Annotated in this window: 98 protein-coding genes, 1 tRNA gene and 2 pseudogenes (1 of these 101 running past the window's edge); 86 read left to right on the top strand and 15 right to left on the bottom strand. The window is 28.8% G+C overall.

Translation table 11 applies throughout. The features are described 5' to 3' along the window. From ACJJVY_RS00895 to ACJJVY_RS00560, 68 genes and pseudogenes are all read left to right on the top strand, one after another. Nucleotides 1-1,159: the 3' portion of a P-loop NTPase fold protein gene (locus tag ACJJVY_RS00895; RefSeq protein ID WP_405604186.1), read on the top strand. It extends 254 nt beyond the left edge of the window; only the last 1,159 of its 1,413 coding nucleotides appear in the window; its start codon lies off the left edge, out of view; it ends in the stop codon at nucleotides 1,157-1,159. 163 nt (nucleotides 1,160-1,322) lie between these two features. Beyond that, nucleotides 1,323-2,288, top strand: coding sequence for a restriction endonuclease (locus tag ACJJVY_RS00890; protein ID WP_405604184.1), 966 nt, complete (start codon nucleotides 1,323-1,325; stop codon nucleotides 2,286-2,288). 175 nt (nucleotides 2,289-2,463) lie between these two features. Beyond that, on the top strand, nucleotides 2,464-2,808 hold the full coding sequence (locus ACJJVY_RS00885) for a hypothetical protein (RefSeq protein ID WP_242179138.1): 345 nt from the start codon (nucleotides 2,464-2,466) through the stop codon (nucleotides 2,806-2,808). A 10-nt stretch (nucleotides 2,809-2,818) separates the two neighbouring features. Then, entirely contained in the window at nucleotides 2,819-3,268 is a 450-nt protein-coding gene (locus ACJJVY_RS00880) for a hypothetical protein (protein ID WP_405604182.1), read from the top strand. A 152-nt stretch (nucleotides 3,269-3,420) separates the two neighbouring features. Then, nucleotides 3,421-4,035 carry a hypothetical protein gene (locus ACJJVY_RS00875; RefSeq protein WP_405604180.1) on the top strand — a complete coding sequence of 205 codons (615 nt, stop codon included), beginning with the start codon at nucleotides 3,421-3,423 and terminating at the stop codon, nucleotides 4,033-4,035. 154 nt (nucleotides 4,036-4,189) lie between these two features. Beyond that, complete coding sequence (locus ACJJVY_RS00870) at nucleotides 4,190-4,813, top strand: hypothetical protein (protein WP_405604178.1); 624 nt, start codon at nucleotides 4,190-4,192, stop codon at nucleotides 4,811-4,813. 245 nt (nucleotides 4,814-5,058) lie between these two features. Next, nucleotides 5,059-6,204 carry a helix-turn-helix domain-containing protein gene (locus tag ACJJVY_RS00865; RefSeq protein WP_405604176.1) on the top strand — a complete coding sequence of 382 codons (1,146 nt, stop codon included), beginning with the start codon at nucleotides 5,059-5,061 and terminating at the stop codon, nucleotides 6,202-6,204. A gap of 191 nt (nucleotides 6,205-6,395) precedes the next feature. After that, nucleotides 6,396-6,800, top strand: a complete 405-nt coding sequence (locus ACJJVY_RS00860) for a hypothetical protein (protein ID WP_405604174.1) — start codon at nucleotides 6,396-6,398, stop codon at nucleotides 6,798-6,800. 9 nt (nucleotides 6,801-6,809) lie between these two features. Then, entirely contained in the window at nucleotides 6,810-7,523 is a 714-nt protein-coding gene (locus ACJJVY_RS00855; RefSeq protein WP_405604172.1) for a hypothetical protein, read from the top strand. 7 nt (nucleotides 7,524-7,530) lie between these two features. Further along, nucleotides 7,531-8,250: a M23 family metallopeptidase gene (locus ACJJVY_RS00850; protein ID WP_405604170.1), complete on the top strand. Its 720-nt coding sequence runs from the start codon at nucleotides 7,531-7,533 to the stop codon at nucleotides 8,248-8,250. A 155-nt stretch (nucleotides 8,251-8,405) separates the two neighbouring features. Beyond that, nucleotides 8,406-8,930, top strand: coding sequence for a hypothetical protein (locus ACJJVY_RS00845; RefSeq protein ID WP_405604168.1), 525 nt, complete (start codon nucleotides 8,406-8,408; stop codon nucleotides 8,928-8,930). Between the two features lie 424 nt (nucleotides 8,931-9,354). Continuing rightward, nucleotides 9,355-9,909, top strand: coding sequence for a hypothetical protein (locus tag ACJJVY_RS00840; protein ID WP_405604166.1), 555 nt, complete (start codon nucleotides 9,355-9,357; stop codon nucleotides 9,907-9,909). Between the two features lie 172 nt (nucleotides 9,910-10,081). After that, complete coding sequence (locus ACJJVY_RS00835; RefSeq protein ID WP_405604164.1) at nucleotides 10,082-10,534, top strand: hypothetical protein; 453 nt, start codon at nucleotides 10,082-10,084, stop codon at nucleotides 10,532-10,534. Nucleotides 10,535-10,923: 389 nt separating this feature from the next. Further along, complete coding sequence (locus ACJJVY_RS00830) at nucleotides 10,924-11,634, top strand: hypothetical protein (protein WP_405604162.1); 711 nt, start codon at nucleotides 10,924-10,926, stop codon at nucleotides 11,632-11,634. A 151-nt stretch (nucleotides 11,635-11,785) separates the two neighbouring features. Continuing rightward, entirely contained in the window at nucleotides 11,786-12,583 is a 798-nt protein-coding gene (locus ACJJVY_RS00825) for a barstar family protein (RefSeq protein ID WP_405604160.1), read from the top strand. A 203-nt stretch (nucleotides 12,584-12,786) separates the two neighbouring features. Then, the gene (locus ACJJVY_RS00820) at nucleotides 12,787-13,362 is read left to right on the top strand and encodes a hypothetical protein (protein ID WP_405604158.1); all 576 of its coding nucleotides are present in this window, start codon (nucleotides 12,787-12,789) and stop codon (nucleotides 13,360-13,362) included. Then, nucleotides 13,337-13,516: a hypothetical protein gene (locus ACJJVY_RS00815; RefSeq protein ID WP_405604156.1), complete on the top strand. Its 180-nt coding sequence runs from the start codon at nucleotides 13,337-13,339 to the stop codon at nucleotides 13,514-13,516. The genes ACJJVY_RS00820 and ACJJVY_RS00815 overlap by 26 nt, the downstream gene beginning before the upstream one ends. 482 nt (nucleotides 13,517-13,998) lie before the next feature. Then, the gene (locus ACJJVY_RS00810; RefSeq protein WP_116822553.1) at nucleotides 13,999-14,370 is read left to right on the top strand and encodes a transposase; all 372 of its coding nucleotides are present in this window, start codon (nucleotides 13,999-14,001) and stop codon (nucleotides 14,368-14,370) included. Between the two features lie 20 nt (nucleotides 14,371-14,390). Then, nucleotides 14,391-15,221 (top strand): annotated as a pseudogene (locus ACJJVY_RS00805) (IS3 family transposase); the annotation flags it as partial. A gap of 55 nt (nucleotides 15,222-15,276) precedes the next feature. Beyond that, on the top strand, nucleotides 15,277-15,498 hold the full coding sequence (locus tag ACJJVY_RS00800) for a hypothetical protein (RefSeq protein WP_405604154.1): 222 nt from the start codon (nucleotides 15,277-15,279) through the stop codon (nucleotides 15,496-15,498). Further along, on the top strand, nucleotides 15,477-16,097 hold the full coding sequence (locus ACJJVY_RS00795) for a hypothetical protein (protein ID WP_405604152.1): 621 nt from the start codon (nucleotides 15,477-15,479) through the stop codon (nucleotides 16,095-16,097). Before ACJJVY_RS00800 ends, ACJJVY_RS00795 begins: the two co-directional genes overlap by 22 nt. A 226-nt stretch (nucleotides 16,098-16,323) precedes the next feature. Next, nucleotides 16,324-16,590 carry a hypothetical protein gene (locus ACJJVY_RS00790; RefSeq protein ID WP_173589700.1) on the top strand — a complete coding sequence of 89 codons (267 nt, stop codon included), beginning with the start codon at nucleotides 16,324-16,326 and terminating at the stop codon, nucleotides 16,588-16,590. Then, nucleotides 16,580-16,987 carry a contact-dependent growth inhibition system immunity protein gene (locus tag ACJJVY_RS00785; RefSeq protein ID WP_173589699.1) on the top strand — a complete coding sequence of 136 codons (408 nt, stop codon included), beginning with the start codon at nucleotides 16,580-16,582 and terminating at the stop codon, nucleotides 16,985-16,987. The genes ACJJVY_RS00790 and ACJJVY_RS00785 overlap by 11 nt, the downstream gene beginning before the upstream one ends. A 179-nt stretch (nucleotides 16,988-17,166) precedes the next feature. Beyond that, on the top strand, nucleotides 17,167-17,406 hold the full coding sequence (locus ACJJVY_RS00780) for a type II toxin-antitoxin system ParD family antitoxin (protein WP_405377745.1): 240 nt from the start codon (nucleotides 17,167-17,169) through the stop codon (nucleotides 17,404-17,406). Continuing rightward, the gene (locus ACJJVY_RS00775) at nucleotides 17,399-17,686 is read left to right on the top strand and encodes a type II toxin-antitoxin system RelE/ParE family toxin (protein WP_179340053.1); all 288 of its coding nucleotides are present in this window, start codon (nucleotides 17,399-17,401) and stop codon (nucleotides 17,684-17,686) included. Before ACJJVY_RS00780 ends, ACJJVY_RS00775 begins: the two co-directional genes overlap by 8 nt. Nucleotides 17,687-17,859: 173 nt before the next feature. Next, nucleotides 17,860-18,411: a hypothetical protein gene (locus ACJJVY_RS00770; RefSeq protein WP_405604148.1), complete on the top strand. Its 552-nt coding sequence runs from the start codon at nucleotides 17,860-17,862 to the stop codon at nucleotides 18,409-18,411. 154 nt (nucleotides 18,412-18,565) lie between these two features. After that, nucleotides 18,566-19,249 (top strand): hypothetical protein, encoded by a 684-nt coding sequence (locus tag ACJJVY_RS00765; RefSeq protein WP_405604146.1) that lies wholly within the window; start codon nucleotides 18,566-18,568, stop codon nucleotides 19,247-19,249. Nucleotides 19,250-19,413: 164 nt separating this feature from the next. Next, complete coding sequence (locus tag ACJJVY_RS00760) at nucleotides 19,414-20,283, top strand: hypothetical protein (RefSeq protein ID WP_405604144.1); 870 nt, start codon at nucleotides 19,414-19,416, stop codon at nucleotides 20,281-20,283. A 158-nt stretch (nucleotides 20,284-20,441) separates the two neighbouring features. Further along, nucleotides 20,442-21,962, top strand: coding sequence for an RNA-directed DNA polymerase (locus ACJJVY_RS00755; protein WP_405604142.1), 1,521 nt, complete (start codon nucleotides 20,442-20,444; stop codon nucleotides 21,960-21,962). 169 nt (nucleotides 21,963-22,131) lie between these two features. Then, nucleotides 22,132-25,359 carry a hypothetical protein gene (locus ACJJVY_RS00750; protein WP_405604140.1) on the top strand — a complete coding sequence of 1,076 codons (3,228 nt, stop codon included), beginning with the start codon at nucleotides 22,132-22,134 and terminating at the stop codon, nucleotides 25,357-25,359. Between the two features lie 160 nt (nucleotides 25,360-25,519). Further along, complete coding sequence (locus ACJJVY_RS00745; RefSeq protein WP_405604138.1) at nucleotides 25,520-26,266, top strand: hypothetical protein; 747 nt, start codon at nucleotides 25,520-25,522, stop codon at nucleotides 26,264-26,266. A gap of 613 nt (nucleotides 26,267-26,879) precedes the next feature. After that, nucleotides 26,880-27,350 carry a hypothetical protein gene (locus ACJJVY_RS00740; protein WP_405604136.1) on the top strand — a complete coding sequence of 157 codons (471 nt, stop codon included), beginning with the start codon at nucleotides 26,880-26,882 and terminating at the stop codon, nucleotides 27,348-27,350. A gap of 148 nt (nucleotides 27,351-27,498) precedes the next feature. Further along, nucleotides 27,499-28,398: a hypothetical protein gene (locus ACJJVY_RS00735; protein ID WP_405604134.1), complete on the top strand. Its 900-nt coding sequence runs from the start codon at nucleotides 27,499-27,501 to the stop codon at nucleotides 28,396-28,398. A gap of 732 nt (nucleotides 28,399-29,130) precedes the next feature. Further along, complete coding sequence (locus ACJJVY_RS00730; RefSeq protein ID WP_405604132.1) at nucleotides 29,131-30,708, top strand: tetratricopeptide repeat protein; 1,578 nt, start codon at nucleotides 29,131-29,133, stop codon at nucleotides 30,706-30,708. Between the two features lie 159 nt (nucleotides 30,709-30,867). Continuing rightward, the gene (locus tag ACJJVY_RS00725; RefSeq protein ID WP_405604130.1) at nucleotides 30,868-31,500 is read left to right on the top strand and encodes a DUF6000 family protein; all 633 of its coding nucleotides are present in this window, start codon (nucleotides 30,868-30,870) and stop codon (nucleotides 31,498-31,500) included. A gap of 143 nt (nucleotides 31,501-31,643) precedes the next feature. Further along, entirely contained in the window at nucleotides 31,644-32,087 is a 444-nt protein-coding gene (locus ACJJVY_RS00720; RefSeq protein WP_405604128.1) for a hypothetical protein, read from the top strand. Next, nucleotides 32,084-32,908 carry a tetratricopeptide repeat protein gene (locus tag ACJJVY_RS00715; RefSeq protein WP_405604126.1) on the top strand — a complete coding sequence of 275 codons (825 nt, stop codon included), beginning with the start codon at nucleotides 32,084-32,086 and terminating at the stop codon, nucleotides 32,906-32,908. The genes ACJJVY_RS00720 and ACJJVY_RS00715 overlap by 4 nt, the downstream gene beginning before the upstream one ends. A gap of 163 nt (nucleotides 32,909-33,071) precedes the next feature. Next, nucleotides 33,072-33,515 (top strand): hypothetical protein, encoded by a 444-nt coding sequence (locus tag ACJJVY_RS00710; RefSeq protein WP_405604128.1) that lies wholly within the window; start codon nucleotides 33,072-33,074, stop codon nucleotides 33,513-33,515. After that, nucleotides 33,512-34,336: a tetratricopeptide repeat protein gene (locus tag ACJJVY_RS00705; protein WP_405604126.1), complete on the top strand. Its 825-nt coding sequence runs from the start codon at nucleotides 33,512-33,514 to the stop codon at nucleotides 34,334-34,336. Before ACJJVY_RS00710 ends, ACJJVY_RS00705 begins: the two co-directional genes overlap by 4 nt. Before the next feature lie 169 nt (nucleotides 34,337-34,505). Further along, the gene (locus ACJJVY_RS00700) at nucleotides 34,506-35,633 is read left to right on the top strand and encodes a hypothetical protein (protein ID WP_405604124.1); all 1,128 of its coding nucleotides are present in this window, start codon (nucleotides 34,506-34,508) and stop codon (nucleotides 35,631-35,633) included. Nucleotides 35,634-35,785: 152 nt separating this feature from the next. Then, nucleotides 35,786-36,517 carry a HEAT repeat domain-containing protein gene (locus tag ACJJVY_RS00695; RefSeq protein ID WP_405604122.1) on the top strand — a complete coding sequence of 244 codons (732 nt, stop codon included), beginning with the start codon at nucleotides 35,786-35,788 and terminating at the stop codon, nucleotides 36,515-36,517. 135 nt (nucleotides 36,518-36,652) lie between these two features. After that, nucleotides 36,653-37,033, top strand: a complete 381-nt coding sequence (locus ACJJVY_RS00690) for a hypothetical protein (protein WP_405604120.1) — start codon at nucleotides 36,653-36,655, stop codon at nucleotides 37,031-37,033. Between the two features lie 1,091 nt (nucleotides 37,034-38,124). Further along, entirely contained in the window at nucleotides 38,125-39,102 is a 978-nt protein-coding gene (locus ACJJVY_RS00685; RefSeq protein ID WP_405604118.1) for a S41 family peptidase, read from the top strand. A gap of 396 nt (nucleotides 39,103-39,498) precedes the next feature. Then, entirely contained in the window at nucleotides 39,499-40,134 is a 636-nt protein-coding gene (locus ACJJVY_RS00680) for a hypothetical protein (protein ID WP_405604116.1), read from the top strand. A 227-nt stretch (nucleotides 40,135-40,361) separates the two neighbouring features. Beyond that, nucleotides 40,362-41,312: a toxin-antitoxin system YwqK family antitoxin gene (locus tag ACJJVY_RS00675; RefSeq protein WP_405604114.1), complete on the top strand. Its 951-nt coding sequence runs from the start codon at nucleotides 40,362-40,364 to the stop codon at nucleotides 41,310-41,312. A gap of 200 nt (nucleotides 41,313-41,512) precedes the next feature. Further along, nucleotides 41,513-43,003: a T9SS type A sorting domain-containing protein gene (locus tag ACJJVY_RS00670; RefSeq protein WP_405604112.1), complete on the top strand. Its 1,491-nt coding sequence runs from the start codon at nucleotides 41,513-41,515 to the stop codon at nucleotides 43,001-43,003. A 669-nt stretch (nucleotides 43,004-43,672) separates the two neighbouring features. After that, the gene (locus ACJJVY_RS00665; RefSeq protein WP_405604110.1) at nucleotides 43,673-44,272 is read left to right on the top strand and encodes a hypothetical protein; all 600 of its coding nucleotides are present in this window, start codon (nucleotides 43,673-43,675) and stop codon (nucleotides 44,270-44,272) included. Nucleotides 44,273-44,526: 254 nt separating this feature from the next. Beyond that, the gene (locus ACJJVY_RS00660) at nucleotides 44,527-44,979 is read left to right on the top strand and encodes a hypothetical protein (protein WP_405604108.1); all 453 of its coding nucleotides are present in this window, start codon (nucleotides 44,527-44,529) and stop codon (nucleotides 44,977-44,979) included. A 22-nt stretch (nucleotides 44,980-45,001) separates the two neighbouring features. Further along, complete coding sequence (locus ACJJVY_RS00655) at nucleotides 45,002-45,976, top strand: helix-turn-helix domain-containing protein (protein ID WP_405604106.1); 975 nt, start codon at nucleotides 45,002-45,004, stop codon at nucleotides 45,974-45,976. 871 nt (nucleotides 45,977-46,847) lie between these two features. After that, nucleotides 46,848-47,468 (top strand): hypothetical protein, encoded by a 621-nt coding sequence (locus tag ACJJVY_RS00650; RefSeq protein WP_405604104.1) that lies wholly within the window; start codon nucleotides 46,848-46,850, stop codon nucleotides 47,466-47,468. A 158-nt stretch (nucleotides 47,469-47,626) separates the two neighbouring features. Then, nucleotides 47,627-48,394, top strand: coding sequence for a hypothetical protein (locus ACJJVY_RS00645; RefSeq protein ID WP_405604102.1), 768 nt, complete (start codon nucleotides 47,627-47,629; stop codon nucleotides 48,392-48,394). Nucleotides 48,395-48,595: 201 nt separating this feature from the next. After that, on the top strand, nucleotides 48,596-49,003 hold the full coding sequence (locus tag ACJJVY_RS00640; protein ID WP_405604101.1) for a hypothetical protein: 408 nt from the start codon (nucleotides 48,596-48,598) through the stop codon (nucleotides 49,001-49,003). A 247-nt stretch (nucleotides 49,004-49,250) separates the two neighbouring features. Then, the gene (locus tag ACJJVY_RS00635; RefSeq protein WP_405604099.1) at nucleotides 49,251-49,556 is read left to right on the top strand and encodes a suppressor of fused domain protein; all 306 of its coding nucleotides are present in this window, start codon (nucleotides 49,251-49,253) and stop codon (nucleotides 49,554-49,556) included. Between the two features lie 161 nt (nucleotides 49,557-49,717). Beyond that, nucleotides 49,718-50,263, top strand: a complete 546-nt coding sequence (locus tag ACJJVY_RS00630; protein ID WP_405604097.1) for a hypothetical protein — start codon at nucleotides 49,718-49,720, stop codon at nucleotides 50,261-50,263. Between the two features lie 29 nt (nucleotides 50,264-50,292). Then, on the top strand, nucleotides 50,293-50,916 hold the full coding sequence (locus ACJJVY_RS00625) for a hypothetical protein (protein ID WP_405604095.1): 624 nt from the start codon (nucleotides 50,293-50,295) through the stop codon (nucleotides 50,914-50,916). A 150-nt stretch (nucleotides 50,917-51,066) separates the two neighbouring features. Beyond that, nucleotides 51,067-52,380: a T9SS type A sorting domain-containing protein gene (locus tag ACJJVY_RS00620; protein ID WP_405604093.1), complete on the top strand. Its 1,314-nt coding sequence runs from the start codon at nucleotides 51,067-51,069 to the stop codon at nucleotides 52,378-52,380. A 154-nt stretch (nucleotides 52,381-52,534) separates the two neighbouring features. Continuing rightward, complete coding sequence (locus tag ACJJVY_RS00615; protein WP_405604091.1) at nucleotides 52,535-53,389, top strand: hypothetical protein; 855 nt, start codon at nucleotides 52,535-52,537, stop codon at nucleotides 53,387-53,389. A 184-nt stretch (nucleotides 53,390-53,573) separates the two neighbouring features. Then, entirely contained in the window at nucleotides 53,574-54,968 is a 1,395-nt protein-coding gene (locus ACJJVY_RS00610; RefSeq protein WP_405604089.1) for a S41 family peptidase, read from the top strand. 176 nt (nucleotides 54,969-55,144) lie between these two features. Continuing rightward, nucleotides 55,145-55,525: a hypothetical protein gene (locus tag ACJJVY_RS00605; protein ID WP_405604087.1), complete on the top strand. Its 381-nt coding sequence runs from the start codon at nucleotides 55,145-55,147 to the stop codon at nucleotides 55,523-55,525. Between the two features lie 3 nt (nucleotides 55,526-55,528). Further along, the gene (locus ACJJVY_RS00600) at nucleotides 55,529-55,912 is read left to right on the top strand and encodes a hypothetical protein (protein WP_405604085.1); all 384 of its coding nucleotides are present in this window, start codon (nucleotides 55,529-55,531) and stop codon (nucleotides 55,910-55,912) included. Nucleotides 55,913-56,327: 415 nt separating this feature from the next. Then, a complete protein-coding gene (locus ACJJVY_RS00595) occupies nucleotides 56,328-56,873 on the top strand; it encodes a hypothetical protein (protein WP_405604083.1) in 546 nt (181 codons plus the stop codon). A 418-nt stretch (nucleotides 56,874-57,291) separates the two neighbouring features. Further along, a complete protein-coding gene (locus tag ACJJVY_RS00590) occupies nucleotides 57,292-58,098 on the top strand; it encodes a hypothetical protein (protein WP_405604081.1) in 807 nt (268 codons plus the stop codon). Between the two features lie 169 nt (nucleotides 58,099-58,267). Beyond that, nucleotides 58,268-59,425 carry a hypothetical protein gene (locus ACJJVY_RS00585; protein ID WP_405604079.1) on the top strand — a complete coding sequence of 386 codons (1,158 nt, stop codon included), beginning with the start codon at nucleotides 58,268-58,270 and terminating at the stop codon, nucleotides 59,423-59,425. A gap of 161 nt (nucleotides 59,426-59,586) precedes the next feature. Continuing rightward, the gene (locus tag ACJJVY_RS00580) at nucleotides 59,587-60,315 is read left to right on the top strand and encodes a hypothetical protein (RefSeq protein ID WP_405604077.1); all 729 of its coding nucleotides are present in this window, start codon (nucleotides 59,587-59,589) and stop codon (nucleotides 60,313-60,315) included. A 153-nt stretch (nucleotides 60,316-60,468) separates the two neighbouring features. Next, nucleotides 60,469-61,209: a methyltransferase domain-containing protein gene (locus tag ACJJVY_RS00575; RefSeq protein ID WP_405604075.1), complete on the top strand. Its 741-nt coding sequence runs from the start codon at nucleotides 60,469-60,471 to the stop codon at nucleotides 61,207-61,209. Between the two features lie 140 nt (nucleotides 61,210-61,349). Then, nucleotides 61,350-61,898, top strand: a complete 549-nt coding sequence (locus ACJJVY_RS00570) for a hypothetical protein (protein ID WP_405604073.1) — start codon at nucleotides 61,350-61,352, stop codon at nucleotides 61,896-61,898. A gap of 6 nt (nucleotides 61,899-61,904) precedes the next feature. Continuing rightward, complete coding sequence (locus ACJJVY_RS00565; RefSeq protein ID WP_405604071.1) at nucleotides 61,905-62,588, top strand: hypothetical protein; 684 nt, start codon at nucleotides 61,905-61,907, stop codon at nucleotides 62,586-62,588. 155 nt (nucleotides 62,589-62,743) lie between these two features. After that, complete coding sequence (locus tag ACJJVY_RS00560; RefSeq protein ID WP_405604069.1) at nucleotides 62,744-63,061, top strand: suppressor of fused domain protein; 318 nt, start codon at nucleotides 62,744-62,746, stop codon at nucleotides 63,059-63,061. A 630-nt stretch (nucleotides 63,062-63,691) separates the two neighbouring features. Here the strand turns inward: ACJJVY_RS00560 and ACJJVY_RS00555 are convergent. The 9 genes from ACJJVY_RS00555 to ACJJVY_RS00515 are packed head-to-tail and all read right to left on the bottom strand — an operon-like array spanning nucleotide 63,692 to nucleotide 78,909. Next, on the bottom strand, nucleotides 63,692-65,923 hold the full coding sequence (locus ACJJVY_RS00555; protein WP_405604067.1) for a GH92 family glycosyl hydrolase: 2,232 nt from the start codon (nucleotides 65,921-65,923) through the stop codon (nucleotides 63,692-63,694). Between the two features lie 8 nt (nucleotides 65,924-65,931). Further along, on the bottom strand, nucleotides 65,932-68,265 hold the full coding sequence (locus tag ACJJVY_RS00550; protein WP_405604065.1) for a family 20 glycosylhydrolase: 2,334 nt from the start codon (nucleotides 68,263-68,265) through the stop codon (nucleotides 65,932-65,934). A gap of 7 nt (nucleotides 68,266-68,272) precedes the next feature. Then, nucleotides 68,273-69,295, bottom strand: coding sequence for an isoaspartyl peptidase/L-asparaginase family protein (locus ACJJVY_RS00545; protein WP_405604063.1), 1,023 nt, complete (start codon nucleotides 69,293-69,295; stop codon nucleotides 68,273-68,275). A gap of 12 nt (nucleotides 69,296-69,307) precedes the next feature. Next, nucleotides 69,308-71,560: a GH92 family glycosyl hydrolase gene (locus tag ACJJVY_RS00540; RefSeq protein ID WP_405604061.1), complete on the bottom strand. Its 2,253-nt coding sequence runs from the start codon at nucleotides 71,558-71,560 to the stop codon at nucleotides 69,308-69,310. Between the two features lie 4 nt (nucleotides 71,561-71,564). Continuing rightward, the gene (locus ACJJVY_RS00535; protein ID WP_405604059.1) at nucleotides 71,565-72,677 is read right to left on the bottom strand and encodes a family 10 glycosylhydrolase; all 1,113 of its coding nucleotides are present in this window, start codon (nucleotides 72,675-72,677) and stop codon (nucleotides 71,565-71,567) included. A gap of 8 nt (nucleotides 72,678-72,685) precedes the next feature. Continuing rightward, the gene (locus ACJJVY_RS00530; RefSeq protein ID WP_405604057.1) at nucleotides 72,686-73,756 is read right to left on the bottom strand and encodes a carbohydrate-binding family 9-like protein; all 1,071 of its coding nucleotides are present in this window, start codon (nucleotides 73,754-73,756) and stop codon (nucleotides 72,686-72,688) included. 10 nt (nucleotides 73,757-73,766) lie between these two features. Continuing rightward, a complete protein-coding gene (locus ACJJVY_RS00525; protein WP_405604055.1) occupies nucleotides 73,767-74,732 on the bottom strand; it encodes a glycosidase in 966 nt (321 codons plus the stop codon). Between the two features lie 23 nt (nucleotides 74,733-74,755). Further along, nucleotides 74,756-76,654, bottom strand: coding sequence for a sodium:solute symporter family protein (locus tag ACJJVY_RS00520; RefSeq protein ID WP_405604053.1), 1,899 nt, complete (start codon nucleotides 76,652-76,654; stop codon nucleotides 74,756-74,758). Next, complete coding sequence (locus ACJJVY_RS00515; RefSeq protein ID WP_405604051.1) at nucleotides 76,654-78,909, bottom strand: GH92 family glycosyl hydrolase; 2,256 nt, start codon at nucleotides 78,907-78,909, stop codon at nucleotides 76,654-76,656. The genes ACJJVY_RS00520 and ACJJVY_RS00515 overlap by 1 nt, the downstream gene beginning before the upstream one ends. Before the next feature lie 130 nt (nucleotides 78,910-79,039). Here ACJJVY_RS00515 and ACJJVY_RS00510 point away from each other — a divergent pair, with 130 nt between their 5' ends. From ACJJVY_RS00510 to ACJJVY_RS00465, 10 genes are all read left to right on the top strand, one after another. Then, nucleotides 79,040-80,110 carry a sensor histidine kinase gene (locus ACJJVY_RS00510; RefSeq protein ID WP_405604049.1) on the top strand — a complete coding sequence of 357 codons (1,071 nt, stop codon included), beginning with the start codon at nucleotides 79,040-79,042 and terminating at the stop codon, nucleotides 80,108-80,110. A gap of 35 nt (nucleotides 80,111-80,145) precedes the next feature. After that, nucleotides 80,146-80,856: a LytR/AlgR family response regulator transcription factor gene (locus ACJJVY_RS00505; protein ID WP_405604047.1), complete on the top strand. Its 711-nt coding sequence runs from the start codon at nucleotides 80,146-80,148 to the stop codon at nucleotides 80,854-80,856. A 287-nt stretch (nucleotides 80,857-81,143) separates the two neighbouring features. Further along, nucleotides 81,144-84,428, top strand: coding sequence for a SusC/RagA family TonB-linked outer membrane protein (locus tag ACJJVY_RS00500; protein WP_405604045.1), 3,285 nt, complete (start codon nucleotides 81,144-81,146; stop codon nucleotides 84,426-84,428). A 16-nt stretch (nucleotides 84,429-84,444) separates the two neighbouring features. Continuing rightward, the gene (locus ACJJVY_RS00495; RefSeq protein ID WP_405604043.1) at nucleotides 84,445-86,151 is read left to right on the top strand and encodes a RagB/SusD family nutrient uptake outer membrane protein; all 1,707 of its coding nucleotides are present in this window, start codon (nucleotides 84,445-84,447) and stop codon (nucleotides 86,149-86,151) included. Between the two features lie 290 nt (nucleotides 86,152-86,441). Then, nucleotides 86,442-87,974 carry a glycoside hydrolase family 172 protein gene (locus tag ACJJVY_RS00490; RefSeq protein ID WP_405604041.1) on the top strand — a complete coding sequence of 511 codons (1,533 nt, stop codon included), beginning with the start codon at nucleotides 86,442-86,444 and terminating at the stop codon, nucleotides 87,972-87,974. A 619-nt stretch (nucleotides 87,975-88,593) separates the two neighbouring features. Continuing rightward, nucleotides 88,594-95,283, top strand: a complete 6,690-nt coding sequence (locus tag ACJJVY_RS00485; RefSeq protein ID WP_405604039.1) for a PAS domain-containing protein — start codon at nucleotides 88,594-88,596, stop codon at nucleotides 95,281-95,283. Between the two features lie 3 nt (nucleotides 95,284-95,286). Further along, the gene (locus ACJJVY_RS00480; RefSeq protein WP_405604037.1) at nucleotides 95,287-95,940 is read left to right on the top strand and encodes a response regulator; all 654 of its coding nucleotides are present in this window, start codon (nucleotides 95,287-95,289) and stop codon (nucleotides 95,938-95,940) included. A 970-nt stretch (nucleotides 95,941-96,910) separates the two neighbouring features. Beyond that, nucleotides 96,911-97,276 (top strand): response regulator, encoded by a 366-nt coding sequence (locus ACJJVY_RS00475; protein WP_405604035.1) that lies wholly within the window; start codon nucleotides 96,911-96,913, stop codon nucleotides 97,274-97,276. Between the two features lie 152 nt (nucleotides 97,277-97,428). Next, on the top strand, nucleotides 97,429-97,875 hold the full coding sequence (locus ACJJVY_RS00470; RefSeq protein WP_405604033.1) for a GNAT family N-acetyltransferase: 447 nt from the start codon (nucleotides 97,429-97,431) through the stop codon (nucleotides 97,873-97,875). A gap of 66 nt (nucleotides 97,876-97,941) precedes the next feature. Next, nucleotides 97,942-98,014: transfer RNA gene (locus tag ACJJVY_RS00465), tRNA-Gly, on the top strand. Nucleotides 98,015-98,113: 99 nt separating this feature from the next. Here ACJJVY_RS00465 and ACJJVY_RS00460 read toward each other — a convergent pair. Continuing rightward, nucleotides 98,114-98,770 (bottom strand): rhomboid family intramembrane serine protease, encoded by a 657-nt coding sequence (locus tag ACJJVY_RS00460; RefSeq protein ID WP_405604031.1) that lies wholly within the window; start codon nucleotides 98,768-98,770, stop codon nucleotides 98,114-98,116. A gap of 85 nt (nucleotides 98,771-98,855) precedes the next feature. On the opposite strand from ACJJVY_RS00460, the gene ACJJVY_RS00455 reads away from it, so the two are divergent. From ACJJVY_RS00455 to ACJJVY_RS00445, 3 genes are read left to right on the top strand one after another with little or no spacing between them, the layout of a single operon-like run. Then, a complete protein-coding gene (locus ACJJVY_RS00455) occupies nucleotides 98,856-99,749 on the top strand; it encodes a lysophospholipid acyltransferase family protein (protein ID WP_405604029.1) in 894 nt (297 codons plus the stop codon). Nucleotides 99,750-99,758: 9 nt separating this feature from the next. After that, the gene (locus tag ACJJVY_RS00450; protein WP_405604027.1) at nucleotides 99,759-100,649 is read left to right on the top strand and encodes a lysophospholipid acyltransferase family protein; all 891 of its coding nucleotides are present in this window, start codon (nucleotides 99,759-99,761) and stop codon (nucleotides 100,647-100,649) included. Nucleotides 100,650-100,667: 18 nt separating this feature from the next. Further along, complete coding sequence (locus tag ACJJVY_RS00445) at nucleotides 100,668-101,267, top strand: hypothetical protein (RefSeq protein WP_405604025.1); 600 nt, start codon at nucleotides 100,668-100,670, stop codon at nucleotides 101,265-101,267. A gap of 72 nt (nucleotides 101,268-101,339) precedes the next feature. On the opposite strand, the gene ACJJVY_RS00440 is transcribed toward ACJJVY_RS00445, so the two are convergent. From ACJJVY_RS00440 to rpsA, 3 genes are all read right to left on the bottom strand, one after another. Beyond that, complete coding sequence (locus ACJJVY_RS00440; protein WP_405604023.1) at nucleotides 101,340-102,188, bottom strand: hypothetical protein; 849 nt, start codon at nucleotides 102,186-102,188, stop codon at nucleotides 101,340-101,342. A 4-nt stretch (nucleotides 102,189-102,192) separates the two neighbouring features. Next, on the bottom strand, nucleotides 102,193-103,584 hold the full coding sequence (glmM, locus tag ACJJVY_RS00435) for a phosphoglucosamine mutase (RefSeq protein ID WP_405604021.1): 1,392 nt from the start codon (nucleotides 103,582-103,584) through the stop codon (nucleotides 102,193-102,195). A gap of 293 nt (nucleotides 103,585-103,877) precedes the next feature. Beyond that, nucleotides 103,878-105,698, bottom strand: coding sequence for a 30S ribosomal protein S1 (rpsA, locus tag ACJJVY_RS00430; RefSeq protein WP_405604019.1), 1,821 nt, complete (start codon nucleotides 105,696-105,698; stop codon nucleotides 103,878-103,880). 243 nt (nucleotides 105,699-105,941) lie between these two features. On the opposite strand from rpsA, the gene ACJJVY_RS00425 reads away from it, so the two are divergent. Then, nucleotides 105,942-106,571, top strand: a complete 630-nt coding sequence (locus tag ACJJVY_RS00425) for a 7-carboxy-7-deazaguanine synthase QueE (protein ID WP_405604017.1) — start codon at nucleotides 105,942-105,944, stop codon at nucleotides 106,569-106,571. Nucleotides 106,572-106,659: 88 nt separating this feature from the next. Here the strand turns inward: ACJJVY_RS00425 and cmk are convergent, their stop codons facing one another. Both cmk and porQ read right to left on the bottom strand, forming a co-directional pair. Further along, complete coding sequence (gene cmk / locus ACJJVY_RS00420; RefSeq protein WP_405604015.1) at nucleotides 106,660-107,349, bottom strand: (d)CMP kinase; 690 nt, start codon at nucleotides 107,347-107,349, stop codon at nucleotides 106,660-106,662. After that, nucleotides 107,350-108,372 carry a type IX secretion system protein PorQ gene (gene porQ / locus ACJJVY_RS00415; RefSeq protein ID WP_405604013.1) on the bottom strand — a complete coding sequence of 341 codons (1,023 nt, stop codon included), beginning with the start codon at nucleotides 108,370-108,372 and terminating at the stop codon, nucleotides 107,350-107,352. It abuts the gene before it with no gap. 429 nt (nucleotides 108,373-108,801) lie between these two features. On the opposite strand from porQ, the gene ACJJVY_RS00410 reads away from it, so the two are divergent. The 4 genes and pseudogenes from ACJJVY_RS00410 to gltD all read left to right on the top strand — a co-directional run. Then, on the top strand, nucleotides 108,802-111,882 hold the full coding sequence (locus ACJJVY_RS00410) for a SusC/RagA family TonB-linked outer membrane protein (RefSeq protein WP_405604011.1): 3,081 nt from the start codon (nucleotides 108,802-108,804) through the stop codon (nucleotides 111,880-111,882). Nucleotides 111,883-111,889: 7 nt separating this feature from the next. After that, complete coding sequence (locus ACJJVY_RS00405; protein ID WP_405604009.1) at nucleotides 111,890-113,758, top strand: SusD/RagB family nutrient-binding outer membrane lipoprotein; 1,869 nt, start codon at nucleotides 111,890-111,892, stop codon at nucleotides 113,756-113,758. Between the two features lie 33 nt (nucleotides 113,759-113,791). Further along, nucleotides 113,792-114,661 (top strand): hypothetical protein, encoded by an 870-nt coding sequence (locus ACJJVY_RS00400; RefSeq protein ID WP_405604007.1) that lies wholly within the window; start codon nucleotides 113,792-113,794, stop codon nucleotides 114,659-114,661. Between the two features lie 94 nt (nucleotides 114,662-114,755). Further along, nucleotides 114,756-114,931: pseudogene (gene gltD, locus ACJJVY_RS00395) on the top strand (glutamate synthase); the annotation flags it as partial. Nucleotides 114,932-115,343 lie beyond the last annotated feature (412 nt).

The following is a 115,343-nucleotide window of genomic DNA, read 5'->3' as shown; positions in this document are numbered from 1 at the left end:
ATTAACAGCTTTAATGGGAGAATTAAAAACTCTTACTAAAAAATCGACAGAACCAGAATTCAAATCCACTCTTAAAAAAGCAGCAATTTTATCTAAACACGTTGCACCAATTATAGCACAAGCAATCGCAGATAAATACATTGATACAAAAGGAATAAAAGAAGCGATAGTTGGAGTAACAGAAGGCTTATCTGATGTTTTTGAAAATGAAGTTAATGAATATGCAAAAAAGAAAAAAAGCATTTCTGAATTCAAAAATAGCCTATCCGAATTTATTGCAAATACATACGAAGGAAAACCATTAATATTTATAATTGACGAACTAGATAGGTGCAGACCGAATTACGCAGTTTCTATATTAGAACAAGTAAAACACTTCTTTTCAGTACCAAATGTGGTTTTTGTTTTATCAATAGATAAAACTCAATTAGGTAATGCTGTAAAAGGTGTTTACGGTAGTGATTTTATTGATTCAGATGAATATTTGAGAAGATTTATTGACCTAGAATACTCAATTCCAGAACCTGAAGTTGATGTATTTTACAAGTATTTATTTGACTTTTATCAATTTAAGGAATTCTTTGATTCAGCAGAGAGAAAACAATTTCGTGAATTACAATCAGATGGCGAGCATTTTTTAAGAGTATCAAAGTTACTATTCACAAATAAGAATATTCCTTTAAGACAACAAGAAAAGATTTTCGGTTTGGTAAGAGTTGCATTGCGAAGTTTTAATGCAAATAACTATGTTGTACCTCATATATTTATATTTCTTGCATTCATAAAAATAACGAATAGTGAATTTTATCAAAATCTAAAGAATAAAAAACTAACACTTAAACAAGTACAAGAAAAATATTTAGCTACAATTGAATCTAATAAAAATGATGATACTGAACACGAACTAATGTGGTTAGAAGTATATTTAGTAAATTTTTATCATAATTATTTAGAATCTAGACATTATAGAAAAAGACTTTATGAATATGACAGTGAAAATGGTTCTAATAAACTTTTAATTGATTCTATAATTAACAAGGAAAAGAATTCAAGTTTTTTAAATATTTTGGAAAATATTCACAGAGGTCGTAGTGAAGGAGATTTAGATTTAGGTTATTTCATTAATAGACTTGAATTATTAGAAAATTTGAAAATATAAAAGCCAGTTGCCAACACCGTATAAAATTAATTGCTGGTTTAAGCCAGTTTACGAAAGTCCTTGCAGACTTTCTATCTGTGATTTATTTGCTAACTTTAGTGCCTAAAACACGCAACTAATCTTATACAACAACGTTAGCCGTAAATTACACTCAACCCTGAAAATGATTGACTATAGAGAATTACCCGAAGACGGAATTAAATTTGAACAACTAACTAGAGAAATTTTTATAAGAGAAAATTACGAAACATATTGGACTGGAATTGGGCCAGATGGAGGCAGAGATTTAATAATAATCGAGAAATTGACAGGAAACTTATCTAACAGTGAAAGAAAATGGCTTGTAAGTTGTAAACATTTTGCCAATGCAGGAAAAAATGGAAGGTCAGTTGGAATTAGCGAATTAGGAAATCCAGTTGCAGACTGTCAAGCAATTAAAGCTGAAGGTTACATTTTAGTATGTTCTACTTATCCATCCTCATCAGTGGTTAATCGATTAGAAGAAATAGAAAATAATCAGAATATAATTACTAAAATCTGGGATGGAGTAGAAATTGAAAAAAGATTACTGAATCCCAATACATTTGGGCTTATACATACATTTTTCCCAAAAAGCTCAAAAGAATATAAATGGAAAATTTACAATGAGTATTCACCATCGTTTTGGTCAGCAGGTTATAAAGATTATTTTTTCTACTTAAGCTCAAGGGATGCTAATATTTATCCTAATTTAAAAGGTATTGAAACTATAATCAGTCTACTAGAGAGAATAGATATTAATAAAGGTAAAGTTCAAAATTATTATGAGAATCATTTACTTCGACCTAGGTCTATACACTTTGATGATAAGCATAGTACTCATATGGTTTATTTAGATTATTTAATGCCAACTAACACAAATAAAGATTCTATAATGAGACCAAGTGCCATTAGAGATATATTATTGGAAAAATTTACTGGAGAAGACCATAAATATGTAAATGTTCCTGATTTAGATATCAAATATGTTGAAACAAGTTTTGGAAGTGACCATTTTCATCCTGACCACAAAAAACATTACGAAACTTATATTCCGAATTTTAAAAGTGGAAGTCCAAGAGGAAATTTATATTTTGGATATGAATTTTAAAAAATCTACGGCTAACACCGTATATAATTTATTGCTAGTTCTAGCCTACTTACGAAAACCCTCGCGGATTTTCTATTCGGTTTTTATTTGCTAAATTACGTGCTAAACCACGCAACAAACCATATACAACAACGTTGTGTGCAATTACAGAATTGACTCAAAAAACTGAATTGAAATGATAATTTTTGAAATTTTTACCGAAATAATTCTCGAAGGAATTATTTATAAGTTTTTTAGATTTTTAGGAAAAGGTTTTAATAAAATGGGCGAATTATTTACTGGAACTAAAAAGGAAATTGAGCCAATTAAAATATTGGAGAAAAAATTTCTCTATAAAAAAATTGAACTGACTAAAAGCCTTAATGAAAGATTAAAATCAGGACAAAAAGGAGTTGTTTTAGAAATAATTAATAAAAACAAAATATTTGCGGAATTTTACGACAAAAAAGGAAAACAAATTGAGCTTAATAATAAATTAGTATTTGAAATCGGAATGAATCAATTTAGACTAAAAAAATAATAGTTTAAATATGAAAATCAAAAGTCTGGAAATAATATTGAAACTAATTTGGGTCTTACTTGTATTATTTACGATTTACGTCTTTAGTTGGGTAAGTTTTTTGAATTTATCATTTGGGAATATTATCGCAGGAAAAAATAATATTTGGAATTCACTTATTCCAAGTATATTAACTTTTGGAGTTTTAATTATTTATACAAAAGAAATTATTATTGGTTACAAACCAAAATCAAAAAGTTGGAACTTAAAATCTTTATTATTTTTTTTAATTTTAGTAATAACATTAAGTGTTACACAAATTTCTGAATTTGATATATTATTTGAGCATTTCGAATCTGATTATTGGCAAATAATATTATCGTTAATAATTATTTTAAGTTCATATTTAGGAATTTTAATAAATAGAATATTGAAAATAAAAAATCTGAATAATAAAAAAACTGCACACAACACCGTATAAACTTTATTGCTGGTTTTGGCTCACTTGGGAAATTCCTCCGGAATTTCTCCGTTCGTGTTTTATTTACTAAATTAACTGCTTAAACAACGCAACAAAGCTTATACAACAAGGTTGTGCATAATAAAATGAAAGTCTTACAAAACATAATATTTTTGCTTTTAATTAGCTTTTCGTGTTTCAGTCAGAAAAACGAAAAAGGAATGTTTGACTTTAAGTTTTTAGATAAATGCACGAATAAATTTGTAGAAGCTGAATTTGAAATTGACACCATTCCAGGATTAGAAAATAGTATTTCTCTTACCTATTTTATCAAACGAGGGAATTTAATTTCTCAAGGTTTTTACTCAAATAGAATTAAGGAAAATTCAATAGACACAATTATAATACCGAAAATTCTCTTTTCTTTTGGAAACGAACTACATTCAAAACGTTGGAAATATCTAAACTGTGAAAAAACTTGCGAAGGTTTAGAAACTGATTTTTATGAAAATGGAAAAAAAAGAATAGTTGGAAATTTTAAAGAAGGAAAGCCAATTGAAATAAAAGAATATAGAGAAAATGGGACACTTGTAACTCAAACTTTTTACGAAAATTTCACTTTAAATATTAGTCGAATAAACTATTTTGATTTGAAAGAAGAATTGATTGAATATGAAGTTTATAATAACAAAAAAAGAAAAACTATTATTAAAACTTATGACAATAAAGGAAATTTAATCGAAAAAGGAATGAACAAAAAATATGTTGAAAAATACAGTTGGAATTAAAAATTACTATGCACAACACCGTACAAAATTAATTGCTTGTTTTTGCTTAATTACGAAAATCCTCGCGGATTTTCTTGGCCGGTAATTATTTAGTAAATTTAGTGCTTAAACCACGCAACTAACCTTGTACAAACACGTTGGCATTAATTAAAAAATGAAAATATTTGAATATTACAGAAAAGCAATAATTTCATTTTCATCAATGTTATTGGTGTTTCTTTTTTCATTTATAATATCAGGAAAATTCAATATAAATGGAATTATAAATATTACTTACTTAATATTTGGAGTTTCTATATTTTTAGGAACACTTTATTATATTTATGATGTTTATTTTGGGCCAAAAAAGAGAGTAAATGAATTAAAAAAATATCCTTTTACGGAATTAATGAAAATTGGTTTTAAACACAAAAAAGATTATTTAATTGGAAAAATTAATGGATTTACAGTAATTGTTGGTTATAATTGGAGAAATGAAAAAGGATTTCCTTGTGTTTATGGAATTATTCTCTTTGACCCAAGAATAAATGGAAAACACATGAATAATTACGATCTTAATAAATTACAAAATCCAATAAAAGATGAATATAATTTTTGGGAATATGGCAGATTAAAAACTGAATGGGACTTTACCAATGAAAAACCAAATCATAAGTCAATAGTTACGAAACTGAAAAAGAATTCTAATCTGATTTTAAATAAAGGAATGAATAAAATTAACTTTGAAAATTGGAAAAATGAAATTGAAAGTAAAAAAACTAATGCCAACACCGTATAAACTTTATTGCTAGTTATAGCTCACTTGGGAAATTCCTTCGGAATTTCGCCGTTCGTGTTTTATTTAGTAAATTCACTGCTTAAACAACGCAACAAAGCTTATACAACAACGTTGTAAAACATTTATAACAAACATTTAAGATATATTTTCATAATTTATATTCTACAAGAAGTATATTTATTTCCACTTTATCAGCTGACTTGATTCATTTAAGATAAAAGACAATATTTTTAAACAATTAGAAATTGATTTATATAACACTTCTCAATATTGCGATTTTTCAAGGAATAGTACTAGGAATAATTATTTTAAAATCGCCCTTATTTAAAAGCAATGCAAATAAATATTTGGCCTACGCCATATTTACACTATCGCTTCTTTTATTAAATCTTGTATTCGAAATAGTAGAAATATATAACACTATACCCGTGCTACGTTTTATTGATAATATAGAATGGGGTTTTATTTTTCCAGTTTTTATTTTTCTATTTACTGTGCACCAAGTAAATCATCCTATACGACATTCAAAAAAAACTCGATGGTTATTTGTCCCTTTTATATATTATGCCTTCATCAATATTTTTAGTGACCTTGATACTATTGCTGATTTTTATGATATTCCAAATTCAGTTGATAGAGTAATAGGAATTTTAAAACTTATAGGAATTTTTATAGTTCCACCATTTATAATTGGTATCTTAATCTATACATATAGTTTCATTAAATTTTCGAACAACACGCAAGAAAAAAAATGGATTACAATTTTATGGACGTTGGTTTCTGTATTATTGCTTTCTTGGGTATTAGCAATTATTCTTGGTTTATTTTTTGAATATGACGTTTCATCTTTTATGAAACTTCTTGCCTTATTTGGAACATTCGTAATCCATTGGACAGCATATTTTGGTCTATTTAAATATAGATTAGCGAAAGATAAAGAAGGTATCAATAAATTATTAACTCACAAGATTTCATTCAGCGATAATGACCTATCTATAGATACTAATCTTAAAAAAGTGAATTATTCAAATAATTTAGAACCACCTACAACAGAGAATCTTTATTACATAAAACTTGAAGCACTTTGTAAAAATCATCAAATTTATAGAGACAGTACATTAAATAGGGAAAAAGTTGCTGAAAAATTAGGAATAAGTTCAGGTTATGTTTCTAAATTAGTAAATACAATTACAGGAAAAAATTTCGCAAATTATATAAATTACTATCGTGTAGAAGCAGTTAAGGAAATGATTTTAGATTCTGAATTTAAAAATTACAGTCTTTTAGCAATAGGGTTAGAATCGGGGTTTACTTCAAAGACAACATTTTACAATGCATTTAAGAAAGCAACAGGAATGACACCAAATGCATACCGTAAAGCGCATAAATAAGTACGGATTTGTATTGTTTTAAGGTATTGAGACTTTTAATATGTTTACTTCATTTAGTTTCGAGCCATAATTAAAATAATTTATAACCAAATTTGGACTACTGTATATGAATTTAATTCGATTACTACTTATTCCTTTTAGTATGATATCCCTTGTTGTAAAACATTTTGACCCGTCAAATAAATAATACTATGAAAAACTTAATAATATTTCTATGTTTATATACAACCATTGCTTCATCTCAAGAAGAATCGCAATTTGAAATTAAAGATAATCTGTTCAAAGTTGGTGTTTTTAATAACATCTCTCTATTAAACAATTTAACTCTTCAAAATGGTCTTTCAGTTAGAAAAAATCTTGATTTCGTTACTTTAGAAGTTCCGATTTTGATAAAACACAACATCTCAAATAAATGGTCTACATTTTTAGGTGTACAATCAAGAAAAGTTATATATACAAATTTTCCAGACTTAAATATTGAACAGCCTTCAAAGTTCTATATATCGACAGGTACGGAATATGGATTTAAAAACAATTTTACTGGAAACCTCACGATAGGATTTCCTTTCGACTTACAATTAGGGCTAAAATTTTAGAAATTATAAATGAAAATAAAAAAAACTTTAACCACATTCATTTTGGTAGTATTTTTTACGATTGGATATTCGCAAACAACAAAAAAAAAGAATCAACTTGAATTTTCTATAGGTTACAATTCAGGTTCATTAAAAAATTTAGAATTTGCCCCAATATCACGCTATGATTATAAAGACATAATTTATAAATTAAACTATGAACGAACGAGTAAAAAACAAAACATTTTTGAAATAGAATTAGACTTTTTTGACAGAACAGCGTTGAAAAGTGAAAGAATTCCAAGCTTAAATGCTGAGTATCTTAAAGCAGATTTAAGTTTCTCGTATTTAAAACAAATTCATAATAAAAACTCGCTTTCTATCCATTTGGGATTACAATCTTATACAAATGTTTCTTTTCTATATAATAGAACTGATTACCTAGCTTTACATCAAGAATTTGGTATTGCCAGTCGTTTTGGTTATCAATTAAATGAAAAACAGTATCTCTCTTCAAAATTGACAATTCCGTTCGTGTTACTTAGAATAACAAATAATGGTGGAAATGTTGCATCCTTTAATCGTTATCAAAGTGTGAAGTGGAACTTTAAGTATGGTTATGTACTTTCAAAATATTTTGACTTAAAAATAACCTACGACTTTATGTACAATAGACTTCAAATTCCTAGCGCTTATAGAGAATTGCAACATCAAATAAACCTTGGAATAATCTATAAATTTTAACTTAATTATGAAACTTACAAAATTAATAAAACATGTATTTTTATCTTCTTTTATTTTTATAGCAACTTCTTGTGCTGATGAGTTAATTGGTAATGTAGGAGAATTAGACGAAGATATTTTTCTAAATTATCAAACAATAACAGTATTAGAATTACCATTTGAAGATGATGCTGAATGGCATGTAAATCAAGGTGGAAGGACAGGCTTTCAGAACAATCATTTTTCAAATCGTAATCAGAGATATGCTATAGATTGTGTTCAAAAATTAAATGGTATCTCTTTTATTGGAGATGGAACCAGTAATGAAGATTATTACTGCTTTGGTAAACGATTAAATGCACCTGGTTATGGAAAAATAATAGCTCTAGAAAATGATATTAATGATAATACAATACCTGGAAGTGTTAATAGTGATATTGATGAAAACACAAAAGCAGGTAACTATATTATTATAGACCATTTAAATGGAGAATATTCTCTTATGGCGCATTTTAAAAAAGGTACAATAATGGTTTCCGTTGGAGATATAGTTGTTAAAGGACAAGAAGTCGGCAAAGCCGGAAATAGCGGAAACTCTGGTGGTCCACATTTACATTATCATTTACAAAATAAATCTGGATATCTAGAAGGAATTGGTCTTCCAATGCAATTTTTAAATTATTATGCGGATGATGTATTCATAGAAAGAGGAGAACCTGTGAAAAGTGAGGTTGTAAGAAAGGAATAAAAACGTTTTACAACACCGTGTATAATTAATTGCTTGGTTCACTGCCGACTTACGAACATTCCATCGGAATATTCTATCTGTGATTTATTTGCTAAATTAGTTGCTTACACACGCAACTAACCATACACAAAACCGTTGTAAGCAATTTAGGAAAAATGGAAATACAAGAATTATTAACAACTTATTGGAGTCAATTCACTCTTTTACTTTTAGGAGTAGGATATTTCATAAAAAGAGTTTTTGACAATATTTCTAACAAGAGAGAAATTAATCACAATTTATTTCAACAACACAGGTTGAATGCTATAAATAAATTTTTCACTTCCTATGCAAAAACAGAACGAATGTGGAACGATTTATCAGTAATTCCTATTTTTGAATATAAGATTAATACTAAAGAAATGGATAAAATCATCTTTACTCCAATTGACCAATTAAGAATGAATATTTTGGAACTTCAGATATATTTTCCTGAAAAAGAACACAGAATTTTTAAAGATATTTTGAAAAATGTTTTAAAAATAAACGGAAAATTAAATTCCATTTACTTTAGTTATGATAAGGAAACTACAGTTACAGTAAAATCAAATAACTTTAGTTTCGTCAGAGATTCTAAATTGGAAGAAAACGAAAAATTACTTGAAAAATTAAGTGAAATAATTAGAAAAACATTCAATTAAATTATGACTGAAAGAGAAAGAATAAAAATGCATCTTATAGTAAAGACCAGAAAACAAAAGGATAGAATTGGAAAATTTTATAGATAATAATCTTGAGGAAATAGATATAATTAAAGTTACGAATTATATAAATGAATTAAACAAGTCAACTTCACATAGAATTATTGAAATACAATATTCTGAACAAGGGGATTTACATATAAAAGCGGAAACTGGATTGACATTTATAAAATAAAAAAACGGCTTACAACACCGTGTATAAAAAATTGCTTATTTTTAGCTTAACCAAAGTTTGTTGCTTTTTTGTAAACTTCTATTTTCCTGCGGAAAATAGCCGTTCACTTTAAACGCAACTTTCCATAACACAACAACGTTGTAAAACATTATGAAGAAAATCTTGAACATAAAAAAATACTTCATCAAATTGATTTTAATATTAGTTTGTGGAATGAGTTATGGACAAGTTGAAATAAGAGGAAAAGTAATTTCTGAATTATCAAAGGAAACTCTTTGGTATGGATATTCAATAAAACCGAATATAAAAGAACATCCGAAAAGTAAACCTAACGAATCTGGCGAATTTATTATTGAATATTTAGAACCGAATAAAGAATATAATATCATAATTTCTGCGATTGGTTATGAAAATCAAATATTTAAAGTTAAAACGAATGAAAGTATAACTTATAAAACTTTTGAATTAAAAGTAGAATGTTTTTATAGTTCAGAAAAGGCTGAAAATGATTGGAAAAAAGGAAAACCACAATTTCTATTAATTGGTTCAATTGCACCAATAGGAAACACTAAATCTGACAATAAGTTTGAGAAAAAACACAAAATTGAATATTATGATTTTGGTTGTGAAATTTCAAATTATGAATGTATTGAACTTTACAATCAGAAAATAGCGGAATTAATGGACAAAAAATATGGAAAGAAATGGAGAAAAAAAGCAAGAAAAGATATAATCGGAATTTAAAAAACGTTTTACAACACCGTGTATATTTTATTGCTTTCTTTTAGCCAACTTACGAAAATCCTCGCGGATTTTCTATTCAGTATTTATTTGCTAAATTTACGCTAAACCAACGCAACAAAGCATACACAAACACGTTGTAAGTAAGCTGTGAAACGAAATCAGGAATGGAAAAATGATATTTAAAGGAATAGATAATCAAACTGTAGAGTTCAAAATTACTAATTATGAATTTCCCGAAAATACAACTTGTGAATACGACTCGAATTGGTTATTAATTTACTTAAATATTAACAGTAAATGTGGAAAATGGAAAACCATTGACCCAGCATTATTAACGGAAGAAGTTAAAGAAATAATTAAATGGTTTGAGAAACTATCAAATAATATAAGACCTGAATCAAAAAGACTAACCTTCATTGAACCAAATATCGAATTTGAATTAACAAAATTTAATGAAAGTTTAAAACTAGTAAAAATAATTTTTGACCTAGAATCTAGACCGAAAAATGCCGATGACAAAAAAGAATATTATGTAGAATGCGAATTAAATAATATAGAATTAAAAACTATTTCAGAAAATTTGGAAAAAGAATTAAACCCATTTCCAACTCGTGGTTTTGAATAAAAAAAGTTATCAATTTGAAAGAAAAATTTGATATTGAATATGTAATAATTGGAGTAATATTTTTGCTTACTGCAATAGCAATTATTTATATTGACATAAAAAATGACAAAGTAAACGAGGAAAATAATTCAAGTTTCAAATATTACTCTGTAAGAGGTGCAATAATATTTTTTATACTTTCTTTGTATTTAATATTTAGAGAAGTAATGAAAATAATATAGAAAGTTTAAAAAGCCTACTTACAACAACATATATAATTTATTGCTGGCTTTTTGCTTACTTACGAAAATCCTCTCGGATTTTCTTTATCAGTAATTATTTACTAAATTAGTTACTTAAACCACGCAACAAACCATATATAAACACGTTGTGTGTAATTTGAGAAACTTATGAATACAGAAATAATATTAGAAATATTTTTAATCCTAATTGGCCTTTATTTGGCTTTATTTAAATCTTATTTTCAAGAAAAAGGGAAAAATATTGCAACAAGTGAAGACATTGAAGACTTAACCTTGAAAGTTGAATCTGTTAAACAACAGTTTATAGAAAAGAATGCTACGCTAAAAGCAAAACTTGATTTACTTACTAATCTTCAAATTAATCATAAGAATGATGAAAGATTAGCTCTTATTAATTTTCATAAAAAATTAAAAAGTTGGATAGGGCTTTTAACCGAATCTTCACCTTCTTTAGTTGACGATTATGACAATCAAGAAATCCTCTCGAAAATCCACCATTATCAATTTACTTATAGTGAAGTAAGAACAGCTCAAGCTATGCTGGAATTGTACATTAAAGACGAAGAGTTGATTAAATTAATAAATGATTTAATAATCATAACTCTTGAGAATTTGAATGGACTTCCTTCAATTTATCTTCACGAATTAAGACATAATAATGTTAAAATAGAACAATTAGAATCAGAATTAGATTTAGACAAAAAGACAGAAAAGCATAAAGAATTGTTAGATGAGCGAAAAGCTCTTTTTACCACTAATACCGAAAAGATGTTAGAGGGATATAAAAAAGTGATTCCAAAGGACAAGGAATATGGAAATTATTTAAGAGAATATTTAGCTAAATTTTCTGAAGAATAAAAACTACACACAACACCGTGTATAATTAATTGCTTTGGTCGTTGCTTATTTGGAAAATTCCTTCGGAATTTTCTCGCGTTCGTTTTTGTTTACTAAATTAGTTGCTTAAACACGCAACTAACCATACACAGGACCGTTACCAACAATTTGAATGAACAAGATAAATCCAAATAGAATCAAGTTTTATCAATTCCTAAATAACGATATTTCATTGGAATTATTTGAAAGTTGGGTTTATGAAAATAAAGAACTTGAAAACGTAATTTCAGAAGAAAATTACATTGATTTATTAGCCTTTAATTTTAAAAGTAGAGAAATCAAAAATTTCATAAAATCAATCATCAAAAAACATTTTGATTGGAAGGAATTTGAAAAGTATCGAACAATTGAATTACTCAAAAATATTAAGTCTGGTAATATTGAGATTGTTTTGGCAAGTCGGAAATTAAGAGAGTTATATCTCGAACAAGAAGAGGAAATCAAAAGACCGTTTCTATCAATTGGACTTGCAATAGGTTATGAAAGTGAGCTTGATAATTGCCTGATAGAATCGGAATATAAACTATGGAATTCTAACGCTCTGAAAAAACAACTTGAACCTGTAGAATGGTATCGAAAACGGATTTTAGAAAACGTTAACCAAGAACTCAACGAATTACTAAACCCTGAATTCAAAGTTATTGATCTTGGGGAAATTGTGAATATTAAGCATTTGCACGAAACTTTTGCCGAAAGACTTTACTTTCCTGAATTTTATGGAAATAATTGGGATGCGTTTTGGGACTCAATAAGCGGAATTGTTGAAATGCCAAAACATCTGACATTGATAAATTGGGAGAAATTTGAAAAAACATTTAAAAAAGATTCGAAAATTTTAAAAAAAATTATAAAGGATTATAACAATCAGAATATTGAAAATAAAATAAAAACTGTTGGTAACACCGGCTAAACTTAATGCGGGTTTAGTGCTTTCTCAAAGTTTTGTGTATATTTACTAAGTCGCCAAATCTTGTTGATTTGGCTTTGTGAAACCAAAGAAACACCAAACAAAAAGCTTCGGCTTAGTTGCGTGTTCGAAAATCTTGGCGATTTTCTTCCCGCACTAAGCCTAGCCAAAACCGTTGGCAGTAATTGCTTACTCATACATAAAATATGAATTTAGAACTACCTAAAGAGTTGGAAAATGAAATTGATTTACTGTTAAGTGAATTAACTGAATTTAATAATTGTTCTATAACAAAAGGAACTCCAAAAATTAGAAATAGAGCATTTAATTTTGCTAAAGCTCTGAATCTAATTAGACCAAAAGTGTTTTCTAAATCTAATTCATATGAACTTGACGAAAAAGGAATTTTTGCAATCCAAGATGGTGGAATTGAAAAATACCTTGAAAACATAAAAGCTGGAAAAGATTTAGACGGAACAATTAAAACACTTACGAGTAGAAGGCTTGAAAACGATATTAAGAACAATTTACTATACATTTTATTAGGTGGTTTTATTGGTTTAATAACATCCATTTCAACAACGGTACTAACGTTAAAGGCAACACCAGATAATACAATAGAATATATAAAACAACTGAATAAATTATCTTCCGAAAAAAATGAACGTGATTTGGATTTCCAAAAACGTCTGAACGATATGAACATTGAATTATCTTTATTAAAAAACGAAATAGATACATTAAAAATTAAAAACTATGAAATTAATAAACCCAAAAAATGAATTAATAGGTAAAATTGAATTAAAATTTTTACCTAGAAAAGATGAAAAAATAATATTTAAAGAAAAAAACTACACAGTAAATGAAATAATACATTCAGAAGAAAGTATTAATATATCAGTTACAGAAGTTAAAAACGAATGGTTTTTCTTTTAATTAAATTACTTTATTTTTTAGGTAAGTTTCAGAATATATCATATATAATTTATGTTCATTTAAAATTGAATTCATAAGTTGTTTATATTCTGGAATTGACTTTTCAATCCTTTTAATTTGGTTGTTTATTTTATTTAAATCATCTGAATTAGTATCTTTTGTAATAAAAGGAAAGCTAAATTCTGAAAGTTTTTTTATTATTTCCTCGTTCATGATATTGATTATTAAATATTTACAACAAATATAACAAATATTTATGACTTTATAATTTTGTATAGATAAGAACAATTTGAAAAAACTACAGCCAACAACGTGTAAAAAAAATTACTGCTAATTTCTTGTTTAGGAAAATCCTTTCGGATTTTATTTTTTCTTGTTTTATTTACTAACTTTATTGCTTAAACTACGCAACTTTCCTTACACAACAACGTTGTGCGTCATTTTGACCCGTCCTGAATAAAGGCTACATAATTTTAAACATTATGTACAAAAATGACAAAGTAATTAGACGGTATTCAGAACCTTTTAAACTAAAAATTCTTGATGAACTCAGTAAAGGTAAACACACAAAAAGCGAACTTTGTAAGCTCTACTCTATTGCACCCACAACGATTAATGAGTGGATTAAAAAGTATAATCGTAAAGACTTAATGAACACCAGAGTAAAAGTGGAAACAAAAGACGAAATATCTAGAATTAAAGCACTTCAAAAAGAGATTCAGCAACTTAAAAAACTATTACTTAAAAAGGATCTAGATACCATGGTATTAGATTCCTATCTTGAAGTAGCTGCTGAAGATCTAGGCTATAAATCTGTTGCTGAACTAAAAAAAAAGCTAAGTATAAAGCCTTAACCAAAGCCAAAGAAAAATCTAAGGGATTTGCCTCTTTAACCACTATAACTCATTGTTTTGGACTTAAACGTGATGCGTATTATAAATACAAATCTAGAGCTGATAATCGTTTAAAACTAGAACAACAGATTATTGAAATTGTTAGTAAAAGACGTAAATCCCTTCCTAGAGAAGGTGTGAGAAAACTTGTGAAATCATTAGATGTAAATTTTACTAAAGCCAATATTAAGGTGGGTAGAGACACTTTGTTTAATGTCCTTAGAAAACACCAAATGCTAACTCTTAGAAAGAAAACAAGTGCTAGAACTACTAACTCGTATCATCGTTTTTATAAGTATAATAACATCATAAAAGACTTAGAGGTTACTAGAGCTAATCAAGTTTGGGTTAGTGATATAACTTATATTAGAACAGTAAAAGGTTTTTGTTACTTAGCCTTAATAACTGACATGCATTCCAGGAAAATCGTTGGTTACGACCTTAGTGACAGCCTAGAATTAAAAGGTTGTGTAAGAGCTTTAAACAAAGCCATTTATCAAGCTAAAAACATTAAACAACTTGTTCATCATTCGGACAGAGGAATACAATATTGTAGCAATGTATATACACAAATACTTAAAAGAAAAAAGATAAATATTAGTATGACTGAAGAAAATCATTGTTACGAAAATGCTATGGCAGAACGCATAAATGGAATTCTAAAAGATGAGTTTTATCTCGACCAAACCTTTGATAACAAAGCTCACGCAAAGAGAGCTGCAAAAAATGCAATTAATTTATACAACGAAATAAGATTACACTTATCTTTAGGTTATAAAACACCGAATATGGTATATAAATTATCAGCTTAAAAATAAATTTTAACCTGTAGCCATATTTCAGGACGAGACATTTAAACCAAGCTCTATGGACAAACCAAATAAAGATGAAATATTAAGTGCAGTTAATGCATCAGGATATTTATTTGAACAAGAAATAGGTTCGATTTTAGAGAAAAATGGATTCCATATTAAAACAAACGCTGCTTTTAAAGATAAAGATGAAGAAATCTCAAGAGAAATAGATGTTCTTGCATATAAACGAATTTATTGGAATGAAGAAAAAAAGTGTCTGTTGGAATTACAATAATGTGTGAGTGTAAAAAAAATAAAAATCCATTTGTATTTATAAAAAGGAATAAAAGCGCAATTGATAAATCGTATTGCCCGCCAAATTTTTTATTTCCAAAAAAGGAGTTTAACGAGCCTATAAAAGACAAACCGAATAGTTATTATGTTATTCCTGCATTTCGACATTTTGGACTTGACAAAGTTTTTCCATTTAGTAAATCTGAAAGTAAAGCTGTTCAGTTCTGTAAAATTGTTCGAAAAGGGAAAAATTGGAATGCATTTCACGATGGAATTTATGACAGTTTATTATTTCCATTAATTAAATGTCTTGAGTATTATAAAGATAAAGACCGAAAAATGCTAAATGGAGAATGGAATAATTACTTTATCTACTTCCCTTTAGTTGTTTTGAACTCTGAAATTTACGCAATCGAATCACATAATTCAACGAATGAACTTATTGAAACTGAATTCGTTTCATTTACAAGAGATATTGATTCTAAAAAATATAAGGACAAATATCTAGTTGATTTTGTAACTAAAGATGGACTTCAAAAATATTTAGACAATCACTTGAGTCCTTTTGTTAATGATTTTATGGAAAAAGTAATTGAATAAAAACGAACGCACAACAACGTATATAGCTCATAGCTTGTCAGTTGCTTAAACGAAGTTAAGGCATATTTGGAAAGTCGCCAAATTTTTAAATTTGACGATTACCAATAAAAAAGATAAATAGTAAAATTTAAAAATCTGGCTTGTGCTCAACCGAAAGGAAATAGCTAATTTGCACGCTACGAGCCATATACAAGACCGTTAGCAACAAGCTGAACCAACCAAGACAATGAAGTACTACAAACGAAATTGGGAAGAATCACGTGGAGATGAATTTGATGATTGGGGAAAATCTATTTGGTACTTTGAAACCGATAATTCTGGACTTCCGACCAAACAAATGGAAGTTTATGCAAGCGGAAAAATATTGAAATATGACCAAACAAAAATGGAAGATGACTTTGGCGGACTTGGAGACCAAGAATTAGATTTAGACGAATTCTCTGAATTTGAAATAACCGAATTAGAATTTAATAAAGTTTGGAATGAGGACTAATTCAAAATCGATTGAAGAGCTGGAAAATGATTATTGGAAAGAGGAATCTGAATTTCCGACCAATCTGATTAAAAGATGTTTTGAATACAGAAAAATTAAAATATCGAAATTAAGTGTTGAACAAATAAGGCTTCTGATTTCTCAAAAAATAGGAATTGAATTTTTAATTGGAATAGCATTAGAAAAACTTGAACAGAATATAGTTATAGAAGGAGATTTATATGCGGGAGATTTGTTAGATTCTGTTTCAAAAATACCAACTGAATTTTGGAATAAAAACTCAACTGTATTTCTAAATTTTAAGAATATTTTTGAGTCAAATAAAGAGAAAATCATATCGGAACTCGGAGAAAAAGAATATGACCGAATTTCGGAAAGAATAAAAGCCAGTTGCTAACACCGTATAAAATTAATTGCTGGTTTTAGCCAGTTTACGAAAGTCCTCGCGGACTTTCTATCTGTGATTTATTTGCTAACTTTAGTGCTTAAATCACGCAACTAATCTTATACAACAACGTTGGCAACAATTTGGAGATGATTCTAAATTGATGTATATTTACACCAAACAATTTAATTATGTCAAGACAAAGTATATCATTTACAGAACCTAACGACGAATGGCTGAAAGCACAAGTCAATGGAAAAGAATATTCAAGCAAAAGCGAATTAGTAAACGATTTAATTAGACAAGCTAGAAAACAACAAGTCGAAATTGATTGGATTCGAACTAAATTGGAAAAAGCTGAAAATAGCGGATTTACAAGCGAATCAAAAAATGAAATTTTAGCTCAATCAAAAACTTTACTGAATGGCTAAATATCGATTAAGTAACGAAGCTAAAAATGACTTAATCCGAATCCATCACTATGGAGTTAAAAAATTTGGAATGACTCAAGCGGATAAATATTTTGAATCATTCTTTAAATATTTTGAAATTATTTCCCAAAGGCCTTTTTCATTCGAGTCAGTTGATTATATAAAAAAAGACTACAGAAGATGTGTTTGCGGAATAGATAGTATTTACTATAAAATAAATAATGACGTTGTTGAAATAATGGCAATTGTCGGAAGACAAGATTTAAACGACATACTGTAATCTGAATAATAAAAACTGTTGCCAACACCGTATAAAAATAATTGCGGTTAAGTACTTAATCAAAGGTCGTTACGTGTTTGTAACGTCTGAATTTCCTTCGGAAATTCCTCGCATACAAACCCGCAACTATTCTTATACATAAACGTTGTAACTAATACCCAAGCAGACCCAAAATGGAATTTATAATTGAACAATTTGACAATAGATTTGAGCTATCAAAAAAAGGAGATAGCCGAATAATATTGTATGGAAATTGGTCAATGTTATTTGGAAAATATAAAGCGGAAATTTTTAATCGGAATGAAAAACTGATTTATTCAATTAAACGAAAATTCAGTTTATGGAAATGGAATATGACTTATTCTATTAAAAGCGAAAACGAAAAACACATTGAACTGAAAGCGAAAAATAAGTGGCACTCAATTTATGAAATGAAAATTGAGCAAAACGAGTTTCAGATTAAACTTCATAAAGGCCGAAAAAAATCGATTTTTAAGAACGGAAATCAAATTGCGGAACTAGACGAATCCCTTGTAGAAGTTTTTTATCACGACAAAATTAGAATAATCACGACTGACCAAGAAAGTATAAATGAAATATTCCTGATGATAGTTTGTTTGAAAATCGGAGAGGAAAAAGATGGAGGAATTACATTTGACTTTGGAAATATTGGAAAAATGGAGCCGATTAACGAAAATTGGAAAACTGAAAAAATAAAGTACTAGTTACAACACCGTGTATAATTAATTGCTTTGGTCGTTGCTTATTTGGAAAATTCCTTCGGAATTTTCTTGCGTTCGTTTTTGTTTACTAAATTAGTTGCTTAAACATGCAACTAACCATACACAAAACCGTTGTAAAACATACCCCAAAAATACTGTGATTAACATTGAACTTTTAGTAAAAGAAAAAATAAACGCTCTTTGGAGAGAATTTGAAAATGAGGAATATTGTCAATTTTCACCAAATTCGATTGCAGAAATTCCAAATGATGGACTAATTTTTATCGGAATTAATCCATCAATGACTGATAAAGTTAAAGAAAGGCTAATTGAAAAAAATGATATAAACTGCGAATTTCATAAACTGACTTATGATGTTAACGTTGATTATCGCTATTTCAAAAAATTCTTTGATGTTGCCGAAAAAACTGGAATGAATTGGGGACATATGGATTTACTTTATAATCGAGAAACCAATCAAAAGAAAGTTGCTGGATTATTAAAAACGGAACGAGGAAAAGATTTTATTTATAAGCAATGTATGATTTCTAAAATTGTACTTGACGAATTAATTGACGAAAACAAACCGAGAATATTTGTCGTTAATAACACTTTAGCGAGAAAATTATTAGGACAATATCATACGGAAAAACCTATCAATAAAAGCGTTCATTGGATTGGATATGATTTTGTGTGGAACGAAGATTTTGGAACTTATGTTTATAAGAATAACGCTTTTTTCTTTACAAGTATGTTGACAGGTCAAAGAGCTTTAGATAATGGTTCTTATAAAAGGCTGATTTGGCACATAAATTTTGTGAAAAATAAACAGAGTGAATAAAGTACGATTTTACAACACCGTATATAATTTATTGCTGGCTTCTTGCCTACTTGCGAAAGTCCTCGCGGACTTTCTTTGTCCGTAATTATTTACTAAATTAGTTGCTTGAAACACGCAACAAACCATATACAACAACGTTGGCACCAATTAAAAACACGAACTGAATGAGTTTTGATTTAAACTTTTACAAAAAAGGAAACAATAACGTAACTGCTTCTGAAATGGTTGAATTCTTAAATACTATTCCAATGTTGGAAAGTAAAACAGAAGACCAAATAGTTTATGAAAACGAAACTACAGGAGTTTTTTGTTTATTTGAAACTTATGAACCAGAAGAAAGTGAAAATGAAGAAGAAAATGACTTTGGAGATTTAAAAGACACTAATTTATGTTTTAATATAAATTATGTAAGACCAGACTTTTTCGGAATTGAAAGTTTTGAATTAGTAGATAAATTAATAGAAAAATTTGACCTTTTTGTTCTTGATCCACAAGCAGAGGGAGAACCTATAAAATATAAAAAAGGAGATTTATTAAAAAGTTGGTTAACATCAAATGAAAAAATCAGTAAATCCTATTTTAAAGAATGGGAACTGAATTATTTGGAATTGGAAAAATCCAATTATTGTTGGAAATTCTGTTACAATAAAAACGAACTTCAAGAAAAATTAACAGAAGAATATTTTGTCCCGAATATTTTCTACGTGAATAAAAAAGGAACTGAAAACGTAGAAACTTTATGCGTTTGGCCTGAACATATTCCGTTTGTATTGCCAAAAGTAGATTTTGTTTTAATTCAAAAAAGAATAAAAAAGTTATTTCGAACAAAAGAAGAAAGTGGTTTAATAAAATATGAAACAATAATTGAAAAATTAGGAGAATATTTTGAAAACGAAAATGATTATAAAATTATTCACCCTGAAAATGAGAAAAATATAAAACCAATTTTTAATTCACTTGAATTTTTTACAACAATAGAAAAATACGGAAAAGGAATTTCAGTAGATAAAATAGTGAATTACAAGAATGAATAAATAACTGGTGCCAACACCGTATAAACTTTATTGCTAGTTTTGGCTCACTTGGGAAATTCCTTCGGAATTTCGCCGTTCGTGCTTTATTTACTAAATTCACTGCTTAAACAACGCAACAAAGCTTATACAACAACGTTAGCCAACATCTAAAAAACACCGTGACATATTCAGACTATACAGAAGAAATTACAGCAAACGAAATTTACGATGGACTAATTGGTTGCGGAATGTTTGCTGAAAAAATCCCTAAATTCTTAACCAGTGTTGAATTTCTTAGCTACACAAAAACTTTAGCTTTACCAATTACAACGGTTAAAGATAAAGACTATGTTCGTTATTCAAGTATGAGGAATATTAATGTTCCTCGACCAATGGCGATACCTGAACCATTTGCGTATACTAATTTATGTTATTCTGTATCCCAAGAATGGAATAGAATACAAAAATTCTTTCAATTTGAGACAAGAAACCAGACACATAAAGTAAGTCGTATTCATCTTAGAAAAATGGATGATAACTGTGCTTTATTTGAAATGAATTATAAGAATTATGAGAAAGACGATTCGCCAGAGCAAGAGCTTCTAATCACAAGCAAATATTTGGTCAATGCTGACATTTCAAATTTTTTTCCAAGTATATACAGCCATTCTATACCTTGGGCATTAAAAGGTAAAAACTTTTGCAAACTAAGACCGAATAGAAATAAAGCTTTATGGTTTAATCAATTAGACTTTTATACAAGAAATGTAAAATTTGGAGAAACAAATGGAGTTTTAATAGGACCTCACGTTTCTAATTTATTATCCGAAATTATTCTTGCAAAAGTTGACAAAGCTTTGGTTGATAAAGGTTACAATTATATAAGATATATCGATGATTTTTCCTGCTACGTAGCTTCTTTCGAAGAAGCGGAAAATTTTATAGTTGATTTGTCAGAAGAACTAAAAAAATATGAATTAAAACTAAACGATAAAAAATCTGAAATTATTCCTCTTCCATTGGCAAGTGTAAAAAATTGGGTAAATAAATTAAATAATTATTCATTCCTAAACACATACCAAACAAACGGTAAAGAATCTTTGAGATTAAAAGAGTTAAAATCTTTTCTCGATTTTGTAGTACAACTATTTTTAGACGAAAATAAGGATAGTGCAATTCTAAATTATGCTATTAAGATTATTGCTAAAAAGCATATCGGAATAAATGCCAAGAAATATTTCATAAATCAAATACATCATCTTGTTTTATTATTCCCTTATCTAATTCACCTTTTAGATGAATATGTTTTTGAGCCTCATAATATTGCAAAAAGTGAGATAAAAAAGATTTCCGAAAACATATATCGTTACGGAACGAAAAAAAGATTTTACGAAGCTAATTCATATACACTTTTTTGGGCTTTAAAATATGATTTTGAGCTTGATGGAATAGTTACTAACTTGAGAACAGATGCAGAGAAATCAGAAGATGCAATATTTTTACTTCTCGCCTATTTGTATGAAAAGAAATTAGGAAACCGATTAGTTGAGTATAGAAAGCTTGCAAGAAAACTAAAATATGATTTTGATAGATTTTGGATATTTATTTACGAAGTTTTAGCTTGGACTGAACTTTCAAATGAATATAGAATTATGAAACAAACCACGAATTTATCTTTTGTAATTGACAAATATCGATAAAAGACGATTGGCTAACACCGTATATAATTTATTGCTGGCTTCTCGCCTACTTACGAAAGTCCTCGCGGACTTTCTTGGTCGGTAATTATTCACTAAATTAGTTGCTTAAACCACGCAACAAACCATATACAAACACGTTGTGCGGCATGCAACTCACTCATGTACAAATATGAACAAAAAAGAAAAATTTCCAACTCCTTCACAATTTTATAGAAATAGAAGACCAGATTTTTTTTCAGATTCTAAAACAGAATCTAAAGTTCTATTAACTAAAGAGCAATTGGCTTTCGAAATAAGTCAAATCTCTACGAACCAAAAACATGATAGTTTTGAAAACCTTTGTCGCAGATTAGCTGAAAAATTAATTACTCCTAATTTAATCCCACAAGTTGGACCAACAGGTGGTGGAGATGGGAAAACAGATTCAGAAACATATCCAGTTTCTAGTTATATTTCTGATAGATGGTTTATAAGTAATAATAAGTGGAACGAAAATGAGAATTGGGCTTTTGCTATAAGTGCTAAAAAAGACTGGAAACCAAAAGTTAAATCAGATGTAAAAAAAATAATTGAAACAAAAAGAGGTTACACAAAAGCTTATTTTTTTTCAAATCAAAAGATTCGTAGCAAGGATAAAAAAGATACTCAAGACTTGATTAATGAAAGACATGGAATTGAATTGATTATACTTGATGCTGAATGGATAATTGAAAAAGTTTATAGTAACAACCTACTAAATGATGTAATTGAAAGTTTAAACCTATCATCGGTACATTTAGAAGAAAAAAAAATAGGTGTAAATGACTCTATAAGAATAGAAAAATTATCTAAAATTGAAGAAACAATAAATAACTCAGAAAGAACTTTCGAAGTTGACTTTCAATTGGTAGAAGATTGTTTAGAAAGCGCCATCTTATCTAGAATGTTAGAATTGCCAAAGACAGAAGTTGTCGGAAAATTCGAAAGAGCGAAAAGGTTTGTAAATAAATTAAGTAGTATTCAGCAAAAAATAAGAATCCATTATCAATTAGCCTGGACGTATTTGAATTGGTATGACGATTATAATAATTTTTATGAGGAATATATTGAATTTAAAACACTTGTAAATAAAGAACCAAATCTAAACAATCTTGAATTACATTTAAATCTTTATAATTTATTAAAAACAATTTCTAAAATTAATGAAGTAAAAGATTACGTCAATATTAACTTCTCTAGTGAGGAAGTTGAGTTTTTAAAATTACTAAAGGAATGCAGTAAAAATAAAAACAAACTCTCAACGGCATTACTATGTAAATTCTATATTAGTATTATAAATATTTCAAACCAACTAAATGATGAAAGATTAGTATCAAAGGAGGTTATAAATTTGCAAAACTATTTTCAAATAAGTCAACACCATTTAGATATACCATTTGAACAATTAAAAGGCACAATTGATATTTATAGCGAACTTTTACCAAACGATAAAGAGTTTGACAAGTTAATTGATGTTCTTGCAGATTTAGAATCAACCAGAGTCTCTGAATTAGCTTCTGCTAAAATTTATTTGAATAGAGGAAGTACTAAATTAAAGAACGATTTAAATAAAGAAAGTTTAGTCTTCTTTGGAAAAGCTGTAAGAAAGCTAGCTAAAGAAGAAACACAAGACGAATTTTATTTTTGCTTAATGTTATTAAGTGAAGCTTATTCGAATTTAGGTTTACATTGGGCTGCTAATAATTGTGTTATTTCTGCAATTAACCTTTATATAAATGAATTCTTTACTACGGGTACAATTAATCGAAGATTATATAACAGTATTGAACAAATTTTAAAAAATGAAGTTATACTTGGTCGTATTCCTATATTACTAAGTTGGTATGAATTATTTAACGTCATAAAATATTATTTCGAATCAGAAATAAATTTAGAAAATGAAGAAATGTCTATTGAAAACATTATAGATGGTTGTCTTTCTACAAGGTTATTAAATACTGACTTTGAAAATTTCAAAGAATTATCAGATTTATCAGATATTTTAACTAAAAATGAACTTTGGCTAAGTGCTGATTCTGTTTTATATTTATTGGGATATGAAGATTTAATAGAAATTAACGAGTCTAGAAGTCCTTCATATACAAAAGAAAACTTCAAAGAATTCTATAATAAATTAGCAAACCAACCTTTTGTAGAACAAATGGCTTTTGAGACTAATTTTTTAAATAAAAATAAGATAACCTCTTACACTAGAATACTAGGAATAAAATTTATCATTAATTCAAAAGATGATATACAGCTTTTAATTTTAGGAGAAACTATTTTTGCTTATTTGGAATCATTTTTAGCAACTGCTTTTGAAGATGCGTTTCCATTATCTGAAAAAATCACATTAAATATTAAATATGAGAAATTAGATAATTTTTTTGAAATAAAACATGAGAGTAAAAATTTATTTGACTTATTCATTAATCAAAATTATGAGTATACTTCAAAAGATATTCCTGAATTAATGGACGAACTTATACCTTTAATTATTGGAAGTAACTACATGTTTAAAGACTATAAAGAGTTTTTTGAGAATTTATACAAAAATGATGAAGTTCATGAAAGGTTAACTTTAATAGTTGAACATAAAAATTTCTTAACAAACACCTTAACTTCAGACCCAAAATTCTTTTTAAAAAATTGGGTAAAAGAAAGCAATACAAACTTTCCTTTAAAAAGAATTTCAAATCCTATATCATTTTCAAAATCTAATTTGGAAAAAGATGAAAATAACAAAGGAAAACCAGATTTCAATTCTGTAACTCATAAAAACATGACAGCAGAAACAATAATTGATACTTATTTATGGGACAAAGCTACATGGAGAGCTTTTGGTTTTGTGGCAATGCCACAACCAAACCCATTTGGGATTATGTTAACTTTTGAAAATGAAGAGGCAGGAAAAAAAATATTTGAAAATTGGATAAAGGAATACGGTCAAATTGATAAAGAGGAAACAATTTCTATAACAATAATTAAAGGAATTAGAAAAGATAAACCATATTGGTATAAAGTTTTAGTAAGTAAGAATATTAAAAAAAATCAAATTAAAAATGGTGGTTTTGTTACTTTATCTTCTCGATTTCATAGAATGGAACCTACAAACAGTACCAATCTAGATAATCTTATGAATGGATTTAAATATTTTAATAAGTACTTATTAATTCCTGCTCATTTTGATGAAAATTTTAATGTAAAACCATTTCCTGAATTAGGAATACTTAAAACCAAATTGAAATTTATTAATGCTTGGGAGATTGGAATTCATGACCCTGAAAGTGTGGTAATTACCGAAGATGACAAACCAATCATTCCTAAAAACATTGAAAATGCTCCAATTCTAGAATTATTGAAAGAAAAAAGAAAATGAGAAAAAAGCACGACCGCACAACACCGTATAAAATTAATTGCTGGTTCTAGCCTACTTACGAAAGTCCTCGTGGACTTTCTATTTGTGATTTATTTGCTAACTTTAGTGCATAAATCACGCAACTAATCTTATACAACAACGTTGGCCAAAATAGAAAAAAATGTATGAAATTGTAATATATGATTCAATTGTAAAAAAAGAAAGTACTGCTAAAGAACTAAGTGAAGGAACTATTAAGTATAAACTATTTACAAATGAAAACATAAAACAGAAGTATTTCCATATTTCAAATAAAGAAGAGTTTGTTAAAAAACATTTTGAGGTAATTGAATCAATTTTAAAAGAAAAGAAATACTGTTTTTTTCATTTTGATATGCATGGAAACGATTATGGTTTACAATTTATTAGTGGAGAAAAATATTCATGGAAAGAATTATTGGAATCTTTAAGACCAATTAACATAATGTACAAAAACAAACTATGTGTTTTCTTTGCTGTTTGTAATAGTGCAAGTTTATTAAAATCATTAAATCCATTTAAAGAAAGTCCTTTTAAACTAATTGTAACCTCATTTGAAAAAATTTACGAAAAAGATTTTGTCCCTGGATTTACAGAGTTTTATACTTCTCTAATAGATACTTTTGACCCTTCAATTGCTATTGTGAATTATAATAAAATGGTTGAAGATAAGGATAATGAGTTATCATTAATCACCTCAGATTCTTGTATAGATAAGTTGATAGAATTAGAACAAACGGAAATGAAACCTTTATTAAATTTATTATCAGAGTTTATAGATGAAAACAAAGAAGATAATATGACTGCTTCATTTGAAAAATTCTTTGAAGATTTAGATGGTATTACAAAAGAATATAAGATTGACCGAGACAAATTTTTATTAAAATAAATTAGCATTAAACTTTGGCCAACACCGGCTAAAATTAATACGGGTTTTAATGCTTTCTCAAAGTTTTGTGTATATTTACTAAGTCGCCAAATCCTTTTTGATTTGGCTTTGTAATAAGAAAAATAAAACCAAAAAAAAGGCTTCGGCTTAGTCCGTGTTCGAAAAGGCTCTGCTTCTTTTCTTCCCGTACTAATCCTAGCCAAAACCGTTGTAGTACATTAAATGAAAATTAAATATTCAAATAACTGAATCAAATAGAGACATATTCATCTACATTTTAAAGAATAATAATCTGAAAGTTACTAATGAAGAGAAAATTCAGTTTAAAGATTTAATTAAAACTAATTATCCGAGATTTAAACCTACAATTAGTGGTGAATTTAATTCAAGTGAATGGAAAATTAATTTAGATTCTGTAATATTTAAATGTTTTCTAATAGGAATAAGTACTTATATATTTTTCTGGGCAAATAATGCTGGAATAAATACAAGAATAATTATATCTATGATTTTAATGATAACAAATTACTGGATAAATCAGTTAATTATTAAAACTAGAATTGAAAACATTGAACAATCCTTTAAGAATTCACTGAATAAAACATAAATTAAAATGAAAAGTTTTTTAGAGTTTTTGGGGTTAATAAAGAAAATTAATTTAACAATTGAAATAGAAAAATCTGAATTTATTAAATGTTTAAAACAAAAAGTAAAACCTAATGGATTAATCTTTTTAGATGTTTTAGACAATGATAGAAAAGAATTCTATGGGAATGTAAATTCTGAAAAATTTTGGTTGAGGAAAAGTCGTCAATTGTTTTCTGAAAGTACATTTGCAAGTGCTTGTGGAGTAATGAAAGATTCTAAAAATAAAACAAGCCTAAAAATAAAAATTATTGGTTGGAATTGGTTTATTATTGTTTGGACTTTAGTTATGTCATTTGTTTTATGGAATATATTGGTAGCAAATTTTATTCTCCCAATACTAATAATTTTAATTCTATATATAATACTATTCTTTAAGATCAGAAAAGGTGTAAGTAAGTTTGAAAAATATTTAATATCCGAAATCAATAAATTCTAATAAAACGTACTACAACACCGGCTAAACTTAATGCGGGTTCTGTGCTTTCTCAAAGTTTTGTGTATATTTACTAAGTCGCCAAATCTTGTTGATTTGGCTTTGTGAAAACCAAAGAAACAAAACCAAACAAAAAGCTTCAGCTTAGTCCGTGTTCGAAAATCTTGGCGATTTTCTTCCCGCACTAAGCCTAGCCAAAACCGTTGTGCGTCATTTAAGCAACACTCTCGAAAAAAGAAAAATGAGTCGAAAAAAATGGACATCTGAAAAAATATTCACTCGACTGCTGAATAATAAAACGCAAAAAACATTTTGGGAGAATGTCCGAGAATTAAGAAAAAGACCGAATAAAGAAGTTTATAATAGAGCGTTCAAACTTGCTAACTCTAAAATTGAAAAAGAACAAATTATTGGAATTTATGTTTTAGCTCAATTAGGTTTTGACCCAAGGTTTCAGCAAAAAAAAACAGTAGATTTATATTTTGAATTATTAGAAAAAGAGAAATCACCAAAAGTAATTTCAGCAATTTTATCTTCAATAAGTCATAATAATGAGAATTTAAGTGAGAAACAGATATTAAAATTAATAGAATACAAAAATCACAAGTTTGTAAATGTAAGGTTTGAATTAGCTCTTGCGCTTTCTTGTTTGGAAAATGAGAGTGCAATAAAAACTTTAATTGAATTATCTAATGACAAAGATTCTGACACCAGAAATTGGGCAACTTTTGGAATTGGAACACAACTTGACAACGATAGCGAAGAAATCAGAATTGCATTATGGAATAGAGTTTCAGACAAAGACCAAATTACAAGATTAGAAGCTATTTCAGGCTTAACAAAAAGGAAAGACAAAAAAATAAAAGATGTTTTAAAAACCGAACTTGAAAACATTGACGAAAATGGTTCGCTGATTTTAGAATCTATAGAAGTATTAAATGATAAAGATTTCATTCCATTGTTGGAAAAGAAAATCATAGAGAATAAAAAATTGAAAAAAGTTAATGAAGATTGGTTTTTGGAAACAATAAACAAACTGAACGAAAAATAAAAACGAACGCACAACAACATATATAATTTATTGCTGGCTTCTTGCCTACTTTCGAAAATCCTCGCGGATTTTCTTTGTCTGTAATTATTTACTAAATTAGTTGCTTAAACCACGCAACAAACCATATATAAACACGTTAGCTTTAATGCTGGAGCAAGTTTGCGGTTTGAAAAAAGCCTGGTTTATTTTTCGATTTTTTTTTAGAATTTTAAATAAGATAAATTAGAAAAACTGTGTGTCGAATTTCAAAAATTTTCGGAATTATCACTCAAATGTGGAATGAAATACAACAGCGGAATTGCTCACTCAAACTCTGAATTGAATTACGCTTGATTTTTTAGCTTGTTTGCGGAATCTTAAACTGAATTGGAAACTCGAAATCTCACGCAATCGGAATTTAGAAAGTTGCGGAATTGCTTACTCTAATCTGAATTTAAATATTGCGGAATTTGAGCAAGTTTACGGAATCGAAAACTGCGGAATTTACTCAAACTTTGAAAACGAAAATTATCGAAAAAACATAAATTCGGAATAAATTACTAAACGAACAAAAAAGCACTAAAAGCTAACAACGTGTATAATTAATTGCTTTTTTTAGATTACTTACGAAAATTCCGCTGGAATTTTCTCGGGTTCGGTCAATTTTTGCTAACTTAGTCGCTAAACCACGCAACTAAGTTATACACAAAACCGTTGTGTGTAATACCGATAGAAACAAAATTAGATATTTAAATGGACAAAAATACAATTGAATTAATTAAAACTATCGGAAGTCAGTGGAAATTTCTTTTAGTAGTTTTTTTCATAATTATCTTTATAGTAAAATGGAAAACTATCTGGTCATTTGTCAGCAACTTTACACAAGTTAGAGTAAAAAGAGGACAAACGGAATTTGAACTTCATAGAAAAGAAAATAAAGAAGAGAATGAAACAATTAATAAAGAGAAAGAAAAATCTAAAGGAGAATCATTAGAAGATGACAATGAAGAAATTCCTGAAATAAAAAAAGAAAACAATCTTCATATTTTATACCACGAAGCGTTATCCGAAAGAAAATTTAATGAAGCAAAAGATTTTTTTGATAAAATACTAAAGGCAGAAACTAACTCGAAGAAAAGAAAAGAAGAAATAATACGAAATTATTATTGGAGACATTCTTATGGCGATACTTCTGCATTTACTGAATTAGAAAATCATACGTCAGCTATAGAAAATGATAATGAACAAAAATCGGTTGGACTTTATTATTTAAGTTTAATTTATAAAGAAGCTAACAACTATAAAAAAGCAATTGAGTTAGCTAATAAAGCTTTAGAAATAACTACAGATAATGAACAAAAATCATATTGCATCTCAAAAATATCAGAATTCCATTTAGATAATGATAATAAAAAAGAAGCTCTAGAGATTATAATTAAAAATATAGATTCTATTAACGATAAAGAACCAAAAACTATTCTATATCGAGCTTTAGCAAATTACTACAAAAAAACTGACAATAAGTTATTGGAATCAGTAGCATATCAAAAAGCTTTAGAGTTATCACCAAATAATACTTATTTATTATTTGATTCAGCTTATAATTATAGTGAAACTGAAGATAATTTAGAAGATTTAGGATTCTTATTATATAAAAAACTATTGAGCTTTAACTCTAAAGACCAAAATGCTTTAAATAATATTGGAGTCGCATATAAAAATCTTGGGCTAGGAATTAAATCCATAGAGCAATATAAAAAGTCATTCGAATTAAAAAACAGTTTAGCTGCTTCCAATATAGGATATTCATTAATTCATCTTGGGTTTGTAAAAGAAGCAGAAGAATATTTAAATAAAGCAGAGGAATTTGAAAATCCTCACGAGAATGTTTTTAATGCAGTATCTTCGATTAAATCTAAAATAAAAGAGGAAAAGGAATTAGAAGAGAAAATATTAAAAAAAGCAAATAGAAAATATAGGTTTTTTAACCATTTTGGTAATGCCATATTTACTTCAAATAAAATTAAAATTAAAAGTTCAAATAAATGGCATTTAAATAAGATACCTATAACAATTACCCAAAACGATAATAGAATAGAAATATCTTGGGAAATTGGAGAAGAAAAACACTCAATAAATGGAATAATAACAAACAATTCAATTATTGCAACATATAAAAAACCTAAAAAGAATATTTACAGCTATAGTGAGCAAAACAAATACATCCATAGAGATATTAAAGGGTTTGGCTATTTAAATTCAAGTCAAGAAATGACATTCATATTTGAGTTTGAAAAAGAAATTATTGAATTGAATTTTATTGAAAAATAAAGTACTACACACAACACCGTATAAAATTAATTGCTAGTTTTAGCTTATTTACGAAAGTCCTCGCGGACTTTCTATCTGTGATTTATTTGCTAACTTTAGTGCTTAAAACACGCAACTAATCTTATACATCAACGTTACCTGCAATTTGACAAACCAACAATGGACGAACAAACAAAGAGAAATATTGAACTTCATTCCGCAGGTGCAACCGTAAGACACAAAAGTCCATTTGAAAATTTGGAACATTACGAGTCCGAAACTAAAATTGATAAGGAATTTATTAATAAATGGGTTTTACCATTTTATATGTCATTCCCGAAAAAGAATGAATTTATCTCTGACTTTAATGAAGTCAAATCTGAATTGAATATCGAAATCGCAAAAAAATTATTAGGGAATTTTAATTGGAGAACCCGAATTGTTGGCGCATACTTTGCAACAATTCAAAATTATACTGAATTAGAAAATATTATCGGAATTCACCTTCTGAAAAGTCAAGTCTGCTACGCTGGAGAAGGTTATTGTTTTGCACTTGCCTCTTTTAACACTGAAAATTCAATTGGTTTTTTAAAAAAATATCTTGACTATTATTTGACTCGAAAAGATTTGCAATTTGAACAAAGTGGTGCGCTATTAGCATTAAACTGGACTGATAAGCAAAACGGAACAAATGACGTGGAAAAATATTTACCAATTTATAAAGAATGGAATTCAAGCCAATATTCACAAGATATTAAATCGAGATTTGAACACTTTAATAGATTAATAACTGAATTAAAAAACTGCAGGTAACACCGTGTATAAGCCATTGCTTGGTCATCGCTCATCTGGAATATTCCTTCGGAAATTCCAGCGCAGTTTTGTACTTTTAATGGTTCGTACCGAGACACGCCACAGCTCATACACAAAACGTTGTACACCATTTGAGAGAAACATTGAGAAATTTAATTTACATCTTAACAATCATAACATTTTTTTCTTGCAATAGAAAATCTGGAGAATTAGACTTATGTGGTATGGGTATTCTTAAACCATATTATCTAACAGGTTTAGATTATGAAGGTGGACTATTTGCTATAAAACAAAAATATAAGGAAGAATATATTCCCGTAAAAAAAGGACAAAACTCTGGAATAGTAAAAATTAGATTTGATGTTAATTGTAAGGGAGAAACTGGGAATTTTGAACTTGAAACTTACAATCTAAAATATGAATCAATAACTATGAATGATTCTATCACTAACCAAACAGTTTCAATAGCGAAAAAATTAAATAATTGGATTCCAGGAACTAATGATGATAATGAAAACATTAATTCATTTAAATTTATAGCAATAAAAGTAATTAATGGAGAAATTAAAGAAATATTACCAAAATGATAAAATGGGTTAAACGAATCATACTTGGACTTTTAAGTACTATTCTTGTACTAATTTTACTTTTTATTATAATTAAACCAAAACCATATTACATAATTAATTATGCTATTGGTTCACAAATGCAATGGTTTGGATATGATAAAGAAGGTAATGAGATGATTGAAAAATCAATAAAAAAACTCAAGAATTTTAATGCTTCACAATATCACGTAGTTTCAATTCAAAACACAAAGAATGGTAATTATAATAAGGCAATTGAATATTTGGACAAAGCTTCTGAATTAGAACCAAAAGAAGTAGATGGTTATTATGGTTGGTTATTACTTTATTATTATAGAGATTATGAAAAATCTTTATTTCACTTAAACAGATATGATTCTTTCACACCTGATTTTGTTGATTATGTCGGAGATGATAATATACTTTATGCAAAAGCTCTATGCTATAAAGAATTAGGAGAATATTCTAAAGCATTAGTATTATTTGATAACGCAATTAAGTCTGAACTAAAAGAACACGATGAAAGCTGGATTTCTCATCAAATTTATTTTCAAAAAGCGAGAACATTACATTTATTAGGTCAACAAAAAAAAGCTATTGAATATTACGACAGAACAATTAAGTTATGGGATAAAAGTGCTGAATCGTTTTATTATAAAGGTCTAGCTCAAATCGAAATTAATGACTCATTAGTTGGGCGTAAAAACCTGAATATAGCATTAGATTTAGTAACGAAAGGTTATAAAACTTCTGATAGTTATGTTGCATTATTTGATGAAGTTTATCAAATGGAAATTGAAAAAACAATTAATGAACTTTAGGAAAAAAACGGTGTACAACACCGTGTAAAAAAAATTGCTGGTAAAAGCCTACTTACGAAAATCCTCTCGGATTTTCTTGGTTCGTGTTTTATTTACTAACTTTAATGCTTTAAATACGCAACTTTTCTTACACAACAACGTTGTACACCATTTGAGAGAAACATTGAGAAATTTAATTTACATCTTAACAATCATAACATTTTTTTCTTGCAATAGAAAATCTGGAGAATTAGACTTATGTGGTATGGGTATTCTTAAACCATATTATCTAACAGGTTTAGATTATGAAGGTGGACTATTTGCTATAAAACAAAAATATAAGGAAGAATATATTCCCGTAAAAAAAGGACAAAACTCTGGAATAGTAAAAATTAGATTTGATGTTAATTGTAAGGGAGAAACTGGGAATTTTGAACTTGAAACTTACAATCTAAAATATGAATCAATAACTATGAATGATTCTATCACTAACCAAACAGTTTCAATAGCGAAAAAATTAAATAATTGGATTCCAGGAACTAATGATGATAATGAAAACATTAATTCATTTAAATTTATAGCAATAAAAGTAATTAATGGAGAAATTAAAGAAATATTACCAAAATGATAAAATGGGTTAAACGAATCATACTTGGACTTTTAAGTACTATTCTTGTACTAATTTTACTTTTTATTATAATTAAACCAAAACCATATTACATAATTAATTATGCTATTGGTTCACAAATGCAATGGTTTGGATATGATAAAGAAGGTAATGAGATGATTGAAAAATCAATAAAAAAACTCAAGAATTTTAATGCTTCACAATATCACGTAGTTTCAATTCAAAACACAAAGAATGGTAATTATAATAAGGCAATTGAATATTTGGACAAAGCTTCTGAATTAGAACCAAAAGAAGTAGATGGTTATTATGGTTGGTTATTACTTTATTATTATAGAGATTATGAAAAATCTTTATTTCACTTAAACAGATATGATTCTTTCACACCTGATTTTGTTGATTATGTCGGAGATGATAATATACTTTATGCAAAAGCTCTATGCTATAAAGAATTAGGAGAATATTCTAAAGCATTAGTATTATTTGATAACGCAATTAAGTCTGAACTAAAAGAACACGATGAAAGCTGGATTTCTCATCAAATTTATTTTCAAAAAGCGAGAACATTACATTTATTAGGTCAACAAAAAAAAGCTATTGAATATTACGACAGAACAATTAAGTTATGGGATAAAAGTGCTGAATCGTTTTATTATAAAGGTCTAGCTCAAATCGAAATTAATGACTCATTAGTTGGGCGTAAAAACCTGAATATAGCATTAGATTTAGTAACGAAAGGTTATAAAACTTCTGATAGTTATGTTGCATTATTTGATGAAGTTTATCAAATGGAAATTGAAAAAACAATTAATGAACTTTAGGAAAAAAACGGTGTACAACACCGTGTAAAAAAAATTGCTGGTAAAAGCCTACTTACGAAAATCCTCTCGGATTTTCTTGGTTCGTGTTTTATTTACTAACTTTAATGCTTTAAATACGCAACTTTTCTTACACAACAACGTTATGTGCAAGCTAAAAAAAAGACACTAATTGAAAGAAGAAGTAATAGTTAAACTTGAGCGAATAGCAGACATTTGGAATCATTTCATTTGGGAATATGATTTTTGCAAACGAAAAATAAAATTTACGCCAGATGTTAGAACTAACTATTTCGGAGCAATATTGGGTTACTTTCAAGATACATTTGATATAATATTTGAAAATAAAGAAACGGAATCAAATTCTGACCGTTTTTCAAATCAAATAAGCCTTTTGCAAAGCATTTATGTTCAACAAGATTTTATAGAAGAATCATTAATAATATTTAAATGCGGAATCGATAAAGGTGATTTAAAAAAAGATTCTAACTATTTTATAAACAGAGATATTAGAAATGAATTAGTTGGTCACCCAATCAGGAAATACAAAGGAGACATTATTTCTTCCTGCTTATTTGGATACAATGGAGGAAAAGGTAAAATTGTCTATTTAAGATATCACAAAGACAATAACTTTAAGTTTGAATCTATGGAGTTCCCAATTTCGGAAATAATAGAAAGGCACAAAGATTTTTTGAACAAATATTTTGACAAAATACTCAACAAACTAAAACGAATACTATTTGATTTTTCAAAAGAAATTGAAAACTTAGAAAATCTAATAGACAATAAAAGCTTTGATGAAATTCTTACCATCTCAAAGATATTTTATGAATCTATTTTTAAATATGATTTTATTTACGACCAAGAGTCTTTAAAAAAGGTTTATGCAAAAAAAGACGAACATAAAAGGTATCAAAACTTAATTGACAAATTCTATTACGACTTAAAAAGTAGCTTAAAGGAAAAGAAAGAATATGCAATCGAACTTTTTGAACCTAAAAAGGAATTTAAAGAAACAAATATTGGAATTCCAACTATTAATATAAACTTTGAGAAAACAACTAAAATAAATTCACTTGAAAAAGAAAGACCTGTAACTTATCATTATGAACTTGGTAAAATTGCAACAAAAAGAACACCAATGGACTTTGAATTTTTCGGAGGTTGTTTAAAAAGTAAATGTGCTGAAAATAAAATAGTATTAAATGAATTAGAACATATGGAATTGAATATATACAATGATATTGAATATTATTCCGCATATCGATTAATATGTAGTGAACTGAAAGAAGATTAAAAGCCTGCACATAACACCGTATAAAATTAATTGCTGGTTTTAGCTTATTTACGAAAGTCCAAACGGACTTTCTTGGTTCGTGTTTTATTTAGTAAATTAGTTCCTTAAAACACGCAACTAACCTTATACAACAACGTTGGCATTAATATAAAATGAACGTAATCGAAAAAACTTTTGAGAAGAAATTAAAAGAAAAGCTTTCAAAAATGCCAGTTGAAAACTTGTTGTCTGAAATGACAAATAATAGTTATTATTTTCCATATAACATTTGGAAAAAATACTTTGACAAAAAATCAATTGAAAGTGGAAAATGGATTTCTTGGTTTGCTACAAGAGAAGCAGAAAAAATAACTGATTTAGAACAAGCTCAAACTCTCAAAAAAATAATTGAAAACAAAAATAAAAATACCGAAATAAGAAGAAAATCTTTTTTCTGCTTAGGACATTTATCAAAAAACACAAGAAATAAAGAACTTTTTGAATATTTAATTAATTATCTAAAATCTGAACCTGAAGAAATTCAAGAAACAATTTTTGCGTCAATAAGAAACGCTGAAAAACCAATTGAATATAATTTGAAACCAATTATAGAAATTTTGAAAAATGGAAAAATAGGAATGAAGACAAGTGCTGCAGTTGCTCTTAAAAATTCTGAAAATCCTGAAATTGAATTAATATTATTAAATTCCTTTCAAAATGAGAAAAACAAACATTTGCAGGAAATGATTGCTTCAACTTTGAGAACTTTAGGAACAGAAAAATCACTTTATATTCTTGAAGAAAAATTAAAAATTGCGAAAGGAAGAGATTATAAATATTATATTAAAAATGCAATAGAAGGAATAAAAGAACGAATAAATACTAATGCCAACACCGTGTATTAAATATTGCTATATTTGGCTAAACTAAAACCTGTTGCTTCTTTGCCAACTTCTGAATTTCCGTTGGAAATTCCTCGTTCACAAAGCCGCAACATTCAATACACAACAACGTTGTGGGTAATTTGAGGAAAAACCGAAATGAAAGAATCTAAAAGACTGAATTTTTTAAAATCATATCTCAAATTATATGGAGTTGAGAAAATTGAATTAACTAATGAAACGATTGATTCAATAAGCGGAATTGCAATCTTTGACGAGAATGACGCAGAAGAAAGACAGGAATTTATTTGGTATAAATCTGAAAAGGAAAATCCTTCACCAGAATTAAACATTCTAATTGAAAAAATTGTGGCGGAAAAATGGCATAATGGAGACAAAATTTCAGAACATATTGAGGAATTGGAATTTGAAGAGTTTGACAGCTCAACTAAAGAAAAAATCTTGGCTGAATTATTTGACATCCGAATTAGAATGGTTGACGATAAAGAAGAAACGGACTCTTTTTGGGTGCATTATTAAATTAAGAAAATGTTATGAAAGAAAAACTTGAAAAATTGAAAAAGGAAATTGACGAAATTTCAAATTGTGTTTGGAAAGTTAGTCTAACTCACGAACTTGGTCCTAAAGTTGAAAAGATTGGAGAAAATTGAAAAAGAAATCGAGTTATCAGCTTTAGAAATGAATCAACAGATTGAAAGAAAAATAAAAAACTACCCACAACAACATATATAATTTATTGCTAGTTTTTTGCCTACTTACGAAAATCCTCGCGGATTTTCTTTGTCAGTAATTATTTACTAAATTAAGTGCATAAAACACGCAACAAACCATATATAAACACGTTGCCAAAAACTGGTTGAAATTCCTCAAAAACGTGCCAGTTATTTAAAATTGCATTTTACTTTTATCTTTTTTGCGCGTAAAATGTTGGAAAAATTTGTTGCTTAAAATTGTTGAAAATGGAAAATAAAAAATGCTGAACAGTCTCTTGCTAATGAAAATTCTAGTGGGAATTTTCTTTGTTTTCGGAATTTTTAAACGTGAGAATTTACTCAGAATGAAAAATTTGGAATTCTTACTCAAAATCTGAATTAGCAAGTTTGTGGAATTTAAAAAACTGAAAAATTTAAGTTGTAAAAAATTGAATTAAAAGGAAATTTGTGTTCTGAAAAAAGGGAAAAATGAATGACAAAAAATAAACCCGCATTTGGCAACACCGTGCATAATTCATTGCTTACTTCAGTTTTTCTTGCGAAAAACCTCGTAAACGCAAAAGTCTGTAATTATTAATTATTTTTCGCTAAATTTACGCAACAAATCATAGCACAAACACGTTGGCAATAATTTATGAAAACAGTAATCCGAATCATATTAGTAATGACATTTCTGCAAAGTTGTTCGAAAAACAACATCAATTCTGACTTACTTGGAAATTGGAAATCAACTAAAAGTGCGAATATTGTGGAATTGAATTTCTTTAAGGATGCAATTAATTTATACAACGAAATAAGATTACACTTATCTTTAGGTTATAAAACACCGAATATGGTATATAAATTATCAGCTTAAAAATAAATTTTAACCTGTAGCCATATTTCAGGACGAGACATATGAGAAAGACGATTTTCATACTAACATTTTTTATAATCATTAGTGCTTTTTCACAAGAAAAAAAACTAGGAAAAAGTGAATTAAAGTATTACAAAGAACTAATAAAACATTTTAAGTCTAAATCAATAAATAAGGATTCAATTGACTGGGAAAATTTTGAAAAAAAAACATTAACAAATGCCCTTATTTCTAGAGATTCAGCGATTAGAACAGCATTGACTTTAAATGGAGAAAGTCACTCTTTTTATTACAGAATAGATAATAAAACAAGAATATTTGGAAATTTTGAGTCAAAACCTTTTCTTGGAAAAAGAAAGAAAATAAATGATATTAAAATTGAAAATTCAGGTTATATTAAAATAAACCACTTTATTTCATCTAAAACAAGTTTAAAAGAAACAATTGAAAGATCTAAAATTTATATAAATAAGAATATTGAAAATATTAAATCTAATGATAGTGAAAATTTAAAATGTTGGATAATTGATTTAAGAAATAATGGAGGTGGGCAAATGTGGCCAATGATAATTTCATTAACTCCTTTTTTAAAGGAAGGAAATATAGGTTACACAGTTAAAGAAAAAAAAGAAACCAATTGGAGAAAAGTGAATGGTGAAATCCTGTATGGAAAAAGAAATAAAACGAAAAAATATTTAGGAAAACCTTTCAATTATTCTCTAAAAAACCCAAGAATGAAAGTTGCTGTATTAATCAACGAATGGACAACAAGTTCTGCAGAAGCAACAGCAATTGCAGTTTTGAGTAATTCTAATGTAAAATTTTTTGGAACAAAAACTTTTGGATATACTTCAAACAATACAAGTATTAAAATGAAAAATGGAGATTATCTTCATTTAACAACTGGATTTTGGAAAAATTATAATGGAAAAAAATTTAAAGATGGAATTATTCCTGATTTTGAATCTTGCAATGAGAAAGAATTGAAAGAATCTTTAAAAAATTGGATTAAAAAGTAATACTGCAGGTAACACAGTATAAACTTTATTGCTGTTTATAGCTCACTTTGGAAATTCCTTCGGAATTTCGCCGTTCGTGTTTTATTTAGTAAATTCACTGCTTAACCAACGCAACAAAGCTTATACAAATACGTTGCCATTAATTTGATGAAACACCGAAAAATAATACAGACACTTAACCAATTGGACTTAAATTCTTGTTCTGACAATGATGTTAGAAACAACTTAAAACTTTTGGGAGAATTTGGAGTTATGATTACAACTCTTCATAAGGGAAAGAAAATTATTCGAGCAAGACTTTCGGAAGACAAGCCTTTCAAGAACATTTCTGAATTATCATACAAACCTCAAAAATTCAATACTACGTACCAAAGAGCAAGTACGCCATTTCAAACTATGTTCTATGGCTCAATAGTTCCTGAAATATTAGGAAAGTCAGAACCGCAAACGGCACGAATAACTGTCGCTTTTGAATTAAGTGAGTTTTTAAGAGATATTGGAACAGTTGGAGAACAAGATATTGTCTTTAGTGCTTGGGTTGTCGAACAAGATATACAACTAGTTACTTTAATTCACCATAAAAAATTCGCAAGACCAACTGAACTTTCAAGTCAACTACAAGCGGAATTTGAACAATTTGTAAAATCTAATCCTGACCAAAAAATCCCAACTCTTGAAATAAGTAAGTTTTTAGGAAATGAATATGCAAAACTTCCTATAGCAAAGCACACAGATTATATGCATTCTGCAATCTACTCACAATTGGTAACAAAAAAATTTGATGGAGTTTTATACCCAAGTGTTAGAATGGCTGGAGAAGGAATTAATGTTGCAATTAAACCAGAAACTATCGATGAAAAATTGAAGTTTTTAGGGGCATCAGAATGTACTATTTACAAGAACGGAAAGGAAGTATTTGTTGGAAACAATACACAAACAACTATTTCTGGAAACGAAATCGAATTTTTGCCAATCGAAAAAGAATATTTAGTGACTAAAGATTTTGGTAGAAAACAAGTAGGATTGGAATAAAAAACTAATGGCAACAACGTATATAACTCATAGCTAGTTAGTTGCTTAATCGAAGTTAAGGTATATTTATTAGTCCGCCAAATTTTTTAATTTGGCTTATTGGGAAAAGATAATAAGAAAAATTAAAAAATTCGGCTCGTGCTTAATCCGAATGGAAACAGCTATTTTGCACGCTACGAGCCATATACAAAACCGTTATGTGTAATTAACAAGCAACCTCTTAAAAATTGAAAAACTACTATTTAATATTATTAATTCTAATCTTATTTTCTTGTAAAAACAAGAGTGAAATAAATGATTCTCAATATAAGAATTCTAAGTATCTTTTTTATAAAGAAGATGGAAAAGAAGGAATCTGGCAAAAAATAAATAAAAACTCAGACTTTAAATACGAAAAAGGAAAACTAAGTTATTTTTATGAAAATGGAATAAGATTTGGAGAAATTGAAATACTTGACAGCTTTCCTAACAGAATTGAAAAATTTTATAATAAAGAAACTAATCGCTTAACAAAAACAGTTTGGGTCAAAAATGGTTCAGAATACAAAACAGTATATGAAAATGGTTATTACAAAAATTATTACTCAAACAAGGGAGAAATAGTTATTGAAAAAGGCTTAGTTGAAAATAATTTAGAACAAGGCCTCTGGAAACGATATTGGAATAAAAATGGTGAATTAAAAGAAACCATATATTTTAAAGACGGAAAAATTCATGGTGAAAGAAAGAATTATTGGAAAAATGGAAATTTAAAATCTTCTGCTTATTGGGATTCAGGTATACAATCTGGGAAAGGTTTCTTTTATTATGAGAATGGAAATATAGAAGAATCAAACTATAGATTCAATGAAAAACTTCACGGTGAATACAAAGCTTATTACCTTGATAAAACATTAAAAACACATTGTAATTATTGGAATAATCAAACCTTAGATACTTGTAGGAATTATTATCCAAACGGAAATTTGAAAAAATTGGAATTATATAAATTAGACACAATTAGTCTTGAATCATCTGGAAAAGCATTTTTCTATTATGAAAGTGGAAAGCTACAAATGGAAACTGAAGTGAAAAATTATAAGCCTAATGGAATAGCAAAATATTACAATAAACAAAACAAATTAATTGAAATAATAACTTTTGAAAATGGAGTTAAAATTAAATCAACATTAAAATAAAAAACTACACATAACACCGTGTATAATTTATTGCTTACTTAGTTTTTCTTGCGAAAAACCTCGCACGCATAAAAGTCTGTAATTATTGGTTATTTTTAGCTAAATTTACGCAACAAATCATACACAACAACGTTGTAGCAAATTGAATTGAAAATCTTTATTTTTTAAAACACATAAATACTCTTTTATAAAATACTACTATGAAAAAAATACTACTTTTTTTAAGTTTATTATTTACTACTACTTTATTTTCTCAAGTTCAAATAGGCTCTAATATTGATGGAGAAGCTGCATTAGATTTTTCAGGTTGGAGTTTAAGTTTGTCAAGCAATGGAAGTATTGTTGCGATTGGAGCTGTGGGTAATGATGGAAATGGGAGTGGTTCTGGTCACGTTCGGGTTTATGAAAATGTAGGTGGAATCTGGACTCAGATAGGTTCTGATATAGATGGAGAAGCAATAGCGGATCGATCAGGAGTAAGTTTAAGCCTATCAAGTAACGGGAAGATTGTTGCGATTGGAGCTGAACGAAATGATGGAAACGGAACTATTTCTGGTCATGTTCGTGTGTATGAAAATATTGGTGGAGTTTGGACACAGGTGGGCTCTGATATTGATGGAGAAGCAGCAGAAGATCAATCAGGGTTTAGCGTAAGTATGTCAAGTGATGGTAGTAATGTGGCTATAGGAGCTTATGAAAACAATACTACCGCAAGTGGAGTTGGAGCTGGAGAAGGAAGAGCTGGTCATGTGAGAGTGTATGAAAATATTAGTGGAGTTTGGACTCAGATAGGCTCTGACATTGACGGAGAAGATCATAGGGATTCTTCAGGTATAAACGTAAGTTTATCTAGTGAGGGTAGTATTGTAGCAATTGGAGCAAATAGAAACGATGGAAATGGAAATCAATCTGGTCATGTGAGAGTGTATGAAAATATTGGTGGAGTTTGGAGTCAAATTGGTTCTGACATAGATGGAGAGACAGCAGAAGATCAATCAGGATGGGAAATAAGCTTATCTGACGATGGTACTATTGTTGCTATTGGAGCACAATATAACGATGGGAATGGAATTAATTCGGGGCACGTTCGAGTGTATGAAAATATTGGTGGGGTCTGGATCCAAATAGGTTCTGATATAGATGGAGAAGCGGCAGGAGATCTTCAATTTCATGTAAGTTTATCAGGTGACGGAAGCATTGTTGCTATTGGAGCAGAATCCAATGATGGAAATGGAAATGGAGCTGGTCATGTTCGTATCTATAAAAATATAGCAGGCACATGGACTCAAATAGGTTCTGATATTAATGGAGAAGCAACAGGAGATGGTTTAGGTTTTAGTGTAAGTTTATCAAGTGATGGTAACATTGTTGCTGCTGGAGCACCAGGTAACGATAATAATGGTAGTAGCTCTGGTCATGTTCGTGTTTTTGATTTATCTAGCATTTTATCTTTAGATAGTTTTGTGTTAAAAAATACAAGTATCTATCCTAATCCAACCAACAAAGAGTTTACAGTTCATCTAGGTGGAAATATTCAATTTAAAAAACTAAGTGTTTATAATACTTTAGGAAAGTATATTTTAGAATCTTATGATAAAGAAGTGAATATTGAAAACCTTTCAAAAGGGCTTTACTTTGTAAAAATAATATCAAATCAAGGAAAATCGATAAAAAAACTTGTAGTTAACTAGGTATCATAAATTGGATAGCTTTTTTTATGGCTAAGTAATGAATTTATGATATAGTTGTTTAAACAGAAAAACTTGCTACAACACTGTATAAAATTAATTGCTGGTTTTTAGCTTACTTACAACAGTCCAAACGGACTTTCTTGGTTAGTTTTTATTTATTAATTTTTGTGCTTAAAACACGCAACTAATCTTATACAACAACGTTAGCCAAAATAGCGCGAAAAAATTCTGACACTTTAAAAAAAGTCCGTTAAAACAATGATTTTTTCACACGAAATAAAGCGAAAAAACTAACTCAAATGTTGAAAAAACGAGAAAATTGGAAAAGTTAAACACTCTCTCGCTCGTGAAAATTCTTTGTGGGAATTTAGCTAGTTTGTGGAATTAAGTTCTTTGCGGAATTCTTACTCAAAATCTGAATTTAGAAAGTTTACGGAATTTAGCAAATTGCGGAATTAAAATCTTTGTGGAATTTTCACTCAAACTATGAATATTAGAAAACGGAAAAAAACAAATAACTTTGGCTAACAACTTGTATAAAAAATTGCTAAATTTGGCTTAATCAAAAGTTTTTGCTTTTTTATAAGCGTCAATTTTTCCTTCGGAAAATTTGCCGCGTTTTTAAATCGCAAATTTCCATACAAAAATACGTTACCACACATTTGAGAAATGACCGCAATAATAATATTTTTCGTAATTATAATTGGACTGAATTGCATTCCTTATATAACTAAAACTGAATTTCCAAAATTTGAAAAAATAATCAGAAGAGCTTTAATCGTTAATTCAATTACTCTTCTAATAATTGGAATATTTTTATATAATGGTTATCGACTAAAGGGAATTTATACTAATACATTTTTTGAACTGACATTTATAATATTAACTCTATTGTTTTTTAGTTTCGTAAAAAATAATATAAGAAAACTATTATCACTTTTTATTTTAATTCCGTTCCTTTCTTTAACAACTCTACTTTTTATTTTTGAGCAAGTAATCGCTGAATATAAAATTAACGAAACCTATAAAATAGAAGTTTCGGAAAGTGGTTTTTTAAACTGCGGAGAAAGAGTGTCAATTACTAAATCGGAATTTGGAATATTTAGGAAAAGAATATTAATAAGAACAGATTTATGCTTAATTGGAATAGATAAAATAGAAACGGTTGAATTTAACGAAAATAATGCTGAATTTTTAATTTATCACAACGGAATTTATGATAGTGAAAACCCATATAAATTCGGAATGAAAAATAAAAACGTGTGGTAACACCGTATATAATTTATTGCTGGCTTCTTGCCTACTTACGAAAGTCCTCTCGGACTTTCTTGGTCGGTAATTATTTACTAAATTAGTTGCTTGAAACACGCAACAAACCATATACAACAACGTTAGCTGTAATGAAACAACAAACCTATATCTTAAGAACAAGAGAAAATTTTTGAACACAACAAACAAAGATTTGCACACATAAATCACATTCTATTTGAACAATTTTGCATCGTAAAAATAATAAATAAAAGATGGAGAATTTAAAAAGAAAAGATTCGAGCAATTTATCAAAACGTTTAATCAGAGCAGGTGAACTCTTAGTTTCTGGCGAAGACCAAAAAGAATTAGACTCTTATTTCGATACAGAAAATTTTCAATTTCACGGTCCAGGATTTGACGCAGATTACAATGGTCTAATTAGTTACTTTCAAGCTGTACAAGCTGCATTTGGTCCATTAGTAATTAAAAGAGGAATTATAATTGAACAGAACAATTATATCGCCTGCCAAACATTCATTGAAGGAAAATTTATAAATGATTTTACCCAATCACCAATTGGAACTATATCACCAAATGGAGAAAAAGTAGTTTTCGATTTAATGAATATCTTCAAATTTGATAATCAAGGTAGATTAATTGATGAATGGGTAAGAATGGATAATAGAGGTTTTCTTAATCAGCTTGGTGTAAAGGAAAGTAAATAGCATATAACAGGTTTCAAAAAGGATGGGAAATTCATTTAGAAAAGTACCATACCTTTGTTTAAAATTGAAATATAATTTTATAAGGATGGAACTAATTCGATTAAAATCAATTAAAGAATATCATAAAGCACTCGGAATTGGTAATCCTGAGAATCCGATCTTAAGTGTTATCGATCTTTCTAAAGTTGAGCCTCATCCGGGAGAAGGCTTATTAAGCTATGTTTTTGAATTCTATTCAATTTCGCTAAAGAGAACAGAAAGTGGTAATATAAAATATCGTTATGGACAACAAAAATACGATTTTGACAATGGTATTTTGTATTTCATTGCTCCCAATCAAGTTTTTTCTTTTGATGCAGATGAGAATTTTTCTTCAAGTGGTTATATCATACTTATCCATCCAGATTTTCTATGGAAAACTTCTCTAGTAAAAACAATAAAAAGATATGATTTTTTCAATTATAGGATAAATGAAGCCCTTTTTGTATCGGAAAAAGAAGAAGCTATATTAACTACTTTTATTAAAAATATAGAACTTGAAAATAATTTGAATATCGATAAGTTTACTCAAAACATTATAGTTTCCCAAATTGAGTCATTTTTAAGTTATTCAGAACGCTTTTATCAGCGTCAATTTCTATTTAGAAAAATTAACAACCATCAAATTCTTGAGCGATTAGAGGATTTAATAGATGCTTATTTTAAAAATGAAAATTTAGAACAGAAGTCATTATTGTCAGTGAAATTTTTAGCGACAAGTTTGAACATATCTTCAAATTACCTAAGTGGTATTTTAAAAACACACACAGGTCAAACCACACAGCAACATATTCACAATAAATTAATTGAAAAAGCGAAAGAAAAGTTATCTACTACTCAATTGACAATTACTGAAATAGCTTATGAATTAGGTTTTGAACAAAGTCAAAGTTTCAGTAAACTATTTAAAAGTAAAACAAAGTTAACTCCAAAAGAATTTAGAGAGACGTTCAACTAAATCTAAAATATACTAACAAAATCACTACAGCTAACAGCGTATATAAAAAATAGCTGCGTCTTTTCTAAATCGTAAATTTTGTATATTTGGTAAGTCGCCAAATCTTTTGATTTGGCTTTTGAAGAGTAAAGATAAAATCAAAATGCAAAAGTTTTGGCTTGTTTTATGGCGGAGAATTAATCGCTAATTTCTACGCTACTTTTCATATACAATCACGTTAACTGTAATAACGCAGCGCAACCAAATTCGGAATTTTAAGCAAAAAAATCAAAGTGTTTTAAACCGAATTGAACGCGAAAAATGCACTCGAAATCTGAATTTAAAAACGTTGGAATAAATCGTCTGAATTGAATACTCACTCAACTCTGGAAATTCACTCAGTCGGAATTCTCACTCGAAATCTGAATTACATTACGCTGGATTTTTTAGTTCGTTTGAGCAATCAGAATTGTAAGCGGAAAAAGATACTCGAAAATATCCCACTCAATCGGAATTTCTCACTCGAGATTTGAAAGGAGTTACGCTGGATTTTTTAGCTAGTTTGCTCAATCGGAATCGAAAAAATCAACACGTGAATTTTTTACTCGAAACCTGAATTGACTGTGAATTTCTCACTTAGTCGGAATTTTGGAACTGACTTCTATTCTACTGTTATTAATCTTAACTAGAATTTTAGAAGCATAAACACCCTAGGATAAACACAAGCCAAATTTACTACAGTTAACACCGTGTATAGTCAATAGCTTTATATATGCTCATCTGGAATATTCCTTCGGAATATTCTCAGGCTCGTGGGTTTTTGTTAACTTAGTAGCCGTAACACGCTACAAACCATACACAACCACGTTACCAAACAGTTGAAAACCGAACAATGAAACAACTTCTGTCTTTAATATTAATATTTTCGATTCTATCAAGTTGCGACCGAAAAAAATCGGACAAAACCCAATCTGAATTTAACCCAAAAACGGAATTAAAAGCAGAAACGAAATCTGAACCAAAAAAAGAATTGGAAACTATCCAATCAAAAAAGAAAAAGGATACAATTAATAATTATTGGGCTTTAATTCTTGATACCATTTCAAGTAAAAAAGAATTTAAAATTTCTGACTTTAAACATATTCTTGAATTAAAAACCTATAGCTTAAACGATAGTTCAATTGTTAGGAATTTAGCTCAAGACGGAGAACAAGCGTATTTAGACCATTCTCACAAAATGGTGACTGATTTTAAACTTTTGACTGACTCAATTGTTGACAAAAAACAAATCGACAGAACTGACTTTGAAAAATCACTAATTACTGAATTTTATGCAGAATGCAATCTTTTCTCAACAGAAATTGACAGCATTGTTGGAAATAATATTTACCTGACTTCTGACTTGGCTGTTCCAGATACGGACAATCAATGGAGAGTTTGGTATTCCATCAAAATAAATAATAACCGACTTGGAAAATTGGAAATAAAAGAAACGGATTATGTCGGATTATAAAAACCGTTTGGTAACATCGTGTATAAAAAAATGCTACATTAGTGCTTAAATAAAGATCGTTGCACTTTTGTTACGTCTGATTTTCCTGCGGAAAATCCTCGCTCACAAAAACGCAACTTTTCATACACAAACACGTTGGGCACAATTAAAACGAACGAATGAACAGACTTCTAATTTTCTTTTTTTCAATAGTATTTATTGGTTGCTGTAATGAAAAAAAAGTATTGAATAATGGACTTACTAAACAAGCGACCAAAATAACAGAATACACAATCAAATCCATTAATGATTCTTTGAATAATAAAATTCAAGACACTCTTGTAATTACCGAATTGAAATACAACGAAAATGACCAAATAATAAAAAGGTTTCAACAGAATTTATTCGCTGAAGGAACTATGGAAATAGATTTCGTATATAATAAAAGTAAAAAGATTGAAAGAGAAATAGTTAAAATGTCAACTGATAGTTTACCATTAATTGTCAATTACTATTATAATGATTCGTTATTGAATCAAACCAAAAGTTTTTTTGAAAACGATTCCGAAATATTTGAACAAATTGAATCGCATTATTACGGAAAAAACAACAAAATAGAAAAGAAAATATTATCTCAAGTTTTTGTAGACAAAGAATCTACAGATACAATTACAAACTCTGAAACAATAAGTTTTTTTAACAAAAATGAATTTACTGAAAAAACAGAAACAATTAATCATAAAGACTTAAAACGAAATACAAAAACGGAATTTAAATACGATTGTGGAACTCTTATAAAAACTTTGGATTACAATTATCAAGATTCATTAATTTCAACAACAGTTTATAAATATCAGTTGGATAAATTTGACAATTGGATAAAAAAAGAATTCTTTGAAAATGACAAACTGAATTATATAAAAACGAGAGAAATAGAATATAAATAACTGTGCCCAACACCGTATATAATTTATTGCTAGTTCTAGCCTACTTACGAAAATCCTCGCGGATTTTCTATTCGGTTTTTATTTGTTAACTTAGTTGCTTAACCACGCAACAAACCATATACAAACACGTTGTATGCAATTTGAGAAATGGAAATAATAATCACAAAAGGTAAAAATAGAAATACACTGACTTGTAAAAGAATGGATGGAACATTAACAAGTGTGAATCTTGGACCTGATATCCCAAATCACGATATTGCTCATTATGTCGTTGAAAAAGAATTCAAATTGGAAAATGGTTTTTACGGAAAGGTTAAATCTGGAATGACTATAGAAGAATTATCTGATAAAGAAATAATTCGACATTTGGACTCTGAAACTTGGCTATCCGAAATTATGGCGAGAAACCTTCAATCTATTGGTTCTGGAGCAGCGAAAACTGAACAATTCATTGAATTAATAAATTGGGAAGCTCAAAGCATTAGTGGAATTAGAGTTCCGCATATGAACTTAACAGATATTGAAAAAATGAAATCGGAATTTGACCAATTGCGTGAAAAGTGGAATTTGATTCCTGAAAATGGACAATTAAAACTGATTTTTGAATAAAAAAACTGCATACAACACCGTGTAAAATTTAATGCTTTTTAAGGTTTTTCTGGCGAAAAACCTCGCAAGCGTAAAAGTCTGTTTATATTAGTTATTTTTGGCTAAATTTACGCAACAAACCTTACACAACAACGTTGCCCACAATATTGACCCGTCCTGAATAAAGGCTACATAATTTTAAACATTATGTACAAAAATGACAAAGTAATTAGACGGTATTCAGAACCTTTTAAACTAAAAATTCTTGATGAACTCAGTAAAGGTAAACACACANGGAGACCCAGCTGAACCTTTTTCAGAAAATACTCAGTTGAACACAATGGTTTTACTACCAACAATTGTATTAGGAGAAAATTTTCATTTTTTAAAATTAGACTACAAAACCATTGATTTTTATTCTTTGGTTCCGTTGTATAGTGAGGAAGTAGATTTAAAAATGAAAAAAGGAGTTGAAGCTCTTTTCGATGGATTTGACAAATTTGGAGTAAATGATATTCTCGAAATTAATAGACCAAATACAGCTAAAAGAAAAAAACTATTTGGATTATTTTAATAAAAAACTAAAGCTAACACCGTATAAACTTTATTGCTAGTTATAGCTCACTTGGGAAATTCCTCCGGAATTTCGCCGTTTGTGTTTTATTTAGTAAATTCATTGCCTAAACCACGCAACAAAGCTTATACAACAACGTTAGGCATAATTAGAACGAACCAATGAAATTGACAACTTTAATATTACTTTTTTTTACTATTTCTGGTTTTAGTCAAGAAATAAAATTTAGTATTACAATAGAAGATCCGTGTTCAGAAAGAATTGAAAAAGGATTCGATTATTGCCTTGAGAAAAATGGAATAAAATATTGTGCAACGAGTAAAGAAAATAGATTTGTAATACTTCCAGATTATGGAGAATATAAATTAACTGGAAAAGAAATTGAAGAGCTTTATATTGTTAAAATTAATAAATTGGTGAATTCTGAAACATTTAAAGTACCTAAAATTCGAGAATATTATGTAAGCCATAGCAAACATAATTATTTGTTCAAAAATTGTGACACTCTTTGTAATGGAATAGAAACGGATTATTACTCAAACGGAAAAGTTCGATTAAGAGCAGAATTTGAAAACGGAATTATAGTAGGTGAATTGAAAAAATATTATAGAAACGGAAAAACAAAAGAAGTTTCTATTTATGATAAAGATGGTTTTTTAATAAAAAAGACTCTTTTTACCGAAAATGGAGAAATAAAAAATGAATAATAACTATGCCTAACACCGTATAAAAAAAATTGCTAGTTTTAGCTAAACCAAAGTTAGTTGCTTGTTTGCTAGCTTCTGATTTTCCTTCGGAAAATCCTCGCATACAAACACGCAACTTTCCTTATACAATCACGTTGGCAATAATTATGAAGAACCCGATAATCATAACAATATTCATTCTGATTTTTTCAGCAAGCAAGGTTTATTCTTGTTCTTGTGAAAGATCAAGCGTTAAATATGGATTTGAACATTCGGATTTGATTTTTACCGGAAAAGTTGTGGAAATTAACAAAGGAAAGGTGTATGACTCAATACCAAGCTCAACTGAAAAAGGAAAATATTACGTTCGAGAAATTAATAGAATTGAGTTTGTTTTTAAAGTTACGGAACTGATTAAAGGAAAAGAAAAATCGGATTTCATAACTATTGTGACTTCTGGTGGCGGAGCGGATTGTGGAAATTATTTTGACCTGAATTCGGAACATTTAGTTTACTCTTACATTACGGATTTACAAATAAACACGTATGACGAGAATAATAAAGTTGATCCATATTTTTCGACTGACCTTTGTACTCGGACAAAAGAACTGAACCGAACTAAAAAATCGGAAATAAACCGATTAAAAAGATTGAATAAACGGAATGAAAAATAACTATTGCCAACAATGTATAACCGCAATTACGGCGGATTGGACTACGTCCGAATCCACTCGGAATTGCTAAAGCCTGTGCTAAACCGAAAATTAACGCATATTAACCCGTAACTGACGGTTATACGAGACCGTTACAAAACATTAAAAAAAATGAGAACTAAATTACAATATTTATTAATTTTTATAATTGTACCATTAACTTATGGACAAACAAACGTTAATGGGGGGATTTTTAATAACACCACATGGAATATAGGAGGAAGTCCATATATAGTAACTGCAGATGTGGCTTTATATCCTGAGTATTCTTTAACTATAGAACCTGGCGTTACTATTAAGTTTGATGAAGGTACAAAATTAATAGTAAGAGGTACATTACTTGCTTCTGCGTCCGTTGGTAATGAAATAACTTTCACTTCAAATATAAGTAATCCAACAAAAGGGAGTTGGAAAGGAATAGAAATAGAAAATGGTCAAGGAGGAAAAATTATTGCATCAAATTTAATAGGAGAATTTGCTGATAAATTTATTAGTATACTAGGTTCTACATATTCAGACGAAGTTATTAATATTAACAATTCAGAAATAAGAAATTGTTCCTATGCATTTTATGGGAATGATAAATCTACTAGTAATTATAGCAATATTAATAATAGAAATTTAGTTATTCTTGATAACTTAAATGTTAATAATATAACCTATGTATTTGCATATGCTGAAAATTTAATAATTACTAATAGTGCTTTTTCAAACGGTGAAAAAGGAATAACAGGTAAAGAGTATTCCTTTCCTGATAACGTTTGGGTCTCACAAAAAAAAAATATTACTAATTCTGAATTTTTTAATTTTAATGAATCTGCATTAGATTTTAGAAGTGGAGAAATCACAGAATCTCATATTCATCAAAATGGTATAGGGTTAAAATTGGGGAAATGGTTAAAAATTGTTAACTCAATAATCGAATACAATATTATTGGTGTCGAAGTCAATTTTCAAGATGAATATTACCAGCTTTTTTCTAATAATAAAATTTGTAACAACTCTCAATACAATTTTAAGAATACAAATAACCATCCTATCTATATTAGGAATAATTTTTGGTGTACAGATAATGAAACAGATATTTCACAAACTATATTTGATGCATATGATGATGTCAATTTAGGAATTGTAAATTTCAAACCATTCAATGATAGTTTTGTAACTTTGAATAGTGAGAATTTCTTATACGATAAAAAAGAAGATTTTATTTTCTATCCCAATCCAGTAAATAATGAAATTTTTTTTAGTGATGACTCTATTAAAAATTTCGAAATTTATTCAATAAAAGGAAAAATTATTAAAAAAGGAATTATCGAAAATAATAAACTTAACTTATCTGATTTAAATAAAGGCATTTATTTAATAAAAATATTTGATATTAATAAACTACAATTTTCGATAAAAAAACTCCTTAAAATTTAACATTTTGTAACACCGTATAAAATTAATTGCTGGTTTTAGCCAGTTTACGAAAGTCCTCGCGGACTTTCTATATGTGATTTATTTGCTAACTTTAGTGCTTAAACCACGCAACTAATCTTATACACAAACGTTGTAGCCAATATAAGAAACGCCTATGGGAACTTGGGGAACAGGAATTTCTTCAAATGATATTTACGAAGATATTAACTATGAATTCTTTGAATTATATAATCAAGGAATGGAAGTCTCTGCGATTACCGAAAAGTTAATTAAGGAAAATAAGGAACTGATTGATTCTCACGAAGACCAAAATAATTTTTGGATAACTATCGCAAAATCTCAATGGGAATGTAAATCGCTTGAACCAAAAGTTCTTAATCGAATTAAAGATATTGTAGAATCTGGAAAGGATATTGAATTGTGGAAAGAACTTGACGCTTCAACATCTGATTTGACTAAAAGGAAAAAAGTTTTAGATAGTTTTTTAGAGAAAATATCGACCAAAAAAAAGACATCTCGAAAACGAAAAGTAAAAAAATCACGAAATGCGATTTTTGAAAAAGGCGATTGTTTGGCTTTTAAATTAAATGATGGAGATTATTGTGGAGTTTTTGTTTTAGAATCAGAAAAGGAAACGGAATTCGGACTGAATTTAGTTGTTGTAACTGACATTAAACAATCAGAAAAGCCAACCGAAAAAGATTTCGAAAACGCAAAACTATTATTTAGACTTGAACAACAAATAAACAAAGAGTATAAACCAAAAGAACAAATTAGTTGGTATTATGCTCAACATTTCAAAAAATCAGAAACAGAATTTGAAAAAATTGGACAATTAAAAGTTAGTAAAGATTATTATTCAAATAAAGATTATCAAAACTTTTCGAATTGGGACAATCTGAAATTATTTCAAGATGAATTCTATTCTGACTTTGAAAATAATAAATGTAAGAACAAAGTTAAATTAAGTAGTTTAAGGAAAAAATACTGGCTACAACACCGTGTATAATTAATTGCTTTATTGAGCCTACTTGCGAATATTCCTGCGGAATATTCGCAGGTTCGTAAAAGTTTACTAATTTAGTTGCTTAACCACGCAACTAACCATACACAACAACGTTGTAGCTAATTACGATATAGTCTGTAACAAATTAAAAAATTAATCGTCTCCTTTAAAAATATACACCAAGAATATGCGAAAATTATTATTATTAAGTCTACTTTTTTGTGGAAATATATTCTCACAAACACAATTACCAAATAGTATTTCTAAAACAGAAAAAATTTACGGTTTATCTAAATTCTGGAAAGAGGCAAACTCCAATTTTGTTTACATAAACAAAATAGATAAACAAAAATGGGAATCTGATTATATCTCATTAATTGGTGAAGTACAAGACACAAAAAATGATTATGAATATTATCGTCTACTACAAAAATTTTGTGCATCACTAAAAGATGGTCATACAAATGTGTGGATGCCTAAATCTCTAAGAGATCAAATATATAATGGAGAATTTGACAATTATAAAATTTCTCTAAAAAACATTGATGAAAAAGCAATTGTTACACAAATTAATTTAAGTAAAAAACAAGAAATCCCTATTGGAACCGAAATACTAGAAGTAAATGAAATCTCTGTTAAAGAATACATAAATCAATATGTAAAACCTTATATTTCAACTTCTTCAAAACACATCTTAGAAAACAGATCCATTTCTGAACTATTAAGAGCGCCTAAAGGAACTGTGTTTAACTTAAAAATAAGAAAGCCTAATGGAGAGTTAACAACTCTTAAACTTACATCAAAAAAAGTTTTAGAAAAAGAAGTGTTTCCTTCTATTAACAAAAGGCAATTATTAGATTTTAAATGGATAAATACTGAAACAGTATATGTTAGTTTGAATAGTTTTAGTGATCCAAAAATCGACTCTATTTTTATAGATAAGTTACCTGAAATTAAAAAAGCTAAAAAACTTGTCATAGATTTAAGGTATAATGGTGGAGGTAACTCTAATATTGGTCTACAGATATTAAAATACTTGACTTATGATAACGAACTTGAAAAATTAAAATCTTCTAGCCGATTACATATTCCAACTTTTAAAGCTTGGGGACTTATTTATAAACTTGAAGCAAAAGACACGTTACAAGGAACTAAAGAAAACATAAAGTTATTAAGTCAAGCTTATTTAACAACAAAGGATAGTTATTTTTATAATTTCCCTTATTCTGTCAAAGAAAATGAAATAGATAAGTCAGAACGTATTGTTATACCTACAGTTTTATTAATAGGAAATAATACCGCTTCAGCAGCAGAAGATTTTCTAGTTTCTGCAGATAACCAAAAACATATGACAAAAATCGGAGAACCAACTTACGGAAGTACTGGACAACCAATGTTATTTGATTTACCAGGAGGTGCTACAGGAAGAATTTGTACTAAAAAAGATACTTATCCAGATGGAAGAGAATTTGTTGGTTATGGAATTCAGCCAGACATTTTGGTAAAAAAAACATACCAAGATTATATAAATGATAAAGATCCAGTATTAGAGAAAGCAATAAAATATCTGAATAAAGAATAAACTAGCTACAACAACGTATATAATTTATTGCTAAGTTCTAGCCTACTGACGAAAGTCCTCTCGGACTTTCTATTAGGTTTTTATTTGCTAAATTAGGTGCTTAAACCACGCAACAAACCATATACAAACACGTTGGGTGTCATTAAAAACCGACTCAAAACTGAATAACAAAAAATATGAAAAAAACTATACTTCTGACATTATTAGTTGTCTCTTCATTTCAAAATATTAATTCTCAAGAAAAAAGGGAGAAAGATTTATTAACTTCTAGAAAATGGTATATTAAATATATGAAGTTTGGAGAGAATAAAAGAGAAATTTCAGATAAAACAAAAAATGAAAATTGGATGTTATTTAATCAAAATGGAAAAGCTGAAATAACTACACAAGGAATAAAATCTATCGAAGATTGGAATTTTGGTAAAAAGCACGAAATTATTAACATAAGTGAAGACGGAAAATTTACTGAATATAAAATTGAAAAACTTAACGAATCAGAACTTGTTATATCAAGAAAATATTTAAATAAAACAACAACTTTAGGACTGAAAAAATAAAATATGAAAAAGATTATACTTCTGACATTATTAATTGTTATTTCTATTCAAACAATAAATTCTCAAGAAAAAAATGAAAAAGATTTAATAACATCTGGAAAATGGCATATTGAATATATGGAAATGGGTGGAAAAAAAATGGAACTACCTTCTGAAATGCAAAAAATGAATTGGGTCATTTTTCATAAAAACGGAAAACAGGAGGGAATAGAAAATGGTCAAAAATATGTTGGGAAATGGGAATTTGACAAAAAAAGAAGAATAATAAAAACAAATGATTTAGACGGAATAGCTGAACAAAAACTAATTTCAGTCACAAAGAATAAATTAATTATATCCGTGAAAGAACAAGGTTCAGAAATGATAATGGGAATGAAAAAACAATAACGCCACCCAACACCGTGTAAAAAAAATTGCTTGTTTTAGCTTACTTTCGAAAATCCTCTCGGATTTTCTTGGTTTGTGTTTTATTTACTAACTTTAGTGCTTAAACCCGCAACTTTTCCTACACAACAACGTTGTGCGTCATTAAAATCAGAACTCAAAATTGAAAATTCTACTGAAAATAATAATCCGATTTATCATATTTTGCTTTCTAACTGCTTTGACTCAAATCGGTGGAATTGTTTATTTATTAAGTTTAATAATTACGAAAAAGTGGAATAAAAATCTGAAGTTTAAAACTCTGATTATTTTTGCAAGTCTTTACCTTTTTTCAACTCTTTTAATTGTTCCCTTAATTTCACCAATTTTTGGAAGAGAAAAAGTGAAACATTCCGAAAAAATAAAACCTACGAATTATATGACAGTTTTATTAAATAGGAATTATGTCAAACCAAAACTGAACGAATTATTAAGCAAAACAGGAAAAAAACTGAACGGAACAAATATTGAAATTCATTATTTAGATGCTAATTTCCCCTTCATTAATAAATTTCCTCTACTTCCACATTTAAGCCATAATGACGGAAAAAAGATTGACTTAAGTTTAGTTTACGAAACTAAAAGCGGAATTATTACGAATAGACAAAAATCTATAAGCGGTTACGGACTTTTTGAAAAACCGAAACCAACTGAATATAACCAAATCGAAAAGTGTTTAAAAAACGGGTATTTTCAATATGACTATCCAAAATACTTGACTTTAGGAAAAATTAATAGTGAATTAGTATTTTCGGAAAAAGGAACAAAGAAATTAATAGAAAAAATCTTGGAAAATAAAGATTTAGGAAAATTATTTATTGAGCCACATTTAAAAAACAGAATGAATTTAAAGAATAATAAAATAAGATATCACGGTTGTAGAGCAGTAAGACACGACGACCATATTCATATACAGCTGAAATAAAAAATAACGAACGCACAACACCATATATAATTTATTGCTGGCTTTTTGCTTACTTACGAAAGTCCTCGCGGACTTTCTTTGTCCGTAATTATTTACTAAATTAGTTGCTTGAAACACGCAATAAACCATATATAAACACGTTGGCAATAATTTTGACCCGTCCTGAATAAAGGCTACATAATTTTAAACATTATGTACAAAAATGACAAAGTAATTAGACGGTATTCAGAACCTTTTAAACTAAAAATTCTTGATGAACTCAGTAAAGGTAAACACTGCAATTAATTTATACAACGAAATAAGATTACACTTATCTTTAGGTTATAAAACACCGAATATGGTATATAAATTATCAGCTTAAAAATAAATTTTAACCTGTAGCCATATTTCAGGACGAGACATTAGAAAATAGAAACTTATGAAAAAACTATTAGTCTTAATAAGCTATTTAATAATATTTTCTTCTTGTACAAATTCTGAAAAAATTGAAGGTCATTGGCATCTTCAAAACGAAGATTCAGGAGAACGATTTATTTCATTAGATTTAGATAAAAATTCAGATTCTGTAGCATTTTTTGACAAATTTTCATTTAAGGACACACAAAAAATAAGACATTATTCCAAAGAGAAAAATTTAATAACGGGTGATTGTGGAGGATATTTTGAATATAAAATAACTGGAAAAAAAATTCATTTAAAAAATGTTCAAAATTATGGTGACTATTTTGGAAAAAAAATTGAATTAACAAATTCTCATAAACTGAAAGATTATTTGAATAACTTATTAGTTAATATTGATTTACCAATAGTTAAACTTTCTAAAAAGAATAATTCTTTAAACTTTGAAAATGATGATTTTATTAAAAATCTAATAATTGGAAAAAGTAAAGAAACTACTAAAACCGAATTTAAAGAAAAATACAAAATTCAAACTAATGAAAGATTTTTGAAACTTGAAGAAATTGACGAATGGGTTGAATCGATTAAAAATAGAACAAGAGATGAAGATTTTAGTCTTATCAAATTTAGAATAGTTTCAGACAAAAATGCTCCTTTAAATTTTATCGAAACAATTAATCATAAAATACAAGAAAAAGGTCTTGAAAAAGTCTTTTTAACTTATTTAATACAAAATGAAAAAGGAACGACTGAATTATTTGAATATTTAGATTTGGCAAAAATAAACTTTAAAGGAAAAGTAAAACTACAAGATTTGGTTGAATAATTAACGTTACACAACACCGTATAAACTTTATTGCTAGTTCTAGCCTACTTACGAAAATCCTCGCGGATTTTCTATTCGGTTTTTATTTGCTAACTTTATTGCTTAAAACACGCAACAAACCATATACAACAACGTTAGGGCAAATTTGCCAAAAAACCAAAATTGAACTATGAAAGAAAAATTTGTCCTTTTAATTACCTTCTTAATATTCGGACTAAATACTTCATTTGCGCAGAAATCTAAAACAATTGAAAAACTTGAGTTTGAGAATTATGAACTTAAAGTTATATTTTTTGACCCTTACGAAAATTTAGTTTCAGAAAATCCTGAATTCAAAAATCTTGACTCTATAAAACAAGGAGAAATTTGGAATGAATATTTACTTAACAATGTCATTTATGATTTTCAATTAATTCAAAAAAAGAAAATAGTTAAACATTATATTTTAAGAGGAAATTCATCGAAAGACATTTACCCAAAAGATTTAACGAGAAATAATGTCTATTTATTAGATATAGTAAATCATAAAAAGAATACTAATTTTTATAGGTTATCAGACTATTCAAAAATGATTGATAAAACAATCGATAAGTTCAGTTTTTATGGAACACTATTCGAGAATATGGAACTACTGAAAGATAACGAAGGAAAATTAGGCAAAAGCCTCTTTGGTAGATTTAGACTTAAAATTCCTTATTCCAGTATCCAAAATAACGTAATGACTTTGATAGGTTTTGACTTATTTGGAGAAATAGAAACTGAATGGATTGACAATAACACAGAGGAATTTAAAAACTCATTTTTCGATTATCAAGAAAAAATCGACCAATATTTCAAAATTGAAAGGATTAAAAAAACGTTCGTAAGAACTTATGACCAAAATGGAGAAATTCAAAATGAATATCCAAGGTTAAATACAGATGAGGATATCAAATCCTATATTGGAAAAATGAATAGAATTGGTGATGTAGTTTCTTTACCGTTTTTCAAATCTACTGACAAAGTAATTTTAATCGAAAAGGATAGTTTATACTCAAAATATAAAGTTGAGACTAAAAACAATAAACCGATTGAAAAGTATTTAGAAAATATTGTCGTCTTAAAAAATTCAGATGGAGAAATTGAGAATATTACAGCAACTCTTTTAATTCACGGTTCTTCGATTGACAGAGGAGATTATGTTGAGAGAGAAAATTATATTGCATATTTCAAGACTTTTAAGGATTTGAGATTACCTTTTAAAATTCTGTTTACACCATTAACTGACAAACAATTTGAAAAACCACGAATTGAAATTGAATTAGATTATTTGTTCCATAGAAAATAAAAAACTTGCCCTAACACCGTATATAATTTATTGCTAGTTCTAGCCTACTTACGAAAATCCTCGCGGATTTTCTATTCGGTTTTTATTTACTAAATTACGTGCTTAACCACGCAACAAACCATATACAAACACGTTGGGCTTAATTAAGAACTAAAACCAGAATGAACTTACAATATTATTCATTTAAGGAAGATAAAATTTATGAATATAATTCGGATATAATTTCTAAAATTTATGAGAAAAAAAATAGTTTTGATTTAAATACTAGATTTGAATTATCTATAAGCAAAGAAATTACTTCTCTTTATGTTTATCGAGTTGAGGAAAAATATCATTTAAATTTAATTGAATTTAACGACAAATCACAGGAAAGAATTGGAATTAAAATTGAAAGTTTAGAAACTGTAAATAGTTTCATAAATAATTACATCAATGAATTAGATTCTAAAGTCACAAAAAATTCTATTGAAAAATATAATTCTCAAAAGAAGAAACAAGAAAGTGAAAAATTCAACAAATGGAAAATTAAATACGAAAAAAAGAAGGAAAAAGAAAAATTTGATTTCTTAAAGCCTATTTTTTATACATTATTAGTAATTTCAATTGCTGGAATATCCTTTTACTATTGGAATTCTGAAGAATATAAATTTATATTTAACGAAACTAAATTTGTAAAAGCTGAAATAGTTGAAACAAAAATGGTTCATGCTGGAAAAGGTTATTATTATCAAAAAATAATGTTTGAATATAAATTTAATAATCAGATATTTAAAGGAGACAAAAAAATTGGAAAAAGAGTTGGAAGAAAGAAAAAAGGAGATTTTATTAAATTAAAAATTTCAACCGAAAATCCAGAAAGAAATAAAGTTTTAGGATATTACAATAACTAAGCCCAACAACGTGTATGTTTTATTGCTTACTAAGTTTTTCTTACGAAAAACCTCGCACGCATAAAAGTCTGTAATTATTGGTTATTTTTAGCTAAATTTACGCAACAAATCATACACAAAAACGTTAGGCACAATTAAGAGGGAAAATTACGAATGAAAATCACAAAATTAGTTTTACTTTTTAATTACCAAAAAATATTATTAGGAATATCTGTTTCGTTAATTTTTTATTGGTTTTCTTGTAAAATTAGAAATGAATTTTTTTCAAATTTCTTAATAGTTTTTAGTTGTTTAATTCTAATAAATATATTCCTTTCAATTATAGCTTCATATATTCTTTACGACAAATCAGATTTATATAAACTGGAAAAATTACCAAAATATTTGAATTTAAATAATCTGAATAAAGGAATATTTATTCACGCAAGTTTTGATCCAATTTCTAAGGAACTTGAAAAAAAATATCCTGAAATGGAATTAATCGTTTGTGATATATTTGAAAATAGACATTTAGAAGAAAAAATGATTAATATTTCCAAAAAACAATTTCCACCAAATCCAAAAGAAATAAAAATTGACCCGACTGAATTACCTTTTGAGAATAACTCTCAAGAAATAATCTTTGCTGTAACAGCATTACACGAAATTTTGGAACACGATAATAGAGTTAAGTTTTTCAAAGAAGCAAAAAGAATTTTGAAAAAAGATGGAATTTTAATCATTTCAGAACAAATGAGAAACGAAATTAATTTTATATTTTTTAATATTGGGGCGTTTCATTTTTTGAGTAAAAATAAATGGAAAAAAGCCATAAAGGAAAGTGGATTACAAATTCACGAAACAAAAGACATAAACTTATTTGCTGAAATTTTAATAATAAAAAACTGTGCCTAACACCGTGTAAAAAAAATTGCTTAATTTTAGCTTAATCAAAGTTAGTCGCATTTTTGTAAACTTCTATTTTCCTTCGGAAAATAGCCGTTCACTTTAAACGCAACTTTCCATAACACAAACACGTTGCCAGTAATTTGAGAATGACGAAATCAGAAACAAAATTGTTAGTCGGAATTGGAGTTCTGATTTTGCTAATCGATATTTTACTTATGAAATATTGGGTTAGTAATATTAAACCTGACCCATTTATGTCTGTTGGAGTTGAATCTCACAGACTTGAAATATTTGGAGTGAACATTCTGATTGGAATTATTGCTTTCTTTATAAGAAAAAAACTTTCGATTTTATTTTTCCTAAATACAATAGTTTGTTATTGGATATTCTCATTTTTCTGGAATTCATACTTGGAAAATAATCCTTACTCGCAAACTATATATGATTTTAAAATTGAGGAGAGAAATATTCAATTAAGAATTTCCGAAAATCCAAATACTTACGGAATTTATGAATTAAACCCAAATCCTGTGGATTCTTTGACAGTAATTGAAATGGGAATGAATGAAAAAAGAGGAGATAGTATTGTGTTGAAATGGTGGAATGGGGAAATCCAAGAAATGTACTTTTATGATGATAAGTTAATCGGATTACCTGAAAAGCCAGACCCAATTGAACTGTATAAAAAAAAATAAAACTAAATGGGAGTTTGGAACACAGAAATAAAAGGAAACGATACGACACTTGACATTTATTCGAACTTTTTCGATAAGTACAATAATGGAGGAAATCAAGTTTGGGTTTCAAACGAAATTAAAACGGAATTTGAAGACTATTTTTCAGATTTAGACGACAGAAACAATTCATTATTTGGACTTGCTTTAGCTCAATGGGAAACTAAATCGTTAGAACCTGAAATTTATAAAACCGTTAAAGAAATAATTGAAAACGGAACTGATTTGGAATTGTGGAAAGAACTTGGAGCGGACCAAAAAACTCTTAATGACAGAAAATCGGAATTAGAAAATTTCTTAAAATTAATCTCAACCGAAAAACCAAAAGCGAAAAGACGAGTAAGACCAAAATTTGAGTTTACTACAAACGAACTCGTTAATATTAGAACGATTGATGGAACAAAGGAATTCAGGGTTAATGAAGAGTTTACAAATGGAAAATATATCCACACAAGCGGAATTATGGAATGGAATTCTGGAGGTGGAGCTGGGATAATGTATTACACAGCAGAAAGTAAAAATATTTCTGCCAAATGGATTGATAATAACAATTTGGAAATAATTCACGAACCGAATTTGGATTTTGACAAAAAAGAAAAAGAATCGTTTTTTCGAGGAGATAAAGCGATAATAAAATATAAAACGGAATAAAAACTACTGGCAACACCGTGTATAATTAATGGCTGGTTCTCGCCTACTTACGAAAATCCTCGCGGATTTTATATTCGGTTTTTATTTGCTAAATTCCGTGCTTAAAACACGCCACTAATCATACACAAACACGTTAGCTTTAATTAAGAAAAAAAATGGAGAAATCAGAATCAGGTTCGCCTATATATCGATATAAAGAATCAGACCAAAAGGAATTTGAAGGAGCGTCTGGCGAACCATCAATAGAAGAAATATCAGACCACATTGAAAAGCATATTGGTGAAATCGAAATGGTTTTTCACGAAATAATATCTGAACAGGTTCATATAGATATTCATTGGGTAAAACCAACAAAAGATAAACCTTTTCATACATTAGTCACATCTGGAATGAGTGACAAACCTATGAATACACCTGATGGAGTTGAGAATTGTGATACATGGTTGTTTTTGACTTTGTTTTACCTTTATTAAACTTGCTATTTCTTTAGCAATAGACTGGGAGGCCGATGTGGAGTCTGAATAAACTACCGTTCCGATGTTTTCAAAACGCTTCTCAAATCCTGTCGCTTTATCTATACTACTCTTTAACATTTTATTTTTATTTTATTTTTTTGATTCTAATATTAATCACTCAGTCAAAAAGCATTTAAAAAAACAGAAAACTTAGTTCTATTTTTTTAATACTTAGTTTAAGGAAAAGATAAATACATTTCCAGAAAAAAATATTCTAAGACTAATTTTATATAAAAAAACCAACAAAATAAGACATGTTAAAATTTGTTCGACCAATAACAATCCTGAAAAGGTGTTGGTTCGTTATTCTCTTTTTTACAAGTAACATCACTAGAAACAGACTAATACTACTATTTATTTTTTGTTTTTTGATTATTTTGCGAGAATTAACTTAATTTATTTAAGTATTCATAAAATATAAAAAGGTATTATTCTCATTTCTAAAGACAAAATAAAATATATTTTTTCACAATAAATGTAAGCAATTATAAAGCATAATTCTTTTACCTAATATAATACTAGGTAATTAGACCTAAAAAACACAAATAGGAACATTAAAAAAACTTAAGCTTAGTTTTATTAGAAGTATTATTCTTTAAGAATAATATTTAAAGTTGCACCTTCAACTAAATCTTTGTGATCTATAAAATATTTTTTATAGATCTTATTATTAACTTGAATTTTATCTATAAAACCTTTATCAGCATTCCCTTTTTTAGTAATTATCAATTGCTTTCCTGAATAATAATTGGAATCTAATTCTATAGTAATCTTATCAAAAATGGGTGCTGTAATTGTATAAAAAGGTTCTCCTGGAGAAATTGGATAAATACCAATCATACTATAAATTAACCACGCAGACATAGTACCTGTATCATCATTACCAGGTAATCCGTCTGGTGTGTTTTTAAAATATTTAGCAATGAGTTCTTTCACTTTTTTTTGACTTCTCCACTCTTCTCCTTTAACATAATTGAATAAATAAGGGTAACCAATATCTGGCTCATTTGCCATATCAAACTGATTGTTATCAAATACTTTTTCTAATTGATTTGTAAACTGTTTTTTTCCTCCCATCAACTTTATTAACCCTTTTATATCATGAGACACCATAAAGGCATATTGCCAAGCATTTCCTTCTATAAAACCTATACTTTTTTCAAAATCTGCACCTTGTAGCGGATCAAAAGGTTCGTACCAAGAACCATCTGTATTTTTTGGCCTTAAGAGTCTTAAATCCTTATCGTATAAATTTCTGTATGTTAATGACTGTTTTATAAATCGTTTATAATCTTCTTTTTTACCTAATGATTTTGCTAATAATGCTATAGAATAATCACTAATATTATATTCTTGTGTTGTAGATACAGATCCAGTATTTTTAGTTGTTAAATAACCAGTTTCAACATATTCTTTTATACCTGGTCTTAACGGATTATTTTCTATAAGTGTAGCACTTTTACGCATTGCTTTGTATGCTTTTTCTACATCAAAATCTTTAATACCTTTTAAGTAAGTATCTGTTAATACAATTCCTGCAGGATCACCCACCATTGTAGTTGTTTCTGTAGAATTTAATTCCCATTTAGGCAACCAACCACTTTCATCGTAAATATTTAACATGCTTTTTACCATGTTAGATTGTTGTTTCGGATAAACCAAAGACATTAATGAGTGTAAATTTCTATAAGTATCCCAAAAAGAAAACACTGTAAAACGTGTGCCTTTTGTTTTTAAAGTTTCACGAGTTGCCATACTCGGGTATTCGCCATTAAAATCATTTAATGTATTCGGATGAATTAAGGTATGATATAATGCAGTGTAAAAAATAGTTTTATCATCTTTTGTACCACCTTCTACTTTTATTTTTGATAAAAGATTATTCCAATGAGAAGATGTTGCTTTATAAATATCATCAAATGCTAAGTTTTGAGTTTCTTTCTCTAAATTTTCTCTAGCATTTTCTATACTTACATAAGACACACCTATTTTAACCTCCACTTCTGTTGGTTTAGAAAAATTGTATTTAAAATAAGCACCAATACTATCTCCAACAACTTCTTTTCTATACCCTTTCTTTATTCTTGTTTTTCCATTATAAGGCATCCATTTAGCTTCAACTCCATTATATTTATTTGGCGTTTTCCAAACGCCAAAATCTTCTGCTGGTTTACTAAATTTTGCGACAAAATATACAGGATAAGCTTCTTCTGGTTTATAATAACAAAATGAACCTACAGTTCTAATTCCTTCAATTTCTGTTAGAGAAACGACTTTTACAGAAGCACCTTCTTCATTTGTTAAGCCTAAACCTAAATTTAATAATATATTAGATTCTCCTTTTGGAAATCTATATCTAGAAACACCTATTCTTGTAGTTGCTGTAGTTTCTACTTTTATATCATACTTTTCTAATACGGTACTATAATATCCTGCTTTTGCAGTTTCTTTTGTGTACGTGCTACCATATTTTAAATGATTTGTTTCTAAAGCACCTGTTGTTGGCATCAATAATACAACACCTAAATCTGGACAACCAACTCCACTTAAATTTACATGAGAAAAACCTGTTAAAAATGTATTTTCATTTACATAAGGGTTAGACAGCCACCTGCTATCTTTTTCTAAAGAATTTTGTTTACCAGAAACATTAAACGGAGATACACTAACCATACCTCTTGGCGCAATTGCACCAGGATTTGTTGCACCAAAATTAGACGTACCAATAAATGGATTTACATATTCTACTTGTTGTTGTTGTTGTGCATTAAAAACCCCTTTAATCCCTAAAAGAAATAATATAAAAAGCTTAATTCTCATCTAAAAATTTAATTTACTAATATTTCATCCATAAAAAACCAAACTTCTCTACGATTTTTGTTCTTTTTTAATAGATTAACTTTTACTTTTATGAACATAGTTTTGTGCGATTTAAATTCTAATTTAAAATCTTTAAGTCTTGGTTCATCATTTTTATTGTATTCTTTAGACAACGATTGTACTTCTGTAAAATTTTGTCCATCTATAGAAGTTAAAACTTCAACTTTAGCTGGGTAAAATATTCCGTTTTTTTGATTTTCCATACTACCAATTACAACTTCTTTTATTGTCTTTTCTGATTCTAAATCAATAATAACCTCTGCATTTTCATTTAACCAAGCTTGCCATCGACCATCTCTAAAATTTTTAGTTCCGCGTAAGGTATTTACTAAATTAAATGCGTCAGAACCTTTATATCTTTCATGGTAATTTGTTTTATAATCTACTTTATTAGAAACTGCTTTATGAAAGACTATAGTATCTGTAAAAACTCTCCCTTTAGGCTCATCATTCTCAAATAAAACTGCTTTTATTGCTGTTGTTTTATTCAAGATGATTGGTTCTGTAAATTTTGATGAATTTACATCTAATTCATCTCCACCTAACGCATATTTAATATCAGAATCTTTATATTCATTATATAACGTTAATGCTACCGTTTTATTTTTAGCATCTATAGTTGCCTTTGAACCAATAATAAATGTACTTTTTGCAAAATTAATATCTAAAAGATCATATCTTTTAAACATTACTTTTAATCGTTTAGAAAAATCATCCCAATTTCTAGAAGATTTTGTACTCCAAACCGTTTCTGATAAAGCAGTTAATCTAGGGAAAATCATGTATTGAGAATGTTCTTCTGTAGGAATATGTTCTGCCCAAAGGTTTGCTTGTCCTCCTAAAATATGTTTTGCTTCTTCTGGCGTTAACCCCTCTATAACTGGCTCAAAAGTATATACTTTACTTGTTGATAATACACTACCACCTGCAACTGGTTCTTGTTCTGGCGGGCCTTGATAATAATCAAAATAAGAATGAGACACAGGTGTCATAATTGCATCATTACCATGTTTAACAGCTTCTACACCTCCTTTTACACCTCTCCAACTCATTACGGTAGCATCTGGAGCCAAACCTCCTTCTAAAATTTCATCCCAACCAATTAATTTTTTCCCTTTAGAGTTTATAAACTTTTCCATTCGTTTAATAAAATAACTCTGTAGTTCATCTACATTTTTAAGACCTTCGTCTTTGATTCTTTTTTTACAATGTGGACATTTAATCCAATTGGTTTTAGTCGCTTCATCTCCTCCAATATGAATATATTTAGACGGAAAAATGTCCATTACTTCTGTTAATACACCTTCTAAAAACTGAAATGTATTTTCTTTACCCGCACAATAGATATCTGTTATTGGCCATATTGCTCCTGACGGAACAGCTACAGGTTCTGCTAAACATGATAATTCCGGATAAGCAGCTATAGCACTAGTTACATGTGCTGGCATTTCTATTTCTGGCACAACTTCCACTCCTTTTAATGAAGCGTAAGACACTATTTCTTTTAAGTCTTCTTGAGTTAAAAAACCTCCATAAGTACCTTTTTCTTTTGGATTATTACCTGTTCTTAAATTCCAAGGAATTGATTCTTGGTCTACTCTCCAAGCACCAACTTCTGTTAATTTTGGGTATTTCTTTATTTCTATTCTCCATCCTTGGTCATCTACCAAATGAAGATGTAGAATATTCATTTTATGTAATGATAAAGCATCAATAGTTTCTTTTATATACTCTTTATCAAAGAAGTGACGAGATAAATCTAACATTAATCCACGCCATTTAAATCGAGGTCCATCTTTTATCTCAACATTCGGAACTTCCCAAACCGTATTTTCTGTTTTTATATTACTTTCTATATCAACTGGTAATAATTGCCTAAGACTTTGTACAGCATACAAAAAACCTGAATTATCAGAAGCTTTTATTTCTATATGGTTCTTTGTTATATTTAAAGAGTACGTTTCTGATGCTAGACTATCATTAGTTTTAAAAAGAATGTAATTTGAAGTAGGTAATGTTTCAGAAATTTTTAAATCCCAATCAGCAGCATTCTTAAATTTATCGATTAATAGTTCTGCTGCAATTGATTGCCTTTTACTTGATGTGATAAAAGTAGTATTTTCATCAAACTTAAAAACACCAGAATTAATTTTTAAAGTATTAACTTTGGGTATAATTGCAATTTCTGATTCAGTAAAAACTCTTGTTGATTCTTCTTTACAAGAATTCATGGTTAAAACAACAAAAGCCATTAAAACATATAAATAAAACTTTTTTATCATGATAGAATTAGTCTTTTTTTCTGACTATTTTAGATGCCGCTTTTTCCATACGGTTTCCTTTTTCTTCATCATAAACCGCGTAATTAAAACCAGGTCTTATACTGTAACCACCATGTTCTCCTTGCTTATTAACAGCAATAAAACCTACTTGTAAATAAGCCATATCTTTATGATTTAAGTGCTTTTTATAAATACGCTCTACAATTTCTTTACACGCTTCTGTTGGTGATTTCCCTTGTCTCATTAACTCTACAACCATAGCACTACCAGCTGTTCTAATTACTGCTTCTCCTAAACCTGTTGCAGCTGCTGCACCAACCTCATTATCTAAAAAAAGACCTGCTCCAATAATAGGAGAATCCCCTACTCTACCATGCATTTTCCATGCTGCTCCACTTGTAGTACAACCACCATATAAATTACCTTCTTCATCTAAAACCAACATACTAATCGTATCGTGATTTTCTATGTTTATTACCGGTTTGTATTTTGAATCTTCTAACCATTTTTTCCATCTTTTTTCAGATTTTTCGGTTAGTAAATTTTCTTCTTCAAAACCTTTTTCTAAAGCAAATTGCAAGGCTCCCTTTCCCGTAAGCATTACATGAGGTGTTTCTTCTAAAACTTTTTTTGCTACCGCAATTGGGTGTTTAATTCCTTGTAAAAAAGAGACCGAACCACAATCACTATTATAATCCATAATACAAGCATCTAAAGTTACTTTACCTTCTCTATCAGGCAAACCTCCATAACCTACACTTCTAACTTCTGGATCTCCTTCTGGTATACCAACACCAGATACAATGGCATCTAAAGTCGGTTTTTTATTTTTTAACTGTTGCCAAGCTTCTTCGTTTGCTGCTAAACCATGTCTCCATGTAGAAATAATAATTGGCTTTTTTATGACATTAGTTTTAAGAAGATTTTTAGTTGATACATCTTCATTAGTATTACTTGCATGAGTATATAAAGAACTAATTGCTACAGAACCTAAAGCTGCTTTTTTTATAAATTTTCTTCTATTTGTCATAAAAAATGATTTTTATTTAAATACTTCTGATGAAAGTGCCATTGAAAAATTTTTATCTTTACTTGGTTTATCACTCATAAAAAACTCCAATTTACCTCCTTTTAAAATTTCTTGATGTGTTATATAACTTTGGCTTAATTCTTCTCCATTTAGAACTACTTTTTGAATATATTTATTGGCTGAATTATTATTTATAGATTCAACTACAAACGTATTTCCATTTTCTAAATTTAATTCTGCTTTATCAAATAAAGGAGATCCAAAACTATAAACACTTTGTGCTGGATTGACAGGATAAAAACCTAAACTACTAAAAATATACCAAGAAGACATTTGTCCACAATCTTCATTTCCACAATGTCCATTAGGCGCATTTTTGTATTGTGTTTCTAAAATCTCTCTAATTCTTTCTTGCGTTTTCCAAGGCTTACCAATATAATTGTACAAGTATCCAACATGATGACTTGGCTCGTTACCATGTGCATATTGACCTATCATTCCTGTGCTAAAAATAGGTAATTTATCGCTAGGAAATGGATTATAAGTAAACATTGAATCTAATTTTTTCTCAAAAAACTCATTTCCACCAACTTGTTTTACCAGACCTTCTACATCTTGAGGTACTGACCAAACATATTGCCAAGCATTACTTTCACAAAAATATGGCGTGTATTCTTTTGGGATAAAATGTTCTATAAATTTACCGTCTTTATACTTTGGACGCATAAATGTACTTTTAGAATCGTAAATATTTTTCCAGTTATTAGAACGTTCTGTAAAATATTTATAATCCTCGTCTTTCCCTAAATCTTTAGCAAATTGTGCAATACACCAATCGTCGTAAGCGTATTCTAAAGTTTTAGACACAGACCAATTTTCGTGATGATTATCAATAGGAACATAACCGTATTTCATATAATCATCAATTTGCCTGCTTTTATCCATCGCACTTTGCTTACAAGCTTCAAAAGCCAATTCAGCATCGAAGTTTTTAATACCCTTAAAATAGGCATCTACAATAACAGGAACTGCATGATAACCAATCATCATGTTTGTTTCGTTCCCTTGCATAGACCAAACAGGCAATAAACCTGTTTCGTTATAATGTGCTAAAAGTGAATTTATCATGCTAGATACACGCTCTGGATGTAAAATGGTGTGTAATGGATGTGCTGCTCTGTAGGTATCCCAAAGAGAAAATGTATCATAACGATCGTAACCTTTGGCATTCATAATACTATCGTTCGCACCTTTATAATCGCCATTTAAATCGCTTAATAAGGTTGGTGCTAACATGGATTGATACATCATGGTATAGAAAATAGTTTTCTTTTCTACATCATCTGTTTCGATCTTTATTTTTTGTAGTTGTTTGTTCCAAACAGCATCGGTCTTAGCTTTTATTTCTTCAAAATTAAAACCTGGAGCTTCTTTTTCAATAGACTTATAAGCACCATCTATACTACCTGTAGATAGGCCTGTTTTTAAAACAATCTTCTCATTTTCTGACGTACTAAAATCAAGAATAAGTTTTGTGTTTACACCTTTTACAGGTGAATCTACTTGTTCTCCTTCACTTAATAACGTGTAAGATTTAAATGGTTTAGAGAGATTAATAACAAAATACAATCGTTGGTCTCTAGCCCAACCTTTAGACATTCTATAGCCTTCTATGGTTTTATCGTCAATAATATTAAAATAGGTTTCCATTGGTTTATCCCAATTTAAAGAATACCCTAAATCGATATGAATTTGAGACAAACTATCTTTAGGAAATGTGTATTGATGAATTCCTGTTCTACGCGTTGCGGTAACCTCGGCTTGGATTCCAAAATCTGATAGCATTACACTATAATAACCTGGTGAAGCCGTTTCACTATCGTGAGAAAAACTAGAAAATGGTTTAAAACTATTCTCTTTTATTTTTTTAGATGATCTGCTATTGGTTGGCATCACCAAAATATCGTACATATCTCCTGCTCCCGTACCACTTAAATGCGTGTGAGAAAAACCAGAAATAATTGAATCTTGATAAAAATATCCTGCAATTCTATCCCAACCCGGAATACCATGATCTGGACTTAATTGCACCATTCCGAAAGGAACCGTTGCACCAGGATATGTATTTCCAGGGCCATCTGTTCCAATAAAAGTATTTACAAACGATGTTAACGCATCAGGTTTAACTTCTACTTCAACTTGCTTTTCTTTTTTACAGGCATAGCAACAAATTATTAATATCGCTATGTAAATACTTTTAGTCATGTATTTATTCTTTAGAATTTTTAATAATTTCGAATTGCTCTTCTGTCATTTTTCCATCATCAAAAAATGCTATTCCATTTGCGCCGTTATCTTTTGCCATTTGGATAGCCTTTTTTAAATCTTCTGGCGTTAATTTAGGTGTATACAACCCTGTATGTAATTGAGTTGCTTTTCCTTCTAAATCTTGAACGCCTTGTTTAGTTGCATAACCAATCCAATCTAACTCTTCGTTGTAAAAATTGTAATATATCATTGGTAAAACCATATCTATATTCCATTTATCCCAACGTTGACGCACCATATGGTCTGCCATTTCTGGGTAAGGAAATACGGCGGCACTTAATTTTTTATCATGTTTATGTACCACTTCGTATGCTTCGTTTACAAGAGATCTTATTTCATTTAAACGGAAGTTTTTCCATTCAATATCAATCGCAGGGTTTTCCATTTTTCTTGGATCTTTATGGTGAAGTGCCATAAATTTTTCTACACTAGCATCAGAATAATCAAAATCGTAATCTGGTAATTCTTCCTCTTGTTTTAAATCGTATTTTGGAAGTAATCCAACTGGTAAATACACATCTGGGTAACGTATATAATCTAAGTGTACACTTGTTACTCCTTCTACCTTAGCCAAACCTTCTACCAAACTTAAAATATGTTTTCTTGCTTCTGGATGACTTGGAGATAACCATTGATAATATCCTACATAAGGTCTTTCTTCTTTTACAAAACAAGACTTTCCGCTACGACTTACCATATACCAATCTGGGTGTTGTTGCGCTATAGAATCTCCTGGTCTATTTGTGGTAAACATCCAAGCATGAACCTCTAAACCTAACTTATTTGCTATTGGCGCTGCTTTAGATAATGTTTTAGGATCTGCATTTGTATTGATTAAAATAGCGTCAATACCGTTTTCTTTTAAAATACTAAATCTCTTTTCTATACTAGATTCTGATTCTTTATCTCCTACAGCAATCCATTTCCAATATTTATATTTCCCTTCAGTTTTTTCTATTTTCGTTTTAGAATCAACAACTGTATTTTGTTTTGGCGCATTGTTACAAGACATAAAACCCAATACAAGGGTAATTATTGCTATTCTTAATTTCATATTGATTGTTATTTAGATATAAATTTTCCGTCCTCTTTAACCGTTAGCATTTTATTTGTGAATGGACTTTTTACTGATATGTTCCATCCCATGCTGTGGGTTTCTAATTTTGGTTCTATTATTTTTCCTTCTATTTTAATTTCTGATGTTTTTAATTTTTCTACTGAAGTAAAGTAGGTTTTATTTTCTTTAAAATGCGCCGTTTGAATACGATACATTTTATACAATTCCCATTTTATTTTATCGTCTTGAGGAATTGTGAAATTATTTTCTTTTTGAGGTGCTTCGGAAGAGAAAAACACATAACCCCATTTTTCAGGTTCATGCATGTTTATAACCCCCATTGGAGACCACACCCAATTGTATTCTTGTAAGCGCTTACCGTTGGCATCTTTTTTTCTTTCGTATTTACCATCTGTAATTTGATAATCCCAGTTTACACGAGAAAAGTTAACACGCCAAAATTTATCAGTTGGCACATTTTTATGGAAATATCCAGTTTTATATGCTGCCCATGGAATGGCTAATTCTAAAACCCAACCTTCATCAATATCGTTTGGATTATTTAGTGTACCATTCACTTTTACAGCAGATTTTAAACCGGTAATATTCCAATCGTTTAAAACTACATTGGTATTTCTGTATGGTTTAGATACAAACAAATCCCAAGCTGTATTTAACGCATTAAGTTCTAACTCGTAATAATTATGCGTATCACCATCTGGATCTACAAACACTTCAAAATCGTTATTATGAAATATAATAGCATCTCGTTTAGTAATATCTCCCCAAACATGAGGTTCTTCCATTTTGGCTAACACGTAAAAAAACGTATCGTCCCAAAGCATTTTAGCCTCTGTTTTGTATTTGGGTTGCTTTTCTCCTTCAATATCAATGAACAGGTTTGTCCATTCTACTTCATTCCATGCCGCGTCAGAATCTTCACCATCAATAATTATACTTTCAGGTGTTTTATAGGCTGTATAGGTTTCTGGAATAATATCTTTTTTACTCTGAGCACAACTCAGTAATGATAACCCACAAAATAACACCGAAAAAAAAGTTCCTTTACACTGCATGTATCGCATTTTATAAACTATTGTTTTTTGTAAAATCTATTACTTCACTAAGCTTACCGAAAGCCATAGCAACTACGGTATCGGCAGCTCCATAATAAACAGCTAATTTGTCTTCTTCAACATCATGTAAAGCAGCACAAGGAAATACTACATTTGGTACATCACCATTTTGTTCGTAAGTTTCAGCTGGGCCTAATAAATAAGGTTGCGTTCTGTATTTAACTTTATCGGGCTCGTTTTCATCTAAAAGAGCAGATCCCATAGCGTACCTAAACCCATTACATGTGTTTATTACACCATGATATAACATGAGCCAACCTTCATCTGTTAAAATAGGAATTGGTCCTGCTCCAATTTTAGTACACTGCCAAGCACTATCTTCAAAATTAGAGGCTTTCATAACACAACGATGCTCTCCCCAATATTTCATATCGGGACTGTAACTAATATAAATATCACCAAAAGGTGTATGTCCATTATCACTAGGTCTACTTAACATAGCGTATTTGCCATTTATTTTCTTAGGAAACAAAACACCGTTTCTATTAAATGGTAAAAAAGCATTTTCACATTGAAAAAACTCTTTAAAATCGAAAGTATAACCAATACCTATAGTTGGTCCATGATAACCGTTACACCAAGTAATCCAATAACGATCTTCTATAAAAACAACACGTGGATCGTATTTATAAGCAGACTCTATCATTTCGGTATTACCTGCCTGAAACTCTATAGGTTCGTGTTCTATATCCCAGTTTATACCATCTTTACTAAAACCAGCAAAAATATTCATTTGTACTGCTTTATTATCGCAGCGAAAAACACCAGCAAAACCATCTTCAAAAGGCACGACTGCACTATTAAAAATACTATTAGATGATGGAATAGCGTACCTATCTATAATAGGGTTTTCACTATATCTCCACATAACATCGTTACTGTTACTTGGTTTATCTTGCCAAGGTATTTGTTTCATTCTTTATAACTTTAAAATTAATTTTATTCGTTTGCTGCCGCTTCTGTATCGGGAAGTTTTCTAACTTTATCTAACCATGTAAATTTAAGAATAACAGTAGTTACTACAAAAACCAACAAAGCTATTAATGTTTTTGGATAATCCCTTATCATAAAATAAATAGGTAATAAAACCATACTAGATTGCCAAACAATACCTACTACACAATTTACCATATCTGAAGCAAAATCTCCATTTTTTGTTATTGTTTTATCGTCTACCTGAAGTTCTTTTAAAACAGGTTTCCACCATCCCCATGGACGCACATTAAAATAAAACGCTTTTAATGTTTTCATATTAGTTGCCGGTGTTAATAAAGTTCCTAAAAAAGAACCTAATAAAGAAACCACAAATATGATTGGAAAAATATAAATAACATCTATATGCGCACAGTTGTACAGAAAAGATCCGACTTCAAAATTATCTTTATTCATATCGACCAAAAACTGTAGCGTTGCAATAATTAATCCTGATGTCATTCCCCAGAAATAGCCCCAACCATTAAAACGCCACCAAATCCATTTTAAGAAATTCGACGCTACATAACCACCATAAAGTGCAGATGTAATCCATAGAGTAATAGCATTAATCGACTCCGCAAAAAAGCCCATAATTACACCTAAAATAACAATAATAAAAGATGTAACGTGACTGGCTTTGATATAGTGAGCTTCTTCTTCATCTGGTTTATAATATTTTTTATAAATATCATTTACCACATAAGCGGGACCAGAATTAACAAAAGCTGAAAAAGTTGACATAAACGCAGCTAATAACCCTGCTAACAGCAAACCTTTTATCCCAACAGGCACATGGTTATTAATAACTGTAGGTAAAATGATTTCTAAATCGTTTAAACTTAACGTTGGAGATATTGCCATAGACGGCGCTAAATACACTAAAGCTAAAACCACAATACCACCAATAAGTAAATAGCGTGGTATAAACAAAATAAGATTAGTAAAACCACTCATGTATGCAGCTTCTTTCACTGATCTTGTGGAAAGAATTCTTTGCATATCGTAACTTGGAGTTGGCCCTGCAATACTTGCAAAAAAACCTTTAAATAAACACATACCTATAAAGGCTCCAAACATTTTATAACCTTGTGTATCTACAAGATTATTGAAAGCGGTTAGCTTACCTGTCCAAGACCCTTCTATTGTATTTCCAAAAAATATGGTACTCCATTCTGTTGAAAGAATATTGTTAATTTCTACATCGCTAACCGAAATAAATGCATAAATCGCAACTAAAATTCCAGAGAGTACCATAATACCGTATTGTAAAACCTCTGTAGCCACCACAGAAAACATACCTCCTTTTATAGTGTAAATGGTTGTTAAAAATATAATTATCAATGCATAACTTTGACTAGATGTTAGCAAAACAGCATTGTTTAAAACTAAACTAATATCCCAAGGTAAAATAACAGACATGAATTTACCAACACCCTCAAAAAAATAAGCTATAAAACCTACAGATGCTACAATAGCAAAAATGGCAACAATTAAATGAGATGCTCTACCAGGTCTATCGTCTCCAAAACGTGTTAAAATCCATTCGGAACCCGTCATTATATTTGATCTTCTAATCCAAACAGCTAAAAAAACCATGATAAAAATCTGATTCCAAATAGGCCACATCCACATAAATAAGAAACTTTTGGCTCCGTAAAGAAACAGTAAACCAACCATCCAAGCTGTTCCGGAGACATCAAACATACCAGAACCATTACTTAAACCTAAGTAATACCACTTTATGCTTTTACCTCCTAAAAAATAAGAATCCAATCCTTTAGATGCACGCTTAGATATCCAAATACCAACTCCTAGAGTTAATAGAATATATAGTACAATTATTATAACGTCTACACTATGCATTAGTGAATATTATTTTTGTTAAGTCCCCAAGATTTATTTGGTGTATCACCCATTACAAAATGAAGTGTTCCACCTTCCCATATTGTTTTATGAGAAATTGAAGATTGATTAAACAATTCGCCATTTAGAGTTGCAGATTGTATGTAAATATTTTTTGATGAAACATTTTCTGCTTCAATAACAAATGTTTTATTCTCTGAAACTGAAATTATTGATTTTTCGAAAATCGGACTTCCAATTTCGTATTCTGTTGATGCTGGATTCATAGGATATAAACCGATAGAACTTAAAACATACCAAGCACTCATTTGTCCGCAATCTTCATTACCACTTAATCCATTTGGTGTTGTATTATATTGTGTATCTAAAATATGGCGAACCCAATATTGTGTTCTCCAAGGTTTGTTTGCTGTATTAAACATATAAGCTATGTGGTGACTTGGTTCATTACCATGTGCATATTGACCAATTAACCCTGAAATATCCGCAGAAGTATTAGCTCCTGTAATCTCTGAACTTTCAGTAAAAAGTTGCTCTAATCTCTCAGTAAAAACTTCATCACTACCATGTAAACCTATAAAGCTTTTAACATCATGAGGCACAAACCAACTGTGCTGCCAAGCATTACCTTCTGTATAATCTGTATGTTCTCTATGGTTAGAATATTTAGGGTCAAAAGGTTCGTTCCAAGATTTACCATCATCAGACTTACCTCTCATAAAACCAGTTTCTGCATCAAATAAATGTTGATATGCTTTAGATCGATTTAAAAAGTAACTATAATCTTTATTCTTCCCTAAAGCTTTAGCCATTTGAGCAATACACCAATCATCATATGCATATTCTAGAGTTATTGTTACAGACTCATCTAATAAATTATAAGGTATATAACCATATTTTTTATAATGGTCTAATCCGCGTTCATTTTGCATCATCGTTGTTTTCATTGCTTCGTACAATTTTTCTACATCAAAACCAGTAATTCCTTTTAAATAAGCTTCAACAATTACAGGTATTGAATGATAACCTGTCATTGTATTTGTTTCATTACCATAAAGCGTCCAAACAGGAAGGATTTTATTTGTTTCGTAATACGCTAACATCGTATTAATAATATCTGAAACTTTTTCTGGAGCTAATAAAGTAAGTAATGGTTGTTCTGCCCTAAAAGTATCCCATAGAGATAAAGTTGAGTATGCTGTATAACCTTTAGCTATTTTAATACTATCATTTTCTTTTCTAAACTGACCATTTTTATCGCTAAATGTAACTGGAGCTAATTGAGAATGATACATGGCTGTATAGAAAATAGTTTTTAAAGAATCTATAGGTGTTTCTACTTTTATTTTAGACAAAGATTCATTCCATGTAGTATTTGCTTTTGCTCTTACCTCTTCAAATTTAAATCCATCTGGCTCTAAATTATCTTTGGCGTTAGCTACATTTACTGAAGAAAGTGCTACTTTAACTAACAACTCATTATTTTTATTTGCTTCAAAAAATAGTTGTGTTGCAGTTTGCTCTCCTTTTATTGTATTATTTTTTACAACCGTATTATCTGAAACCAAACTATATTTTGATATCGGTTTAGAAAACTTTGCAACAAAAAATACTTTTTGATTTTTTGCCCAACCTGTACTGTAACGATATCCACTTATTGTGTAATTATCTTCAACACTTATAGAAGATTCTGTAGCTTTATCCCAATTAATACCAAAACCTAAATCAACTACAACAGATTGTGTATCATCTTCTTTAAATGTATATTTATGATATGCTGTTCTTAATCCAGTCGTTAACTCTACGTTAATATCATGATCTTCTAAAAAAACCTGATAATACCCTGGAGTAGATTTTTCATTTTTATGACTATATGAAGATTTATAATTTAAAGAATCTCTAGATTTTGGCATTACAGATAAATCTACCTCTTTATTTATCGGCATAAATAACAGATCTGCTAAATCTCCAATACCAGTTCCACTTAAACTTAAATGACTAAAACCTACAGCAATAGAATCTGAATAATGATAACCAGAACACCAATCCCAACTACTTATTCCGTTTACAGGACTTACTTGTAACATACCAAAAGGAACCGTTGCTCCAGGATATGTGTGTCCATGACCTCCAGTACCAATAAACGTATCTACAGAACCAGTTAAAGAGCTTATTTCAAGATTTTTATCTTTAATATTTTCTTTACAACTAGTTATAAAAATTAGAAATGAAAAAATAAGTATAATCTTCCTCATAAAATTAATGTATTGCTTTAATAATATAAAAATTCATAAATTTAGCAAAAATTAAAAGTAATTTAGACAGACGACCTATTAACTGAGTTAAACATCAATAAATTAAAAAAAACAAATCATTTAAATAAAAATGAATTTTAATTCTAATCAACGCTACAGCATTTCTTTAAAACATCATGTTATTTTTTGGTCTATCTACTTTATTATTACCGTTATTAGATGGGGAGGGATTCATGAAAATTATTTGTACTCTTTAAAAACTACATTAATAGGGTTTCCTATAGAAATGATTTTGGTTTATTTAAATGTTTATGTTTTAATGCCAAAATTTGCCTTTAATAATAAAAAATATACCACCTATATTATATTAATATTATCCGCTATTTTCTTGATGGTACTTGCTAAGTTTTATCTAAATTTTTATTTATTGAGTAGTAATGCTTGGAAAGAAGGATTGAATACAGCAGACAATATTACAACCACCTATATTTTAGATAACATGATTGGAGAACTATATGTTATTACTTTTGTTACCGCTATTAAAATAACTTTAGATCTTCTTAAAGAACAAAAAAGGGTTACAAGTTTAGAAAAAGCACAATTAGAAACCGAACTTCTGTTTTTAAAAACTCAAGTATCTCCACACTTTTTTTTTAACACATTAAATAATATTTATTCTTTAGCTGTAGAAAGATCTAAAAAAACACAGATAATTATTTTAAAATTATCCGAATTAATGCGTTACTTATTGTATGAAACAAAAAGTAAACGACAAACTTTAGAAAACGAAATACTTTGCATACAAAATTACTTAGATTTAGAACGTGTAAGACATAATGACGATTTAGAAGTAAATATGTCTATTTCTGGAAATATAGAAGATAAAGAAATTGCACCTATTTTATTATTATCATTTATAGAAAATGCATTTAAACATGGTGCATACAAAAATATTGGAAAAGTAAAAATCGATATTGATTTCTCTATTAAAAATGATTTTCTTTTTTTTACAATAACAAATCCCATGCCTGCTAATATAGAACATGAAAAAACTTTTAATCAATCAAGCGGTATTGGTTTAAAAAACGTAAAAAAAAGATTAGCTTTAGGCTATCATAAAAACGATTACAAATTAACTATTAAGAATAATAAAAAAAGATTTATTGTAAGACTTAGAATAAAGGTATCTCCTACTAAGTAATTATAAATTTAATCTCAACAAAATAATAAAGTCAGATGAAAATAAAATGTTTAATTGTAGATGATGAACCTTTAGCAATTAATGTTATAAAAAATTACTTAGAACAAATGGAAGGTTTTGAAGTAATTGAAACATTTAATAATGCTATTGATGCTTTAAATTTTGTAAAAGACAACACTGTAGATGTTATTTTTTTAGACATAAACATGCCTGTTTTAGATGGCGTAAACTTTATAAAAAGTTTACAAAATCCTCCTTTAATAATTATTACTACTGCATATCATGAATTTGCTGTAGAAACTTACGAATTAGATGTATTAGATTATCTAATAAAGCCTATAGAGTTTCCTCGTTTTATGAAAGCTCTAAATAAAATTAATAGAAGACTAGAAACTAATACAAGTACTATTGATAAAATAAATGATCGTCCTTATCTTTTTATTAAAATTAATAAAAAGACAATGAGAAAGATATATTTAGACGAAATTTTAGTCATAGAATCTTTAAAAGATTACTTAAAAATTAATACTACTACAGAAAAACATATTATACACAGCACATTATCTGGCTTTACAGAGCAATTGCCATCAAGAGATTTTATAAGAATACATAGATCTTATACTGTTGCAATCGACAAAATAGATGCTGTTGAGGGTAATAGTATTGAAATCGAAGGCCTGAGATACGTTATTGGTAGATCTTACATAGATGAAGTAAAACAAAAAATTTTAAAATCTTCGTTATAAATTAACACTTAAAACAAACCCCATCCTCTTACCCCTTAAAGGTTAAGATACCTTTTTTTAAATTTAGGTTTAAATTTAATAGCTTGTTTTTTATCTGAGTTGAAAAGTTATTCGTCGAAATTTTTATTTTTCAAGAAATAAAAAAAGTTAAGTTTATTAAATATTTAAGATAATGTTAACATTTTACACTATTTATATGTATAATGTTAATAGTTCAAATTAACTAAAATAATCTTAAATTTTTAATAACGAATCTTAATATTTTCAACAAATTTAATTCACTATCTATGAAATTTAAACTAGATCATTCTTTTTTTTCATTTAAGAAAAAATTACTGCTTCTCATTATGAGATCTTTTATTTTCTTATTTTTCACATCTATTTTTGGAGCAATACCAAACGTTGATAATTCTACTGCAATTGTTCAACAAAAAATTACTGGTATTATAACTGATGCTCAGGGAGAACCTCTACCTGGTGCAAGTATTAATGAAAAAGGAAACATTACAAATGGTACTCAGTCAGATTTTGACGGTAAATTTTCATTATCTGTTGCTGACCCTAACACAACAATTGTTATTTCTTACATTGGTTTTAAAACAAAAGAAATAGCCTTAAGTGGTAAAACTAACTTTACTATTGTATTAAATGAAGATGCAGATACATTAGACGAAATTGTTATTGTTGGTTACGGAACTCAGAAAAAAGTAAACTTAACAGCAGCAGTATCTCAAGTAGGTTCAGAAATTTTTGAAAACAGACCTACAGCCAATGCCGTTAGATCTTTGCAAGGTACCGTACCTGGTTTAATAATAACGAACTCTGCTTCTGGTGGTGAACCTGGTGCTAGTGCAAACATTAACATTCGTGGTTTTGTAACAAGTGGTGGTACAGGAACATTGAGTAATGCTTCTCCATTAGTGCTTGTTGATGGTATAGAAATGAGCTTAAACAATATTGATCCAGAAGATATTGAATCTGTTTCTGTTCTTAAAGATGCAGCAGCAGCATCAATCTACGGTTCTCAAGCGGCAGCGGGAGCTATTATAGTTACTACTAAAAGTGGAAAAAACCTTAATGGTAAAGTAAAAGTAAACTTTAGTACAAGTTACTCTATTACTCAACCCTCTATTTGGCCAGAAAGTGCTAGTCCTATTGATTTTGCTTACACAATGAACGATGCCAGAACTAATAATAATCAAACTCCTTATTATGATGAAACTGGTTTAGCTAATATTATTGCTAATATGGAAAATCCTGGAAGTGCACCTTCTATAGTATCTAACGCATCTGGTAATGGATGGGATTATGGAACGATTGGTATTGAAGGAACAGGTGCTACAAATTGGGATGATATAATTATGAAAGAATGGGCACAAAGAATTAAGCACAATGTAAGTATTACGGGTGGTAATGAGAAAACAAACTATTACTTATCTGCAGGTGCTTATGATGAAGATGGTTTATTAAAGGTTGGTAACGAGTCTTACCAAAGATATAATTTAGACGCTAAAATTTCTAGCCAAGTAAATGATTGGTTAAAAATTGAGTTATTAACTAAGTTTAGAAAAAGTTTTACAGATTTCCCTACTGAAGTAAGTAATAACAGTGCCTTTTGGAATAAATCTAGAGTATTAGATTTAATTACTAAATTAAAACCTACTTTACCTCAATACGATCCAATTTACGGAGAAGAATTATTACAACATTCTTACTATCCTTTTTGGGATACACAGCGTGCTAAAACAGAAAACGATCAAGTTATTCTTATCCCAAAAATTGTTATAGAACCTATAAAAGACCTTAAATTTAACTTTAATTTAAATTATAAAAGAAATAACAATTTCCAAGAGACATCTATTCTAGCTAGTCAAACGATAGTACCTAACGGACTTGTTGATAAAATATCTCAAGCGGCAACTTCTTACAGCCCTACTGTAATTGTTAATGAGTATTTTTCTCCTAATATTTTTGCTACATATGATACATCTTTAAACAATCATAATTTCAATGCTACAGTTGGTTTCCAAAGTGAGTCTTATGACTATTATGCACTTGGCGCAACAACAGACTATTTAATTAGTAATAATATAATTTCTTTAAATGCATCTTTAGATGATGACCAGATAGTAAACGAAGCTATTTCTCACTGGTCTACAGTAGGTGTATTTAGTAGATTTAGATATAATTTTAAAGAAAAATATTTATTAGAATTTAGTTACCGTAGAGATGGTTCTTCAAGATTTTCACCAGATAATAGATGGGCAGGATTCCCAAGTTTCTCTGCAGGTTATAACGTAGCTAAAGAAGATTTCTGGAATATAGATGAAATAAGCACCTTTAAATTAAGAGGTTCTTATGGAACTTTAGGAAACCAAAATGTAAATAATTACTTATATCTTACCTCAATATCTTTAAATACTGGCGGTACTTCTTATTTATTTGATGATGAAAGATTAACTTATGCACAAACTCCAAGCATAGACAGTCAAAGTTTAACATGGGAAACAGTAAAAACAACAGATATCGGTTTCGATTTAAGTGCCTTTAACAACAAACTAGATGTTGGTTTCTCTTGGTATAGAACAGACATAGAAGGTATGGCAGCACAAGGTGCAGATTTGCCAGCTCAATTAGGTACCAATGCTCCATTAACAAATATTGGAACATCTAGAGTACAAGGATGGGAAGTAGAAGCTACATGGAAACAAAAACTAGGAGATTTTAGCTATAGTGTTAGAGGTGTTTTAAGTGATTATAAAAGAAGTATTGTAGAATACCCTAATGACACTAAAGCATTAACAAACTATTTTGAAGGTCAAAACCTAGGAGATATATGGGGATTCGAAACAGAAGGATTATTTCAAACAGATGCTTTAGCCACAGAAGTTACTTCTCTTGTTGATTACTCATTTATTACTGGTTGGTCTCGTGTAGCTGGTGATATAGAATATAAAGATATTGATGGAAATAATGTAATTGATAGAGGTAATTATCTTGCTGGAGACACTGGAGATTATACTGTAATTGGTAACTCTACACCACGTTACCAATATTCTGTAAACTTAGCTATGAACTACAAAAATTGGGATTTTAATGCATTAATACAAGGTGTTGGTAAAAGACAATTATCTTTCGCTAACCAACAACGTTTTAAAGGTCCTGCAAATGGTCCATTCCATGCTTTTGTTTGGGAAGGTCATTTAGATTACTTTAGACCAGAAGACACAACAAGTCCTTTAGGTGCAAACACAGATGCTTATTTCCCTACTCCATATTTAAATGGTGGTGGTAGAAACAACAAAAACTACAGCTACCATACAGATAGGTTATTACAAAATGCTGCTTACACTAGATTAAAAAGTGTACAAATTGGTTTTACTATTCCAGCAAGCATAACACGTAAATTTAAAGTAGATAAGTTCAGACTTTATCTTACAGGAGAAAATCTATTAACTTTTACTGACTTAATGTTCTTTGACCCTGAGACAAATACATCTGGATTAACTGGTAGTGCACAATCTTACCCGTTATCAAGAATAATTTCTACAGGAGTAAATATCTCATTTTAAATAAAATATAATAATTATGAAAAATATATTAAAATTATTTATTCTAAGTACAATTCTAACACTGTCATCATGTGAGGATTTTTTAGATAAAACACCATTAGATGAAGTTTCTGAAGCAGCTTTTTATAGCACGCCATCAGACTTACAAGCAGCTGTTAATGGCTTTTATAACGACTTTCCTGGTTGGTCTGCAACCTCTATAGGATTTAACATTTTACCAGACATGTATTCTGATATAGGTGTGGCACAAGAACCAAGTAGTAGAATTAGTGGTTTAAGCTATACTGTACCTACATCTGCTAGTGCATCTGTTTGGAGTTTTGATGAAGTTAGAGAAACCAACTGGCTAATAGACCATTTAGACCAAGCTTCTGGTGATGAAACATTAATAAACCAATATTCTGGTGAGGCATACTTTTTTAGAGCTTATTATTATTTTGAATTATTAAAAAGATATGGAGATTTACCAATTTTTCCAGAATATTTTGATAATACCGATGAGGAATACGTTTTTGCTTCTAGATCTCCAAGAAATGAAGTTGTAGATTTTATTATTTCAGATTTAGATACAGCAATTTCATTAATGCAATCTTTTCCTGATGTTGCTACATCACGCTTAAGCAAAGAAGTTGCTCTTTTAATGAAAGCTAGAGTTGCTCTTTACGAAGGTACATGGGAAAAATACCATAGTGGTACTGATTTTGGTGTGTCTGGACTTGATGGATCTGACTTCTTACAAACAGCTGCAGATGCATCAGAAGAATTAATTAATAGCGGTGTTTTCTCTTTGCATAGTGATTACAAATCACTTTTTAACCAAGTAGGTTATGGTGGTAATAGTGAAGTATTACTTTCTAGAGATTATAACTCTATTGTATTAGGTATTAATAACGTTTTACAACAAACATGGCCTAATAGATGTGGTTACACTAAGTTCGCTATTGACAGTTATTTATGTACTGATGGTGATCCTATTTCTGTTAGTTCTCTTTACCAAGGTAATACAGATTTATCTGTAATAGAAACAAATAGAGATCCTAGATTAGCAGCTACAATAATGGTACCTGGTGATTTAATTGAAATAAAATCTGATGGTACAGAGGTTTACTGGGAAAACCCAAACTTCAACTCAACAAATACAGGATTAACAGGTTATGAGTCAGAAAAATATAGAAATGTTTTATATGATGGTAATTATGATGACTTTACAGAAGATACATCTAGAATTATAATGAGATATGGAGAAGCTTTATTAATTTTTGCAGAAGCAAAAGCAGAGTTAGGTACAATTACTCAAGGTGATTTAGATAAATCTATTAATTTATTACGCAGTCGTGTAAGTATGCCTGGTATTACTTTAGGTTCTATAACTGTAGATCCTAATTGGCCAAATTACGGTTATACTCTTTCTAATATTTTATATGAGGTAAGAAGAGAACGTACAGTAGAACTTATGGCAGAAGGCTTTAGAGCTGATGATTTATATAGATGGAGAGCACATACTTTGTTTGACAGCGATCAACCAAGAGGTGCATATTATAATGATGGAATTGTTAGTGTAGAATTAGATCCTTCTAACGTTACCTTAGATGAAGATGGGTTTATATTACCTTTTGCTTCTACAGGAATTTACAGTTTTGATGAATCTAAAGCTTATTTGCTACCAATACCTTTAGATGAGTTAGTGTTAAATCCAAACTTGACGCAAAATCCTGGTTGGTAGTATTTTTTATTTTTTTTTATATGGTCGTAAAAATGTAATTAATTTTTACGGCCATATTTTTTACAAAAAAAACTAAAAAATAACCTTATATTAATTTTCTATTATTTTATAGCTTCTTCTCTCCTTTCTTTAGCAAAAAACATAAATCTCACCCTATTATAACTATTCATAAAATGTTTAAAATCAAAAAATCAGCTCGGATAATTATTTTCTTATTAATTATTAGTCAAATATTTATTTCTTGTAAAGAGGAAAAACAAATAATATCTATCAAAACCATGTTAAATGAAATGATAGATAGAGATAAACAATCTAGATACCCTAAAATAGATTTTAGACTTAAACAAGAAAGTAGCTACAACCGTGTCTCTGTAAGTATAAAAGACAGTATTACTTGGTTTGAAAACCATGACTTTAATAGCAATGATAAAGACAAAAACTTTATCAGAATTGAAGAAAATAAAAATCAGAAAGAATGGGTTTTAATGGATCATAAAGGCCCTGGAGCAATAGTAAGAACTTGGATGCCTTTTTTAAATGCTAAAAAACCAGATACAGACATCCAAATTAAAATATATCTAGATGGCAATGATCAACCTATTTTAGAAGGAAACATGCTAACCTTACTAAATGGAGATGGTTTTTTCCCCTACCCTTTTGCTCATAAATCTTTACGCTCTGCAGTTTCTTTTTTTCCTATTCCTTACTCAAAAAGTTGTAAAATAACAACAACAAAACGTCCTTTCTTTTATCAGTTTACTTATAGAGAATACCCAGAAGGAACAAATATTAAAACTTTTTCTAAAGATGAATTTAACAGTGCTAAAAAACTAATTAATAATGTTGGAGAAAAATTATTAAAACCAACAAACTTTTCAGACGGACAATCAATTAATTTAAATACTACATTATCAGCATCAACAGAAAAAACAATTGAGTTGCCAAAAGGTGAAACAGCTATTAAAAACCTTTCACTTAAATTAGGTTCTTATCAAAATGATGAAATTATGAGAACTACCATTATAAAAATAAAATTTGATGGTAAAGAAACTGTTTGGTGTCCTATAGGAGATTTTTTTGGTTCCGGTATTGGTCTTAATCCTTATCAAAATTGGCATAATACAGTTGCCCAAGACGGTACATTAACTTGTAGATGGGTAATGCCTTACCAAACATCTGCTAGTATTAGCATAGAAAATTTGAGTAAAACACCAATTAATATTGAATTAAATACTGTTGTTGATGATTATACTTGGAATGAGCAAAGTATGTACTTTAATGCTGCTTGGAGAGGTCAATACCCAGTTTCTACTAGGCCTTTTTCTGATTGGAATTTTGTAAAACTAAAAGGACGTGGTGTTTACATTGGTGATGCACTTACAATAATGAATCCGGTTGAAAAATGGTGGGGAGAAGGAGATGAAAAAATTTGGATAGATGGAGAAGATTTTCCTTCAATTTTTGGAACAGGAACAGAAGATTATTACGGATATTCTTGGGGAGGAATAAGTACAGATTTTTATGAACATCCTTTTCATGCACAACCAAGAAGTAATGTTTATAATAAATTAAATAGAAAAGGTAGTAATACAGAAAGGAACACAAAAGGGTTTAGTACAGAGGTAAGAACAAGAGTTTTAGATGTAATGCCTTTTTCTTCTTCTTTAAACTTTGATATGGAAATATGGAGTTGGTCGGATTGTGATATGGGCTACGGAGCAAGTGTAATGTGGTACGGAGGTTCTAACACTACATCAAATAGAAGTCCGAATAACAAAGAAGCTTTAAATGTACCTAAAATTGAAAATACCACAACAAAATAAACAGTCTCTATCTATTATATATTGTATGTAATTTGAGCTTTATTTCTTTATTTTACTAAAGATCTTATATAGAAATAAAGCTCTAACTTATACTTTAAAATCTTAATTAGCACTTATTGTTGTAATTTTAAATACACTTTTAAAAGCCGTTCTTCTTCACCTATTTAATTGATAATTTTTTCTAGAAAACAGACTCAAAAAATTTCATGGTTCTTTCTTTTAAAACCATAAATACGCCATTAATACATGTTCTTTATCCACTTAAAAGTGAATTAAACTATATATTCCTAAAAACGAAGCTTCTAATTTTTTTAATCCATAAAACACATTAAAACCTTTTTTTAGATTAAATAATTATCCATTTAAAATAGTGTAACCGCGCTACAAAAAAACAAGTAAAATACTGATATTCAAAAACATATAAAATACTTCTAATTTAAACTAGAATGTAATAAAAATTAAAATAACAATTTAACATCCATTTTTATAATTTATAACAAATCCATATTATAAAAAATCACATTGTTATATCAACAAATTAATTGTTAAAAAAATATTTTATTATTACATTTATGGGATTACATTTTTTAGGTTCGTACATACCCTTATCCCTTTAGCTATGAGTTTCAATAACATACTAACCCTTTTTTTACAAGGATCTTTAGTTGCTTTTATAATACTTTTATTATTTAAACTTAGAAAAATTTTAGGTATAGGAGTATTATATGCTTGTATTGGTTTATTTCAGTTTGTACAAGTAATGTCTTTTATTATAAATACTGCTTACAGCTCTTACACTAGTATACACCTTGTTACACCTGGTTCTTCTGTTTTTATTACTATTACTCTTTTTGCTTTACTAATTGTATACATAAAAGAAGATGCTATAGAAACAAAAAAAATGTTTTATGCCATACTTATTGTTAACATATTAATTAATTTTATTTTTCTTGTTTTTTTCTGGGATTTTAATAAGGCTTCTTCAGAAAACTTAAGTGTTGCGAATAAAGTTTTTAGCAATACCTCTAAATTTATTGTAGGTAATATTGCACTTTTTTTAGACATTTTTTTGTTAATAACCGTTTTTGAATTTTTGTCTAAAAAAACAAAATTCTTATTTGTTCAAATTTTAACAACAATGCTAATTGTTGCAAGTTTTGATACCATCTTTTTTTCAATTTTTGTTTTTTGGAAATCAGAAAATTTAGGTTCTATAATAATATCTGGCTTAATTTCTAAAAACAGTTTTACCATTTATTATAGTATTTTATTTTACATTTACTTAAGGTATTTAGACAAAACTGATAAAGATTTAGTTCATTTTACTGTAAAAGATGTTTTTAAACCATTAACCTACAAACAAAAATTTAATACAGCTGTTTCTGATATAAAAAAGGCGAATGAGATGTACCGTATCTTAACAGATAATTCTAATGATATTATTTGTTTGCAAGAACCAGACAGCTCTTTTAAATACATAAGCCCTTCTATTAAAAAAGTATTAGGTTATGAACAATCTTATTTTTTAGGCAAAAAAATTTTTGACATTGTACATAAAGATGATTTACAAGATTTAATAGATTCTATAGAGCAAAAAATCTATCGTGATAATAAAACAACAGATGTTTTAACTTTTAGATTGCTTCATAAAAAAGGTTATTATGTATGGATTGAGTATAATACATCGCCAATATATAATGAAAAAAATATTATTTCTTTTGTTTCCTCTGCTAGAGATGTTACCCAAAGAGTTTTAGCTAACAATCAATTTAAAACCTCTCTAAAACTTTTAAAAAAGAGAGAATATTCTCTAAATGAATCTAGTAAAATAGGAAAAGTAGGCTTTATCGAATTTAAGGCGGAAACTAATAACTATATATGGTCTGATTACCTCTACTCTATTTTTGGAATAACTCCATCAAAAAAGCCCCCTTCTAGTGAAGAGTTTCTATTATTCTTTACTGAGGATTATCAACAAATAATATTAGATAAAATTAAAAATTTAAAAGAAAATGGAGAACCTTTTAACATTGAAGCTAAGTCTATAAATAACCTTTGGTTAAAGTTGATTATAGAGCCCGTTTTTAATGATAAAAATGTAATTATAGGCAGAAGAGGTATTATACAAGACATTACAAGTTATAAAACCACGCAAATTAGATTACAAAAGTCACTAACTCTTTTAAAGCAAAGAGAGTTCTCTTTAAATGAAGCAAGTAACGTTGCTAAAATTGGTTATTTTGAATATGATATTCCTTCAGATACTTTTAAATGGTCGGATTATCTTTATCATATTTATGGATTAGAATTAGGTACACCTGTGCCATCGAGAAACGAAATTGTAAAAATGATAGATAAGGATTCTTTAAGCACCATAAAGAATGCTACTCTAGATTTAGATTTAAAAGGGATACCTTATGATATTGAAATGAAAATCTTCAATAAAAAAACAAATAAAGGAGTTTGGATAAGAAGTGTAGCACAACCTATTTATAACGATAAAAAAGAAATTGTTGGTAGAAAAGGTGTGGCACAAGACATTACAGAATATAAAAACAACCAACTTAAAATACAAAACTCATTAAATTTATTAGAACAAAAAGACGAAGCTTTAAACCAGTCTAGTAAAATTGCTAAAATTGGCTATTGGGAATACAATATATCTAAAGAAACTTTTACTTGGTCTGATTCTGTATATAAAATTTATGGTCTAGATAAAAATGATAAAATTCCTTCTAGAAAAGAAATGATAAAGCTTTATGATGAAGAATATCAAGAAAAAATAGAAAAAGCCACATTAAACCTTATAACCAACAAAATACCTTATGATTTAGAATTAAAACTAACCAACTTTAAACAAAAAGAAGTTTGGATTAGAAATGTAGTATATCTTATTTATAATGAAAAAAATGAGATAATTGGTAGAAGAGGAGTTGTACATGATATTACTGAATCTAAAAACAATCAATTAGAACTAGAAAGAAGAGAATTTCTTTTAAATGAATCTGGTAAAATAGCTAAAATTGGTGGTTGGGAAGTAGATTTGGTTACCCAAAATGTACGTTGGACTGATCAAGTTTATGAAATACACGGGCTACCGATAACAAAAGTTCCTACTCCAGAAGAAGTTATGAGCTTTTACATTGATGGCTCTAGAGAAGTTCTAGAAAAAGCAATTGAAAAATGCCTTACAGAAAACAAGAGTTACGATCTTGTTTTGAGGTTTCAAAATAAACAAAATAAAAAATTATGGGTAAATACTATTGGATACCCTGTTTTAAATAAAGAAGGAGTAACTATTGGCTTAAGAGGCGTTGTACATGATATTACCGAATCTAAAACCAATCAATTAGAACTAGAAAGAAGAGAATTTCTTTTAAATGAATCTGGTAAATTAGCTAAAATTGGTGGTTGGGAGCTAGATTTAGAGACACAAAATATACGTTGGTCTGATGAAGTTTTTGAAATTCATGGATTACCAATAGGAGAAGTACCACCAATAGATGAATGTATTGGCTTCTATATTGATGGCTCTGATAAAATTATAGAAAAAGCGATACAAGATAGTATTGCCGAAAACAAAAAATACGACCTGGTATTGAGGTTTTTAAATAAACAGAATCAAAAACTATGGGTTAACGCTATTGGATATCCAATAACAGATAAAAATGGAGTTACAATAGGTATAAGAGGTATAATACAAGATATTACAGAACAAAAATCTAAACAAGATGAATTAGATATACAAAATGAAAAACTTAATAAATTAAATAACGAATTAAAAGAAGCTCAAAAAATATCTAAATTAGGAAACTGGGAATACAACATAGCTTCAGATAAAGTAACTTGGTCTAAAGAAGTACATAACATTTTTAAACTACCTATTGAGCTCGGAGCTCCAAATTATGATGAGCATAAATTAATATTTTCAGAAAAAAGTTATACTTTAATGAATGAAGCTGTTCAAAATTGTATAGAACATCAAACCCCTTATCATTTAGAACTAGACATCAATACTCCAGAAGGGTTAACTAAGTATATAACTATAAGAGGTAAAGTTCTTAAAAATAAAGAGAGTAATGTAATTGGCTGTTATGGTACAATACAAGACATTACAACTTTAAAAAGCATACAAATTGAACTAGAAAACAAGAATAAAAAAATAAATCAATCTCTAAAACTTTTAGAAAGAAATGAATTCTCTAAAAATGAAACTAGTAAAGTTGCCAAAATAGGATATCATGAATATTATAATATAACAGATTCTTTTTATTGGTCGGATTATATGCTTACCATTTTTGGTTTAGATAAAGATCAAAAAATACCAGATAGAACAAAATTAGTTTCTTTATTTGATAAAGAATCTAAAGCCAAATTGATAAAAGCAACAGACAATTTAGAAACTTACGGTTTACCTTATGACTTAGAATTAAAACTAACCAATTTTAAAAAAGAAGATGTTTGGATTAGAATGTCTAATCAACCAATATTTAATCATCAAAATAAAATTATTGGTAGAAGAGGTATAGGACAAAACATTACAGAAAGAAAGAAAATTGAAGAAGAAAATCAAAAAATAAAAAACGATTATATAAAATTATTTGACAACGCAACCATTTCTATTTGGAATGAGGATTTAACTTTATTCTATAAAGAAATAGATAAACTTAAAAAGCTTAACATAACGGATATTCATTTATATCTAGAAGAAAACCCAGATGTTTTATTTAATTTATCTAATAAAGTAAAAATAAATTATGTTAATAAAGCTACTCTAGATTTATTTGAGGCCAATAATCAACAAGAATTTTTACAAAACATACACCTATCCTTTGGTAAAGGAGCAGAAAGAGTCTTTTTAAAACTTATTGCAGCAATTTGGAATAATCTTAAAACCTTTACCACAGAAGTTAATTACAAAACTTTAAAAGGAGAAGAATTTACAGCAATATTATCTGTAGCAATACCGCAAACTATAGATGAGCAAAAAACAGTACCTGTAAGTATACAAAGTATTCAAAATATTAAAGATGCAGAATTCGCTCTAAAAGAATCTCTAAAAGAATTAAAAGAAGCACAAAAATTAGGACGTTTAGGTAATTGGATTATAAACCCATTTGCTAAAGAATTTATTTGGTCTGATGAAGTTTTTTATAATTTAGGCTTTGATCCAAAAGATGGTTACCCTAATTATGATGAAGTAATGACCAGAATTCATCCTGATGATATTGAATTTCACAATAAAAAATTTGATGACGCTACAAATTTAGGAATTCCGTTTGACATGGAAATAAGAACTGTAATCCCAAATAAAAAAGAAAAAACAATAAGGCTAATTTGCGAACCTATAAAAGATGACAACGGAAAAGTTATTAAATTAAAAGGTGTTAATCAAGACATTACAGAACAGAAGAATATCTTAAGAGAATTAGAAAAAACAAACAAAAAAATTAAACAATCTCTAGAACTTTTAAAAATAAGTGAACACTCTAGAAATGAAATAAGTAAAATTGCTAAAATTGGTTATCAAGATTATGATTCTGTGACCAACACCTATATTTGGTCGGACTATTTTTATGATATATTAGGATTTGATTCTAAAAAAGGTTTTCCTAACAAAGAAGAAAAGATAAGAATTTTTTATAGAGAATCTCAAATAAAATTAAAAAAAGCATTTGATAATTTAGAAAAAAAAGGTGTTCCTTTTGATTTAGAATTAAAATTATTTGATAAAGATAAAGGAACTGTATGGGTAAGATATCTTGGGCAACCTGTTTTTAATAGTGATAATAAAATTATTGGTAGAAGAGGTATTATACAAAACATTACAGACCAAATAATTAAACAAAAAAGATTAGATGACCAAAACGAAAAGCTATTTAATTTAAATAATGCTCTAAATGAAGCTCAAGAAATATCAAAAGTAGGAAACTGGGAGTATATTACTAACAAAGAAGAGATAACTTGGTCTAAAGAATTATTTAATATTTTTGAACGTTCTTTAACTTTAGGTCCGCCAAGAAATTATTCTGAACTGATATCTTATTACACAGAAGACAGTTATAATATCTTACAAACAGCAATTGCTAATTGCTTAAATAATAAAGTGTCTTTTAATGTTCAATTAGACATTTATAGTTCTAATGGAGATATAAAACATGTAACCACCAGGGGTAAAGTTTTATACGATAAAAATAATACAGCCATTGGTTGCTACGGAACCACACAAGACATAACAGAACAAAGACAAATTTTAGATGAAATAAAGAGAACGCAAGAATTATATCGCTTAGTAACGGAAAACTCAACAGATATAATTTGTTTATTAGGCCGAGATACTACATTAAAATACGTTAGTCCTTCTGCTAACATTCTTTTAGGTTATAACATAGATGATTATTTGGGTAAACAAGTTTTTGATATTATACATAATGATGACACAAAACTTTTAAAAGAAAGTATAAATCAAAGAAAATTAAAGAATAACTACGATGGTTCATTCACTGTAAGGGTTCGTCATAAAAAGGGACATTTTATTTGGATGGAAGCACTGTCTTCTCCTGTTTATACTAATAACCAAATTAGTTATTTTGTTATCTCCGCTAGAAATGTAACAAACATGATGTTAGCTAAACAAGAAATACAAGAATACCAAAGTTCTTTACAAAAGTTAACCACAGAAATCACATTAATAGAAGAAAATCAAAAAAGAGAAATTGCAACAAATATACACGATCATTTAAGCCAATCCTTAGTAATTTCTAAAATGAAAATTAATTCTTTGAAAAAAAATCCAGCATTAAAAATAATTGATAAGGATTTACAATTTATAGACACACATATTTCTGATGCTTTAACAAATAGTCGAAAAATAACTTACGATCTTTCTCCACCTGTATTATACCAATTAGGTATTATTGAAGCTTTAAATTGGTTACTTAATGATGTAGAAGCTAAACATAAAATCAAATGTGTTTTTAATGATAATGTAGAAGATGTAACGTTAGATGATACAAAATCTATTTTACTCTTTAGAAGTATACAAGAAGTACTTAATAATGCAATAAAGTACGCAAAAGCCTCTTTAATAACTTTAAATCTTAATAAAGACAAATTTGGTTTAAAAATTATTATATTAGATGATGGTGTTGGCTTTGATACAACTTTACTAAAAAAACATAATAACCACACAGGTTCTGGTTTTGGATTGTTTACAGTACAAGAGCGTATTAAAAACATAAATGGAGAATTTGTAATTACATCTATAATAAACAAAGGAACAACAGTTAATATTTTTATCCCTCTTTAGAAAATGAATTACTTAAATAAGATTAATATCGTACTAGTAGACGATCATACACTACTAAGAGATGGTTTAAAAAATATAATAGAACAAAAATCCAATTTACATATAATTGGTGAAGCTTCTGATGGTAGAGAAGCTATAAAAATTTGCTCTAAATTAAAACCAGATGTTTTGGTTATAGATGTTGCAATGCCTAATTTAAATGGTATACAAGCTGCAGAACAAATTCATAAAAATAATCCAGATATAAAAATAATCGGTCTTTCTATGCATTCTAGCAAACCATTTATACAAGGTATGTTTAAAGCTGGTGCTTATGGTTATTTATTAAAAGATGGAGATTCTGATGAGTTAATTACAGCCATAACTTCTGTAGTGCAGAATAAAAAATACTTATCTAAAGAAATCAATCAAGAATTTCTTTCCCTATTAAAAAAAGGAGAATCTCTAGAAAAAGCTAAATTAACCTCAAGAGAAAAAGAAGTTTTACAATTAATTTCTGAAGGTAATTCTTCTAAAGAAATTGGCGATATTTTATTTTTAAGTTCTAAAACAGTAGATGTTCATAGAAATAATATAATGAAAAAAATAGATTTACATTCTATACCAGAATTAACAAAATATGCAATTAAACAAGGTCTTACAACACTAGATTTATAAAAACTTATGAATAACAAAATCAAAAACTACCAAAAATAAGAAATACAAAAAGCCAAACTTTGGGGGACAAGTTTGGCTTTTGTAAGTAGTCTATTTCTTTGGGGGGAAATGAAATAAACCTATAAAAATGATTCTCAACTTTACTTATATACCACAAAGATATAGCAAATGGTAATTTTAGAATATAAGCAGTTTTCTTAAATTATAAATTTGATGAGGAAATTCCTAAACAATAATCAAAAAACTACCAAAAATAAGAAATACAAAAAGCCAAACTTCGGGGGACAAGTTTGGCTTTTGTAAGTAGTCTATTTCTTTGGGGGAATGAAATAAACCTATAAAAATGATTCTCAACTTTACTTCTATACCACAAAGATATAGTAAAAGCCAACTCTAAAATATAAGCAGTTTTCTTAAATTATAAATTTTATCAAATTTGATGAGGAAGTTCCTAAATAACAATCAAAAACTACCAAAAATAAGAAATACAAAAAGCCAAACTTCGGGGGACAAGTTTGGCTTTTGTAAGTAGTCTATTTCTTTGGGGGGAATGAAATAAACCTATAAAATAATTCTCAACTTTACTTCTATACCACAAAGATATAGCAAAAGGCAACTCTAGAATATAAGCAGTTTTCTTAGATTATAAATTTTATCAAATTTGATGAGAAAATTCCTAAATAACAATCAAAAAACTACCAAAAATCAGAAATACAAAAAGCCAAACTTTGGGGGACAAGTTTGGCTTTTGTAAGTAGTTTATTTCTTTGGGGGGAATGAAATAAACCTATAAAATGATTATCAACTTTACTTCTATACCACAAAGATATAGCTAAAACCAACTCTAGAATATAAGCAGTTTTCTTAAATTATAAATTTTAAACACAACGTAAATAAGCAAAATGCTTATGATAACAACTCTAAAGTTTTCTTAATTTCGGGGTCAACAAATTATTGTTAAACTAGCCCATTGGAATCAAAACAAAAAAATCTACTAATAGTAGAAGACAACACTTATATAGGAAATAGTATTGTAAATTCTGCTAAAGAAATAAATGTTGTAAAAAACATTCATTTAACTGATTCTATACAAGAAGCTATTTCTTTATTAGATAACCTTACCTTTAATTTAATTGTTCTAGACTTAAGCTTACCTGATGGTAGTGGTTTAGAATTGTTAAAATTATTTAAGAAAAAAGAAATTCAAAAAAAAATTTTAGTTTTTTCTACTAGCATAAATCTAAAACAAGTCTGTCTAAAATATGGAGCTCATGCTTTTTTTGATAAAGCCAATGATTTTGACGAATTAATTGAAACAATTAAAATAATCGACTAATGACTTTTTAAAAAGTCATTCCCTTCTAAATTAACTTTACATACAACCACCCTAAACTTCCCTCAAAACTATAATAATAAATAGTTCTTTATTATTATTTAAATTACATTTACTTCTTTTTTACTTTTTATGTCAGTCATAATTTATCAAATATGAAAATACATATACAAACTATTCAATCAGAAGAAATTTTAACTATAATTCCTCTTTTAGTTAAATTAAACTCAAAAACCCCTCTACCATTACTTAAAGAAAGAGTTTTAGAAATGTCTCTATTTTCAAATTACGAATGTATTGGTTTATATATTAATGACCAACTTACCGGTATTTGTGGTCTTTGGTATTCTACAAGACATTATATTGGAAAAACTGTAGAACCAGACCATGTTATTATTGATGAATCTTTAAGAGGAAAAAAAATAGGAAATCAGTTTTTTAGTTGGATAGATAATCATGTAAAAAATAAAGGTTGCGAGGCTATTGAATTAAACACTTATTCTGGTAATACAAAATCTCATAAATTTTACTATAACCAAGGTTATGACATTTATGGGTTTCACTTTTTAAAAGTATTACGAGATGATAAAAATTTTTATTAATTTTTTTTCATAAAAACGTTGCAGAACTAAAAAATGTTTATATATTTGCAACCGCTTACCAAAAACGCGAAAGTAGCTCAGTTGGTAGAGCGTCAGCCTTCCAAGCTGAATGTCGCCAGTTCGAACCTGGTCTTTCGCTCAAAAGACTTCATAATTTTTTATGAAGTCTTTTTTTTTTGCTCTTTATTTTATAAAAACAAAAAAACCGAAACCTTTAAGTCTCGGTTTATTATTTAGTTTATAAATTTTTTAATTTATTACCAAAAAGAAATAATAATACAATTGGTACAGCTAGAACAATTACTAAAACTTTATTAGAAACAAATAAAGAAGGATTTAATAAAAGTGTAAAAACAAAACCACCAATTGCACCGCCTAAATGTGCCGCATGACCAACATTACCCAACTGTTTTTTCATACCATAAATAGAATATAATAAATAACCAACTCCAAAAATATAACCAGGTATCGGTATCGGAATAAAGTATAAATACAACTCCATTTCTGGGTACAAAAGTATTGCTGAATAAATAATACCAGAAACAGCTCCAGATGCACCTACAGCACTGTAATAAGGCTCATTTTTATGAAAATGTAAAGAATATAGACTACCTGCTAATAAACTTGCCAAATAAACAATTAAAAAGTTGGGAGTTCCTAAAATAGCTGCCACAATACCTCCAAAAAGATACAGTGCATACATATTAAAACCAAGGTGTACCCAATCTACATGTAAAAAACCAGAAGTTATGGTTCTTATCTTTTCTCCTGATAAAACTTTACCTACTTGAAACTTGTATTTATCTAAAAAAGAGTAATCTTTAAACCCTTTCATAGAAACCAAAACATTGGCAATAATAAGTAATAAAACTGCTTGATTTATATTGTTCATCATATAACAAACATACTAAAATCTAAGTACCTAATACTATTTGGTTTTAAATTTATGTACGATATTTGTATTTTTAAAAAAGTATTTTATGCACCTAATAATTTTTACTCTTATATATCCATTTATATGGTTAATCTCTAAGCTTCCTATGAGAGTATTATATTTTTTTTCTGATATTTTTTTTCTCTTAAACTACTATATTATTGGTTATCGAAAAAAAGTTGTTTTAGATAATTTAAAATTATCTTTTCCTGAGAAAAGTGATCAAGAAATAAAAAAAATTAGCAAAGGTTTCTTTAAACATTTAACCGATTTTATTGTAGAAAGCATCAAGACTTTTACCATTTCTGAAAAGGAGATTTCAAAAAGAATAAAATATAAAAATATTTCTTTGTTAGAAGATATTGCAAAAAATGGAAAAAGTATTGCCTTAGTAGGTATACATCAAGCTAATTGGGAGTGGCTTACTGGTTTACCTTTGCATATTAAAAATCCTGATTTTTATGCAGCTTACACCAAAGTAGAAAATAAACATTTTGAAAAAGTAGTTAAAATGTCTCGCTCTAAATTTGGCGGAACTTTATACAGAACTTCAGATACTATTAGAAATCTTCACAGGAATTTTGTAAATAAAAAACAAGGTATTTATATTCTTTTAAGCGATCAATCTCCATTACCTAGTAAAACGCAATATTGGGCAAATTTTATGGGAGTTAAAGTACCAGTGCATACGGGAGCAGAAGCATTATCTAAACGATACAACATGTCTTTTGTTTATTGGACTTCTAGAAAAATTAAAAGAGGTTATTATGAAATTGAATTTGAATTGATAACCGAAAACCCAAAAGAATATAAAAATTATGAGCTTACTGATAAATTTCTTGAGATAACCGAAAGAAATATTAGAAATCAACCAGAGGTATATTTATGGTCTCATAAACGTTTTAAACATAGAAATAAAGTTCCAACAGTTACATCGTAAAAATAATATATGCAGTTTCTAAGTTTTGCACTTACATACCCTATTATTTTACTACTCTCTATATTGCCTATGAGAGTTTTATATTTAATTTCAGATTTTTTTTTCTTTCTAGTTTATTACGTTTTTGGTTATCGAAAAAAAGTTGTTTTAGAAAACCTAAATCTTTCTTTTCCAGAAAAATCTGAACACGAAATAAAATTAATTTCTAAACAGTTTTTTAAACATTTTACAGATTTAATTATTGAAAGTGTCAAGTTTTTTTCAATTAGCGAAAATGAGATTAAGAAACGGTATAAATTTATAAATCCAGAATTAGTAGATTATTATGGCAAAAAGAAAAAAGGGATTATAATTGTTGGTGCGCACCAAGCAAATTGGGAATGGTCTACAAGTATGCCACTTACATTAAAAACGACTATTTTAGGAGCATACTCTAAAATGCAAAACAAATATTACGAAAAGACTATTAAAAAGAGTAGAAAAAGGTTTGGCATTAATGGATATCAAACTTCTGAAACAATCTCTAATATTCAAAAAAATGTTGATAACAACATACATGCTGCTTATGTTTTATTAAGTGATCAATCTCCAAGAGTGAGTAAAACCTATTATTGGAATACTTTTTTTGGCACAAAAGTTCCCATACATACGGGTGCAGAAATGCTTGCAAAAAGATTTGACTTTGTGGTAATTAATTACGTTGCAAAAAAAATAAAACGTGGGTATTATGAAGTCGAATTTAAATTAATTACAGAGACTCCTAGAGCTTTTGATGATTATCAAATTACAGATAAATACACAAAACTAACGGAAGAAAACATAAGAAAACAACCCGAACTCTATTTATGGTCTCATAAACGTTTTAAACATAGAAATAAAGTACCAAAAGAACTTTTATAACCTCAAATTTATATCAGATTGAAAACCAAAATAAACAAATTATTTTTAGCTTTTATAATAAGCTTTACTTGCTTTAATTTAAGTTTTAGCCAAAAGCTACAAGAAGGACAACTAAGATGGTCTGCAGGTAAAAAACTAACCATAAACGATTATAAAATTAAAATTGGCAAGGAAAATAATACTGTAATTTCTAGTCAGTTTTTAATCTCTTATTCTGCTCAAGGATTTGATTTTATAAAACGGAACTTAAATCAAAGAATAGGAAATTTATTTATAAGTAATGCTTCTTGGATTGATACTACAAAGGTTAAAGAAATTGATAAACAAATCGATTTTCAACAAGTTCAATTTGATTTAGCAGAAATTCAGGCTCGTAAATTTAGACAAAGAATCTTTTTAAATAAATGGAACATTACAAAAGGATTCTCTATTTTAGACAAAATTAGTAACGAAATAATGGCTGAATTTGCTGAAATTAGAGTAAAATTAATTGAAGAAACTCAGAGCGGTACTAATGAACAAGAAGTTTTAAAATGGAAACAGAAAATTAAAACTCAGTTAGAAGAACTTTATGATTTTAGGTTTGATAATAAAAAGAAAATAAAGCGTAAAAAATAAAAATTACATATTGTTGATTTAAATTCTCAATCAACAATATGTAACCTTATTTAAATCAAAAGCATATAAATTTTATTTGTTTTTCTTTTTTCCTCCAAAAACACTAAACCTTCCTCCTATTAAAATATTCTTTTGAAAGAACATAAAACTTTGAGAAGCACTATCACTCTTGTTAGCTGTTGTTCTAATATCTGGCATATTTATATAACCAAATTTTAAATCTGATTGAATATAAAAGTATTTAAAGAAAGTTAAATCTAAACCAACTACAGCAGAAGCTCCCCAACCAGAAAGGTGAAATTCATCCCATCTTTCTTGATTAAATAAAGTGGCATTTGTTTTTGGCAACAAAATTCCTGCACCAAAACCTTCGGTAACATTTATTTGAAAATTTTCGCTATTTAAACCAAATAAATGGCCAATTTCATCAAACCTTCTAAACTCTACGTTTACATAATTTAAACCGTCTGTATGTTCAAACTTTAAAAAGTTTTCTGATAAAACAAGATCTTGATTATTGTAAGTACCATCAAAATCTGTCCCAGAATTTATAGAACCATTTGCTTTTACCGTTTGATCTGCAACCATTACATATTTCATATGATCTACACCTAAAGAAATTGTGTAGTTATCACTTAAAAAATAACCAAATCTGTAATTATTTTGTGGTATTGTAACTCTAGCCGGATTAAAATAATCGTTAAAATTAAAAGGAGTTTGTCTGTCTTCTGCTACAACATCTTTTAGAGTTATATCATAATTATCTCCTTTTAAACGAATATCAGAATTAGAATAACTTGCTCCATTCCATCCCCAATAAAAAAACATTTTACCTTTATAAGATATTTTATCTACTTTTTCTTGAGAAAAAGTAACTATACTTACTAGTAAAAACGATAAAACTACTATTGCTTTTTTCAAAATACTATGCTATTATTTCTTTAATTTCTTTTATAAACCTTACAGCTAAATCATCCGCTGCTTGCTGAGATTTTGCTTCTGTATAAATTCTAATAATTGGTTCTGTATTAGATTTTCTTAAATGAATCCATTCATCAGCAAAATCAATTTTTACACCATCAATAGTATTAACATCTTCATTTTTATAGGTTGATGCCATTTTTTCTAAAATCTCATCAACATTAATTTCTGGTGTTAACTGAATTTTATTTTTGCTCATAAAATAACTTGGATACGAATCTCTTAATTCTTTACAAGATTTTTTTTGATTTGCTAAATGCGATAAAAATAAAGCAACACCAACTAATGAATCTCTTCCATAATGAGAAGCAGGATAAATGATTCCTCCATTTCCTTCTCCACCAATTACTGTATTAGTTTCCTTCATTTTTATAACCACATTTACTTCTCCAACTGCTGATGCGGTATAAGTTCCGCCATGTTTTTTGGTAACATCTCTTAAAGCTCTAGAAGAAGACAAATTAGAAACGGTATTTCCACCGCCTAATTTTCCTAAAACATAGTCTGCACAAGCAACTAAAGTATACTCTTCTCCAAACATAGAACCATCTTCAGAAACCAAAGCCAATCTATCTACATCTGGATCTACAACAATACCAAAATCTGCTTTTTCTTTTACAACCAATTCAGAAATATCTGTTAAGTGTTCTTTTAAAGGTTCTGGATTATGTGGAAACTGGCCATTTGGAGTACAATATAATTCTACACATTCTACTTTTAATTCTTTTAACAAAGCAGGAATAAAAATTCCTCCTGTAGAATTTACACCATCAACAACCACTTTAAAATTTGCTTTTTTAATAGCTTCAACATCTACCAATTCTAAATTTAAAACTTCTTTAATATGTTTTTCTACATAAGTATTATCTTTAGAATAGGTTCCTAAATCATCAACTTCTGCAAACTCAAAATCTTCACTTTCTGCCAATTCTAAAATTTTAATACCTTCTTCTCCATTTAAAAACTCTCCTTTTTCGTTTAATAACTTTAAAGCATTCCATTGTTTTGGATTGTGAGATGCTGTTAAAATTATTCCTCCATCTGCATTTTCTAAAGGTACAGCTACTTCTACAGTTGGTGTTGTAGACAAGCCTAAATCAATTACATTGATACCTAAACCTACCAAAGTATTGGCTACTAAACTAGAAATCATTTTACCAGAAATACGAGCATCTCTACCAATTACAACCGTTATTTTTTCTTTATCAGCATTTCTTTCTTTTATAAAAGCCCCGTATGCAGATGCAAACTTTACAGCATCAATTGGTGTTAAATTATCTGCGGTTTTTCCACCGATAGTTCCTCTAATTCCTGATATTGATTTTATTAATGTCATATATTTTAACGTCTTTTTAAAGCATAACAAATATAATTCTATTAAACCATTAATTAAATTAGTAATCAGTTAAATTTTGGGTTAGAAATTTGTTGACAGAAAAATGCGTTAGGGATAGTAGCATTTGTTTGAGCTCTTTTCTGAAGAATGAAAAAAAAAGCGAGTGTGGTAAGCCCGACCTGAAAGGAAATGCCAACATAAATTTAAAACAATAAAAAGCCGCTACAAAATGTAACGGCTTTTAAGATATTATAAATATCGACTAGTACTAAAACTTGTTTAGTTTAAAAGAATTATTTCTTTTTGTTACCAGCTTCCATTTTCTTTTTTAAGTCTGCAAGTCCACCTATGTCTCCAAAAGTAGCTTTTTCTGCTTCAGCTGCTTTTTTAACTGCTGCTTTAACATTTCTTTTCTCTTGCTCTTTAAATAAAGATGTATGAGATACAACAACTCTTCTGTATTCTTTAGAAAATTCTAAAACTACAAATTCTACTGCATCACCTTTTTCTAATTTAGAACCATCTTCTTTTTCTAAGAATCTTGTTGGTGCAAAACCTTCTACTCCATCAGCAAAAGTTACAACTGCTCCTTTATCATTCTTTTCTTTGATTGTTCCTTGGTGTTTAGAACCGATTGCATACGTAGCTTCATGAGCATCCCAAGGGTTAGATTGAGTTTGCTTATGACCTAAGTTTAACTTTCTGTTCTCTACATCTAATTCTAATACTTGTACTTCTAGTTTATCTCCAACAGTTACAAAATCTGAAGGATGCTTAACTTTCTTAGTCCAAGATAAGTCTGAGATATAAACTAAACCATCAATACCTTCTTCTAACTCTACAAACACACCAAAGTTAGTGTAGTTTCTTACTGTACCAGTATGAGTAGAACCAACAGGGTATTTGCTAGTAATATCTGTCCAAGGATCTGGGTGTAATTGTTTGATACCTAAAGACATTTTTCTATCTTCACGGTCTAAAGTTAAAATTTGAGCTTCAACTTTATCTCCAACTTTTACGAAATCTTGTGCAGAACGTAAGTGAGTTGACCAAGACATTTCTGAAACGTGAATTAACCCTTCTACTCCTTGTTCTACTTCTACAAATGCACCATAATCAGCTAAAACAACAACTTCTCCAGTTACTTTATCTCCAACTTTTAAGTTAGTATCTAAAGCTTCCCATGGGTGAGCAGATAATTGTTTTAAACCTAATTGAATTCTAGATTTGTTATCATCAAAATCTAAAATTACAACGTTTAATTTTTGATCTAATTCTACAACCTCATTTGGATGGTTGATACGAGACCAAGATAAATCAGTAATATGTACTAATCCGTCTACACCACCTAAATCAACAAAGACACCATAAGAAGTAATGTTTTTAACAACACCTTCTAATACTTGTCCTTTTTCTAATTGACCAATAATTTCTTTTTTCTGTAATTCAATATCAGCTTCAATAAGAGCTTTATGAGATACAACAACGTTTTTAAATTCGTGGTTGATTTTAACAACTTTAAATTCCATTGTTTTCTCAACATATTGATCGTAATCTCTAATTGGCTTAACATCAATTTGAGATCCTGGTAAAAATGCTTCGATACCGAAAACATCTACAATCATACCACCTCTAGTTCTACATTTAACAAAACCGTTAACTACTTCACCAGTTTCATGAGCATTGTTAACACGTTCCCATGCTTTAATTACTCTTGCTTTTTTATGAGATAATACTAACTGACCAGAAGAATCTTCTCTTTTATCAACTAATACTTCTACTTTATCACCAGCAGCTAATGCTTGGTTGTAACGAAATTCGTTTAAAGAAATAACTCCTTCTGATTTAGAGTTAATATCAATAATTGCATCTCTTTCTGTAATTCTTACTACAGTTCCTTCAATTACGTCACGCTCGTTTACAAATCCTACAGTACCTTCTAAAGCTTTTTCAAACTCAGCTAATTTATCTTCATCAACAGCTTCAATACCTTGTTCGTATTTGTGCCAGTTAAAGTCAGCTAAAAATTGTGTTGGATCTACAGCAGGAGTCGCTGTTTCTTGTACTTCAGTAGCAACTACTTGCTCTTCAGTGTTTTTTGTTTCTTCAGACATGTGTCTAAAATAATTTTGTATCTTATTGTTTTTCAGATTTTTAACGACAAAACTCTAAGAGTTGTTTTTATATACTTTTTATATCTATTTCCTTTTATAAATCTGTTCTCGTAAAAAGGAGTGCAAATTTACAAAAAACATTTGATTTTTAATACTTTAGAATTAAATTATTATTCTTTTTATTCTATAATTACAAAAAACTACCTTTGCACTTTTAAAACCTTAGGGTAGATTTTAATGTAGATGGATAAAAAAACACAAGATTTAGTAGACAAAGGTATTATGCTTCCATTAATGGAAGAATTTTATACAATACAAGGAGAAGGTTCACATACAGGAACTGCAGCTTATTTTATTAGAGTTGGTGGTTGTGATGTGGGTTGCCATTGGTGCGATGTTAAAGAAAGTTGGAATGCAGATTTACACCCACCAACTTTGGCCGATACTATTGTAGAAAATGTAACAAAACATGCAAAAACTGTAGTTATTACTGGTGGAGAGCCTTTAATGTGGCCTATGGATTATATTACAGAACTGCTTCAAAAAAACAATATAAAAACACATATAGAAACTTCTGGTGCGTATTCTTTTTCTGGAAAATGGGATTGGTTTTGTCTTTCTCCTAAGAAAACAAAATTACCTTTAGAAGAATGTTATCCAGAAGCAGATGAATTGAAAATGATTATCCATAATAAATCTGATTTTGAATTTGCAGAGCAAGAAGCTGCTAAAGTTGGTGAGAAATGCCAATTATTTTTACAGCCAGAATGGAGTAAAAAAGAAAAAATGACAGAACAGATTGTAGATTATGTAATGAAAAATCCTAAATGGAAAATTTCTTTACAAACTCATAAATATCTGAATATTCCTTAATATTCAGATATTTAAAATTTTTAGTTTGATATTTTTTTTCAGATTTTCTGTATAATTTTTATCAAAAAGAATTCTAAAAAAAATGCCTTTAAGCTATTTCTCTATCAACTAGAGCACAAATTCTATCAAATTGTTCTTCAATTCCCATATCAGAATTATCAAATTCAATAGCATTATCTGCCTTTATTAATGGAGAGTCTTTTCTTGTAGAATCTAATCTATCACGCTCTTCTACATTAAAAAGAACATCTTTAAAACTCACTTTATCACCTCTATCAAGTAATTCTTTATAACGTCTTGTTGCTCTTTTGTCTGCAGAAGCTATCATGAATAATTTTAATTCTGCTTCAGGAAAAACTACGGTTCCTATATCACGCCCATCCATTACTATACCTTTATCTTTACCCATTATTTTTTGCTCTGCTACCAGTTTTTTTCTTACATCAGAAATAGCAGCAACTTTACTAACTAATTGAGAAACTTCTAGGGTTCTTATTTCTTTTTCTACATTTTTTCTATTTAAAAACATTTCGGCGTAACCTAAATCTTTATTAAATTTAAATGATAAAGAAATGTTTTTAAGGTTTAACAAAAGACCTTTTTCATCTAAATGATTTTTACTCACAAAATTATTATTCATTGCATATAAAGTAACAGCTCTATACATTGCTCCGGTATCAACATATATATAATTATATTTTTCAGCTAATAATTTTGCTATTGTACTTTTACCTGTTGATGAAAAACCATCTATTGCTATAATAATTTTTTTATTCATTTATCTTCTATTATTTAAATCTATTAATAAACTAAAAGTATTGGTATTTGATGCAGAATGAAATTTAGAATACGCATAATTAAATTTTAAACTATTTAATTGAATACCAAAACCATAAGATAATCCACTAAATGTTCTAACATTTTGTAATTTTAATTCTGCAGCTCTTCTAAAATTATACCCCATTCTAAAATTAATTACACTTTCTGGAAATAACTCTCCTCCTATTATTAAATGTCTGAAAGTGTTTTCTAAAAAACCTATTTTTTCTTCAGTTACATTACCTTCTAAATCTGTTGTTTGTTCTGATGGATTTGCTACAGAAATATCCCATTTTTGTAAATTATCTAGTGTTGCATACCATTTTATAGGTACATGTTCTAACTTATAAGAACCACCTAAAGCTACTTTAAATGGTAAATTTTCTTTTGTCCCGTTATAGGCTTTAATTTGAGTTCCAATATTTCTTGCAACCAAAGTAACTGTAAAAGGTTTATATGGATTGCTGAATAAAATTGCCAAGTCCGTAGAAACTCCTGTTGATGTATAGTTCGAAATATTCGAATTTATAAATCTAAGGTTAGATCCGATAAAAATATCTGTATTCGGAATATTAAGAGCATAACCTATAGAAACAGCAACATCACTAGCACCAAAACTCCCTGTTTCATTACCCTGTTCATCTGCACCTATTAAAGAACCGTAATCTATATATTTAATACCTCCATGAATTGTACCAAATCTTCTAGAAATGGTTTTTGCATAAGTTAAAGACCCTATATTAATACCTGCTAAATAACTGGTGTAATTAACAGAAACTTTATTATCAATATCTCCATTAATAACAGAAGGATTAGAAATTGGCTGATTAACATCGTCTAATAAATTTAAAACTTCACCACCTAAACCTATTTGTCTAGCTGAAGTAGATAAATTAAGAAATTGGTATACTTCTTCCCCTCCAACTTGAGCACTTATCGAGATAGAAAAAAATAAAATAGAAATACAAAGTAACTTTATCATTAACTAATTTAGTTTCGTAACACAAATATACTTTATAACGTAGTAGCATCATAAAAATTACTATGCAATCCGTAAAAAACTTTTATTTTAAATTATTTTATTACAGTAATTACATTAGCTGATAGCAAGCAATTACTTTATAAAACTTCAATAAATTTATAATTCTTTCAAACTTTTTTTTGCATTCATTTTAAAAAATTCAAAATCAATTGTAATTAGTTGCAAATAAAATCATTACAAACCACTTAGTATAAATAAAAAAAAACAAGCTATACAACTATGCAAAAAACAGAAAAAACACAACAAATCAACACATATACACGAAAAAACGCATAAAAAACGCATAAATGATGCAATAAAAATAAAAAAAACGCATAAATATTGTATTATTTTATTAAGTTTGTCACTACTAACCATTTAAAAAGAATTATGACAAAAAAAATTAAAGTTACTCTTCTGGTTTTTTTTACAACATCATTTTCCGTATTATTTTCTCAAAATATTACTGTAAAGGGAACTGTTGTTGATAAAACTGACAACCCTTTACCAGGAGTTACTATTTTAATTAAAGGGACTAACAAAGGAACATCCACTGATTTTAACGGAAAATATAATATACCTGTTGCAAAAGGTAAAACGTTAGTTTTTTCTTCTCTTGGTTTTCAAAAGAAAGAAATAGAGGTAAACAACTCAACAATTAATATTGTATTAGAGGAAGACACATCTGTTCTTGGTGAAGTTGTAATTACAGCAGAATTTGGTTTAAAACGTGTAAAACGTAGTATTGGTTCATCAGTACAGCATATTGATGGAAAAACAATTGAAGATTCTGGTAGAGAAAACTTCGTTACTGCATTAGCAGGTAGAGTAGCTGGTCTTAATATTGGTTCTACTAGTGGTAATCCTGGTGCATCGACTAATGTCGTATTAAGAAATATTACATCTATATCGGGTAACAATCAACCGCTTTATGTAGTAGATGGTATACCTATGAATAACTCAACTTTTGACCCAAGTGGAATGTCTGGTGGAGAATTTTCTGTTCGTGATATGGATTTTTCTTCTAGAGGTAATGATTTTAACCCAGAAGATGTTGAGTCAATAACAGTATTAAAAGGCGCAGGTGCTGCAGCTTTATACGGTTCTGATGCGTCAAATGGTGCAATTATAATTACAACTAAGAAAGGTAAAGCAGGAAAAGGTACTGTAAGGTTTAGTAATTTTCTTAAATTTAGTAAAGCATACGGTTACCCAGAAATGCAAGATAAATATGCAAACGGAGCAAAAGGTACTACCAACTACTATTATACAAGTAAGTACGGAGGATTATATCCAGAAGGCACCAAAATTTATGATAATATTGATGCAGTACTTCAAACAGGTTTTCAACAACGATACAATGTTTCTGTAGAAGGAGGTTCTGACAAAGCAACAATCCGTGGTAGTTTTTCTCAGTTAGATGAAAAAGGAGTCATTAAAACTACAAAATATAAAAGGACTAATTTAAGTTTGTCTGGTAAGGCTGATATTACTGATTGGTTAACTTTTGAAGGAGCTCTACAATATACTAGCACAGGTAACAATAAAGTAAGAACTGGTACAGCAGGTCCTTTATATCGAGCTATGCTATGGCCTATGGTAGATGATATGAGTAATTATCTTGCTGAAGACGGAAGTCATATGAGAACTCCAGATTATTATCTTGATGATGATTTATTAAATCCGCTTTTTGGAATGAATAAAAACAAATATTATGACGAATCTGATAGATTTATTAGTAATATCTCTCTTAACATTACTCCTATTGAAAATACATTTGTAAGAGCTCAAGTTGGTTGGGATGTTGGTATGCAAACTTATATTACATCTACACATCCTTATTATGCAAATGCCAATGCTGGTGTAGGTAGTTATAATATAACTCAGTCTAACTTTTCTGATCCAACAATTAATATTATTGGAGGTTATACTAATAATTTTCTTGAAGATAAATTCTCTTTTTCAGGGCAATTAGGTTATCACCAAGTAGAAAATGGAGTAACTAGATCTAGTAGTTATGGTAGTAATTTTATCGAAACAGATTTTCAGTCTATTAATAATACCGACCCATTAACACAAACATCAAGTCAAAGAAACACCACTCGAAGAGTACAAGGTATTTCTGGTTCTTTTGAGTTTGGTTATAATAATATGGCTTTTGTTACTTTAAGAGCTAGAAACGACTGGTCTTCTACATTACCTGTAGAAAACAACAGTTATTTCTATCCTGCTATTGAAGGTTCTTTAATTGTTTCTGATTTCGAATTTATGAAAGAGGTAGAAGCAATTAATCATTTAAAACTTCGTGGTTCTTGGGCTCAAGTGGGTAAAGATGCAAGGCCTTTACAAATTGATCCACAGTTATCACAAACAAACTTAACAGGTGGTGGTTTTCAATATGGTTTTACGGGCCCTAACCCTAATCTTAAACCAGAAATTACAACAGCTAATGAAATTGGTATTGACTTAGGTTTATTCAAAAATAGAGTAAAAGCAAGTTTTACTTATTTTACAACAGAAAATTCAGATCAGATAGTACAAGGTTTTCGATTAAGTTATGCCACAGGATTTGTTTTAAACACATTAAATGTTGGTACATTTAAAACAAAAGGTTGGGAAGCAAATATAGATGTTGATATAATTAGAAATAATGATTTTACTTGGAATTTTGGAGTTAATGGTTCTAAAGGAACCTCAGAAGTAGTTTCCCTTCCAGAAAATGTAACAGAATACTATAATTCTTATACATGGAATTCGGGTAATATTAGAAACGGAATTATGCAAGGTGAACCTATTTCTACCATAACAGGAAGAGCTTACGAACGTAATGATAATGGAGATATATTAATTAGCCCAACTACAGGATTACCTATTACTGCTAGTGAATGGTCTATTATTGGTAATAGAGAACCAAAATTACGTTTTGGTATGTCAACAAGTTTTAAATATAAAAACTTTAGATTATCAAGTTTATTTGCAGGCCGTTTAGGTGCAACAGTTGTTAATGGTACTAAACGCTATATGATGGAAAGAGGAACAAGCTGGGAATCTGTAGCTTTACGTGAAAGTGCTCCTCAAATATTTACAGGTGTTTTAAGAGATGGTAATGAAAACTCTGATAATCCAACTGAAAATACTATCGCTGTTGACTATAGCATGTATGGTTCTTCAATCTTTAGCGGAGGAGATGAAGATTGGTTAGAAAAAGATGTAAATTATTTACGAATGCAAGAATTACGCTTTTCTTACCGTGTACCAGAAGATCTTTTTGATAAATCTAAACTTTTTTCTCAAATGAATCTATACTTTGTAGCTAATGATTTGTTTACCTGGACAAACTATTCTGGTATTGATGCTGTGGGTAACACAGTCTCAGCTGCTGCTGGAGGTACTGGTGGTGAAGGTATTGATGTTTTCTCAATGCCAAACCCTCGTAGCTATTCAATAGGATTAAGTTTAACCTTAAATTAAAAACATCATGAAAAATAAATTAATATACATACTAATCGTCTTTTTTAGCTTAAGTAGTTGTGAAGACTACCTTGATGTAAATCAAAATATAGATGCACCTGATTATGTAGATGGATATTTATATCTAGCAGGAATAACTCAACAATACCAAAGTATTTATTACGATTTACGAGCTATAGCGCCTATGACACAAATGATGGGCACAAGTAGTTACACTAGTTTTGCAAACAATTACTATAGTTTAGGTAGTGATGCCGGTGGAGAAATTTGGAAAATGACGTATTGGAGTCAAGGTCAAAATTTAGAAAACCTAATCAATCAATCAAAAGAAGCAGAAGATTGGACATTAGCCGGAATTGGTTTGGCTATGAAAGCTTTTAGTTGGGATTTATTAACAAAGGTTAATGGAGAAGTACCAATGAATGATGCATTTGTTGCTGGTTTATTGCAACATGATTATGATTATCAAAAAGATGTATATACTCAAGTTCGTGAGTGGGCTTATGAAGCTATTGAACTTCTTGAAAAAACGGATGATCAATCATATGGTGATAAAATAAGTAGTAATGATTTTATTTATGGAGGAGATAAAGACATGTGGATTAAATTTTCATATGCTGTTATCGTTCGTAATTTAGCTTCCTTAACTAATAAAACAGATTTTACTGGTACCTATGCACAAGAATTAATTACTGCAGCGGGTAAATCTTTTCAAAGTCCTAGTGATGATGCTACAGTAACAATTGGGGGAGGATCACAATCTGCTCCTTATAGCAGTTACAACAATTTCTGGGGTACGGCTAGAGGTAATTTAAGTTACAGTTACTTTCAACACGATTATGCAGTTCAGGTATTTACGGGTACTGTTCCAGAATATGAAGAAACAACAGGAGACAAAATTCATATTATAGATGCTAATCCATACCACCCTTTTGAACTTGCTGATACACAAATAATAACAGACACTTTAGTAAACGAAACAGGGCATTTTGATCCAAGAGTTACTGTTAAATTAGCTACAGAAAGCAATCCAACATATTTGAACTTAAATGATGCGGATAGTATAAAAACCTATGAATATTATGGAGGAAGCTTTACAGGAACAACTGGTCCTATCGGACAAGCTCCTTCCTTTTATGGAAGAACCTTAACATCTCAATACCAAGGTACAGTTCACGATGGTATAGGTCGTTGGATATATAGAGATGATGCTCCTTATATATTAACAACTTATGCTGAAGTACAATTTTGCTTAGCTGAAACTTATTGGAAATTAGGTCAAAAATCAGAAGCTTTTGAAGCTTTTAAAAGGGGTATAAGTGCAGATATGCAAACAACTGCACGCTATATAGATACAGGAAGCGAAGGAAATCCAACAGGAGGAGATAAAATTACATCAAGTGTATTTAATTCTTTAGCTTCAGAATATTTAAACGGCCCATATGCTGGTAGCTTACAACTAGATGATTTTACTTTATCTCATATTATGATGCAAAAATGGGTGGCTTTATACCCATGGGGAGCATCAGAAGCATGGGTAGATATGCGTAAATATAATTATGACATTGATTATACTGGTGATGTTCCTAGTAATGGTAATGGGTATGTACATGGTATCGTTGAACAAAAAAAAGACACAGACCCATCAAAAGTGTATAAAGGTTTTTATTTAGCTCCAGCACAAGTTGAAGGTAGAAAAGGATCTTATTATATCCAAAATGAAGGTTCACCTAGCTATAGAATTAGACCACGTTTCAACTCAGAATATATGTGGAATTTACCATCTTTAGAGGCTTTAAAACCTATTTCTGGTACAGCAGATAATTATCATACCTCAATACCATGGTTTGCTTATCCAGGAGATTTACCTCAATAATAGAATATGTTAAACTTAAGAAATATAAAAAACATGAAAAAATTAACAAAAATAGGACTCTTTCTTGTCTACACTTTTTTAATTGTAGCTTGTGAACAGCATATTATAGAATACGATACTGAAGAAATTGATGTTACTACAACAGCACAATTTCAAATACATAACGTAATTCCACTAGCATCAGGAACTGCATATAATATAAATAGGATAGAATTGAATGATCAATTATTAACAAATGAAACATTCCCATTATATCCAAATTACTTTATACCGTATAGTGCTACTGGTGGTAAGTTTTTTACTACAGATTCTGGAATAATAAATCTTAAATTATATCAAGGTGCTGTAGATGATTTAACTTTAGTTTATGATAGGGATATTGAATTACCTACTGGTAAAACTAGCTTAATTTTACATAGTTTTGATGAGCTTCCAACTATGGTTGAATATGGTGAATATCCTAAAATTACAACAGAATATAGCGGAGAAACAACATGGATTAAATTTCATAATTCACTATATGAAACTCCAGGTGTTCCAACACCTTTAAAACTTCAATACCAATACCAATACACTACAGATTGGGATACAGGAGATAAAAGTGAATGGATTAATGTTGGAGAGCCTGTTTCATTTGGAGAAGCAACGGGTTGGGAACCTGTAACCGTTAATAAAACCATAGAAGTTTCTTCTGGTTATGCCAGAGTTGATTACCGTTTAAGAGTAATAGGTGATGATGGTTCTGATCAAGGTAATTTAGAAGTTGAAAGATCATGGGGTTTTGTTGAATACGGAGATTATTGGACAGGTTATGTAGGTAGTTATAGACAACATATCCTTTCTAGATATCGAGTTGATAATACATCATACTATGGTAGAGTATACCAACATACAGCATTATAAATAATAAGATTTAAAAAAAAGAAGCCAACTTATTATATTTAAGTTGGCTTTTTTTATATAATATAATCAACAACAAAAATTACAAACCGGTCTTAAATACCAAACCAATGTAAAAAACATATTTACAGCTGGCGATATGCGTCGTGGACAATCATTAATTGTTTGGGCAATATCAGAAGGAAGAAAGCTGCTCGTCAAGTAGATTTATACTTAATGGGTAAATCAGAATTACCAACAAAAGATGTTACAGGAGATTTGGTTGCAATGTAATAAACTTTTAAAAAATATATAAAACTCATCAAATTAACTTTTGTTGAGTTTTTTATATCTAAGAATTTCTAAATATATTTAAAAAATTGTTCAGACTTTTCATTATAAGTCATCGTTAATATTCCTTTATTGGCTATCAACTATAATTCTTCTTAAAAAATAAGTTAATATAAACTAATCCTTAATTGATATAAAACAACTTTTTTTAATCAACGAGATAAATCATTTGTAGATATTTTACCATCTATGTAAAGAACAAAAGATCTATAGATAACAAATTAGTATAATATGAGGTAATAGTTAAAAAATATTTCACAAAAGAAGTCCTGGTTATAGATCGATTTAATGTACAAAAATTAGATTTAGAAGCTTTAGCAGTATTGCCAGAATAATGGCTATTCATTATAAAAAT

Origin of the sequence: Polaribacter sp. Asnod1-A03, assembly GCF_045063585.1 — a bacterium.
Taxonomy (GTDB): Bacteria; Bacteroidota; Bacteroidia; order Flavobacteriales; family Flavobacteriaceae; genus Polaribacter.
The sequence above is the reverse complement of the archived record's forward strand: the minus strand, read 5'-3'. Positions and strand labels throughout refer to the sequence as shown.

Coding starts and splice junctions, on each gene's coding strand:
- ACJJVY_RS00890 (WP_405604184.1), top strand. CDS start 1,323: ATGATTGACTATAGAGAATTACCCGAAGACGGAATTAAATTTGAACAA.
- ACJJVY_RS00885 (WP_242179138.1), top strand. CDS start 2,464: ATGATAATTTTTGAAATTTTTACCGAAATAATTCTCGAAGGAATTATT.
- ACJJVY_RS00880 (WP_405604182.1), top strand. CDS start 2,819: ATGAAAATCAAAAGTCTGGAAATAATATTGAAACTAATTTGGGTCTTA.
- ACJJVY_RS00870 (WP_405604178.1), top strand. CDS start 4,190: ATGAAAATATTTGAATATTACAGAAAAGCAATAATTTCATTTTCATCA.
- ACJJVY_RS00860 (WP_405604174.1), top strand. CDS start 6,396: ATGAAAAACTTAATAATATTTCTATGTTTATATACAACCATTGCTTCA.
- ACJJVY_RS00855 (WP_405604172.1), top strand. CDS start 6,810: ATGAAAATAAAAAAAACTTTAACCACATTCATTTTGGTAGTATTTTTT.
- ACJJVY_RS00850 (WP_405604170.1), top strand. CDS start 7,531: ATGAAACTTACAAAATTAATAAAACATGTATTTTTATCTTCTTTTATT.
- ACJJVY_RS00845 (WP_405604168.1), top strand. CDS start 8,406: ATGGAAATACAAGAATTATTAACAACTTATTGGAGTCAATTCACTCTT.
- ACJJVY_RS00835 (WP_405604164.1), top strand. CDS start 10,082: ATGATATTTAAAGGAATAGATAATCAAACTGTAGAGTTCAAAATTACT.
- ACJJVY_RS00830 (WP_405604162.1), top strand. CDS start 10,924: ATGAATACAGAAATAATATTAGAAATATTTTTAATCCTAATTGGCCTT.
- ACJJVY_RS00825 (WP_405604160.1), top strand. CDS start 11,786: ATGAACAAGATAAATCCAAATAGAATCAAGTTTTATCAATTCCTAAAT.
- ACJJVY_RS00820 (WP_405604158.1), top strand. CDS start 12,787: ATGAATTTAGAACTACCTAAAGAGTTGGAAAATGAAATTGATTTACTG.
- ACJJVY_RS00815 (WP_405604156.1), top strand. CDS start 13,337: ATGAAATTAATAAACCCAAAAAATGAATTAATAGGTAAAATTGAATTA.
- ACJJVY_RS00810 (WP_116822553.1), top strand. CDS start 13,999: ATGTACAAAAATGACAAAGTAATTAGACGGTATTCAGAACCTTTTAAA.
- ACJJVY_RS00800 (WP_405604154.1), top strand. CDS start 15,277: ATGGACAAACCAAATAAAGATGAAATATTAAGTGCAGTTAATGCATCA.
- ACJJVY_RS00790 (WP_173589700.1), top strand. CDS start 16,324: ATGAAGTACTACAAACGAAATTGGGAAGAATCACGTGGAGATGAATTT.
- ACJJVY_RS00785 (WP_173589699.1), top strand. CDS start 16,580: ATGAGGACTAATTCAAAATCGATTGAAGAGCTGGAAAATGATTATTGG.
- ACJJVY_RS00780 (WP_405377745.1), top strand. CDS start 17,167: ATGTCAAGACAAAGTATATCATTTACAGAACCTAACGACGAATGGCTG.
- ACJJVY_RS00775 (WP_179340053.1), top strand. CDS start 17,399: ATGGCTAAATATCGATTAAGTAACGAAGCTAAAAATGACTTAATCCGA.
- ACJJVY_RS00770 (WP_405604148.1), top strand. CDS start 17,860: ATGGAATTTATAATTGAACAATTTGACAATAGATTTGAGCTATCAAAA.
- ACJJVY_RS00760 (WP_405604144.1), top strand. CDS start 19,414: ATGAGTTTTGATTTAAACTTTTACAAAAAAGGAAACAATAACGTAACT.
- ACJJVY_RS00750 (WP_405604140.1), top strand. CDS start 22,132: ATGAACAAAAAAGAAAAATTTCCAACTCCTTCACAATTTTATAGAAAT.
- ACJJVY_RS00745 (WP_405604138.1), top strand. CDS start 25,520: ATGTATGAAATTGTAATATATGATTCAATTGTAAAAAAAGAAAGTACT.
- ACJJVY_RS00740 (WP_405604136.1), top strand. CDS start 26,880: ATGAAAAGTTTTTTAGAGTTTTTGGGGTTAATAAAGAAAATTAATTTA.
- ACJJVY_RS00730 (WP_405604132.1), top strand. CDS start 29,131: ATGGACAAAAATACAATTGAATTAATTAAAACTATCGGAAGTCAGTGG.
- ACJJVY_RS00725 (WP_405604130.1), top strand. CDS start 30,868: ATGGACGAACAAACAAAGAGAAATATTGAACTTCATTCCGCAGGTGCA.
- ACJJVY_RS00715 (WP_405604126.1), top strand. CDS start 32,084: ATGATAAAATGGGTTAAACGAATCATACTTGGACTTTTAAGTACTATT.
- ACJJVY_RS00705 (WP_405604126.1), top strand. CDS start 33,512: ATGATAAAATGGGTTAAACGAATCATACTTGGACTTTTAAGTACTATT.
- ACJJVY_RS00695 (WP_405604122.1), top strand. CDS start 35,786: ATGAACGTAATCGAAAAAACTTTTGAGAAGAAATTAAAAGAAAAGCTT.
- ACJJVY_RS00690 (WP_405604120.1), top strand. CDS start 36,653: ATGAAAGAATCTAAAAGACTGAATTTTTTAAAATCATATCTCAAATTA.
- ACJJVY_RS00685 (WP_405604118.1), top strand. CDS start 38,125: ATGAGAAAGACGATTTTCATACTAACATTTTTTATAATCATTAGTGCT.
- ACJJVY_RS00680 (WP_405604116.1), top strand. CDS start 39,499: ATGTTCTATGGCTCAATAGTTCCTGAAATATTAGGAAAGTCAGAACCG.
- ACJJVY_RS00670 (WP_405604112.1), top strand. CDS start 41,513: ATGAAAAAAATACTACTTTTTTTAAGTTTATTATTTACTACTACTTTA.
- ACJJVY_RS00665 (WP_405604110.1), top strand. CDS start 43,673: ATGACCGCAATAATAATATTTTTCGTAATTATAATTGGACTGAATTGC.
- ACJJVY_RS00660 (WP_405604108.1), top strand. CDS start 44,527: ATGGAGAATTTAAAAAGAAAAGATTCGAGCAATTTATCAAAACGTTTA.
- ACJJVY_RS00655 (WP_405604106.1), top strand. CDS start 45,002: ATGGGAAATTCATTTAGAAAAGTACCATACCTTTGTTTAAAATTGAAA.
- ACJJVY_RS00650 (WP_405604104.1), top strand. CDS start 46,848: ATGAAACAACTTCTGTCTTTAATATTAATATTTTCGATTCTATCAAGT.
- ACJJVY_RS00645 (WP_405604102.1), top strand. CDS start 47,627: ATGAACAGACTTCTAATTTTCTTTTTTTCAATAGTATTTATTGGTTGC.
- ACJJVY_RS00640 (WP_405604101.1), top strand. CDS start 48,596: ATGGATGGAACATTAACAAGTGTGAATCTTGGACCTGATATCCCAAAT.
- ACJJVY_RS00630 (WP_405604097.1), top strand. CDS start 49,718: ATGAAATTGACAACTTTAATATTACTTTTTTTTACTATTTCTGGTTTT.
- ACJJVY_RS00620 (WP_405604093.1), top strand. CDS start 51,067: ATGAGAACTAAATTACAATATTTATTAATTTTTATAATTGTACCATTA.
- ACJJVY_RS00615 (WP_405604091.1), top strand. CDS start 52,535: ATGGGAACTTGGGGAACAGGAATTTCTTCAAATGATATTTACGAAGAT.
- ACJJVY_RS00610 (WP_405604089.1), top strand. CDS start 53,574: ATGCGAAAATTATTATTATTAAGTCTACTTTTTTGTGGAAATATATTC.
- ACJJVY_RS00605 (WP_405604087.1), top strand. CDS start 55,145: ATGAAAAAAACTATACTTCTGACATTATTAGTTGTCTCTTCATTTCAA.
- ACJJVY_RS00600 (WP_405604085.1), top strand. CDS start 55,529: ATGAAAAAGATTATACTTCTGACATTATTAATTGTTATTTCTATTCAA.
- ACJJVY_RS00595 (WP_405604083.1), top strand. CDS start 56,328: ATGACAGTTTTATTAAATAGGAATTATGTCAAACCAAAACTGAACGAA.
- ACJJVY_RS00590 (WP_405604081.1), top strand. CDS start 57,292: ATGAAAAAACTATTAGTCTTAATAAGCTATTTAATAATATTTTCTTCT.
- ACJJVY_RS00585 (WP_405604079.1), top strand. CDS start 58,268: ATGAAAGAAAAATTTGTCCTTTTAATTACCTTCTTAATATTCGGACTA.
- ACJJVY_RS00580 (WP_405604077.1), top strand. CDS start 59,587: ATGAACTTACAATATTATTCATTTAAGGAAGATAAAATTTATGAATAT.
- ACJJVY_RS00575 (WP_405604075.1), top strand. CDS start 60,469: ATGAAAATCACAAAATTAGTTTTACTTTTTAATTACCAAAAAATATTA.
- ACJJVY_RS00570 (WP_405604073.1), top strand. CDS start 61,350: ATGACGAAATCAGAAACAAAATTGTTAGTCGGAATTGGAGTTCTGATT.
- ACJJVY_RS00565 (WP_405604071.1), top strand. CDS start 61,905: ATGGGAGTTTGGAACACAGAAATAAAAGGAAACGATACGACACTTGAC.
- ACJJVY_RS00560 (WP_405604069.1), top strand. CDS start 62,744: ATGGAGAAATCAGAATCAGGTTCGCCTATATATCGATATAAAGAATCA.
- ACJJVY_RS00555 (WP_405604067.1), bottom strand. CDS start 65,923: ATGAGAATTAAGCTTTTTATATTATTTCTTTTAGGGATTAAAGGGGTT.
- ACJJVY_RS00550 (WP_405604065.1), bottom strand. CDS start 68,265: ATGATAAAAAAGTTTTATTTATATGTTTTAATGGCTTTTGTTGTTTTA.
- ACJJVY_RS00545 (WP_405604063.1), bottom strand. CDS start 69,295: ATGACAAATAGAAGAAAATTTATAAAAAAAGCAGCTTTAGGTTCTGTA.
- ACJJVY_RS00540 (WP_405604061.1), bottom strand. CDS start 71,560: ATGACTAAAAGTATTTACATAGCGATATTAATAATTTGTTGCTATGCC.
- ACJJVY_RS00535 (WP_405604059.1), bottom strand. CDS start 72,677: ATGAAATTAAGAATAGCAATAATTACCCTTGTATTGGGTTTTATGTCT.
- ACJJVY_RS00530 (WP_405604057.1), bottom strand. CDS start 73,756: ATGCAGTGTAAAGGAACTTTTTTTTCGGTGTTATTTTGTGGGTTATCA.
- ACJJVY_RS00525 (WP_405604055.1), bottom strand. CDS start 74,732: ATGAAACAAATACCTTGGCAAGATAAACCAAGTAACAGTAACGATGTT.
- ACJJVY_RS00520 (WP_405604053.1), bottom strand. CDS start 76,654: ATGCATAGTGTAGACGTTATAATAATTGTACTATATATTCTATTAACT.
- ACJJVY_RS00515 (WP_405604051.1), bottom strand. CDS start 78,909: ATGAGGAAGATTATACTTATTTTTTCATTTCTAATTTTTATAACTAGT.
- ACJJVY_RS00510 (WP_405604049.1), top strand. CDS start 79,040: ATGAATTTTAATTCTAATCAACGCTACAGCATTTCTTTAAAACATCAT.
- ACJJVY_RS00505 (WP_405604047.1), top strand. CDS start 80,146: ATGAAAATAAAATGTTTAATTGTAGATGATGAACCTTTAGCAATTAAT.
- ACJJVY_RS00500 (WP_405604045.1), top strand. CDS start 81,144: ATGAAATTTAAACTAGATCATTCTTTTTTTTCATTTAAGAAAAAATTA.
- ACJJVY_RS00495 (WP_405604043.1), top strand. CDS start 84,445: ATGAAAAATATATTAAAATTATTTATTCTAAGTACAATTCTAACACTG.
- ACJJVY_RS00490 (WP_405604041.1), top strand. CDS start 86,442: ATGATAGATAGAGATAAACAATCTAGATACCCTAAAATAGATTTTAGA.
- ACJJVY_RS00485 (WP_405604039.1), top strand. CDS start 88,594: ATGAGTTTCAATAACATACTAACCCTTTTTTTACAAGGATCTTTAGTT.
- ACJJVY_RS00480 (WP_405604037.1), top strand. CDS start 95,287: ATGAATTACTTAAATAAGATTAATATCGTACTAGTAGACGATCATACA.
- ACJJVY_RS00470 (WP_405604033.1), top strand. CDS start 97,429: ATGAAAATACATATACAAACTATTCAATCAGAAGAAATTTTAACTATA.
- ACJJVY_RS00460 (WP_405604031.1), bottom strand. CDS start 98,770: ATGATGAACAATATAAATCAAGCAGTTTTATTACTTATTATTGCCAAT.
- ACJJVY_RS00455 (WP_405604029.1), top strand. CDS start 98,856: ATGCACCTAATAATTTTTACTCTTATATATCCATTTATATGGTTAATC.
- ACJJVY_RS00450 (WP_405604027.1), top strand. CDS start 99,759: ATGCAGTTTCTAAGTTTTGCACTTACATACCCTATTATTTTACTACTC.
- glmM (WP_405604021.1), bottom strand. CDS start 103,584: ATGACATTAATAAAATCAATATCAGGAATTAGAGGAACTATCGGTGGA.
- rpsA (WP_405604019.1), bottom strand. CDS start 105,698: ATGTCTGAAGAAACAAAAAACACTGAAGAGCAAGTAGTTGCTACTGAA.
- ACJJVY_RS00425 (WP_405604017.1), top strand. CDS start 105,942: ATGGATAAAAAAACACAAGATTTAGTAGACAAAGGTATTATGCTTCCA.
- cmk (WP_405604015.1), bottom strand. CDS start 107,349: ATGAATAAAAAAATTATTATAGCAATAGATGGTTTTTCATCAACAGGT.
- porQ (WP_405604013.1), bottom strand. CDS start 108,372: ATGATAAAGTTACTTTGTATTTCTATTTTATTTTTTTCTATCTCGATA.
- ACJJVY_RS00410 (WP_405604011.1), top strand. CDS start 108,802: ATGACAAAAAAAATTAAAGTTACTCTTCTGGTTTTTTTTACAACATCA.
- ACJJVY_RS00405 (WP_405604009.1), top strand. CDS start 111,890: ATGAAAAATAAATTAATATACATACTAATCGTCTTTTTTAGCTTAAGT.
- ACJJVY_RS00400 (WP_405604007.1), top strand. CDS start 113,792: ATGAAAAAATTAACAAAAATAGGACTCTTTCTTGTCTACACTTTTTTA.